Source organism: Streptomyces barringtoniae (assembly GCF_020819595.1).
Classification (GTDB): Bacteria; Actinomycetota; Actinomycetes; order Streptomycetales; family Streptomycetaceae; genus Streptomyces; species Streptomyces barringtoniae.
In genome coordinates, this window is the sequence record NZ_JAJHNP010000007.1 from 226,747 (window position 1) to 342,089 (window position 115,343).

Below are 115,343 nucleotides of genomic sequence, written 5' to 3' on the forward strand. Positions count from 1 at the left end.
ACTCGAGGCGATCGGCCATCCGACCCCGGTGATCGCACATCCCGACGCGTTCGACCCACGGATGATCGTCAAACCGCACACCACCCTGCCGATGATCAACATCGGGCTGACACGGGAGGGAATCCGGACATCGGGCGGCCACCTGATGGAGGCACGGAACTCCATCCCGCTCGGCCCTGGCCTGCTCACCTCGGGCGAGATGCAGACCACCGCAGACTTCGAGTTCGAAGCCCCCGCCGGACGGCTGTGCGTCCACGCCGACGGCCGCGTCGAGGCGGACAACATCAACGACCACCAGGTCCTCGGCATCGACGTCGAGGGTCACGGGCTGATCGTCATCGACCCGTGCGGACACCGCGGGGTCGTCAGCTCGATCGAACACATGCGAGCCCTCACCGGCACCGACACGCTCTACGGCGTCCTCGGCGGATTCCACACCGGACACCCCGGCATCAGCGCCAACCGGATCGACAACACCGCCAAGGCCCTCGCCGCCTACGAGCCGCGGCTGGTCGCTCCCATGCACTGCAGCGGATTCCCGCTCAAGAAGGCCGTCGCCGACCTCGTCCCAGACGCCTTCGAAATCGTCACCGCCGGCACGGTGCTCACCATCGGTGACGTTCCGCCCGACACCCGTATCTGGCGCTGACGACACGGCCGTCCGAGTAACGAAAAAGGTCAACGATGACTCATAGAACGCTCATCAAGGGTGGCACGATCTACAGCGTCGATCCCGACATCGGGGAACTGCCCCGCGGTGACGTGCTGGTGGAAGACGACACGATCACGGCCGTGGCCGAGCACATCCCGGCGACGGATGCGCACATCATCGACGCCACCGACCGGATCGTCCTGCCGGGGCTGATCGACACCCACCGGCATCTGTGGCAGGCCGCGCTGCGGCAGCTCGCGGCGGACTGGACCCTCGGCCAGTACATCGACCACATGCTGCTGGAACTGGGGCCGAGGTTCTCCCCGGACGACGTGTACGTGGCCGAACTGCTCGGCGCGATGGAGGCCATCGATGCCGGTGTCACCACCGTCATGGACTGGGCCCACATCATGCGCAGCCCGGATCACGCCGACGAGGCCGTACGCGGACTCGTCGACTCCGGCATCCGGGCGGTGTTCGGTTACGGCAACCCCGGAGGGCCGCCCGCCGACTGGTACGCCCGTGACGTGACAAGGGTGGCGGAGCGCTACTTCTCCTCCGAGGCCGGACTGGTCACGTTCGCGCTGGCCAGCATGGGTCCGGAGTTCGGGCCGGTCGAGGACACGCTGTCCGATCTCACACTGGCCCGCGAACTGGGCATCCGCGCCTCGATGCACGTGGGCGTCGGCGCACTGGGCAAGCAGCGGTCGATCACGGAACTGCACCGACGCGGTCTGCTGGGCCCAGATCTGATTTACGTCCACTGCAACACCTGCACCGACGCCGAACTGCGGCTGATCGCCGACACCGGGGGACATGCCTCGATCTCGCCACGCGTGGAGATGCAGATGGGTCACGGTTATCCGGCGACCGGGCGGCTGTGCGCGGCGGGGGTGGTGCCGAGCCTGAGCATCGACGTGGTCTCCGGAGTGGGAGGCAGCCTCTTCGCCGAAATGCGCGGCACGCTCGAAGCCGAGCGCGGCTGGCAGCACCATGCCGCGCTCTCCCGCGACGAGACGCTGTCGGAGCTGACGATCAGCACCCGGGACGTGGTCCGCATGGCCACGATCGAAGGCGCGCGCACCCTCGGGCTGGAAAGCAGGATCGGGTCGCTGACCCCCGGCAAGCAGGCCGACATCATCCTGCTCGACACCGACCGGCCGAACCTGTCGCCCGTGAACAGCGTGTCCGCGGCCATCACCCTCGCCGACAACGAGAACGTCGACACCGTGCTGATCGCGGGCCGGGTGGTCAAGCAGGGCGGACGGATATCCGGGCACGACCTGCGGGCTGTACGAGGACGCGCACACAGTTCCCGGGACCGCCTTCTGGAGTCCTGGTCCGGCCCCCGCTCCACGGCCGCATCGGCGGCCCAGCCCCGCGCCTGACCCGTACCCCGGCGACGCGCGATCGACAACGACGAGGTTGTTTCATGGACACATCACCCGACACCGCTCCCGCCGATCAGATCTTCCTCAACGGGCTGGTCTGGCCGGGCGGTGCCCGACAGGTGGGACCCGAACCGACCGCACTGGCCGTGCGCGACGGCAGGGTGGTGGCGTACGGCAGTGACGCGGAGATCCGCGCCTTGTCCGGCAGCCGGTCGGCCACGGTCGACCTGCGTGGCCGCCGCGTGATTCCCGGCCTGATCGACGGCCACATGCACGCCGTGCGCGGCGGCGCGACCTGGGCGAGCGAACTGCGCTGGACGGACGTACCCGACCTGCCCACGGCGCTCGCCAGGCTTCGCGCCGCAGTCGAGACGGCGCGCCCCGGGGAATGGATCCGGGTCGTCGGCGGGTGGCACCCCTGCCAGTTCGCCGAATTGCGCGAGCCCACGCGTGCCGAGTTGGACGCACTCGCTCCGGACCACCCGGTGTACGTGCAGGCGCTGTACGAGGTGGCGGTGCTCAACTCGGCGGCGCTCCACGCGGCCGGCATCGACGCCGCCACCCCCGACCCCGACGGCGGTCACCTCGAGCGCGACCCGGTGACCGGCGAGCTCACCGGCAGGGTGTTCGGCATGGGCGCGTTCAACCGCGTCCTGGGCGCCATTGCACCTGTCACACCGGAGAGGGAACGACGCTCCACCGCGGCGATGCTGGCCGACCTGCACGCCCTCGGGTTGACCGGAATCGTCGACGCCGGCGGGTTCGGCATGCCGCCGCAGCGGTACGAGCCGCTGTTCGCGCTCTGGCGCGACGGCGGTCTGTCGATGCGGATGCGGCTGTTCCTGTCCGCGGCGGACCCCGGGCAGGAATACAAGCAACTCGAGGAGTGGATGCGGCACACCCCGCCCCGGTTCGGCGACCCGATGCTGCGCTTCGCGGGCATCGGTGAGGTGGTGCACTACGGCTGCCACGACTTCGAAGGGCTCGAGGAGTTCTCGATCTCCGACGACGCCGCCGAGGAGCTCCAGCGGATCTCCTACCGCGCCGCCGAACAGGGCTGGCCGATGAACATCCATGCGGTGCTCGACGAGTCCATCGACAGGATCCTGACCTGCTGGGAAGCGGTGAACGAGCGGATCCCGCTGCGGGGGCTGCGGTTCTCGCTGTCCCACGCCGACCGCATCAGCGCGGGCAACCTGCGCCGGCTCACCGCGTTGGGTGCGGGTGTGGTGCTGGACGACCACCAGGTCTTCAAGGCCGGCTTTTCGGAGGCGGCCTGGGGCGACGGTTCGATGACCGCAACACCGCCCATCGCGGACATGATCGCCGCCGGGATTCCCCTGGCAGCCGGTACCGACGCCACCCGCGCCTCCTCCCACAACCCCTGGTTGTCGTTGTGGTGGCTGATCACGGGAAACTCCGCGGACGGCATACCGCGACGCGCCGCTCGCCACCGGATGTCCCGGGAGCGTGCCCTGGAGTGTTACACCACGGGCAGCGCCTGGCTCAGCTACGAGGAAAACACTCGCGGGCGTCTGAGACCCGGCGCGCATGCCGACTTCGCGGTTCTCAGCGAGGACTGCTTCGCCGTGCCGGAGGACCGTATCCCCGGGCTCTACTCCGAGCTCACCGTGGTGGGAGGCGAGATCGTCCATACCACAGGAACCCTCGCCTGACGGCCGTCATCAGGGCGTTAGGCATTCGGCACACGTGCACGACGAAAGAGCCGTCCCATGACCTCAGACACCGGGCGCCCCCTTCGGGCCGACGCACGGCGCAATCGAGAGAAGATCCTCTCCACCGCGAGACGCGTCTTCGCACAACAGGGACTGGACGCGCGCCTCCATCGCATCGCCGAGGAAGCGGGCGTGGGAACCGGCACCCTCTACCGGAACTTCCCGACCCGGGAAGTCCTCATCGAGGCCGCCTACCGCAGCGAACTGAGCCGGCTGTGCGACTTTGTCCCCGAACTCCTGGCGACCCTGCCTCCGCACGAGGCACTCCGCGTCTGGATGGGCCGCTTCATCGACTACGCCACCGCCAGACTGGGGATGGCCGACACCTTGCGTACCTTCGTCGACTGCGGCTTCAACGCCTGCGGCCACAGCCGCGAGTTGATGATGACCGCCCTTACCTCACTCTTGAACGCCGGGTCCGCCGCCGGCACCATCCGGTCGGACATCGGCGCGGCCGACATGTTCGTCGCCCTCACGGGCGTCGCCCTGGCCTCGGGAAAGCCCGAACAACGCCAGCAGGCCGAACGCCTCCTCGACCTCATGCTCAACGGCTGCGCGACGGACCAGCGGGCCTGAGCGCCGCAGTTCGGCGGGGTTCCCACGGCACGACGAAGCCGTGGCCCGGGCCAGTGAACTCCGCCGCAGATCGAGCACCTGACCGCCGCACTCGCCGAGGCCGAAGCGTGTCTCGCGGACCTGGCCACCACCCAAAAGATCACCGCCGAACTCGCGCCGACCGGAGGCGCAGACGAGGCTGACCCGCCCGAGTGGACGACCGCCTACCAGACCACGGCATTCAGGGTCCGTGAACGGCACGAACTCCTCGGCATGCCCACCGACGAACCGTGCATGAACGTCACCCGCAGTCGCCTCGGGCGCCTCACCCGTCAAGGTTTCTTTACCCAACCCGGGCGAGGCATCTACCAGAAACGGACTTAACGCCCTCTCATGGAGCGACGACTCCGCATGCCCCGGCCACGAAGCCGGGGCATGCGGTGCTTCGTTATGGGTTCGCGGCCGGACGCGTCGCCGCCCATCGTCGGCCCGTATGCGTACAAGGGCCGCGGGCGAAGGCCGCGTACGGGCCGCTCGCCGTGTACCGCCCAGCCGTACCGCCTAGCCGTCGATCGCCGCGCCGTACAGTGCGTCCGTCGGCAGGCCGCCGAACGCGCTCGGGCCGTAGTTCCAGGAGCCGGAGGTGGTCATGCCCTTGACCGAGCCACGCAGGACCGTGACGGCGCCCGCGTCCGCGACGGCGCCGATGTCCTCGCCCGCGACACGGATCGCCACGTCCGCCAGGGGTGGCGCGTGGGTGCGGATTCGGTGGCAAGCCGGCGTCTGCTCTCTGACCTGGAACACGGTTGGTTCACTGGAGCGGCGGCGCTATCTGCTCCAGGCGGAGACCAGGTGGACTCCGGCGAGTGCGACGATCAGTCCCGCGCCGACCGCGACCGCCAGCAGAGCCCACCGTCCGGCGCGCTGCGGGGCGGCGACCCCGTGGCGTGCCGGATGGCGGCGCAGGTCGGCTCCGATGAGGCGCGGCAGGCGCCAGACGTAAGCGAGGACGTGCACGGCCATCACGGCGATCCAGCAGATGAAGCTGGCTTTGTGAAGCAGGAGCACCGGAAGCGGACCGGTGTCGGGGCCGAGCAGGGCAAGTGCCACTCCCGAGCCGAGGACGGCGACGCTCGTGGCGACGACCAGGGGGCCGAGCACGCGCAACAGCGGTGCCGGCGGCCCGTGGCGGCGGTACGCGGGCGCTCCCGTGTAGTAGCGGTAGAACCGGTAGCCGGTCGAGCCGATCTTCAGGCAGACCGGGCCGGTCAGCAGCAGCCCGATGAAGAAGTGCAGGGTGAGGAGTTGCCCGAGGAAGAGGATGGTGACGCCCTCGACGGCGAACAGAACCAGCAGCACCGCCCCGGTCACTGCGGTCAGCCGCTCGTTTCCCGCCGGCCCCCCGGACATCGTGCCGGGCCGCTCGGGCTTGCCGTCCACCAGAGCCCTGCCGTCGCTCACGGTCACTCGTCCGTCCTCCTGGTGATCAGGCCCCGCGCAGCCCGGATGGCAGTGCTGACGCAACTCCCTCGCGGTGCGCTGGAGCGGGCAGAAGCATGTCTGACGTGGGGTCAAGAACTCGTTCACGTCCGCTGGGGCGACTGCCGGTCCGGTGCGCGATGCTGCGCCCGGTCCAGGCGGAGTGCCAGCGCCGGGCATGCGGCCACCGCGCGCCGAGCGTGCCCGAGGGCTTGACCCGTAAGGGGGGCCGATCCCACGATCGGGTAGCCCCACTCGTCCAACTCGACGAGTTCCGGCAGGAGTTCGGCGCACAGGCCGTAGCCGTCGCATGCGATGCGATCGATCCCGAGGGAGTGTGTGCCTGACATGACGTTTACCTCCATTCCCGCTCGTCGGGTACCACTGTGTCCGGAACCGGAAGAACGGGCTCGTGGCCTGCCGCGGCGCACGGGCCGAGGCTCAGATGGTGCCGTGCGTCGTGGGCGAAGACGCGCAGGGCGGTCGCCGCGAAGCGTGACGCGCCGTCGGGGTGCCGGCAGGCGCCGCGCCCGGCGAGCAGTCCCACCCGGGCCTCCAGCCGCTCCCTCAGCCGAGGGTCGGGACTGCCCCAGGCGAGATCCGCGAAGTCCGCGGCCACGGCCGGCAGTCCGAGTCGGCACGGTCCGCACTGCCGTGCACTCTGCGCCGCGAGATATCCGAGCACCCTGGCCGCTTCGGCCAGACCGCAGGCACGGGCGGGAAGCGCCACGAACACTCCGGCACCGGGTCCCGCACCGAGTGACGCCAGGTCCTGCTTGGCGAACGGGACTCGCAGGGCCTGGTCCACCGGCAACCAACTACCGAAGAAGCCGCCCAGCAGGATGGATCCGAGCGGCTCCGAGGCTCCCCCCGCGACGTCCAGTACCTCACCGATCGGTCGGCCCATCGGCACTTCGTAGACGCCCGGCGTGCGCAGGGCGCCGGAGAGGGTCACGAGCGTGGTGCCCGCGGCGTCGGGGCGCCCGGCACTCCGGAACCAGCCGTGACCGTAGCGTGCGATCAGTGCGAGGTGGGCGAGGGTCTCGACGTTGTCGATCAGTGTGGGGCGCCGGCCGACGCCCTTCTCGAAGGGGCGCGGCGGGGTCGACAGCGGGCGGGCGTCACCGCCGTTCAGCCAGCGCACCAGCGACGTCTCCTCGCTGGAGACGTAGTGGTGGGGCAGTTCGTGCACCATCACCGGCACCGTGTCGAGGCCCCGCCTCTGGCGTTCCTCGACTGCTTCGCGCAGAGCCCGTGCCTGGTTCTGCCTGGTGCGCGGTAGGCACAGGTGCGCCACGTCGGCGCCCACCGCGGCGGCGGCCAGTGCGGCGCCGTCCAGCACCAGGTGCGGGGCGAGGTCCAGCAGCATCTCGTCCTTCCGGCTGGCCGGTTCGCTCTCCATGCCGTTGGCGACCACCACGGCGGTGCCCCTGCCGCCGGCGACCGTGCGCAGTTTGCGGCCGGTGGGGAAGGCCGCGCCGCCCCTGCCGGTCAGTCCCGCGTCCTCCACTGCGCGCACCAGTCGGTCGACCGCGTCGGTGGAGCGGGGAGACGGTGGTGGACCGTACCGGCCGAGGTGCTCGTTCAGGTCGGCCGCGCCACCGGTGGCGTACCAGCCGTGCAGCAGCCGGGAGCCGTACGGGCCCATCATGCCGTCACGCCCGTCGCCGGTCAGCAGGGGTGGCTGTCCGTCCGTCATTGCGTCTGTCATTCGGACCCTCCGGCGTCATCGGTCGGCGCGGGCGCCGGGTGTACGGCGCCCGTGGCTGCTGGCGCGGGGCCGCTCGCGCGGTGCGCCCAACCCGGCTGCAGCGGCCCGGAACTCAGGAACGCGGTCAGCACCACGGGAACCGCCGCTGCGGTGACCCCCGTCCAGAGCCGCATCGCGACCCGGCCCGGGCCCGCCCGGTACAGCCGCCACCAGACGGCAGCGACCACGAGGGCGACGCATGCGGCGTACAAGGCGAGTTGCAGCGTGAGCCGGGTGTCGGTGCCGGTCCCCGCGGCGTGGAAGAGCGCGACCGGCCAGGCCGCGTAGGCCAGCCAGTGCACGGTCTTCCACCGCCGCTGCCCCATGCGCAGCCGTATCGCACTGGTGGCCGCGACCGCGAGCAGCAGGTCGAACGCGACCGTGCCCAGTCCCAGCCAGAGCGGCCGGTAGGAGGCGGTGAACGGCACCACCGTCACCAGCCAGCCCAGGTGGACGAAGGTGTCGAGGATCGCGGTGACGATGTGCACGGCCAGGAAGGCCAGGGTCAGTACCGCCAGGTTGCGGTGCAGCGCGCTCACCTCGAAGCGGGCGAGCCGCCGCGGTGTGTACCGGCCGCCCACGGCGATACCGAGCGCGACGGTCGCGGTGAGCAGCACCAGGGCGACGGTGCCGCCTGCCCGGGTCGCGTACCACAGCGGGCTGGGGCCGGCGGCGAGTGGGACGATTCCGGTCATTGGGCACCTCCCGCAGTGTCCTCGGGCCAGCCGCAGACTCGCTCGACGGTCCCGTCCACGCGTACCAGCCGCGCGGGCAGCCCCACCCGGCGCAGCCGGCCCAAGGCGCGTTCACCGAGGACGACCGCCTCGGTGCTGGCGATGTTGGCGGCCACGCAACTGACGGCGGCAACGCTGACGGTCCGCCAGACCGGGGCGGGTACGTCGCCAGTGGCGGGATCGACGATGTGATGCAGCCGGCGACCCCCTCGGCGCCAGGTTCGCACCGTGGTGCCGGAGGTGGCGAGTCCGCCCCCGGTGACGCTCACCGTGGGCCGGCCTCCGGTGCCGGGCGCCGCGTGATCGTCGGCGAGGGCGACGCGCCAGCCTCCCGGTGGCGCCTGGCCCGCGACGGAGAGGTCACCGCCGAGGTTGACCAGGACGCCGCTGCCCGCCACCTCGGTGGCGCGGTGGGCGGCCCGGTCCGCGGCGAGGGCCTTGGCGGTCGCGCCGAGGTCGAGCGCGATGCCCGGCGGCATCCGCAGCCGCCGGGCGGCGCTGTCCCATTCCACCGCCCGCCAGCCCGCGGTCGCTCCCGCAAGGCGTACGGGGCCCACGTCCTGCGGTCGCAGCGCGGCGAACGTGACGTCGTAGCCGAGCGCGTTCACGGCGGTTCCGACGGTGGGATCCACGACGCCGTCGGTCACCTCCGCCGCAAGCAGCGCCACGTCCAGTGCCTCGGCGAACAGGGCGCTCACATGACGGGGGGCACCCGCCGCGGCATTGGCGCGCGAGAGTTCCGAGTCGCGCCGGAAGCGGCTGCACGCCGCGTCGACGGCGGAGAGTTCGGCCTCGAGCACCTGCCGTGCCGCGTCCATCCCGTCCGGGTCGGCGACGAGAAGCGAGGCGGTGGTACCCAGCGCAGGGAAGGAGACCGATGCCGGACGTGTGGCGGCGGTCATGACGCACCCGACGTGGTGTGCGACGGTTGTGGAGCCGGTGCCGGGGGCTTCGTCGTGATATGCGCGGATGCGGGGGCGGACGGACGGGTGGCGGACGGCAGGACGGGCGCCGTCCGCTGCTTCGGCACGGTCGTGTGAGGGGCCGGGCGGGAGGTCGAGGTGGCGGTCCCGGACGGGTCCGCCGAGTGCGACGGAGTCCGCGGGGTGGTAGGTGTGCTCGACGTGGGGGCGGATGCGGGCGTCGACGGCCGGGAGGTGCTCCCGGGCGCGGACGAGGACTTCCCGGGCAGAGCCTGGGCGTACCCCGTGGCGAGCACCACGGAGCTGGCCGCGGCCGCGGCGGCCACCCAGCGGGTGGTGCTTCCGACCCGGCGCAGGCCGCGCTCCCGGCGACGCACGGCACCGGCCGATGTGGGGTGGTCGGGGTGGGACATGGTTCCTCCTCGGCCGTCGATGTGCCGTCGTGAAGCGCTCGACACCTTGCGGCCACGCCTGTGGGTATCCATCCACCAGCCTGCGCGGGCACCTGTCGGGAACCGGTTCAGGAATCCTTCAGAACCCGCAAAGATCAGCAAACATGCTGGTCGGGACGGTGATGCGAGGTGTCCCGGAGAGGCCGGCGAGTGTTCGGAGTTGTCCTGGGGCGGCTCAGGCGTCGATGGTCCGCGCCGGACTCGGACCGGCTGCTGCGGTCGCGTCAGCGCCGGGACGCGGGCAGCGACAGCACCACGGTCACACCGCCGCCAGGCGAGTCCAGCAGGTCGGCGGTGCCGCCGTTGGCGGTGACCAGTCGGTGGACGATGGCCAGGCCCAGCCCGGTACCGCTCGCCTCGGGGTTGCCGAATCTGCGGAAAGCGCTCTCCCGAGCGGCCCGGGTCATCCCGGGGCCGTTGTCGACGACCCGCAGCTGAACCGACCCGTTGTGCCGCTTACCGGTGATCAGCACCCGGCCGCCCTCCTGGACCGCGTCGAGGGCGTTGGCGATCAGGTTGTCGAGCACCTGCTCGAGATCTCCCTCGCCGAGGAAGGCGGTGAGCCCGGGGCGGCAGTCGGCGGTGAGCCGGACCTGGCCCGCGTCGGCGACGGGCTCCCAGGCGGCAACGCGTTCGGCCACGACGCGGTCCACCCGGACCGGCACCGGTCGCGGCACCGCGTGCTCGGCGCGAGCCACCGCCAGCATGCCGTCCACCAGCCGGGACAGCCGGGCGATCTCGCCCTGCGCGTCGGTCAGTTCCGCCGCGGTGTCCCCTTCGGCGTCGGCGGCGAGCAGGTCGAGCCGCAGCCGGAGGGCCGCCAGCGGGGTGCGCAGCTGGTGCGACACATCGGCGACCACGGCCCGGTGACCGTGCACCAGGGCCTCGGTGCGCCCGGCCATCGTGTTGAACGTCGCCGCGAGGCGCCGCACCTCCTGCGGCCCTGCCCCGGCCGGCGCCCGCGCGTCCAGCGCCCCCTCGCCCAGCCGCTGTGCCGCCTCGTCCAGCACCCGCAGCGGACGACCGACCCAGCGGGCCAGCAGCACCGACATCAGCACGGCGGCACCCAGGCCACCGACTCCGATCAACGCGAGCCAGCCCCACATCACCAGAATCCGGTCGTGCAGCGGATCGGCGGACCGGCTCAGGACGGCGACCCCGACGGGGTCCGAGGTGTCACCGATCGGTACGGCGGTGGTCAGCCACTGATCGTCCTGGCGCACCCGGCTGTCGTGGTGGGCGAGCACGGAGAGGACCAGCCCCTTGGAGTCGTCCCCGGCCACGTCGGAACACGCGGTCGACAGCACGACATGGCCCGCACTGTCGTAGACGGTCGCGCAGTCGCCCCTCTTGTGGGCCTCCTCGACCAGGCTCGGTGCCACCGCATCCGTCTTGTGATCGGACAGGTACTCCTCGGCAGCGGAGGCGATCGACCTCGTCTTCGCGGCCGCTTCCTCCCGGAACGAGGTCTGCTCGCGCTGGGTCATGAGCAGCCCGAGCGGTACCACCGCCAGCACCAGTACCGCGGTGATCAGGGCGATGACGCTGAGCGCGATGCGGCGGGTCACGGCGCGTCAGCCGACTTCGCCAAGGCGGAAGCCGCGCCCGTAGACGGTCTCGACCAGTCCGGGCACGCCCAGCTTGCGGCGCAACGCGGCCATATGGACGTCCAGCACCTTCGTGGGCCCGTACCAGTGGGCGTCCCAGGCGCGCTCAAGGATCTCCTGACGCGTCACGACCCGACCCGGATCGGCGGCGAGGCACTGGAGGATGTCGAACTCCTTGGGCGTCAGCGCGACGTCCTCGCCGCCGACCGTCACCTTGCGGGTGCGTGGGTCGACGACGAGCGGGCCGTGGGTCAGCAGTTCGGGCCCGGCAGGGCGGATGCGGCGCAGTACGGCCCTGATGCGTGCCAGCAGCTCCGCCAGGCCGAAGGGCTTGACCAGGTAGTCGTCGGCGCCTTCGTCGAGGGCGGCGACCCGGTCGCCCTCCTCGCCGCGGGCGGTCACCACGATGATCGCCATGTCGGACTGGCGCCGCAGCACGCGGCAGGCCTCGATGCCGTCCATGTCCGGCAGACCGAGGTCGAGCAGGACCACATCGGGCGGCGGTACGTGGGTGAGCGCACCGCGTCCGGAGCCGACGCTGCTCGCCCGGTATCCGGCTCGGTCCAGGCCGCGCACCAGCGACCTGGCGAGCCCTGGATCGTCCTCGACGACCAGCACCGTGAGCGCGTCGGGATCCGCCCTGGGCCCGGTTTTCTGTTCCACAGCACCAAGCCTAGGACGACGTGGACGAGTCTCCGGGCCGGCGGATGGGCAAGGCACGCGCAGGAGCCGCTGCCGCATCCGCCTGGCTTTGCCACATCTGAAGGTTTCCTGAACGGCTCTCCGATGTGGCGCGACGCAAGCTGATGACATGGCGTACGCGAGCCGGGGATCGTCTCGTGGCGCTGTCTTCGCCCGAAGGAGGCCGGCCCATGTCCATGCCTGGACCCACACACGACTCCGACCCGGTGCGGCGGCGCGAACGCGGACTTCGGCGTGTGGGCACCACGACCCGCCGGACCGCCACCGCTGCGACGGCCGTAGCCCTTCTGCTCGGGGTTGGTTACGCCCACATGCTGCCGAGCAACCCGGGACCGGTGTCCGATGCGGTTGGGCACTCTTCCCGCAGCCTCCCGCAGCCCCGGGCCGGCGCTCCCGCCTCCACCACACAGCCGGCGCAGACGACGACCGGAGCGTCCTGACCCCCGGTTCCCACCGTCGGCGTGCGGGCATCGCGGTGTGTCAGGGGGGCCGGGGCGTGCCCCGCACCCCTCACACCGCGCATGCAACGGTCGCCGGATGTGAGGAGCCACGCCGATGCCAGCCCGCATGTCCTCCGCCACGACCCGTCCTGCCATCGCTGCCGCCCCGTCCGTGACGGGGCGGCACCCGGGCTCGCACTGCCAGTGCCGCGGGACTACAGGCGAGCAAACCTCCCTGACCTGCCCTTTTCGCCTTCGTGTCGAAGGCTGCCCCGGTCCACCGTCTTCTGAAGGCGATCGACAGGAGATGCAGTCAGTAATCAGGTCGGCGTAGCGGCTTCGGCCGGGAGCTACTGAGGCGAGGGACCACGGCCTGACGTCATGCGGATGCGGGCGGGGTGGGGCCGTATCAGTGCCCGAGGCGCGCCGAGAGGGTCTTCGCCGCCTCGCTCACCGCGGCGCCGAAGAAGGACTCGGATTCGTCAGTCAATCGGGTCATCGGGATGTTGACACTGAGGCTCGCGATCGGCTCTTTGGTTGCACCCCTGATGGCCGCTGCGACTGAGCCGACGTCGGACCGCCACTCGCCCCTGTTGGTCGCATAGCCCTGTGCTCGTATCCGCTCCAGCTCGGCGAGCATCCGGTCGGGGTCGGTGATGGTCGTGTCGGTGTAGCGCGGAAGCCCCTCGGCGAGCAGCCGGCCGATCACCTCGGCAGGGCTGTGCGCGAGTACCGCCTTGCCGTTGGCGGACGCGTGGAGGGGCAGGGAATGTCCCAGGGACATGCTGGTGCGCACGGGCTTGGACGTCTCCAGCCGCTCGATGAGCACCATCTTGTTCCCTTCCCGAACGGTCAGGTGAATCGTCTCGTCGGTGCGCCGGCGCAGTTCTTCCATCAGCGGTACGGCCGCGTCGCGCAGACCGAGGTCCCCGCTGGCGTGCCGGCCCACGTCCAGCGCTTTCGTGGTCACGACCCAGCGGGTGACCTCGCCTCCTGCGGGACGGATCCACCCCGCCTCGCCCAGCGTGCGCAGTGCACGCTGGACGGAACTCTTGGGCATGCCCAGAACGCGTGACAGCTCGCCGACGCCGATCGGCTGCCGCGTTGCGACCTCTTCAAGGACTCGCAAAGCGTTGAGAACGTTCTGCATCTCCATTGACTCCCTGATCGCTCGTCCCTAACCTCGCCGTACCTTTTTACGGAACGGTGTGCCGTATTACGGCACAGAAGTTGGAGTGATCACAAGTGACGACGCATACTGGGCGGCATTTTTTGCAGATCCCTGGCCCGACCAGCGTCCCCGACCGGGTACTGCAGGCCATCGCGCGACCGACCATCGACCACCGGGGGCCGGAGTTCGCCGAGTTGGGACTGGACGTCCTGGAACGAGTCAAGCCGGTGTTCGGCACCAGCGGTCCCGTCGTCATCTATCCCTCCTCGGGGACCGGGGCGTGGGAAGCGGCGCTGGTCAACACGCTGAGCCCCGGCGACCGTGTGCTGGCGTTCGAGACCGGCCACTTCGCCACCCTGTGGCGCGGCATGGCCGAAGGCCTCGGGCTGGAAGTGGACTTCGTTCCGGGCGACTGGCGGCGCGGCGTGGACCCGCAGGTCGTCGCCGAGCGGCTGGCCGCCGACAAGGCCCACTCCATCGCGGCGGTGATGGTCGTCCACAACGAGACTTCCACCGGCGTCACCAGCCGTGTGCCGGAGATTCGAGCGGCCATCGACGAGGCGGGCCATCCCGCCCTGCTCCTGGTCGACACGATCTCCTCCCTGGGATCGATCGACTACCGGCACGAGGAGTGGGGTGTCGACGTCACCATCAGCTGCTCGCAGAAGGGCTTGATGCTGCCCCCGGGGCTCGGCTTCAACGCGGTCAGCGAGAAGGCACTCGCCGCCGCCGGGCGGGCGCGGTTGCCGCGGTCCTACTGGGACTGGACACCCATTCTCGAGGCCAACCAGCACGGCTACTGGCCCTATACCCCGGCCACCAACATGCTGTACGGGCTGCGCGAGGCCCTGATCATGCTCGAGGAGGAGGGCCTGCCCAACGTGTTCGCACGGCATGACCGTCATGCGGAGGCCACACGGGCCGCCGTCCAGGGCTGGGGCCTGGAGGTGCTGTGCGCCGACGAGCGGGAGTACTCCAGTGTCCTGACCGCGGTACTGCTGGGCGAGGAGCACGACGCCGATAAGGTCCGTCACATCATCCTGGACCGCTTCGACATGTCCCTGGGCACCGGCCTGAGCAAGCTCGCGGGACGGGTCTTCCGGATCGGCCACCTCGGTCACTTCAACGACCTGACCCTGGCCGGAACGCTCGCCGGCGTTCAGATGGGGCTCGAACTGGCAGGTGTGGACATCAACCCGGCCGGCCTGAGTGCCGCACTGGACCTGCTGCGCGCCGAGTGAACAGCGCAGTGCAACACCGGTGAGGAGGAAACGAGCAGTGACCACGGCCAGCAGTTCAGGGCCCGTCGGCGAACACGTCATCACGCAGGACCTGATACGCAAGCTTGGGCGGGAACTCGACGGCGAGGTCGCCTTCGACGACTACACCAGGCACCTGTTCGCGCGCGACGCGAGCATGTACTCGATAACTCCGATGGGCGTGGTGTTCCCCCGCCATGCCGGGGATGTGGCGGCCACGGTCGCGGCGGCCGCCGAACACGGCGTGCCCGTCGTCCCGCGCGGGGCCGGCACCAGCCTCGCCGGCCAGACCATCGGGCCGGGCCTCGTGCTGGACCTGTCCCGGCACATGAACCGCATACTTCGGATAGACCCCGACAACCGTACGGCCCATGTCGAGGTGGGCGTGGTGCAGGACCAGCTCAACCGGGCCGCCGCCCCGCAGGGGCTGATGTTCGGCCCCGACACCTCGACCAGCAACCGCGCCACGATCGGCGGCATGATCGGAAACAACTCGGCGGGCAGCGGGTCGGTCCGCTACGGGATGACCATCGATCACGTACGAGAGCTGGACGTGGTGCTCAGCGACGCCAGCCTCGCCCACCTGGCACCAGTGAACGAAACAGAGCGGGCACGCCGGGCACAGGCAGCCACCCTCGAGGGCGATCTCTACCGGCGGCTGCCCGAGATCCTGAACCAGAACGCCTCCTCCGTCGCCGAGGGATTCCCCACGTTCTGGCGGCGCGCCGGCGGCTACCGGCTGGACCGGCTCGCCGGGGACGAACCGTTCGACCTGGCCAAGTTCGTCGTGGGCTCCGAGGGCACGCTTGTGGTCGCCACCCAGGCCCTGGTCGACCTCGTGCCCAAGCCACTTCATACGGTGATCGCCGTCGGTCACTTCACCTCCACGCCCGCCGCCATCGCGGCCACCGAAGATGCGCTGGCCTGCGATCCGGCCGCTGTGGAGCTGATGGACCGTACGATCCTGGAACTGTCCCGGCAGAAGATCGAATACGCCTCGCTGGGCACCATCCTGGAAGGCGACCCCCAGGCGCTGCTCTTCGTGACCTTCACCGGGGACGACGAGCGCGGGCTTCACGGACAGCTGAAGCGGCTGACCGCGCTGTGGCAGCGCCACGGCCACGGCTATCACACGCTGCAGGCCGTCACCGCGGACCAGCAGGCAGCTCTGATCAAAGTGCGCAAATCAAGCCTCGGTCTGCTGATGGCCGCAAGCGTCGGCTCACGCCGTCCGCTGGCCTTCATCGAGGACACCGCGGTCGATCCCGCGCACCTCGCCGAGTACACCCGGCGCTTCAAGGCGATCCTGGACCGACACGACCTGACGGCCGGGTTCTACGGGCACTGCTCGGTCGGCTGCCTGCACATCCGCCCCTTCCTCGATCTGACCGATCCGGCCCAGGTGCTCACGATGCGCTCGGTCGCGGAGGAGATCAAGGACCTGGTCAGGGAGTACGGCGGCGTCAACTCCAGCGAGCACGGCGACGGGCTGGCCAGGAGCGAGTTCAACCGGGAACTCTTCGGCGACGAACTCTATGAGGCCATGCGCCAGGTGAAAGGCGTATTCGATCCGCACAACCGGATGAACCCGGGCAAGATCGTGGACGCCCCGTCGATGACGGACAACCTGCGGGACGCGGCACTGCCACCGGCCACCCCGGTGCGGACGCGGCTGTCCTTCGAGGTGGTCGGTGGCATGCGCGGCGCGGCGGACCGGTGCATGAACATCGGGCTCTGCCGTAAGAGCGCCACCGGCACCATGTGCCCCTCGTACATGGCGACACTCCAAGAAGAGCACTCCACCCGCGGCCGGGCGAACGCGCTCGTCAACGCCCTGTCACAGCCCGATCCCCGGGCAGCTCTCGGCGGCGACCGGCTGCACGACATCATGGACCTGTGCCTCGGATGCAAGGCATGCAAGAGCGAATGCCCACTCGGCGTGGACATGGCCGCGCTCAAGACCGAAACGCTGTCACACCACCACGACCTGCACGGCACACCGCTACGATCCAGGATCTTCGGTACGATCCGTTCGCTGAACCGCCTTGGCTCGGCGACCGCACCGCTGTCCAACCTGCCCGGGCGCATCCCATCGGTGCGCCGGCTGATGGACCGGCTCATCGGCATCACCCCCGCCAGGCCGCTACCGACGTTCGTGCGGGCCAACCTGCTGCGCTGGTTCAGCCGCCGCACGCCCACGGCACACCCCGTCACCCAGGGAACGGTCGTCTTCCTCGCGGACTCCTTCACCACCTTCACCGAGCCGGACATCGGCCGGGCGGCGATCGAACTGCTGGAACTGGCAGGATGGCAGGTCCACCTGGAGGCCGGCGGCTGCTGTGGCAGGTCCAGTCTGTCCAAAGGGCTCATCGATGACGCCAAGCACAAGGCGCGCGCACTCGCCCAGGTGCTCACCGCTCGCGGGGAACCGCACTCGCCGATCGTGGGGTGCGAACCGTCCTGCCTGATGACTCTGCGCGACGAGCACCTGGCGCTGCTGCCCGACGACGCGGCGGTCAAGGACGTCGCCGGCCGGGTGAAGCAGGTGGAAGAGCTGCTGACCGAAGCCATCGACGACGGACGGCTACGGCTGGGTGCGGACTCCTGGCTCGCCGGGCGCAGGCTGCTCTACCACGGCCACTGCCATCAGAAGGCCGAGGTCGGGACCGCCGCGACCATCGCGCTCCTCAAGCGGATTCCCGGTGTGACGGTCGACGAACTCGACGCCGGATGCTGCGGCATGGCCGGATCCTTCGGATACGAATCCGAGCACTACCACCTGTCGATGACCGTCGGCAACGACCGCCTCTTCCCAGCCGTCAAAGCGGCTTCCCCCGACACCGTCGTCGTAGCGACCGGTGTGTCCTGCCGGCAGCAGATCTCCCACGGCGGCGGACGCCGCGCCCTCCACCCTGTGGAACTCGTCCGCTCCGCGCTCCACACCACCTGACAGACCGGGCGATCCCGGCTGAATTCCTCCCCCAAGGCGGGGCTCACACGATGCTCAGCACCGCCGCCGGGGCCCGCACATCCGTATGACGTGTCACTGCCCGCCCGGCCTCGGCCGCGCCCTGCGCGAAGACCGCCGAGCGGTAGGCACATCAAGAAGGGAGACGACGCAGCTCGCCCCACGAGTCTCGCGTGCAGTCAGTGCGCTGAGACATCCGGCAGTTTGCACCTACAAGGAGGTAGGTCGTTGGCAACGCCGACATCTCTTTTGCGGCATCGATCCCATATGAAGCGATGGACCAGAATTCTGCCCGTCATCGTCTTCGTCTACATCATCTGCTACATAGACCGAACGAACATCAGCTTCGCCTTGCCCCACCTCGAGGTGGACATGCACCTCACCGGGGCCCAGGAGGGCTTCGCGAGCGGCGTCTTCTTCTGGGGTTACCTGTTGCTGCAGGTCCCCGGCGGATACATGGCCGAGCGGTGGAGCGCGAAACGGTGGATCGCGATCCTGATGGTGCTGTGGAGCGCGGCCGCGGTGGCCTCAGGGCTGTCTCACAACTACACCGAACTCGTACTCACCCGCTTCCTGCTCGGGGTGGCCGAGGGCGGCGTGCAGCCCGCGCTGATGTCCACCATCCGGTCGTGGTTCCCGTTCGCCGAACGCAGCCGGGCATACGCGATCTTCAAGTTGTACACACCGATCGCGGCAATCGTCGCCGCCCCGTTCTCCGGCATCATCCTGACGTACGCGGACTGGCGCTGGATGTTCATCATCCAGGGCGGCGCCCCACTCGTACTCGGGCTTGTCGCATGGCTCGTCATCATCCGCGACACCCCGGCGAAAGCCGAGTGGCTCTCGGCCACCGAGCGGGACTACATCGAGAAGTCCCGCACTGCGGAGGGCGAACCGCTCAAGAACCAGGGGTCATTCAAGGCGGCGTTCAGCAGCCCCATCGTGTGGCTGTTCGCCCTCATCTACACGCTGACCCAACTGGGTCTGCTCGGGCTCTCGATGTGGTTGCCGAGCGTGCTCAAAACGGCCTTCCACACCGACATGAAAGTCGGTGTGGTCGCGATGCTGCCCCAGATCGCAGCCGGCGCGGCGATCATTTTCATCGGCAGGTCCGCAGACCGCCGCGGCAGGCACGTCACCCACATGGTCGCGGTCCTCGGCGTGGGAGCCGTGGTCCTGGCCGGGGCGGGTCTGATCTCGGCGCAGCAGAAGTGGCTCGTGCTGGGAGCGATGATCCTGGGCACCGCGGCGTCGATCGCCTGGTACGGACCGTTCTGGGCCACCGTCACCAAGCTCACGCCGGTGGCGGCCGCGGGTGCGGGGATCGGCATCATCAACGGGGTCGGCAACCTCGGTGGATTCTTCGGACCCTACATCGGGGGATGGCTCAAGGACGCCAGCGGGGGATACGCCCTTACTCAGGTGTTCTTCGGCGCGGTCTTCGCGGTGGCGGCGCTGCTCGTCCTGACGCTGCGGAAGAAGCTGCGTGAGGCGACGAGTGTCCCGCCCATCGGTACCGAAACGGAGGGAGCGGAGGGATCACCCACTGTCACGCCTGCCTGACAGTTCCCTTCTCGCCCTGCCCCCTGTGTGCCGGGCGGCCGGAATCCGGCCGCCCGGCACACAGGCCCGACAGGTGCGGGAGCCGGCTTCGACAACTTTCAGGACAGAAACGGTCCACAGGGGCCGACAAGGGAGATGCGCGGTGCGGTTGGTCAGGTATCGCAAGGCAGAGCACACCGGACGTGGTGCGCTGATCGGCAAGTACATTCACGAGATGGGCGACAGCTCGCTCGGCAGCTCACGGCCTGGCCCCAGGATCGCCTCGCTCGACGAGGTGGAGCTCCTCGCGCCCTGCGACCCGCGGGTCATTGTCTGTGCGGGAAGCAACTACGCAGGACAGATAGCGGAGAAGCAGCGGCCGTGGCCGACCCAGCCGCCGCTGTTCCTCAAAGCGCCCAATGCCGTGGTCGGCCCCGGTGCGGCGGTGGTCCACCCGGCCGGACTGCGCAGGCTGGAGTACGAGGGAGAACTCGCCGTCGTGATCGGCCGCACCGCCCGCGACGTTCCCGCGGCGTCGTTCGCCGACTACGTGCTCGGCTACACCTGTGCCAACGACATCACCGCGGACGACTGGCGCGCCGACGGGCAGTGGACCAGAGCCAAGAGCGCGGACACCTTCTGCCCGCTCGGGCCATGGATCGAGACGGACGTGGCCGACCCCGGAGCGCTGCGGCTGGACACCCTCGTCAATGGTCGTACGGTCCAGGACGGCTCCACCGCCGACATGGTCTTCGGCGTGGGTGAACTGCTGGCCTTCGTCACCCGCTGGATCACCCTGCAGCCAGGTGACGTACTGCTCACGGGCAGCCCCGCCGGCGTGGGTCCGCTGGTCCCGGGGGACCGGGTCGAAGTCCGGATCGAAGGCGTGGGAACACTGTCCAATCCGGTGGTCGGCACGGAGCCGCTCGGCACGCCGGGCACGACGTGAGCGTTTGACCCCGCCCCGGCCGCACCCGTGGTGCATTGTTCAGGTTGACTGAGCGCTGCGCGTCCGGCCGGTGGCACTGGACGAGCCCGGCGACGGTCGACCGAGGTCGCTGGTGCCGGGCGTCCCGCCGGAGGTCGACGCCGCAGTGCCTGCTCAAGGCGGAGGCCGGGGCCGCGATGGTGCGCAGGCACTGCAGTGCGGGTGCCGATACGTCATCCGGCATGGGGTGCGCGGCACGTTGGTACTCGTGGAGGTTACCGCCGAGTCGGTCTCGTCGGCGTACCTCCAGGTGTCTGATGTGCCGTGGTTCGTTGATCCGTTGGGGGAGTGGGCGGAGCGGCCCGACTTGCTTCAGGTCTCGGTTGGCCGGTGCAGCGCTCCGTGACGGAGTTCATGCGCGGTGTCTGGATGCCGGTGGTGACGACTTTCAGTCTGGCGTCGGCAGGGCGTTGAAGCCGGCCGGACCGGTGCACGTCATGGCCGGGGGAACGCCCGGCGCGGTCGCAGTCCGGCTCGTCACGAGGGCGGCAACTCCCCGCGCTGTCACATTCATTGACGAGTGCATGGCCACTCTGTAGGTTCCTTTCAGTCAAGGCTGCAGTTTTTTCATCGAATCATGGGCAATCTCGCAAGATCGACACCGAGATTTTCGCGCAGTCGCCAGCTCGCCGAGTTCGTCACCCCTCGCATCCGTACCCCCACCTCTCCAAGGAGCCGAGGACGAGGATGAGAACCACCGGAAGATCCCCCGCGCCGCCCGCGTCAGGCCGGCAGCGAACAGCAGTCGTCGCGGTGCTCAGCATGCTGGCAGCACTGCTGGCGGTGCTGCAGGCCGTACCCGCCCACGCCGCCGGGACCGACCTGGCGGCTGGCAAGTCCATGAGCGCCAGCAGCTACAACCAGACCTACACACCGGCCAACGCCAACGACGGCAACCAGTCCACCTACTGGGAGAGCGCCAACAACGCCTTCCCGCAGTGGCTCCAGGTCGACCTGGGCTCGACCACCAGCGTCAACCAGCTCGTGCTCCAGGTGCCGGTGAACAACTGGCCCACCCGCAGCCAGACGCTGTCGGTCCAGGGCAGCACCGACGGCAGCAACTTCACCACCATCGTGGCGTCCGCCTCGTACACGTTCGATCCGTCCACCAACAGCACGGTCACCATCAACTTCGCGGCGACCGGTACCCGTTACCTGCGGACGCTGGTCACGGCCAACACCGGATGGCCGGCGGCCCAGATCTCCGGGTTCCAGGTGTACGGGCCGAGCACCGCCGACACCACGCCCCCCACCGCGCCCGGCACCCTGCGCTACACCCAGCCGCAGGCCGGTCAGATCGCCCTGTCGTGGGGAGCGTCGACCGACAACGTCGGCGTCACCGCCTACGACGTCTACCGCAACGGCGCGCTGGCCGTCAGCGTCGGCGGCACCACCTTGACCTGGACCGACTCCCAGCCGGGCACGGCGACGGTGTCGTACTACGTCAAGGCGCGCGACGCCGCCGGCAACGTCTCGCCCGCCGGCAACACCGTCACCCGCACCGGCACCGGCGGCAGCGGCACCAACCTGGCGCTGCACAAGCCGATCACCGGTAGCCCGTACACGTACACCTACGCCCCGGCGAACGCGAACGACGGCGATGTCACCACGTACTTCGAGGGCTCCTCGTACCCGAGCCGGCTCACCGTGCAGCTCGGCGCGAACGCCGACGTCACCTCCGTCGTGGTGAAGCTGAACCCGGCCTCGGCCTGGTCCACCCGCACCCAGACCATCCAGGTGCTCGGCCGTGAGCAGAGCGCGACGGACTTCACCAGCATCTCGGCCGCGCAGACGTACACCTTCGACCCCGGTACCAACAACACCGTCACCATCCCGGTGAGCGCCACGGTCGCGGACGTCGAGCTGAGCATCACCAGCAACAGCGGAGCCCCCGGCGGCCAGGTCGGCGAGCTCCAGGTGATCGGCACTCCGTCCCCGAACCCCGACCTGACGGTCTCCGCGTCCTCGTGGTCCCCGTCCGCCCCGGTGGAGACCGACTCGGTCACCGCGTCCGCCACGGTCGCCAACGTGGGCACCGCGGCCTCTCCGGCCTCCAACGTCAACTTCTACCTGGGCAGCACCAAGGTCGGCACCGCGCCCGTCGGCGCGCTGGCGGCCGGCGCCTCCGCCAGGGTGTCCGCGGTGATCGGCGCGCAGACGGCCGGTTCGTACCAGCTCACCGCCAAGGTGGACGAGGCGAAGAGCTTCATCGAGCTGGGCTACGACAACAACGCCTACACCAACCCGGACAACCTCGTCGTCGCGCCGGTACAGAGCTCGGACCTGGTCGGAACCGTGGACTGGACCCCGAACAACCCCTCGGCGGGCAACAACGTCAAGTTCTCGGTGACGCTGAGGAACCAGGGCACGATCGCCTCGGGCAGCGGTTCCCACGGCGTCACGCTCACCCTGCTCGACAGCACCGGCAAGACGCTCACCACCCTCACCGGCTCCTACTCCGGCACGATTGCCGCCGGCGCCGGCGCTCCCTCCGTGAACCTGGGCAGTTGGACGGCCGTCAACGGCAAGTACACGGTGCACACCGTGGTCGCCGTCGACCCCAACGAGCTGTCGGTCAAGCAGGCCAACAACACCAGCGACACCTCGCTGTTCGTCGGCCGCGGCGCCAACATGCCCTATGACGTCTACCAGGGCGAGGACGGCCAGATCGGCGGCGGCGCCGCCGTGGTCGGCCCCAACCGCACCATCGGCGACCTGGCCGGTGAGGCGTCCGGGCGCAAGGCCGTCACCCTGAACACCACCGGCTCCTACGTCCAGTGGACCACCCGGGCCAGCACCAACACGCTGGTGACCCGCTTCTCCATCCCCGACGCCCCCGGCGGCGGTGGCGACACCGCCACCCTGAATCTCTATGTCGACGGCACCTTCCGGCAGACCATCACGCTGAACTCCAAGTTCGCCTGGCTGTACGGCGCGGAGACCGGACCGGGCAACAACCCCGGCGCCGGATCGCCGCGTCACATCTACGACGAGGCGCACGTGATGCTCGACCAGACCGTGCCCCAGGGCAGCGTCATCAAGCTGCAGAAGGACTCGTCCAACACCTCGCAGTACGCGATCGACTACATCAACACCGAGCAGGTCGCCCCGGTCGCCAACCCGGACCCGAACGCCTACCTCACCCCGGCCGGCTTCGGCCAGCAGGACGTGCAGAACGCGCTCGACACCGTTCGCCAGGACACCACGGGCAAGCTCGTCGGCGTCTACCTGCCCGCCGGGCAGTACCAGACCACCGGCAAGTTCAACGTCTACGGCAAAGCCGTCAAGGTGGTGGGCGCAGGACCCTGGTACACCCAGTTCAACTCGCCCACCACGTCGGAGAACTCGGACGTCGGCTGGTCGGTGCAGAGCAGCGCCAACGGCTCGACCTTCCAGGGCTTCGGCTGGTTCGGCAACTACACCTCCCGTATCGACGGGCCCGGCAAGGTCTTCGACCTGACCGACGTCTCCAACATCACCGTCGACGACGTCTGGATCGAGCACCAGGTGTGCGCCATCTGGGGCACCCACGTGAACGGGCTGAAGGCCACGAACATGCGGATCCGCGACACCTTCGCGGACGGCATCAACCTCACCAACGGCAGTCAGAACAACCTGGTGAGCAACGACGAGGCCCGATCGACGGGCGACGACAGCTTCGCGCTGTTCGCGGCCCAGGACCACAACTCCTCGGACCTGACCGACAACACTTTCCAGAACCTGACCGCGCTGACCCCGTGGCGGGCGGCCGGTGTCGCCGTCTACGGCGGTGAGAACAACACCCTGCAGAACCTGTACGTGGCCGACACGCTGACCTATGCGGGCATCACCATCAGCTCGCTGAACTTCGGCTATCCCTTCCAGGGATTCGGCACCCAGCCGACCACCGTCCAGAACGTCTCGCTGGTGCGCGACGGTGGTCACTTCTGGGGCGGCCAGGTGTTCCCCGCGATCTGGCTGTTCTCCGCGACCCAGCCGTTCCAGGGGATCCGGGTGAACGACACCGACATCGTCGACCCGACGTACGCCGGCATCATGTTCCAGACCGACTACGTGGGCGGCACGGCGCTCAATCCCGTCAAGGACACCGTCTTCACCAACACGTCCATCACCGGGGCACAGCAGAGCGGAGACGCCTACGACGCCAAGTCCGGCTATGGCATCTGGGCCAACCCGATGCCCGAATCGGGACAGGGCCCGGCCGTGGGCTCGGCGACGTTCAACCACCTGACCCAGAGCAACAACCACATCGACGTCTACAACCCAACCACGACCTTCACCATCAACGTCAATCCCTGACGGCAACGCGCCCGGGGGCCGGCCCACCAACCGCGTGGGCCGACCCCCGTACCGTTGTATGCGGCTCCTCTTTCAACGCTCTAGAGAATATTTTCTTCAGTTGATCGGCATCTTGCGATGCCCTGTCATGCTCAGTACGGTCGGGGCGCCGATCCCCCACATTCCCTGAAGGAGCATCCAATGCGTGAGATCCCAAGGCCCTTACGCCGCACGGGGCTCGCCCCGCGCCTGGCTGTGGCCCTTGTCGCCGCGCTCGGCCTGGTGTGGATGTCCTTCGCGCCGGCCGGCGCCGCCTCCCGCACCGCGGCTGCCCCACCGGCGTCGGCCGCCGACGCGGCGCCGGCCGCGGGCACATCGGCGGGCGCCACCACTCCGTTCACCACCTATGAGGCCGAGGCCGGCACCCTGGGCGGGGGCGCCGGCAGGGTGTCGCTGACCTCGGCGCCAACGACGCAGTACTCGAGCGCTGCACTCGAGGCGTCCGGGCACGCGTACGTCCACCTGGGCACCACCGGTCAGTCGGTGCAGTGGACGAACAACACGGGCCGACCCATCAGCTTCATCAACGTCCGGGCCAGCATTCCCGACTCCTCGTCGGGCGGCGGCACCACCGGCACGCTGAACCTGTACGTCAACGGCACCTTCCGGCAGGCGTTGAACCTCAACTCCAAGCAGACCTGGGTGTATGAGGGCAACAACAACTACAACACCAGCGACAACCAGAACCCGGCGGACGGCTCTCCGCGGGTGTTCTTCGACGAGTCGCACACGTTCGTCGTGGGCACGCCCATCGCCCCCGGCAGCACCTTCTCGCTGCAGAAGGACTCCTCGAACAGTGCCTCGTTCTACGACGTCGACGCCATCGACGTGGAGAACCCGCCGGCACCGATCGCCCAACCCGCCAACTCGATCTCCATCACCAGTTGCGGCGCGGTGTCCGACGACAACCCGACCAACGGGTCCGCCGACACCCAGTCGGTGGACAGCACCGCCGCCATCCAGAACTGCATCAACCAGGCGCAGTCCCAGGGCAAGGTCCTCTGGTTTCCGCAGGGCACCTTCTACGTGAAGGGCACCACCGGCCTGCGCGCGCAGGGCATCACCATCGCCGGGGCCGGGATGTGGTACACCACGATCTACCGTGACGTGCCGGTGCCCAACAGCACCCCCCTGGCGGCGCTGTTCTCCCTGACCTCGTGCACCGTACGGGACTTCCACATCGACGCCAACGCCGTCAGCCGCGGCACTGTCGGCGGCGACGGTGGCGCCATGGACACCACCGGCACCAACTGGGTGGCCGACGGCATCTGGACCCAGCACACCATGTCCGGCTTCTGGGCCTCGGGCACCGGCGGAAAGGTGCAGAACAGCCGCCTGACCTCGATCTGGGCCGACGGGATCAACCTGAACAACGTGTCGCTCGACGCGAACACCGGAAACGACCTGACCGCCACGAACAACTTCGTGCGTGGCACCGGTGACGACGCGATGGCGATCAACTCGGTCAACTACAACACCAGCGGCAGCACGACGACCTACTACAACCCGATGACTCACATCACCTTCACCGACAACACCGCGATCGCGCCGTGGGGCGGCAAGGGCATCGGGATCTACGGCGGAAGCGGCCACCAGGTCAGCAACAACTACATCAGCGACACCGCGCGGTACATCGGACTGGGCGCCGGCCGCTTCGGCGTCAACGGCAACGACCTGCTGTCCGCGACCGTGACCGGCAACGTCGTCGTCAGGTCGGGCGGCAACGCCTACAGCCAGGGCCAGCCCGCGCTGCACATCGGCAACGGCGGCGACGGCCAGAACACCGGCGTCGTCGACCACGTCACCGTCACCGGCAACACCGTGTCCGACTCCCTCTACGACGGGATCGGCTTCTCCACCTCGACCAACACGCTGCTGCAGAACAACACGATCACCAACCCCGGCCGCAACGGAGTGGTGATCGCACCGCCGTACTACCCGGCGCCCAGCGGATCCGCCACGATCACCGGAAACACCCTCACCGGACTGCACTCGGGGAACACCGCGTTCACCAACAACTCCAGCGGCTTCACCGCGATGGTGAGCGACAACAGCTGGCAGAACCCCGCCCCCGAGGGTCCCTACGGCGGCACTCCCGCCGCGGTGCCGGGCACCGTGCAGGCGGAGAACTACGACACCGGCGGTCAGGGCGTCGCCTACAACGTCAGCTCGGTCAACGGCAACGGCACTGCCTACCGCTCCGACGGCGTCGACCTGGAGACCACCTCCGACACCGGCGGCGGCTACAACCTCGGCTGGACCAGCAGCGGGCAGTGGTTCCGCTACACCGTGGACGTCGCCACGGCCGGCACCTACACCGTCAGCCTGAGGACCGCGGCTCCCGCCGCCGTGACCAATGCGTTGCACCTGTCCAACGCATCCGGAACCAACCTCAGCGGAGCGGTCGACATCCCCGCCACCGGCGGCTGGCAGACCTGGACCACGGTCACCGCCAATGTCACACTCCCGGCCGGTCGGCAGGTCCTCACGCTCAACCAGGACAACAGCGGCTGGAATCTCAACCACCTCAGCTTCGCCGCGGCGAGCGGCTCCCCGTCGGCCACCTTGTCGGTCTCGCCGGCCTCGCTGACCTTCGCCGGCCAGACGCTGCACACCACCAGCGCGGCGCAAACGGTCACGGTGACCAACACCGGTACGGCGACAGCGACGATCTCCGGTGTCACCGTCTCCGGTGACTACGCCCAGACAAACACCTGTGACACCTCCATTGCCGCGGGGGCCTCCTGTTCGGTCAGCGTCACCTTCACGCCGACCGCCTCCGGTACACGCACCGGCACACTCACCATCAACGGCAACGCCTCCAACAGCCCCACCACCGTGGCGCTGTCCGGCACGGGCGCCACCACCAGCACCGACCTGGCCGCCGGCAAGGCCACCGGCGAGTCCAGCCACACCCAGACCTACGCGTCGTCGAACGTCACCGACGGCAACCAGTCCACCTACTGGGAGAGCGCCAACAACGCCTTCCCGCAATGGATCCAGGTCGACCTCGGCTCCGCCGAGAGCGCGTCCCGCGTCGTCCTCAAGCTGCCCGTCGGCTGGGGCGCCCGTACCCAGACGTTGTCCCTGCTCGCGAGCACGGACAACGCCATCTTCACCACCCTCAAGGCGTCGGCGAGCTACACCTTCGACCCGTCCGGCAACAACACCGTCACCATCACTTTCCCCACTACCGCCCAGCGCTACTTCCGGGTGAACATCACGGCGAACTCGGGGTGGCCGGCCGGGCAGCTCTCGGAGTTCCAGGTCTGGAGCTCCTGAATCGACCGGCACCTCACCGGTACGTCCCTGCTGGTGTCTGTGCCTGCCGAAACGGACGGCATGACGGTGCCGCCGAGCCCACAGGGCCCGGCGGCACCTTGGGTTCGGGTCAGTTCAGGTGTTCCAGACCTGGAACTCTGACATCTGTCCCGCCGGCCAACCGGTGTTCGCCGTGATGTTCACCCGGAAGTACCGCTGGGTGGTCGCGGGAAAAGTGATGGTGACCGTGTTGCTGGTGGCGGGGTCGAAGGTGTACGTGGACGACGCCTTGACGGTGGAGAAGGCGGTGCCGTCGGTGCTGCCCAGCAGCGACAGCGTCTGGTCGCGGGCGCCCCAGCCGGCGGGCAGCTTGAGGACCACGCGGGACGCGCTCTGCTGGGAGCCGAGGTCCACCTGCACCCACTGCGGGAAGGCGTTGTTGGCGCTCTCCCAGTAGGTGGACTGGTTGCCGTCCGTCACGTTGGACGACGCGTAGGTCTGGGTGTGGCTGGACTCGCCGGTGGCCTTGCCGGCGGCGAGATCGGTGCTGACGGTGCCGGAGCCGTTGCCGCTGGTGAACACCTCGAAGTCCGACAACTGGGCCGCGTTCCAACCGGTGTTCGCGGTGATGTTCGCCCGCACGTAGCGCGCCGTGGTGGCGTTGAAGGTGATGGTCACCGTGTTGGTGTTGGTGTTGGGATCGAAGGTGTATCCGGCCGATCCCACGATGGTCGAGAAGGTGGAGCCGTCCGTGGAACCCAGCAGTGACAGGGTCTGTGTGCGGGCCCCCCATGCCGTCGACGGCGGCAGCTTGAGGACGACCTTGCCGATGCTGTAGCTCTGGCCGAGGTCGACCTGGGCCCACTGCGGGAACGAGCCGTTGGTGCCCTCCCAGTAGCTGGACGGGTCGGAGTCGGTGAGGTTCGAGGCGACGTACGGGCTGTTGCTCGAACTCGCCGACGCCGGCCGGCCGGCCGCCACGTTGGTGCTGCTGTCGATGCCGCTGCCGGCGAGGGCCACCGTGAGCGGGTTGTTGTTCGCGTTGCTGGACACGGTGAGGGTGCCGGTGCGGGATCCGGGGGCGGTGGGCTTGAAGGTGACGCTCACCGTGCAGGACGCACCGACGGCGATGGTGGAGCAGTTGTTGGTCTGGCTGAAGTCGCCCGTCGCCGCGACGCTGGATACGGTCGCCGTGGTGGTGCCGGTGTTGGTCACTGTCACCGTCTTCGCGGAGGCGGTGGAGCCGACGACCGTGTCGGAGAACGACAGGCTCGTCGGACTGGCGTTCAGCGCGGGTCCGGCGGCGGTGCCGGTGCCGGAGAGGCTGACGGTGTTGGTGGTGCCGCCCGCCTTGACGGTCAGCGTTCCGGTGCGGTTGCCGGTCGCCGTCGGCGTGAAGGTGACGCTGACGGTGCACGAGCCGTTCGCCGGGACGGAGCTGCCGCAGGTGTTGGTCTGGGCGAAGTCGCCGCTGGTGGATATGGAGGAGACGGAGGCGGACGAACCGGTCGGGTTGGAGACCGTCACGGTCTGCGCCGGGCTGGTCGTACCGCCGGCCTGCGAGCCGAAGCTCAGTGCGCTCGGGGAGGCGGTGACCGTGCTGGCCGGATAGGGCGGGTAGACCGGGGTGGGCCACCCGCCGCAGTACGCGGTGCCGTCGATGCCCGAGTTGCCGCCGCCGTCGGTCACCGTGAAGTTGCCACCCTCGCAGCTGTAGACGGGTGCGGGCCCGTTGACGCCGGTCGCGGTGACGTTGGTGAAGCTCGCCGAGCCGCCGGTCTGCTCCTGAAGGGCGAAGGTGCCGGTCCCGGCGATGGTCACGTTGTTGAGGTGGACACCGCTGACGGTGCCCTCGACCCACTGGATCGCCTCGTAGGGGCTCTGCTGGATCAGCGCGTTGGTCACGTTGACCGGGCCGTTGATGGCCCCCTGACTGCCGTCGAACCACAGAGAGCCGACCCCGAACTGCCAGTTGGGGTCGAGGCTTCCGTTGCGGATCAGCGTGTTGTCGGAGATGGTCGTGGTGCCGACCGGGGTGGAGCTGAAGCGCTGCCCGACGTGGATGCCGCCACCCTGAGTGATGCCGGTGTCCTGCACCAGGTTGCCGCTCACGGTGTTGTCGTGCCCGCCGTAGATCGCGATGCCGTTGGCGAGCATCTGCAGCTGCACCGTGTTGTCGGAGATGGTGTCGTTGGCGTCCGCGCCGATGCCGGCGTCCGCCCAGGTCGCGATGCCGTCGTCGCCCGTGTTGCGGATGTCGCTCCCCGTGACCTTGGAGTTGGTCACGCCGCCGTGGAAGTTGATGCCATCGGCGGTGGTGTCGCGGATCCGCATGCCGCTGAAGGTCAGGCCGTCCATCGGCCCGTCCATCCAGGCGCCGACCTTCTCGTGCTCGATCCACACGCTGGACACGGTGGAGTTGCTCATCGCGCCGCCGATGCCGTTCACCTGCGCGCCGTCGTTGCGGTCCTGGACGTCACCGGAGATCGCGAAGTTCTCCAGGTGCACGCCGGTGCTCGGCGACGGCGCGGAGTTGCCGTAGAAGCCCGGCGCCGACCCGGTGACCGTCGAGTACCACATGCCGGCGCCCGCGATCGTCACGTTGTTCACCGCGATGTGGCCCGGGATCTTGTACGTGCCGGGCGGCATCCACACGGTGCCACCGGCGCCCGCGGCGCTGATCGCCGAGTTGAAGGCGCTGGTCGAGTCGTTGACTCCGGTCGCGTCCGCGCCCTTGCTGGTCACCGACACCGAGCCGGCCGGCTGCGTCAGCGGGGCACCGACCTGCTCGAAGTCGGCGAAGTCGATGGTGTAGGACGACGCGGTGTCCTCGGGGTCCACCTGCAGCGTGAAGGTGGTCCCGGCCGGATAGGTCTGCGTGAAGAGGCGATGGGCCTCGTCGAAGAAGTGGTGCGGGTTGCTGCCCGGGCTGTTGGTGAAGGGGTAGCTGCCGTAGAACCAGCTGTATGCGTTGGTCAGGGTGAAGTTGCTCTGCTTGGTGCCGTTGACGTACAGGGACAGCGGCGCGTTGTAGACCGACCCGTTCGAGCTGTCCGGGATGCTGTACCGGAAGTTGATCGAGTTCGTGGCCACCGGCGTGGTGAAGGTGACGTACTTGCCCGCCCCCTGCAGCGTCACGGCCTTGCGGTAGGAGGCTTCGTCGGCCAGCTGGCCCTGCGTGTAGCTGGGACCGATGACGTTGCCGTTGGTGGCGGCGTTCTCCGCCTGGACCTCGACATAGGGCAGGGCGGCACCGTTGCCGCCGGTGGCGGCGGCCCATGCCGGGGGCGCCGCCAGGAGGACGCCCGTGGCGACCAGCACTGCGCTGGTGCCGCCCAGGGCGACCGCGCGTCTGAGTGTGCGTAGGGACTGGAACAAGGGTTGCTCCTTGGGAACCGAAGCCGTCGTGAGGCGTGCCGCCGTCGGGTGGGGTGCCCGAGGTCAGGTGCCCTTGGGCACGACGCAGCGCTTCGCCGGCCCCTCGTGGCCGGGCAAGGTGGGGCAGGTGCGAACAGGTGGAGCGGGAGGATCCGATCACAGGCGGCGGCGCGTGCAGCACCGTATTGGCTCGGGCAGAGACGAGCAATATTCCGACCGAAGTTTGTTTCAAGCTTACTTTTTCTTGTAAGTTATCGATCTCCAGTCTCGTGGTCGCGTCGGCGTACGGAGAAGGCCTACCCACCTGGGCAGGGTGCCTCCGCCCCTGGCGTCGGATCGTCCCCGGGTGGAGCTTTCTCGCCGTGGCTGTCCCGACGTTCTTGCTGCAAAGAATGACGAATTTTTACGCCAGGCCGTAAGTGGATTGCGGATCATGCCCTAGGCTTGAGCCATGACACGACGACTTGCCGAGGTGGCCAGGAAAGTCGGGGTCAGCGAGGCGACGGTCAGCCGGGTGCTCAACGGCAAGCCCGGTGTCTCCGAGCAGACCCGCGAGGCCGTGCTGACCGCCCTGGACGTGCTCGGCTACGAGCGCCCGACCCAGCTGCGGGGCGAGCGCTCGAGGCTGGTCGGGCTGGTCCTGCCGGAGCTGCAGAACCCCATCTTCCCCGCCTTCGCCGAGGTGGTCAGCAGTGCCCTGGCGCAGCAGGGCTTCACCCCGGTGCTGTGCACGCAGACGGCGGGCGGCGTCTCCGAAGCCGACTATGTGGAACTGCTGCTCCAGCAGCAGGTCTCGGGCGTGATCTTCTTCGGTGGCCTGTACGCCCAGGCCGAGTCCCCGCACGAGCACTACGAGCGGCTGTCCCGCCGCGGTCTGCCGACGGTGCTCATGAACGCCGCCATACCCGACCTGGACTTCCCACAGGTCAGTTGCGACGACGCGGTCGCGGTGGAACAGGGCGCCGGGCACTTGCTGTCGCTGGGCCACCGGCGGATCGGCCTGGTGCTCGGCCCGCCCGATCACATGCCGTCGCGGCGCAAGCTGGCGGCCGCTCGCACAGTACTGGAGGGGGCCGGGCTGGAGCTCGAGGAGGCGGACGTCGCACACGCGTTGTTCTCCCTGGAGGGCGGGCAGGCCGCGGCTGCGCGCCTGCTGCAGCGCGGTGTCACTGGCATCATCTGCGCCTCGGACCCGCTGGCCCTGGGGGCGGTGCGCGCTGCCCGCAGGCGCCGGCTCGATGTGCCCCGGGACGTGTCGATCATCGGCTACGACGATTCCTCCTTCATGACCTGCACCGATCCGCCGCTGACCACCATCCGCCAGCCCATCGAGGCGATGGGCCGCGCCGCCGTGGAGTTGCTCGTGGGAGAGCTGGCCGGCGCCAAGGTCACCCACGACGAGCTGCTCTTCGAGCCGGAGCTCGTGGTGCGCGGATCCACCGGTCTGGCGCGAGAGAGCCCAGCCGCTGACTGAGCGCCAACTCGCAGCGCCGGCAAGGGCCGTACCCCCACGGGGTGCGGCCCTTGCGTTGTTTGTGGCGAACCCCGTCACGGTTTCGCGTTGACTTCTTGCAAAATACCGTCGAGATATTGCGGCACCGACAGGGTCGGTGCTTAAGTGAGGCACGCCACATCCCCACGCACTCCGCCCATGAAGGGGTCTTCCACCCATGCGCAGATCCGCAGCGCTGCTGATCGCCGGCGCTCTCACCCTGACCGCTGCCGCCTGTTCCAGTTCCTCCGACGGCGGTGCCAAGCCGACCAACGGCAAGGTCACGATCTCCATCGACTGCGCCCCGCCGAAAAGCCGCCCGACGCAGCGCAAGCAGTGGGCCGACGACATCGCGGCCTTCGAGAAGCTGCACCCGAACATCACGGTGAAGAGCATCGACACGTTCCCGTGCGAGACCCCTGAACTGTTCACAGCCGCGCTCAAGGGCGGCACCGAGCCCAACGTCTTCTACACCTACTTCACGGACAAGCAGCAGGTCCTGGACGCCGGCCAGGCGGCCGACATCACGAAGTACGTCACCTCCGAGAACCTGCCGGTCAAGGACGACATCATGTCCTCGGTGTGGGACACCCAGAAGTCCGGCGGGAAGATCTACGGCATTCCGCGCACCAACTACACCATGGGCATGATCATCAACCGGAAGCTCTTCCAGAAGGCCGGGCTGAACCCCGACCAACCGCCGCAGACCTGGGCCGAGGTCGAGGCCGACGCCAAGAAGATCGCCGCCCTGGGCAAGGGCATCGCGGGCTACGGCGACTACAGCGCGGGAAACAACGGCGGCTGGCACTTCACCGCCGAGATCTACGCCCAGGGCGGCCGGATGGTGAGCGACGACGGCACCAAGGCGGCCTTCAACAACCCACAGGGCCTGGCCGTGCTGCAGAACCTGCACAAGCTCCGCTTCGACGACAACGTCATGGGCAGCACCCAGCTCTACAAGTGGGGCGACCTCCAGAAGCAGATGGCCGCGGGCAAGTTGGGGATGTACATCGCCGCCCCTGACGACATCACCTACATGGTGCAGAGCCTCGGCGCCCACTACGAGGACTTCGGCATGGGCCCGGTCCCCGGCCAGAGCGCACCCGGCGTCGGCACCCTCACCGGCGGCGACGACTACATGTTCAACGTCAAGGACACCCCCGAGCAGATCAAGGCCGGGATCCAGCTGCTCAGCTACCTCTGGCTGACGGAGGGCCAGGGCCAGCAGTACAACTACCCCCGCTCCAAGTCCTCCGGCCAGGCGGTCGGCCTGCCCCAGCCGCAGCTGTTCCAGGGTGCCACCGCCACCAAGGACGCCCAGCTCAAGGCTGCCAACGCCACCATGTCGGTACAGGCCTTCGAGCCCTTCGTGAAGGCCAACGTTCCCGGCGTCACCGAGCCCGGCAACGCCCAGGCCATCTACAAGATCCTGGACACCACGATGGCGTCCGCACTGACGAGCCGCAACGCAGACCTGAAGAAGTTGCTGGACACCGCTGAGCAGCAGGTCAACCAGGTCCTCGCCAACGCCCAGTAGCCGCAAGGGCCGCCAGGCCCCGGGACGAGCAGCCTCCCAAGGAGATCGACGATGGCGGTCGCGACCGCATCCTCCGGAACCGACGCGCCGCCCGCCAGGGCGGCCGACCGGGCCGGGGCACTGCGCAGATCCGTACAGCGCAACCTCACCGCACACGGCTTCCTGATCGGCGCGGTGCTCTGCTTCGCCTGCTTCCAGTGGTATCCCATGGTCCGCGAAGTGATCATGAGCTTCCAGAAGGCGAAGGCGGGCAGGACCACCTGGGTCGGCCTGCACAACCTCGACCAGATCGTGCACGACCCCAGCTTCTGGCCGGCCTGGCGGAACACCGCCGAATTCACCGGCCTGGCCCTGCTGTTCGGCTTCGCGCTGCCGTTCGTCACGGCCGTGGTGATGAACGAACTGCGGCACGCGCGCGGCTACCTGAGGATCCTGGTGTACCTGCCGGTGATGCTTCCGCCGGTGTCCTCGCTGCTGCTGTTCAAGTACCTGTACAACCCCGAGTACGGGCCGATCAACCGGTCACTGCAGCTGCTGCACCTGCCCACCTCCGGCTGGCTGCAGTCCCCGGACATGGCGATGCTCGCCGTCGTCGTCGCCTCCACCTGGATGAACATGGGCAGCGCCACGCTGATCTACCTGGCGGCGCTGCAGAACATACCCGGTGAGCTCTACGAGGCCGCCGAACTGGACGGAGCCGGACTGCTGCGGCGCGTCTGGCACGTGACAATCCCACAGACCCGGCTCGTTCTCTCGCTGATGCTGATGCTTCAGATCGTCGCCACCATGCAGGTCTTCGTCGAGCCCTTCATCCTCACCAACGGCGGCCAGGGGGTGGAGGGTTCGACCACCACCGTCGTCTACCTGATCTACCAGTACGCCTTCAACTTCTCCAACTACGGCGCCGCCTGCGCCCTCGGGCTGCTCCTGCTGCTGGTGCTCGCCGGGTTCTCGGTGATCTACGTGCGACTCAACCGGAGGCTGGAGTCATGAGCGACACCCGCACCCTGGTCAATCCGGCCCAGCTGAACCGCACGCTCTACCGCGCGACGCTGATCCTGGTCGTCGCCGCCTTCACGCTGGCCTTCCTCGGCCCCCTCTACCTGCTGGTGACGGGCGGGCTCAAGGGCACCACCGAGTCCATCCAGACCCCGCCCACCTTCTACCCGCACCACATCGAGGCCTCCAACTACAGCGACGCGTGGACTCGCCTCAACATCGCCCACCTGTTGCTCAACACGCTCTGGTACGCCTTCGGGGCACTCGCCTTCCAGCTCGTCCTGGACGTCGCCGCGGCCTACTCGCTGTCCAAACTACGGCCGGCGCTGGGCAACGCGATCCTCGGCCTGATGCTGGCCACCCTCATGATCCCGGCCATGGTGCTGGTCGTCCCGCAGTACCTGACCGTGCTGGACCTGCCGCTGATCCACCAGAACCTGCTCAACTCCCCCTGGGCGATCTGGCTCCCGTCGGTGGCCAACGCCTTCAACATCTACCTGCTGAAGCGCTTCTTCGACTCCGTGCCCCAGGAACTGCTCGATTCCGCCGCCATCGACGGCGCCGGACCGCTGCGCACACTGCTCTCCATCGTGCTGCCCATGTCCCGGCCGATCATCGGCGTGGTGTCCATCTTCGCCCTGGTCAACGTGTGGAAGGACTTCCTCTGGCCGCTGCTGGCCGAGCCCGACCCGACCAGGCAGACGCTCAACGCCGGTATCTACTCGCTCTCCCTGGGCGTGCCGGAGAACGTGCTGATCGCCGCCTCGGCCATCTCCGCCGTGCCGACGGTGGTCTTCTTCCTGATCTTCCAACGCAACATCATGTCCGGGCTCACCGCCGGCAGCCTCAAGGGCTGACACCATCTCCCGAGGAGACTTCTACCGTGCACCAACCCCACGAGTGGTGGCGTGGCGCCGCGATCTACCAGATCTACGTGCGCAGCTTCGCCGACACGGACGGCGACGGGGTGGGCGACCTGGCGGGCGTCCGGTCCCGGCTGCCGTATCTCGCCGAACTCGGTGTCGACGCACTCTGGTTCACCCCCTGGTACGCCTCACCGATGGCCGACGGCGGCTACGACGTGGCCGACTACCGGGCCATCCATCCGGCCTTCGGCAGCCTGGGAGAGGCCGAGAAGCTGATCTCCGAGGCACTCGCGTCGGGTATCCGCACCATCGTCGACATCGTCCCCAACCACGTTTCCGACCGGCATCGCTGGTTCCAGGATGCGCTCGCCGCAGGCCCCGGCTCGCCGGAGCGCGATCGGTTCTGGTTCCGTGAGGGCCGAGGCGAGCGGGGCGAACTTCCTCCCAACAACTGGATGTCGCAGTTCGGTGGCAGTGCCTGGACCCGCGTCCCGGACGGCCAGTGGTACCTGCACCGCTTCGCCTCCGCCCAGCCCGACCTGAACTGGCAGCACCCCGAGGTGCGCCGGGAGCACGAGGAGGTGCTGCGCTTCTGGTTCGACCGGGGCGCGGCCGGGGTCCGCATCGACTCCGCTGCCGAGGTCATCAAGGACCCGGCGCTTCCCGACCTGGTGGACGGCGCGGACCCACATCCCTACCTGGACCGCGACGAGATCCACGACGTGTACCGGGACTGGCGCAAGGTCGCCGAGTCCTACACCCCGCCGCGCGCCCTGATCGGCGAGGTCTGGCTGCCCGACCCCGAGCGCTTCGCCCGCTACCTGCGCCCAGACGAACTCCACACCGCCTTCAACTTCGGCTTTCTCACCTGCCCTTGGGACCCCGCGCGGCTGCGCGAGGCGATCACGACCACACTGGCCGTACACACGCCCGTCGGCGCGCCCGCCACCTGGGTGCTGGCCAACCACGACGTGACCCGGACCGTCACCCGCTACGGCCGCGCCGACACCGGCTTCGACTTCGCGGCCAAGGCCCACGGCACCCCCACCGACCTCGCACTGGGCACGCGGCGCGCCCGGGCGGCAGCGCTGCTGAGCCTGGCCCTGCCCGGCTCCGTCTACCTCTACCAGGGCGAGGAGCTCGGCCTGCCCGAGGTCGAGGACCTGCCGCACTCGGTCATCGAGGACCCGATGTTCCACCGCACCCAAGGAGCCGACCCCGGCCGGGACGGCTGCCGCGTGCCGCTGCCGTGGAGCGGCGACGCCCCGCCGTTCGGCTTCGGCCCCGAGGGCACTCAGCCCTGGCTGCCCCAGCCTCGGCACTGGTCGGCGATGACGGCGGAGCAGCAGGTGGCGGACCGGGGCAGCATGCTGAGCCTGTACCGCACGGCGCTGCGCCTGCGCCGGAGCGAGACCGCCCTCGGCGACGGGCAGATGACCTGGCTTCCCAGCGGCCCCCAGGTCCTCTCCTTCACCCGCGACCCCGGCTTCGGCTGCGTCGTCAACCTGGGATCGGAGCCGGCACCGCTGCCACCGCACCGGCAGGTCCTGCTGAGCAGTGCACCGCTGAGGGACGGGCAACTGCCCACCGATACCGCGGTCTGGCTGCGCCTGCCCTGACCCGGACGCGGCACCGGCCGCACCCGGGCCGTGCCGCTCATGGAAGTGGGCGGCACGGCCCACCCCTTCCCACAGCTCCCGCGAGGATCCATCGCCTTCCACCACAGAATCGAGGCGCAGTGAACCGCACAAGCAGACGTACCGGCGCGCGGCGAAGAGCCGCCGCAGCCCTGGCGGTCGTGACAGCGACGGTCGGCCTCACCGCCGTACCGGCCGGCGTCGTCGCGGCGGTGGCCGGTGCCGCCCGGGGGACCCAGGCCACGCCGGTGACCCGCGCCGGGCTCGACCCCACCCTGGTCGCCGGTCGCGGAGCCGACCTCGGGTTCCTGGAGCAGGAGGCGGAGCACGCCCCGACCGACGGCACCGTCATCGGGCCGGGTCGCACCGCGTACACGCTCGCCGCCGAGGCTTCAGGCCGTGGTGCGGTCAGTCTCGCGCCCGGCCAGTACGTCGAGTTCACGCTGCCGCGTGCCGCCAACGCCATCACTGTGCGCTACAGCGTCCCGGACGCCCCGACCGGCGGCGGGATCACCGCCCCGCTCGACGTCAGCGTGAACGGACGCCACCGCAGCACCATGACGCTGACCTCGCAGTACGCCTGGCTGTACAACCAGTATCCGTTCACCAATGACCCCACCGCCGACCTGCTGCACCCCGACTGGTGGATCACCGAGTGCGGCTGCGTCCCAGGCGCCACCACCCCGGCCCCGGTGATTCCCAAGCCGTTCCGGCCGAACCACTTCTACGACGAGCAGCGGCTGCTGCTCGGCCGTACCTATCCGGCGGCTGCACACATCCGGCTGCGCGTGCCGCAGCGCAGCGAGGCCGCGACCACCGTGATCGACCTGATGGACTCCCAACTCGTCGCTCCACCGAAGGCGGACCTGTCCGCGGCCAACGTGCTGGCCTTCGGGGCGGACCCCAGCGGACGGCGCGACTCCGCCGACGCGATCGACAAGGCCATAGCCTTCGCCGGACGGGCACACCTGAAGGTCTACATCCCTCCGGGGACGTACCAGGTCAACCGTCACATCATCGTCGACGACATCACGATCGAGGGTGCCGGCAGCTGGTACACGATCATCAAGGGCCACCAGGTCACCCTCGCGGCACCGGCCCCGGACGGCTCGGTCCACACCGGCGTCGGCTTCTACGGCAGGGACGCTTCGGCGGGCGGCAGCCACCACGTGCACCTGTCGGGCTTCGCCGTCGAGGGCGACGTGCGCGAACGGATCGACACCGATCAGGTGAACGGCATCGGCGGGGCACTGAGCGACTCGACCATCGAGGGGCTCTACATCCACCACACCAAGGTGGGCATGTGGTTCGACGGGCCCATGAGCAACCTGCGGATCACCGGCAACCAGATCGCGGACCAGATCGCCGACGGCATCAACTTCCACACCGGGGTGACCGACTCCCTCGTCTCCGACAACTTCATCCGGAACACCGGCGACGACGGGCTGGCCATGTGGTCGGAGAAGACGGAGGACGCGGGCGACGTCTTCGACCACAACACCGTGCAGACCCCGGTGCTGGCCAACGGCATCGCGGTGTACGGCGGAACGGACAACACCGTCTCCGGCAACCTCGTCGCGGATCCTGTCCGGGAGGGCAGCGCTGTCCAGGTCGGCTCCCGTTTCGGCGCCGAAGCCTTCACCGGCCACCTGTGGATCACCGACAACACCACCGTGCGTGCCGGTACCTACGAGCTCAACTGGAACATCGGGCTCGGGGCGATCTGGCTCTACGCCCTGGAGAAGGACATCAGCGCGGACGTCGAGGTGGTGGGCGACTCCTTCCTCGACAACACCTACAACGCGGTGATGTTCGTCGCCGACTGGCCGGTCAAGGACAAGTACTCGATCACCAACGTGCACTTCAAGGACATCAGAGTCGACGGTACGGGCACGTCCGTGGTGAGCGCCCGCGCCGCGGGGTCGGCGAGTTTCGAAGACGTGCAGGCCCGCAACGTCGGTGCGGTCAGCGTCAACAACTGCGGGTCCTTCCACTTCACCCCTGCCGGTTCGGAGTTCTCCGTCTCCGACCGCGGCGGCAACGGGTCCTGGCTCGCGCCGTGGGAACTCCCCAACACCATCACCTGCGACGACCGGCCTGCGGTGGTGCCCCCACCCGCACCGAGCCCCTGGCCGTAGGAGTCCGGAGGATCCCCTGCGACGGTCACCTCCCCGGGCCTCCAGGCTCCGGGGCCGGGCGGCCGGCTGCGAGGCCCTGGACCGCCTGGACGTGCGCTTGCCGAATGCCTCATCCGTGCTGTTCAGGCGGCATGTTGGTACTCGTGGAGGGTGACGCCGAGTCGTGCTCGCCGTTGTATGTCCAGATGGGCGATCCGGTCCGGGTCCTCGATCGGAGCGGGCAGCGAGCGCAGGGGCGGGCATTCGCACTTGGCGTGAGTTCCTCACCGTCCAAGCCGAGGGCATCATCGCGGCAGACTTCTTCCACATCGACACCGCGCTGGGTGGGCGGTTGTACGCGCTGGCGTTCCTCGAGCACGGTACCCGGCGCCTGCACATCGCCGGGGTCACCGCCCATCCGACGCGGGATCGGACGGTGCAGCAGGCGAGGAATCTCGCCGTCGACATGGGCATATGCATGAAGGCCCTGCGCTTTTTGCTGCGTGATCGTGATGGCAAGTACGGCGAGGCGCTCGACGGCGTCTTCCAGGCCGAGGACATGGAGATCCTCAAGAGCGCGCCGCGAGCTCCTCGGATGAACCCCCACTGCGAACGGATCATCGGCAGCATCCGGTGCGAGGTCCTCGATCATGTCCCCATCGCGAACGAGGCCCATGCTCGAAAGGTCCTTGCCGCCTACGAGCGGCACCACAACGAGCACCGACCCCACCAGGCCCGACACCAGCTACCGCCCGAGGCTCACGAACAGCCCGCCACCGTACATGACCTCGACACCCGCAAGGTGCTACGGACCCGGATCCTCGGTGGCCTGATCAACGAGTACTGACCATCTCAAAGAGTTGGGTCGACACCAGCTTCAAGAACGCTCTCGTCGAGCACGGCGCCCGCCTCGGAATAGATGTCGAAGTCGTCAACAGAAACCCGGATACTCGCGTTCACGTCGTGAAAAGACGCTGGGTGGTCGAGCGAAGTATCGGTTGGATCATGATGCACCGCCGCCTGGCCCGCGACTACGAGACCCTCACCGCCAGCTCCGAAGTCATGATCCACATTGCTCCGGTCGACAACCTCGCCAGGCGCATAACGGACGAGACCACCCCCACCTGGCGAGGAACTTACTAGGGCATCAAGGGCAATCTGCCTACTTCAAACGCCCTCTCAGGCCGCGCCGTAGGGGCACCCCCGCGGCACCTCTGCGGTCCGGTGCACGAAGGCCGGCCGTAGCTCGGGATCCTCGGGGTCGTAGTAGCGGTGGAACACCGCGGTCGCCCCTCCGGACAGGGGCGGGACGATCCAGCTCCAGTCGGTCGGCACAGGGCGCCCGTGCCGCCTCTCGCGGTCCACGTGCGCGAGGAACCGCCGCGACTCCGTGTGGTGGTCGGCCATGCTCACCCCCGCCTGCTCGTAAGAATGCAGGACCGCCAGGTTGAGCTCGACCAGGGCGCGGTCGCGCCACAGAGTGCGCTCGTTGCGGGTGTCGAGGCCGAACAGCTCGGCGACGGCAGGCAGCAGGTTGTAGCGGTCGGTGTCGGCGAGGTTGCGCGAGCCGATCTCGGTGCCCATGTACCAGCCGTTGAAGGGCGCGGCCGGGTACGTGACCCCGCCGATCTCCAGCGACATGTCGCTGACGGCCGGCACCGCGTACCAGCGCAGACCGAGGGCGGCGAACCCGGGATGGCGCGGATGCGTCAACGGCACCTCCAGCACGGCGTCCTCGGGCACCTCGTACAACTCCGGAGTCAGGCCGGAGCCGGGCTGCACCAGCAACGGCATTATCTCGAAGGGCGTTTCACCGCCTTTCCAGCCCAAGTCCCGGGCCAGCGCCACCCGGTGGGTGCTGCGCGGGTCGTCCGAGTAGCGCACCAACTGCTCGCCCAGCAGCGTGGCGGCGGGCCGGCCGGGGCGATCGGGGGCGAAGACGCTGATGACCGGCCGGATACGGCCTCCGTTGGTCGCGATCCGCAGATGCTCGAAGCACTCACCGGCGATGTCGTCGGGATGCGTGACGTGCCGCAGGTCCCGCACGATCAGATTGTTCCAGTAGAGCCGGCCTATGCAGCGCGCCGCGTTGCGCCAGGCCACCCGCGCGCCGTACGCCACCTCCGCCGCAGTGTGTTCGTACGTGCCGAAGCGCTCCACCTCCGCGGTGACCTCCGCGAGCCGCCGACGCGGGTCGCCGTCGCCCGGGTTCTCGGCGGCGTACTGCCGGATGAACACCTCGGCGGCCGCCAGGACGGCCTCGTGCGCCGATGGGCGGCGCGGAGCCGGGCCGGACGAAGGGGGGAGTTGCATCGGATTCTCTCCTGCTCGGGGTCTGGTGCTCACACGAGCCCGGCGCGCCGGCGGTGGTACGGCGGCCGCACGGCCGGGAGCGGACGGGGCGATGCCGAGTCCGGCAGGCGGGCGCGGCAAGCGAGTGGCCGCACGGCCGGGGCCGGGTCGGCCGGACGCTCAGTCCTCGGGCGGTTCCCGCAATTTCCGGGGCAGTAACGCGGCCTCGAGTGCGGGGACGTCGAAGGGGTCGAAATGGATCCGCTCCTGCGGGATGCCCTGCCGGGCCAGGGTGGCGCTGGTCTGCGTGACCATGTCCACCGGGCCGGAGAGGAACGCCTCGTGCCGGTACCACGGCCCGAACTCGTTCAGCACCCGCGGCAGGCTGCCCTCCAGCCCCGCAATACGCTCGTGCGACACCGCGGCCCGCACAGAGAGCCAGTGGTGCCGCTGGGACATCCTGAGCATGTCGTCCAGGCCGTAGAGCTCCTCGGCGGTCCGAGCGCCGACGAAGACGTCGACGTAGCGCTCTGTCCCGGTGCGGGCCGCGTCCTCGACCAGGGCCTTGATGGGGGCCATGCCGGTCCCGCCGGCCACGCACACCAGATCCCGGTCGCTGCGCGGGTCGAGCGTCATGTCGCCCTGAGTGGGTCCGAGCCGCACCACGTCCCCGGGCTTGGCGCTGTAGACCAGGCCTTGGCTGACCTGGCCCTGGGCGACCGCACGCACGTGGAAGGTCACGGTGTTGTCCGGTCGCGGCGCGTGCGCGGGCGAGTAGTAGCGCCACGTCCTGGGGTGCCAGGGCGTCTCCACGCTCGCGTACTGGCCTGCCGTGTACGGGTAGGGGGCGTCGGGCCGCACGGTGATTTCCGCGATGCCATGGCCGCGGTGCAGGTGGTGGATGATCTCCGCCTCCCACACCGCGGGCGCCGTACGGGCGTCCTCCCTCGCAGCGTGCATCATCACCTGCGCGACGACGCCGTATCCGTGCGTCCATGCGGCGGCCAGCTCGGGGCTCCACGCCGGGCCGGCGTAGCGGGCCAGGGATGCGAGCAGGCACTCGCCCACCGCGGGGTAGTGGCCGTTCAGCGCCCCGAACTTGCGGTGGTCGCGACCGAGCCGGCCGCAGAACCGGATCAGGTTCTCCGGGTCGTCGACGAGGTCGACGATCTGCAGCAGCCCGCGCAGCAACCGGTCGCGCTGGACGTCCAGGTTGTCCGGGAAGAGCCCGCGCACCTCGGGGTAGCGTGCGAACAGAATGGCGTAGAAATACACCGTCATGTCCGCTGCGTACGGGCCGACCGCGGCCACACTCGCGCGCATCAGGGCGATTTCCTCCGCAGTCAGCGGCACGAGGTCCGGCAGCGGACTCGGCGCCGGGGGCGAGGGAGTGGAAGGAGGCGCTGCTGATTCCGGTGACTGCGCCGTGGCATCCGGTGCGTCATGGCGTTCTCGCGGCGCACGGGAGAATATCATCGGGCGCCTCCCGCTTCAGATTGAATCGTCATCACCATGAGGGAAATTCAGGGTCAGAGCAGTGGGGAGCGGGGACCGCCGCGACCGCTGCACATCCGGTCGCGGTTGCCGGGGACAGGCCGATGACCGGCACGGGGTTCCGCTGTGCCGGATGCCCATCCAGCACCCAGAAAGGGTCCGCCATTCGGCTGTGGCGCCGTCTCGATACGACGCCAGGGATCAACTTGACTGGCACACAGGCAACTTGGGAACGGACGGGGCGGAACTCCCTGGGATGTCCTGCCGTTCGGTGGCGATCGACAGGACCGCATTCACCCTAATACACAATCTTCACCCGTCAACCAAAGGATAGGCACGACCTCGCCCCGACTCGCGCAGGCCGGCCTGGCACGCGTGTGTTCGGCGCCGAGGAGGGGGAGTGGACGCGGAACCGACCGGAGGAAGTGTGTGGATCCGGCCGGAATCAGACCGCGGCGCGGCAGCCCGGCAACTCCGCGAAATCCGCGTCCGCTTCTGCCGGTGAGATGCCGAAGCCCGCTCGAATTGCCACCCGAAACCAGTCGGTGTCGGGAGCTGCGCTGGATTCAGAAGTCATGGCTCACGACAGCGTAATACCGAGTGAATTCAGCGAGATGAACATGATCTCTGTCGGTAAATCCGGATAACCGGGGCACTCGGGTTCCCGGGCAGCGGTATGGGTGACCCGCGTGAAAACCCTGGTTCGGGCTGATGATCAGGCCGCTTGTGTTCCTGTCGTCAGGCTGCTTGCTGGTGTTCGTTGATGGGGCCGCCGAGTAGTTGAGTGCGGCGGACGCGGCCACCGAAGGGGATGACAGGTGCCGTCTGGCTGGTCTCCGAGGCTTGGGGAGATCGTTGGTGTGGATCGGTGGGGGCGGTGCCGGTTGTAGTGGTCGGTGTAGGTGTTCGGGTCGGTGCGCAGGTGCCGTTCGTTCATGATGAGTAGGCGGTCGGTGCACTCGCGGCGGACGGTGCCGGCCCAGCGGCTGCCGAATATTTCGTCCGACCAGGTCAGGCAGCGTGTCGGTACTCGTGGATCACTCTGGAGAGCCGGTTCCGGCGGCGTATGTCCAGACGGGACATCCGTCCGATATCGGTGATTGGTTCGGGGACAGCGCGCAGTGGTGCGGCCTGGTTCATCGCTTGATGGGGCCGGTGGGTGTTGTGGTGCTCTCGAACTGGCCGAGGGCGTGGCGCAGGTGGCGCTCGTTCCAGATGAGGGTGCGGTCCAGGAGTTCGTGGCGGCAGGTCTGGACCCAGCGCTCCATGATGGCGTTCATGCGCGGCATCCGGACACCGGTGAGCACGACCTGGATGCCGGCCTCGCCCAGGATCTGGTCGGAGAGTGCCGGGAACTTCGCGTCCCGGTCCCGGATCAGATATTTGACGGTGGTCCCGGCGTCCTCCAGGTCCATCACCAGGTTTCGTGCGGCCTGGCTCACCCAGTGCGCGGTGGGGTGCGCCGTGGTGCCGAGGATCCGGACGCGGCGGGTGGTGTGCTCGATGACGGCGAGGATGTACTGGCGTCGGCCGGTCAGGGTGACGGTCTCGATGAAGTCGCATGCCAGGAGGGCGTCGGCCTGGGAGTGCTAGAAGCCGGCCCAGGGGGTGGCGGCTCGGTCGGGCGCGGGGTCGATGCCCTCGTTCTTGAGGATCTCCCAGACGGTGGAGGCGGCGACCTTGATGCCGAGGGTGGCGAGTTCGCCGTGCACTCTGCGGTAGCCCCACGACGGGTTCTCCCGGACCAGGCGCAGGATCAGGTTGCGGATCGAGCGAACGGTGGGCGGGCGGCCCGGCCTCTTCGGTCGGCAGGTGCGGGCGTGGCGCTGCTTGATCAGGTCGCGGTGCCATCGCAGCGCGGTGTCGGGTTGGACCAGCAACCGGAGCCGACGCAGAACCTGGCGCGGCAGCGGCACCAGCAGAGCGGCGAGGAGGGCTCGGTCTTCCGAGGCGAACTTCACCCGGTCCTCCCCGAGCTGTCGTTCGAGGACCATGATCTGGTGGCGCAGGGCGAGAATCTTGCTGCGAGCCAGGGGCGCAAGGGTGCACGCCGGGGTCGGCTTATCGGACTTCCGCGACCTGATTCCCCGTCAGAGTGGGGGCCGACTAGGAACCACACAGAGGGTGCAGTTTGGTGTCACATCAGACTACCGCCCATGCCCTTTTCGCTGTTCCAGCTCTCTGCACGGTCACGGCCTTCGTATTCCGTTGCGTCGAAGTGCGGACTGTTTCGTTCGGTGCCGCTGATTCATTCGGGACGCTACCGGACACGGAACGGCCCTCAACTGCCTCTGCGACCTTACGAAGTTCTGACGCATGCGCCCCCAGTACGCCACGGCGGCGTCGAGGAGCGCCGGCAGGGGCGGCTGGGGCGTACGACGTCCCGTGTGGCGGTCCAAGCCGTGTGGACGGGCCCGCGCCATGAGGCCCAACCGGATAGTTAATCCGGATGTGTGCTACCGTCCCGGCTAACCGGATGAACTATCCGATTGTCTGCCGGGGTGGAGGAGCTCATGACGAAGACAGCTGTGGTCACGGCGGGGACAGGGGGCATCGGCCTGGAGACGGCGCTCGGGCTGGCCGCCGCCGGGTTCGCGGTCACCGTGGTCGGGCGCGACGCGGAACGGGGGGCCAGAGCGGTCGAGCGGATCAACGCGTCGGGCCCAGACGGCGCCGGCCAGTTCCTGTCCGCCGACCTCTCCTCACTCGACCAGGTACGCGCGCTCGCCGACCGGATCGCCGCCGACCACGCCGCCTCGGGGGAACCGCTGACGGTGCTGGTCAACAACGTCGGAGCGATGTTCCCGCAGCACGGGATCCTGGGCGGCGTCGAGGCGTCCTTCGTCGTCAACCACCTCTCGCCGTACCTGCTGACCGAACTGCTGCTGCCCACCCTCACAGCCGGGGCGCCCAGCCGGATCGTGAACGTGACCTCGGGCGCGGTTGCCGTCGGCAAGCGGGTGTTCGACGCCGTCGAGCCGCCCGGCGGCTACTACGGCTTCCACTGGTACGGCCGCGCCAAGCTCGCCAACCTCGCCTACACCCTGGACCTGGCCGCCCGACTGGCCGGCACGGGCGTATCGGTCTTCGCCGCCGACCCTGGAGGCGCCGCCACCGAGATGACCAAGGGCACCCTGACCGACCCGAAGATCGTCTCCCCGCCGCTGCGGCTGCTGTGGCCGCTGGTACGCCGCAAGTTCGAGCGCTCCACCTCCGGCCCGGCGTCGGCGGCAGCCAGGCCCTCGATCGTCGCCGCCACCGACAACGCGCTGACCGGCCGGACCGGCCTGGTCATCGGCCCACAGAGCCACCCGGTCGCCCCGCTGCGCGCAGCCACCGACCGCCGCCTCGCCGAGGCCGTGCGCCGGCTCAGCGAAGCCCACGCACCCACGCCGGCCGGCACAGACGCGTGAGCATTCACCGTCAACGCCCGTAACGCCGACAACGCCGGGCACCGGTCACGCGGTCGCGTCGGCCCCTCGCGCCCGCCCCCGAGACTCGCCGGACCACCGCCGAGCCGATCCCCACCCGACTGAGGACACGACATGACCAACGCAGTCCCGACCGCCTATGCCCGCACCGTTCACGGCTCCGGCCCCGGCCTCCTCCTCGCCCATGGCGCCGGCGGCGGTATCGACGCCAACTACGGGCCGATCATGGAAGGGCTCGCCGCGCAGCACACCGTCGTCGGGGTCGACTACCCGGGCTCAGGACAGACCCCCACCACGCCCACGCCGCTGGAGCTCGATTCCCTGGCGGACCAGCTTGTCGCCGCGGCGGACGCCGAAGGGCTCGACACGTTCGCCCTCTGCGGATACTCGCTCGGCGGCCCGGTCGCGATCCGAGCGGCCGTCCGCCACCCGCAGCGGGTCACCGCGCTCGTCCTGAGCGCGGCCTTCGCCCGCGTGGACACCCGCACCGAGCTGGCCGCCGCGATCTGGCACCAGCTCTACGACACCGGACAGCACCTGCTGCTCGCCCAGTACCTGACCCAGCTGGCCGTGAGCGCGCCGTTGCTGAACTCCCTCACTCCCGCCCAGGTGCGCGCGGCCGCCGAGCAGACCGCTTCCGCCCTCCCGCCCGGCACCGGAGCCCAGGTCGACCTGGTCCGCCGTGCCGACGTCCGCGACGACCTCGCCGCGATCACCGCCCCGACCCTGATCGTCGTCACCACCGCAGACACCCTGATACCGGCCGCCCTCCAGTACGACCTGGCCGCGGCCATCCCCGGAGCGCAGACCGCCGAGCTCCCCACCGGACACATGCCCTTCCTTGAGCAGCCGAACCAATGGTTGGAGATCATCACCGGCTTCCTCAGCAGGCAGCGCGACCAGGGCTGACAGCCCCGCGGGGGCGGGCCGAGCGGCCCGCCCCCACGTCGGGCGCGGCACCCGGAAACGCCCGCATATGATCGGACGGCAAGCCTGCCTTGAGACGAGCGACCTGGACTGTTCCCACATGACGACCACACCGCTGCGCAAGGACGCCGCCCGCAACTGGGAGCGGATCGTCGCCGTCGCCCGCGACCTGGTCGACCAGGGCACCGCACTGCAGCTCAACGACGTCGCACGCCGGGCGGGACTCGGCGTCGGCACGGTCTACCGGCACTTCGCCACTCCCGAGGCGCTACTGGAGACCGTTGCCACCCCCTGCCTGGAAGCCCTCGCCGCACACGGCCGGCACGCCCTGGCCGACACCGACCACGGGCGCGCCCTGGAGGACTTCCTGTCCCGCATCGTCGAAGCACAAATCACCGATGCCGCCCTGCCCCCGGTCGCCGCCACGACCACGGATGCCCTTCCGCGGACCACGGAACTCAAGAAGTCGCTCCAGTCGACCGGGACCACGCTCCTCGAGCGGGCCCGCGACGCCGGGGCCGTCCGCCCCGACCTCGCCGCCGCCGACCTCGTCCCCCTCATGTGCGGCATCGCCCACGCCGTCACCGTCCACGGCGGCACCCTTGCGGACCGCATGCAGACCGGCCACCGCTACCTCGCCACCCTGCTCGGGGGCATGCGTACCGCCACGCCACCGAACACCTGAGCGGCCCGCCACCGCCCAGGGCGGGCCGACCGTCCCCGGCAGATCCGTACCCCTCCCCCCGGCCGGACTCGGCGGGCGTGAACGGTTCGAGCGTCACTTGTAACGTCCGACGCGCGCGCCGCACTGAGGGGTATGAGTCATGACGACCTGCGTGCACTGTTCCTCAACTGCACGCTGAAGAAGAGCCCGGAGCGCAGCCACACGCACGGCCTGATCGACCTCAGCTTGCGAATCATGGAGAAGCAGCGCGTTCAGGTCGAGCACCTGCGGCCGATCGATCACGAGATCGCCACCGGCGTGTGGCCGGACATGACCGAGCACGGCTGGGCAACGAGGACGGCGCCGCGCACTGCGCCATGAACGTCCTGTACAGCCAACGACTTCACCAACAGGAACACCACGTTCATGACGTGGAACCTGTTGCACCTGGCCCGGCTGCTCAAGGACGCCGGTGGCATTCCGGCGCACGGCAACCAGCGGTCGCAGTACGACGCCGGGTGCCGGTCCGACTTCGAGAATCCCGAATACCGCTGAGCCCGAGTACCGGCGAGCACCGCCAACACATCAACGAAAGGCCGAACATGACCGTCGAGTCCGTCGCATCCGTCGAGACCGTCCCCACCTGCGCCTACCCGGGCTGCACCATGCCGCCCGAGCCGCACGCACCCGACGCGCAGGGGCCGGCGCCCCGCTACTGCGGGCACCCCGAGCACAACGCGCTCGGCGCGTTCAGGAAGTTCCGCGCCAAGCGGCAGCAGCGCAAGGAGGACAAGCGCGCGGCGGCCGAGGCCAAGAAGGCGGCCGAGAGGGCGGCGAAGGGGGCGGAGGCGCCGGTCGCCGGGCAGGTCCCGGCCGGCGAGGTGGTGCCCCCGCAGCCCGGACATGCCCCCGTCGCCGATGCGTCCGAGCAGGTCCCGGCGGAAGCCATGACCAGTGAGATGACGGCCATGACGGCGATGGCGACGGTCGAGGCCGACCAGGACGCTCGGTCACGCGACTCCCTGGTCGCGCTCATCGAGCAACTGGCCACCGATCTGCCCGTCTACATCGAGGAGTTGGCGATCATCACCGACTCCGCGGCGGCCGAGGCCCGGATCGAGACGGTCACCCGCGTCTCCGCGCAGCGCATCCTGGCCGCCGAGGAGCGCGCCGCGCTCGCCGAGGAGACGGCGGACATGGCCGTCGCCGCGCTCGACGCCGCGCAGGAGAAGTTCGCCGAGGAGACCGCGGCGATCCGCGAGGAGGCGGCCCGCCAGGTGGCGGACGCCGCATTCGTCCGGGCCGAGCTGGAGCGCTACCGCGAGCGGGTCGGCTTGCTCGAGGTCCGACTCGACGCCGTCCGCGACGAGACCGACGCGCTGCGCCGCGAGAGGGCCGGGCGCTCCACCGTCGAAAGGGAACGACCGCGCCCCGCCGAGCAGTGCTGAACAACCGACGGCCCGCGTGAACACCCATCAGAGACGGAAATCCCCATGAGCCGAACCAAGCGCCCGGTCCTCTGGATCACCGCCCCCGCCGTCGTGGCGGCCGTCGGGCTCTACCTCTTCCAGCCCTGGCGGCTGTTCACCACGCACCGCGTGGATGAGGCGGCTCCCGTGGTCGGCGGCCAACCGGGGACGGGCATAGTCTGCGGTCCCAGGACGCGGCGTGCGCCAGGTTTCCGTTTCGGAAGTGAGCCCGGAGACCGTCCAGGTTTCCGCAGCCTTCGCCGACGGGCTGCGGAAACCCTGCCCTGAGCAGGCCGGGGCCGCCCGGTTGTTCATGATGAGACTCGCAATGCCCCGTCAAGGGCGCCTCGGGTGTCGCCTCACACAGTCACGTACATACTGAGCTGGAAAGCGTGATGTCGTTGCGTGGAGGCGGCCCGGTCGGTCCGGGGCCGCCGCGTTGCGTGTTGCGCTGCGGCCGGTCGTTGTCGGCTTGCTCTAGGCGTCGAGGGACCTCGCGGCCTCACGGATCACATCCAGGACGAAGTCGGGATGCGAGAGCATGGGAACGTGGCTGCTGTCCACGGGACGGATTTTGGCGCCCATGCGCTCGGCGGCGGTCCGCTCCAGGTCGGGGTGCACGGTGTGGTCGTTGTTGGCGACGATGTACCAGCTTGGCTTCGTCCGCCAGGCGGTGCCGGGAACCTGCTGGTTGAACAGGTCCGCCACGGGCACAGCGCCCGTCGCCAGGACGAGCTTCTGCTCCGCTTCCGGGAGGTCGCCGCAGAAGTGCGGGACGCCCGAGGGCTTGAGCCACACGCGGCCGTCAGCGACTTCGACGTGCTCGAAGATGGGCGTGCGGGGAAATTTGTCCTGCTGTTCCTGCGACGTCTCGTCCTCGTCCGGGGCGAGCGCGGCGATGTACACCAGAGCGCCGACGCGGTCGTGGGTGCCCGCTTTGGTGATCAGGGTCCCACCGTAGGAGTGACCGACGAGCACGATCGGGCCGGGGACGTGGTTGAGCGTGAAGTTGACGCACGCGACGTCGCTTTCGAGCGAGTCGAGGCCGTGCTGTGAGGCGAAAACCTCGTGCCCTTCAGCCTGGAGCGCGGGGATGAGCTTGTTGAAGCACGACCCATCTGCCCAGAGTCCGTGGGCGAAGACAATGCTGGGCTTGCCCGCCATGGCATTTCCTCCTACCGAGAGATCAAATTTGCAGCATTGCACCATATTGCCCGTTCAGTGCCTTTTTTGCGTGATGGCCAGGCGTGTCACCCCATCCCAATCGTTGGGCCTGCGAGGTTGAACGTGTTGTCGTGGTGGTCATGTGTTGATGATCAGGCCCTTTTCGGCGAGGCAGCCGTCATGAGGTCGCCGCGGTACTGGATGTGGCGCAGGCCGCGTCGGATGCGCTCCTGGGGCTGGCGTCGCAGATATGCGGCCAAGTGCTGCTCGGCGGCGCTGCGGTGACGGTAGAGCTGACGCACACTCACCCCGCGCTCGGCCGCAAGCCGGCTCATGGGTTCGCCGTCGAGGCGGGTACGGGCGATCAGGCGCGCCTCCGCCACGTCCACCACCCGGGCCTGCACGGCACGGGCCAGCACCGTCAGCTCGTCCACCGGCTCACCGTGATCCGCCTGGGACGTGGAGCGCAGGTGGTCCAGCGGAACGGCATGCGCGCCCGTTTCCCGGGTGGCACTGCGGCGTGCTGCATACACCAGCCGGTGCACGGCGCGGTCGGCGGCGCTTCCTAGTGCTCCACCAGCGTCGCCACATGCCGGAATCCCCGCGCTGGACGGCCCACAGCGGGGATGCCGCATAAGCCGCCCAGGACTTCGAGGCGTTCGCGCAGCGGTCGGTCACGGTCGTCGCGATACGGGTTCCGGGGAGGAGGACCCGCGGGGTGACCGCGGCCCTGGCGAAGCGGAGGGTCCTGATCACCCTGGCCGGCACCGCGGGCAGCTGGTTCTTCTACAACGTCGCCGTCTACGGCATCAACGTCAGCCAGCCGCTGCTCATCAAGAACATCGTGCCCCACGCCACCACGGTGTCCAACATCGCCCTGAACGCCGTGCTCGTTGTCTGCTTCAGCCTCGTCGGCGGCATCCTTGGTGTGGTCGCCCTCGACAGGCTGCGACGGCGGACCCAGCAGGCGGTCGGTTTCGGGCCCTGCGCTCTGGCGATGGTGCTGATCACGGTGGTTCGCGGCCTCAGCGCGACTGTCGTCCCGTTCGCCATCACTTTCGGAATGTCTCTGTTCGGGAGCATGTTCGGACCGAACTACACGACCATGCTCCTCGGAGCGGAGTCCTATCCGACCCCGGTCCGCAGTACCTTCAACGGCCTGGCCTCCAGGATCGCGAAGGTCGGCGCGTGCGCCGGAGCGCTCATCGTGCCGCTCGTCCTGGCCGACGGAGGCCTCCGCGTCGTGACACTGATCGCCTCCTGCTGCTTCCTGGCCGGCATCGCGACGACCTTCCTGGTACGTGAGCCCAACGGGCTCGCCCTCGACGACGTCAGCGAGGACCTCACCGTCCAGCCGGTGGCAACACCCGCCGCGGCGATCTCGTCGGTCGAGGAGGTCCAGGCATGACCTTGGGTCGAGATCGCTCGGCGCACGCCGGTCGGCATTGGTCGTCCGTCCGTGCTCGACCGGCTTCGCCGCTGCGATCTCGACCGCACCACCGCACACCCGTCATGAGCAGTTTCAAGGGCGCCCGCCCTCGGCAACGTGGTGGGTGCCGGCCGACGCCGCGGACTGTACGGGTACCTCCTCGCTATGGCGCGGTCGGCTCGGGCCGGAAGGCGTGGTCGATGTTCTCCTCGACCCAGGCGCGGAGCGCGTTGAGCGGGATCGCGGCGCTCTGGCCGAGGGGGGTGAGGGCGTACTCGACGTGCAGGGGGACGGCGGGGTAGATCGTGCGGTCGAGGATGCCGAAGTCCTCCAGGCGGCGCAGCGTCTGCGTGAGGACCTTGGGGCTGACGCCCTGAAGCCTGCGCTGGAGCTCTCCGAAGCGCTGGGGTCCGTCCTCGAGGGCGCCGATGGTCAGTGCGGACCACTTGTTGGCGAGAAGGTCGAGCAGGGCACGGCAGGGGCACTGGGCGGCGTAGACGTCGTGGTGCGCGTGCTGGCCGCTGGGGCAGGTGGTCGTCATGCTCGCTTTCCTCATCAGGTCACTTCCCCATGGGAAGTACTAGACCTTGAAGGTAACCATATCCCCGGGGATAGCGTCGTCGACGTCAGCGGGAGAGCCGCCAACGGCCCCGCATGATGCCCTTTTCAGGATGCCTTCTCAGGAGATGACGCATGTCTGCAGACATGATGCGCGCGGTGGTCCAGGACGGTTTCGGCGGTCCGGAGGTACTGCGGGTCCAGCAGGTGCCGCGCCCGGTGCCGCTGCCCACCGAGGTGCTGGTGCGGGTGCACGCGGCGGGGATCAACCCGGTGGACTGGAAGACCCGCGGCGGGACGGGCATGGCCGGGGTGCTGGGTGAGCCGCCGTTCACCCTGGGCTGGGACGTGTCCGGCGTGGTGGAGGAGGTCGGCTTCGGTGTGACCACGCTGAAGGCCGGCGACGAGGTGTACGGCATGCCGTGGTTCCCGCGCGCGGCGAACGCCTACGCCGAGTACGTGACCGCGCCGGCCCGGCAGTTCGCCCACAAGCCCGCCACCCTCGACCATGTGCACGCCGCCGCGGTGCCGCTGGCGGCGCTGACCGCCTGGCAAGCCGTGGTCGACACCGCTCATGTGCAGGCCGGCCAGCGCGTCTTGGTCACCGCCGCAGCCGGTGGGGTCGGCCACTTCGCGGTCCAGTTCGCCCGGCACCTGGGCGCCCACGTGATCGCCACCGCCAGTGCCGCCCGCCACCCCTGGCTCAAGGAACTCGGGGCCGACGAGACCGTCGACTACACCACCACCCGCTTCGAGGACGCCGCCGACGACGTCGACGTCGTCATCGACCTGGTGGGCGACGCACACGACAGCACCAGCACCCGCTCGCTGAAGGTCCTGCGCCCCGGCGGCCTGCTGGTCGCCATCCCGGCCGGCGTCTCTCCCGAGTTGGCCCACGCCGCCGAGACGGCCGGCGGGCGGGTCACCCCGTTCCTGGTCGAGCCGGACGGTGCGGCCCTGACGACGATCGCCGACCTGATCGACGCCGGCCACGTCGCCGTAGAGGTGGAGGAGACCTTCCCGCTGGAGCAGGCCGGCGCGGCCCACGCCCGCGGCGAGGCCGGCCGCACCCGCGGCAAGCTCGTCCTCACCGTCGCCAACTGACGATCCCAGCAGGCACTTTGCCAGGCGTGGATCCGTGATCTGGATCACGCCGGCCACAACGACCAAGGTTGTTCCGCGTCGGCCGAGGCCTCCGCGCTCAGCGCCGACCAGGCCGGCACAAAGGGAGGACTGGGGGGCGGGGCGCAGCGGGACGAGGTCACACGCCATCGTCACGATGCCACACCGTGGTCTCCTCACCCTGCCCGCGCTCATGCAGAGCGCAGAAGTCAGGCGCGAGCGCGTGCAGGCGAATTGCTCGGGCCTTGGGGCGCCGGCTGCGCCGGGTCGACGCGCTGTGGGCGATGGTCCGCGACCACCGCATCTGCGCAATCACTCATCGGATTGCCCCGGCGCACAGCCGCCGCGACGTACTTCCTGGCGCTTGGACGGATGTTCTGCTTCTGGCCGCAGTGCTTGAGGCTGACAGGTACTCATGGCGCCTATTGGCTATGCGTTATTTGCCCACCGATGCGTCATACCGAGATTTTTATTGCCAGCCGGTTAGTGTCTCGTGATCGCTTCGGTGCCACCGCCGGCGAAGTGTAAGCAGCTTGCTGATTAGCGCACTTGACCAGCGCACCTGGGACACGAACAGCATTGAGAGACGCTAGATTGGGTACTTCCGTGTCGCAACCATCGTCATCTGCACAGGTGGTTCCGCCGCCCGGACTCACCGCGCCCGACCCCGCGCCGCTCGGCCTCATCGCGTTCAGCTTGGCAAACATTATCCAGAGCTTCTTCAATGCTGGCGTGAACCCGGCTCTCTTCCCGGCCGCGTTCCCGCTCGAGTTCCTCGTGGGCGGCCTTGTTCAGATGATCGCTGGAATCTTCGAGTTCAGGCAGGGCAGCAGGCTCGGAGCCACCGCGTTCACCGTGTTGGGCGCGTTCTGGCTGTGCTTCGTGATCTATGCCAAATACATCGTCGTCACTCTGCCCGTGGAACAGGCCCACACGGGGACGGGTCTGTTTCTGCTGCCGTGGGCAGTGGTCCTCTTGGTGCTCACGCTTGCGGCAGCGAGAACGACAGCGGTGCTCCTGGCCGCGTTCGTCTCCACCACAGTCACCGTCTCCGTGCTCACCGCAGGCGAGTTCGTTCAATCCAACGCACTGATCAGGGTCGGAGGCGGCTTCGGCTTCCTGACTGCAGCACTTGGCCTCTACGGCGCGTTCGCGGGCCTCGTCAACGGCACCTGGGGTCGACACCTGATCCCCACCTACCCCGACCCCGGCAAACGCCTCGAGCGCCTTGCCCGCAACAAGCCACGCCCCACCTCGGTCACCTCATCCGCCGCGGAGCACCCTGAGCCTTCCGGTTGAACCTACGGTCGGATCCGTCGAGACGCTGCCCGCCCGGGGCCGGAGATGCCGAGTCCTGGCAGGGGAGAGCGACTGACCGCAAGGGTTCCCAACTGGCTTGTGCCTGGCCGGATCCCTCAGCCGTGAGCGCGGTGACAGCCTCGGACTGCCGATGGGGGTTCCTGGCCTGCTCCGGGCTGGCCGGGTGCTGCTGACATACCGCAGTCGCCGACGTCCTCGGCCCATGACCCTCACCGACCCGGTGAAGCAGACACCGCTTCGGTGGGCGCCGAGCTGCCGGGGCCGCCGACATATGTGTGGTCGTGGGGCGCCTCTACCACTCGCCGCCGGTCAGCGTGCGCTCCCAGGCCCGTCACGGCCCCGGTATCAGTGAGCTCTACCTTCCTGATCGGGTTGGTCCTTTCGTTCGTAGGGTGGGGACGCCCAGGGGAACCGGGTGTGGCTCTCAGTGAGCTGCCGGCGAGGTCGTCCGTGGTACCGACAAGACGAACACACACGTCAGGAGCACGATGAGCCGGATATGGGCGGGGATCGACAGTGGCAAGGCCCACCATCACGGCCTCGTGTTGGATGCCGACGGCAAGACGCTGTTCTCACGGCGGATCGCCAACGACGGGCCCGAGCTGCTGCAGCTGATCGGCGACGTTCTGGACCTGGCCGAAGGCCGTGCGGTCACCTGGGCCATCGACATGACCGGTGGGGAACCCGCGCTGCTGCTTGCACTGCTGGTCAACCACGGACAGGAAGTCCTCTACATCCCCGGCCGCCTGGTGAACCGGGCCTCCGACGGCTACCGCGGCGAGGGGAAGACTGATGCCCGCGACGCCTATGGGAGCGCCGACCAGGCCAGAGTGCGCCGCGACCTGCGGACCGTCCGGCCCGGCGACGAAGCGGCCATCGAGCTCAAGCTCCTGACTGGACGCCCTGCCGACCTGGTCGAGGACCGTACCCGCGTCGTGAACCGCCTGCGAGGCACCCTGCTGAGCATGTTCCCTGCCCTGGAGCGGGCCCTGGACGTGACCAGCACCGGCCCGCTCAAGCTGCTGACGGGTTACCAGACCCCAGCCGCGATCCGCCGGGCCGGCGTCGCGCGGCTGACGAAGTGGCTGGCCGACCGCAAGGTCCGCAGCGCGAGAACCCTGGCCGAAGCAGCGGTCGAGGCTGCCGAACGTCAGCACACCGCCGTCCCCGGAGAAAGGACCATCGCCAGGCTGGTCCACACCCTGGCCGAGGAGGTGATGGCCCTCAACGAGCGATCCGTGAGACGGACAAACTCATCGAGGGCCGGTTTCGCGAGCACGAGCTCGCCGACATTGATCCGTGACCGACGGTGCTATGAAGTGACACCGTCGGTGACTACGGCAGCTTGACAACAGTATTAGGAAGCGTTATTCAACTTTCCAGAGTGACGGGGGCCGTTGGACTGGCGGTCCGATGAACCCCCTGGTAGATGGGTCTTCGACCAAGAGGAACCCGTGTCCACCAGACGTTTCGCGTCCTCGTCTACCCGTCGGGACTGGACCTCGACTGTGACGCGCGGCTCCTGCTGCCGGTGAACACCATCCATCTGATGGTCGAGCCGTATGACGGCGAGCCGCGTTCCTGGGCGACTCGGGTGCTGCCGCCTGGGGGATGCGGCGGTGTTCACCGGCGAGCTCTGGGAGAGAGCTCGGACGTCCTGTATCGGTTCGACGCCGAGCCGGGGCTGTTCGAGATAGAGGTCGAGAGGGCGGAAGATCACCAGAACTGGGAGGTGTCGTTCGTCTGTAACCACCAGGTGGGCGGGCCGCTCTACGTCGACTCGCTCTGCTGGGAGTGCAAGGCGGTTACCGACCGAGAGGCTGAGCGGATCGGCACGCAGCTTGCGGACTACGTGGAGGCGACCGGCGAGGATGGCGGGCGCTCTTTCCTGCCGGGCAGCGGTGTGATCACCTTCGTCTCGGAGGACAACTGTCGGTGGTCGTTGCGCACGGCGCGGCTTTGAGCCCTGGCGAACCAGACGTTTTCGGCGCGGACGTGCGGCGGCCTGGTGCCACCCTCCGCAAGTGGCCCTCGTTCGGCTCGAGCTCCCTGCGTGATGACTGCCCTTTCGCAGCAAGGAACACGCCGCGTCAGCGTGAGGTTGGAAAACCCTCAGTGGGGCGAGCGACTCCCTTTCCTGGTCGGTGCGTTCATGGCGGCCTACCCTCACCATGAACCGTCAACCGACCACCTTTGAAGGCGGACCTCAACTGAGAGCCTGGTACAGGGCATCCAGGCCGTCGCGGTAGATGCCGGCGAAGAGGTCAACCACCTCATTCTCGGTCGCACCCTCGGGGGTGAATCGGCCTGACCACTGCACTTCGCAGATGCCGTCGTCGCCGATCACCGAGTGCACTCGTAGGGTCGAGACATATCCGACGACCGGGAATGGCGCTTGGAGAATGGTGTAGCTGTAGTGTCGCTCCACCTCATTGAAGTCGACGAGGCGTTCGACGATGACGCTTCCGTCGGCGTCAGTCAGCCGGCGGACGCGGCCTCCTTCCAGCAGTGTGCTCTCGGGGATGTAGGGCAGCCAGTCGGGCAGGGACCCGAAGCCGCCGATGGTGTCCCAGACGCTGGCGGAGGTGGCCGGGATGATCCGGCTCACAGAGGTCGATGCCATGAGGTTCCTTCGGGTTTGGTCGATTGCTGTGGTGGGTGTGGGTGTCGCCGCCTGTGACTCAGACGCCGCCGGGCAGCGGTGCACACGAGCTGACCAGGCCGCTTCCCCGGAGCTCTCGCCAGAAGTCTGATGGGACGGGCTCGTCGAGCGCGGCGAGGTCCTCGGCGATCCGGCTCGGCTTGGTGGCGCCGGGGATGACGGCGGCGGTCACGGGGTGGGCGAGCGAGAACTGCAGGGCCGCGGCCTTGATGCTCACCCCATGCCGTGCGGCGAGTTCCTTGATGCGGCGGACCTTCTCCAGGATCTCCGGGGGCGCATCCCCGTACTCGAAGTGGGTTCCGCCAGCGAGGATGCCCGAGCTGTACGGGCCTCCGACGACCATACCGACGCCCTGCTCGGCCGCAGCCGGCAGCAGCCGCTGGAGGGCGTGGGCGTGGTCCAACAGCGTGTAGCGGCCGGCCAGGAGGAATCCGTCGGGCTGCGGCTCGTCCAGCGCCAGCGTCAGCTCGACGGGCTCGGTGCGGTTGACGCCCAGCCCCCACGCCTTGATGACGCCCTCGTCGCGCAGCCGGGACAGGACCCGGAAGGCCCCGGTGCGGGCCTCCTCGAACTTCTGCAGCCAGCTGTCACCGTAGAAGTCCTGAGCGATGTCATGCACCCACACGATGTCCAGGCGGTCGACACCGAGCCGCTTCAGGCTGTCCTCGATGGAGCGCTCGGTGGCTCGGGCCGTCCACTCGTGAAGCATCTTGTTGGGCCGGCCATGCTCGAACAGAGCGCCCTTCTCCCCCAGGTCACGGGCTCCGCTCTCCACCTCGTCCAGGATGACGCGGCCGACCTTGGTCGACAGCACGAAGGTATCGCGAGGCTTGCTGGACAGCAGGCCACCGAGCCGGATTTCCGCCAGGCCCGCTCCGTAGAGCGGGGCCGTGTCGTAGTAGCGGATGCCGTGGTCCCAGGCGGCGTTCAAGGTTGCGGCTACCTCGTCGTCAGGGACAGCGCGGAACATGTTGCCCATCGGCGCGGTGCCGAAGCCGATGCGTGTGGGGAGTAGCTGACGGAGATTCACGGTGGTGTTCCCTTCTTTCTCTCGGTTTGAGGCTCGGGAGCGTCAGCCTGGCCGCCCACAGCGTTGGCGGTCGCCGGGCTGGGACCTCCGCACACCGGCTTGAGAAGGTGACGGTCAAGACGTGAATGCCTGCGGGGATCTTCTGGCGAACCATGCCGCACAACGCCTTGACGCCGCATTTGTCTGGGTTGACGCTGTCCGAACAAGCGCGCCCGCGACTGGAACGCGGACGGGCGATCTTTCTTGTACCGCCGGCGGCGCAGCGTCCCCTGGCAGTACCTGCCGCTGACCCGCTATGGCGCGGGCCCACAGCCGTACGGGCAGCGGAGGGGGGTGGGGCGTTGTCCACGGGTCGGCCTGATCAGCAGGAACGAGCGGGCTCCGGGCCTCCCGGCACTTCAAAGATCCATCCTGTGTGACGGCCATCAACATTCACTTGTAGGTTTCCCGATCAGGAGTTCTGAAATTAGTCGGGGCAGACTGTCGCGGCAACTCTGATGCGCCCAGTGCGCTCCGCCAGATCATGGACCTCGGGCCTCGGGCCGTGCAGAAACGGATTGTTCTGGCTACGGCTGCATAAGCGCATGAGTCGGCCGACTGGTTCGCCATAGCCGGGTGGGCCAGCCCCGCGCGGGACCAAGTCTTCTTAGATGGCCCGGGTAAGTTTTTGAGACCAGTAGCGCTTAGATAGAGAATTTTGGCACTTGAATTCAATTCTGGACAGATTGAGTTTCTCTGAGTTGCTGGTAGTAGTTTGCGGGCTCAGACTGGTTCTTGGGCCGGAGGTGCGCTCGCCGCGCACCTTCGGATCGAGGTCGCCACTGCGTATGACGGGCAGTTTCGAAGGTCGGTCGCAGTCACCCCGCACAGACTCAGCTCTTGCTTCGAGCCGCCGTGCATCGGCCCATGTGAGTCCTTCGATGACTGTGGGACAAGGAACTTGAAAGGAAACCCTTGACATGGCGCGTGCAGCACTGAAGAAGGTCCTCATCACAGGAGCGGGCACTGGCTTCGGGTTCGAAGCCGCCATGCGCCTCGCCGAGAAGGGCTTTGACGTGATCGCCGGGGTGGAGATCTACGCCCAGGTGCAGACGCTGAAATGGCAGGCGGCCGAGCGCGGGGTCAGGCTTCGGGTCGAGAAGCTCGACGTGACCAACGACGGAGACCGCCGCAAGGCCCTCGACTGGGGTGTGGAGATTCTGGTGAACAACGCCGGCGTCGGTGAGGGAGGCTCCACGGTCGACATTCCCGAGTCGAACATTCGGCACCAGTTCGAGGTCAACGTCACGGGGCCGCTCGTCCTCACCCAGGGAATCGCCAAGCAGATGATCAACCGCGGGGCCGGCCGCATCGTCTGGGTGTCCTCGCGGGAAGGCTTGAACGTCAACCCGTTCACCGGCATCTACTCTGCCTCGAAGCACGCGATTGAGGCGATCGCCGAGACCATGGCCTACGAGCTGCAGGAATACAACATCGAAGTCGCCACGGTCAACCCGGGACCCTTCCTGACAGGCTTCAACGACCGCATGTTCCAGACCTGGGAAAGCTGGGAGGACGACCCGTCGCAGAGGGTCTTCGACTATTCCAAGCTCGCCTTCCCCCGCCCGCAATTCGACCCTGAAGCGGTCTTCGCCACGCTGACGGCTGTCGCCGCCGGAGAAGTCGACAGCTACCGCAACCTGGAGCCCAAGTCGATGCTTGAGGAGACCAAGCGCCTCCAGGCGGTTCCGTGGGAGCGCAAGGTCACGGACGGCCTCGGGACCCGCCACCCGGCCATCCAGCACTCCTACGAGATGCAGCCCGAGACTCCCGTCGGGTGATCGCCTCCCGGGTGACTGCGAGTGGCAAGGCCGCCTGGGACGCGCTGCGGGCAGAACCCGAGTGTCAAGGCGGCCATGTGCGGCACGGGAAGGCCGTCAACGTGACAGCAATGGTTTGGTGAGAGCCGACCGTGGGCCTGGTGACGGGAAGTGCGCCGGCGTAGCCACGCTCGCTCATGAGCGCACGGCGCTCACGACAGCTGGAGGTACATCAATGCCTGTCAGGCCAACAGTGCTGCAGGATCGCTACCGTAACCGCGGCACGGCTTTCACGCTGGAGGAGCGGGCGAAACTCGGGATCACCGGGCGGCTGCCGGCTGCCGTCGAGACTCTCGACGAGCAGGCCGCCCGGGCTTACTTGCAGCTGCAGCAGCAGCCCTCCAACCTGCAGAAGTACATCTACCTCAACGAGGTCCACGACCGCAATCAGGTGCTGTACTTCAAGCTGCTCGCCGATCACCTCGATGAGTTGCTCCCTGTGGTCTACGACCCCACAGTCGGCGAGGCGATCGAGAAGTGGTCCGTCGACTACCGTGACTCGCGCGCGGTATACCTGTCGATCGACCGTCCCGAGGACGTGAAGGCCTCGTTCGAGTCGCTGGGTCTTGACGCAGATGACGTCGATCTGATTGTCGTGTCCGATGCCCAGGAGATTCTGGGCATCGGGGACTGGGGCGTCAACGGGACCGACATCTCCATCGGGAAACTCGCCGTCTACTCCGCCGCCGCCGGCATCGATCCCAACCGTGTCATAGCTGTGAACCTTGACGTGGGGACAGACAACGAGCAGCTCCTCAACAATCCGTCGTACCTGGGTAACCGGCACGCACGGGTCACCGGAAAGCGGTACGACGACTTCATCGCTCTCTACCTCGAGACCGCGTCCGAACTGTTCCCGAGTGCGCTTCTGCACTTCGAGGACTTCGGACCGTCGAACGCCCGGCGGATCCTGGTGGAGAACTCCGACAGATATCGGATCTTCAACGACGACATGCAAGGCACTGGTGCCATCGTCATGGCCTCAGTGTTTTCGGCTCTGAAGGTGACCCGGGGACGCTGGTCCGAGCAACGGCTCGTCGTCTTCGGCGCGGGAACCGCCGGCACCGGCATGGCCGACCAGATCCACGCAGCGATGCTGCGTGACGGTGCGACCCCCGACGAGGCGAAGAAGAACATCTGGCTCGTCGACGTCCACGGCCTGGTCACCGATGACATGCGAGACCTGCCCGACTACCAGCGGGTCTATGCACGGCCGAAGTCGGAGGTGAGCGACTGGTCTGACGGTGAGATCGATCTGCTCACCACCGTCGAACACGTCAAGCCCACCATCCTCATCGGCACCTCCACCGCACACAACGCGTTCACCGAGGACGTCGTGCGCGCGCTGGCCGAGGGCGTCGAGCGTCCTATCCTCCTGCCGCTGTCGAACCCGACGAGCCGTATCGAAGTCATGCCGTCGGATGCAGTGCCGTGGTCCGAGGGCAGAGCGCTGATGGCGGTCGGTATTCCGGTCGAGCCGGTCCGGTACAACGGGGTCTCCTACGAGATCGGGCAGGCCAACAACGCCCTCCTCTACCCGGGGCTCGGCCTCGGAACGATCGTCTCGGGTGCCCGGCATGTAACGGACAACATGCTGCTTGCCGCCGCCGAGGCGGTGGCCGGCCAGGTCGATGTGTCGCTGCCAGGAGCATCACTCCTGCCACCGGTCGCGAACCTGAGGGCGTCGTCCGCGACGGTCGCGGTCGCCGTCGCCCGTGCCGCGGCAGAGGACGGTGTCGCAACCAAGTCCCACGACGACCTCATCCAGGCTGTCCAGGACGCGATGTGGCAGCCGACCTACCCCACGGACGACCTGGAGGGCGGGCAATGAGCGACAACCAGCCCCCCAAGATGCAGAACACGGCGATCGGAATCCAAGCCAGTGGAACCCGGCAGGAATTCGACAGCATGGGCACCGTCGAGGTGCCGGCGGACCGGTATTGGGGTGCGCAGACGCAGCGCTCGCTCCTCCACTTCTCCATCGGTGACGACCGGATGCCGAAGGAGGTCTACCACGCCTACGGCTACGTGAAGAAGGCGGCAGCGTTGGTGAACGCTGCCGCCGGGCGGCTGCCCGAGTGGAAGAAGCAGGCCATCGTACGGGCAGCTGAGGAGACGATCGCGGGGGAGCTCGACGACCACTTTCCGCTCTTCGTCTGGCAGACGGGGTCGGGCACCCAGAGCAACATGAACGTCAACGAGGTCATATCCAACCGTGCGTCACAGCTGCTCGGCGGCAGGCTCGGGACGCAGCAGCCGATCGCCCCGAACGACGACGTCAACATGGGGCAGTCCAGCAACGACAGCTTCCCGACCGCGATGCACATCGCCTCCGTGCAACAGATCGACGAGCATCTCTTGCCTCAGGCCCGGGAACTCGCCGCATCCATCGAGGCAAAGGCCACGGAATGGGCCGAGATCGTCAAGATCGGCCGCACGCACCTCGAGGACGCTGTACCGCTCACCGTCGGACAGGAGTGGTCCGGCTATGCAGCGCAACTGCGCGCCTGCATCCAGGAAATCGAGCACAGCCGCCGCTGCCTGCTCGAACTCGCCCTGGGTGGCACCGCCGTCGGCACGGGGCTGAACGCGCCAAAGGGCTTCAGCCGGGACGTCGCGAGCAAGATCGCCGAATTGACCGGCAAGCCATTCGTCACGGCCGAGAACAAGTTCATGGCACAGGGGTCCCTGGACCCGATGGTGCGGGCGCACGGGGCACTGCGCGGACTGGCCGTGGCCTTGATGAAGATCGCCAACGACATGCGGTGGCTGGCCTCGGGCCCGCGCACCGGATTCGCCGAGCTGCTGCTTCCACAGAATGAACCCGGCTCCTCGATCATGCCCGGAAAAGTCAATCCGACCCAGTGCGAAGCCATCGTCATGATCGCAATTCAGGTGCTCGGCAACGACTCAGCAGTTGCCTTCGCCGGCAGTCAGGGCAACTTCGAGCTGAACGCTATGCGCCCGGTCATTATTAACAACTTCATTCACTCCGCGCGTATCCTCGCCGACGGGATGGAGAAGTTCAGGAAATTCTCTGTCAGTGGCACGGAGCTCGACCGGGAAAGGATTTCCCAGTACGTTGACGAGAGCCTGATGCTGGTCACGGCGCTGAGCCCCGTCATCGGGTATCAGAACGCTGCACACATCGCTGAATCCGCGCTGGCCAATGGTCAGACGCTCAAAGAGGCGGCCCTGGCCAGCGGTCACGTCGACGAGAAGACATTCGACTCCGTTGTCGATCCGCTCTCCATGGTCGGCCACGGCTTTTCCGGCGCCTGACGCAGAGGCTCTGGACGGCTTCGAGGAGTACCCCGACGCCGGAGAGGGAGTCGCACCGAGCCTACTCCGTACACCACACTCGGCGTGGCCGTCATCCTGCGGTCCCGCGAGGAGGCCGTACGGTCATCGAGTCGTCGACACCGGTTCCGGGATCGTCGCAGAGGATCTGCCCCGGGTCTTCGACCGCTTCTGGCGGCCGGAGAAGTCACGCAGTCGACAGCACGGCGGAAGTGGACTCGGCCCACGGCGCAGAGGTTACGGCGTCGAGCGCCCCGGGAAGCGGCTCGGTCTTCACCTTCAGTCTTCCGGGCTGACCGTCGACGGCGCGGGACCGATCCCACGGTCCTTGAACTCGGCTGCCGCCTGACTACCCACCGTCGGTCGGTGCGCCGTTTTCATCTGTGCCGTGTCAGGGTGCAGACCCGCGACAGATAGGGAATGCAGTGCATCTGAATAGCGCTGCGGTGCGTAGTGAAGTTCTAAAAAATCCGGCCAACCCGTCAAGTGATTTCGGTCATGCGACGAACTTTGCAAGCACCGTGAATCTGACCGCTCGGCAAATTCATGAATCGGTGCACCCTTTCGCGGAATGGGAGGGCGGCCCGTTCGCTCACCTGAACGGTCTGGAAATCCCCCAGTCCGACTCTGTTCGTGGATTCAATTTCTCGGCGAACGGACACCTGTTCGACGATCTGCTGTCGGCTGAGGTGTACTGTGATTCTTTGACAGGAATCTCCGGACGCGGCGAGGGGCAGGACCCGATCGTCGCCGACCTGGTCACCGCAGGCTCCCTCAGATTCACAGGCAGAGCAGGGGAGAGCATTCCACGACCGCTGCTCGTTTCTCGGATCGGGTCGGCAAGGGCTTTCAATCACGCCTATGTGGCGGACGCGATGACTCCTGAAGTTCGATTCCTGACGAACTTCCTGGAGGTGGTCGAGCGCAGCAGTGCCGACCTGGATCGCTCGCCCTCGGTGCGAAACCTTGCACTGAGTGCCTGCACGACCTTGTTCTCTGAAATTCTCTCCCAACACCCGGAAGCGGTGACCTGTCTCCGGCCGTGATCGCCCACATGACAGGCGTCTCGCTGCGGACGCTGCAGCGGTCGTTCGCGGAGTCAAATGATTCCATCATGGAATTCGTTCGCCGCAGTCGCCTGCAGAGGGCTCACGACGATCTCATCAAGCTGGGCAGCGCGGCCAGGGTTTCTGAAATCGCCGCCCGGTGGCATTTTTCTGACGCCAGTCACTTCATCAGGAACTTCAGATCAACCTATGGAGTCGGTCCAGCCGCGTATCTGCGGGCGTATGGGAATCCTGACGGTGGAGCGCAGGTCTCGATGCATCATGAAGGCGGCGCCCCTGTCAGAGTGTGAGATCGGGAACGCTGTCCTGTCGGCCTCGGCACGCGTGGTGTCGGGCAGACCACCCGGCGTCTGCCGGGCCTGCCCGCCGAGGTGTCATCCGAAGACGATGACCTGGCGTCCGATGACATCGCCACGGCCCAGGGCGTCCAGGTTCTCGTTGATGTCCTCCAGCCTGACCTTGGTCACGTTGTGTTTGACGAGGCCGCCCTCGGCGAGCGAGAGCACCTCGACGAGGTCCAGGTGGTTGCCCCAGAAGGAACCGATGTAGGACAACTCGGTGCCCACGAAGGGGAACTGCCGGTGCTCGACGCGCTGGCTCATCAGGCCGACGGCCGCCAGCGCACCCTCGGGGCCCAGTAGGTCGAAGCCCATGGAGATGGACGGCTCGCTGCCGACGCAGTCCAGGATGGCGTGGATCGTCCTGCGGCCGGTCAGCCTCTCCAGTTCGTCCTGGATGGCCTCCGTGGACTTGTCCCTGACGTTGATCCCGTGGTCCGCACCGTTCTCCTTCGCCACGTCCAGCTTGCTGTCCGTCCGCGCGAGCGCCACCACGGTCGCGCCGCCGCCGAGCAGCTTCGCGTACTGGACCGCGTAGCTGCCCAGCCCGCCGATGCCCGTGACCGCGACGGTACGGCCGGGGCCGAGCTTGCCCGCGTCCCGGAGCTTGCGCATCCCCCGGTACGGGGTCATGCCCGCGTCGGTCATGGGGGCGAGGAGCTCGGGTGCTTTCGCGGCCTCCTCGGAGACCGGGATCGCGTGGCGGCACTCCACGGCCATGTACTCGGCGAAGCCGCCCGGAGGGCCGAAGCCCACCCAGCGGCCGTTGCCGCTGCACAGCTGCTCGTTGCCTTCGCGGCACTGCCGGCATGTGCCGTCTCCCCAGCTGGGGTTCACCACGACCATGTCGCCCTCCGAGTAGCCCACCGTCGTGGGCACCGCGCTGCCCAGTCCCGCCACCCGGCCCGTGACCTCGTGACCGGGGATGTAGGGCAGATCCACCGGGAACGGACCCTCGAAGTAGCCGGTGAGAAGCTGGTAGTCGCTTCGGCACATGCCGGTCGCGGCGACCTTGAGGAGTATCTCGTCCGGCCCGGGCTCGGGCACCGGGACCTCTTCGATCCGAAGGGGTTCCTTGTATCCGTACATCCGGGCTGCCTGCATGTTCGCCATGAGAACCTCGATTTCGTGGGCAGGCGGAAAGCGGCCCGGGCCGGAGGGCGCGAGCACGCAGTCCCGGTGTCGGTCACCGCGGCCGCCGCTTCGGACCCCACCATGGTCGCGCGCCTGCGCTTGCGGTGCATCCCGTGTCGTGCTGGGTGAGCCGGTGCCGAGCAGGTGGTGTCTGGTTGGACGATGAGCACTGCCTCCGGAGGCAATAAATGGGCAAATGGGTGAATTGCCGACCCTGTGGGGTGGCCATACCGTGGATCCATGGCTATCGCAACGACGAGTCCTGTGACAGGTGAGGTCCTCAGGAGTTTCGACGAGCTGACCCCCGAGGAACTCGAAGACAAGCTCGCCAGGGCGGCGGCAGCGGCCGCCTCGTACCGGCTGACGGGCGTCGAGCAGCGGGCGGAGTGGCTCCAGCATGCCGCCGACCGTCTGGAGAAGGAGGTCGAGAGCGTCAGCGGGATGATCACCACCGAGATGGGCAAGACCTTCCGGGCGGCGGAGCAGGAAGTGGCCAAGTGCATTCATGGGCTGCGCTTCTACGCCGCCGAGGGCCCCGCGTTCCTGCGGGACCTGGAGGGTGACGGCGGGCGCGTCGGCGCGAAGCAGACGTTCGTCACGTACCAGCCGATCGGTGTCGTACTCGCGGTGATGCCGTGGAACCTGCCGCTGTGGCAGGCCATGCGGTTCGCCGCACCCGCGCTGATGGCGGGGAACGTGGGTCTGCTCAAGCACGCCTCGAACGTGCCGCAGTGCGCCCTGTACCTGGAGGAGCTCTTCCGTGACGCGGGCTTCCCGGACGACGTGTTCCAGACCCTGCTGATCTCCGCGAGAAGGGTGGAGCAGGTGCTGCGCGACCCGCGGGTGGCGGCCGCGACGCTCACGGGCAGCGAACCGGCCGGACGGTCGGTGGCCGCCATCGCCGGCGACGAGATCAAGAAGGTGGTCCTCGAACTCGGCGGCTCCGACCCGTTCATCGTCATGCCCTCCACGAACCTGGAGCAGGCCACCGATGTCGCGGTCAAGGCACGGACCCTGAACAACGGGCAGTCCTGCATCAACGGCAAGCGCTTCTTCGTGCACGAGGACATCGGTGACGCGTTCATCGAGATGTTCGTGGCGAAGATGGGCGCGCTGGTGATGGGCGACCCGATGGACGAGGGCACCGATGTCGGACCGCTGGCCACCGAGTCCGGCCGGCGGGACGTGGAGTCCTACGTCGACGACGCCGTCGCCAAGGGCGCGACGGTGCTGCTGGGCGGCGAACGCCCGGACGGGCCCGGCTGGTTCTACCCGCCCACCGTGCTGACCGGCATCACCCCGGAGATGCGGATGTACCACGAGGAGGTCTTCGGCCCGGTGGCGCAGGTGTGGACCGTCTCCTCCCTGGAGGAGGCCCTGCGGGAAGCCAACGGCCACCCCTACGGCCTCGGGTCGAATCTGTGGAGCGAGGACGAGGCCGAACGCGAACTCTTCGTCCGCGACGTCCAGTCGGGCATGGCGTTCATCAACGGCAACACGACCAGCTACCCCGAGATCCCCTTCGGCGGCGTCAAACGGAGCGGCTACGGACGTGAGTTGTCCGACCTCGGCATGCGGGAGTTCATGAACGCCAAGACTGTCTGGATCGGCCAGGACGCCTGAACCGGAAGAGCGGGGGCCTGCGCACCGCCCGCCGTTTGTCGCCGCGCGCGTGTCCGCCGAGCGTACGGAGGTCCCCCCGATGGGTGGTATGAACCGGACGGCGCCGTCTGATCAGGAAACGGATCAGGGAGGGCCCGTGGTCGCGGTGCTCGGCACCGGCACCATGGGGGATGCCATGGCGCGCAACATCGCGGCGGCGGGACTGGGCCTGCGCGCGTGGAACCGCAACCGCGCCGCCGCCGAACCACTGGCCGCCGTCGGAGCCGCCGTGTGCGACACGCCGGCCGAGGCCTGCCGCGGCGCCGACGTCGTACTGACCGCGCTCGCGAACGAGAAGGTGGTCGCCGACGTGATGGACCAGGCCCACGAGGGCCTGGGCGGCCACACGGTGTGGGTGCAGACGTGCACGGTCTCCCCGGACGGGTCTCGCCGTCTCGCGGAACAGGCGACCCGCCTGAACGTCGCGTACGTCGAAGCCCCCCTCCTCGGCACCAAGGAACCGGCCGTGGCCGGCACTCTGACCATCCTGGCTGCCTCCCCCCAGCAGGAGGCACGGCAGGAGGTGCGACCGGTCCTGGAGGCGGTCGGCACACGCACCGTGTGGCTCGACGAGGTCGGCCAACCCAGCAGCCTCAAACTTGCCTACAACGCCTGGGTACTCGCTACCGTCGAGGGCATCGCGGAGTCCCTCACCCTCGCAGACGCCCTGGGGGTGGATCCACGCTTGGTCATCGACGTCCTCGACGGCAGCGGCCTCAACAGCTCGTACGTGCAGAGCAAGGGCCCGAAGATGATCGACGACGACCTCGACCCGCCCTCCTTCCCCCTCGAAGCGGCGGCCAAGGACGCCGGCCTGATCACCGACGCCGCCCGTGCCGCCGGCCTGCATCTGGGCATCGCGGAGGTCGTACGCGAACGCCTCCGCCTCGCGGCCGACGACGGACTCGGCCGCGCGGACGTCGCGGCGACCTACCGCATGTCCCGCCAGGCCGCATCCTGACCTGGCCGTCCCCTCGAGAGAGGCGGGAGAAACGATGACCCACGCCGGCCTGGCCGCCGCACGTTCGAGCACGGCGCAACTCGCCGAAATCATCCCTCAGTTGGACGACGGACAGTGGGAGCTGCCGTCTGCGTGCGCCGGCTGGCGCGTCATCGACGTGGTGGCCCACCTCGCGGCTCTCGCCTCCGAGGCGGTGGACCCTCCACCGCCCGACCCCTCACTGCCGAAGAACCGCGAGCGCTACCACGACCTGCGCGTGGACGAACGCCGTGGCTGGAGCCATGCCGAAGTCCTCGACGAGTGGCGGCGCAGCACGCCCCGGCAGCTGGACCTGCTGGCAGCGGCCCAGGAACCACCCGGCGCGGACGAGCCCGTCGAGGTGGCCGGACTCGGGACGTATCCGCGCCATCTCCTGGCGAACACCATGGCGTTCAACGTCTTCTGCCACCTGCGCAACGACCTGCTCGCCCCGGACGGCCCGCTCCCGTTCACCCTGCCGGAACCGACCGACGACCAGGTCGCCCCCGCCATCGAGTTCATGCTCGCCGGCCTCCCCCAGATGCAGGGGCCCGAACTCACCGCCACCGTCAGCAGGCCCCTCGTCCTCGACCTGACGGGGCCGGGCGCCACCACCGTCACGATCCTCCCCGCGACCGCACCGGACGGACAGCTGACCGTGACACCCGGCGCGGACGCCGCCGCCCCCCGGATCCACAGCACCGCCCTCGACTTCATCGCCTGGGCCACCACCCGCAAACCCTGGCGCGACCACTGCCGCATCACGGGCGACGCGTCCGCCGCGACCCCGTTCCTCGACCACCTCGACATCATTTAGCGGATCTCCCGTGATGCCGGTCCCGGCCTGTTGGTCTCGGCGCGCCATTCGCAAGGCGCTGGTGTTCCATCCAGCTGGACACTCGCCGCCGCAGAATCAGGGCCATCCGCCCGGACCTTGGCGCGACTGAGTTCTTCGACCAGATCGCGGCGGCCCTGACCGCGGACCGGGCGGCGTACTTCACGGAGTGGAACAAGAACTTCTTCAACCTCGACGTGACACTTGGCAGCCGGATCGGGGCCGAGGCCGTGCAGGACGCGTGGAACACGGCGGTCGGCGCGTCACCCGTCGGAACCGTCGCCTGCGTGGCCACGTGGCACACCGACTTCCGTACAGATCTGTCGAAGATCGACATTCCCGTACTGATCCTGCACGGTACCGAGGACCGGGCCTTGCCGATCGAGGCCTGCGGTCCACGCTCGGCCGAGCTCATCCCTTCGAACGAGTACGTGGCCATCGAGGGAGCCGGCCACGGTCTGTGCTGGACGCACGCCGACGACGCCAACGCCCAGTTGCTCAGGTTCTTCGCCGACCAGGGACGGCCTGATCACGGCAAACGGCCGAAGGCAAGCCACGGCTGAGGGAATGGGGCAAGGAGCCGTTCGTGTACTCGGCGGCCGTATTCTGTGACTCGGACAAAATCCGACTCGAATTCGTCGCCGTCGGCTGGACGGGGAAACCGAAGGCACCGGGATAAAGCGGCGTCGAGGCCGGCGACCCCCCGGGAATTCGGCGACGAATCTTTGCCCACCACGGCCCGCGGAAGTGATGTCGAGAGATTCTGAGTTCACTCGAATGGCCCCTGCGTCAGGACGAGCCGTCAGGTGCCGTCGAACATGGAATCCCGGGCGTCGGCCGACGTCCCCGCACCGAAGGACCGGCATGCGAATATCCCGCGAGTCCCTCCGTATCGTGCACACGGCCCGTTGGGCTGCGGCTCTTCTGGCCGTATCGGGAATCATCTCCGCACTGACATTCGAAACGGCGCAGGCCGGTGGTCCGGGCGGCGATCCCGGCCGGGAGAAGCCCACCATCGTGCTCGTGCACGGCGCCTTCGCCGACGCGTCCAGCTGGAACGGGGTCGTGCAGCGGCTCCAGCAGAACGGCTACACGGTGGACGCGCCGGCCAACCCGCTCCGCGGCATTCCCCAGGACTCGGCCTACCTCGCGAGCTTCCTGAAGTCCGTCAAGGGACCGATCGTCCTGGTCGGCCACTCCTACGGCGGAGAGGTGATCTCCCAGGCCGCCACCGGAAACGACAACGTCAAGGCCCTCGTCTACATCAACGCGATCATGCCGGACACGGGAGAGTCCTTCTCCAGCCTGTCCGCGAAGTTCCCGGCCGCCCCGCTCACCAAGGCCCTGAAGCAGGTGCCTTTCAGCAACGGTGACGGCACCACCGGCACGGACGTCTACGTACAGCCGGACAAACTGCACCAGGTCTTCGCCGCCGACCTGCCCACCAGCCAGACCAACCTCATGGGAGCCACCCAGCGCCCGATCGCGCTGTCGGCGTTCGCGGCCAAGCTCACCGGCGCCGCCTGGCGGAACAAGCCCGTGTACGTCCTCGTCGGCAGGCAGGACCAGGCGATCAACCCGGCCCTGGAGCTGTTCGAGGCGAAGCGCGCGAACGCCCGTAAGACAGTGGAGATCAAGTCCTCGCACGTGTCCCTCGTTTCCCACCCGCAGGCGGTCAAGAACCTGATCGTCGACGCCGCCGAGGACTATATGCGGAAGAAGTGAAATGAGGTGGCTTTACGAGGGTCCATCGGCTTGCTGGCGGGCCCTCATGCTCCTTCAGGCTAGGCCCGCTCAAAGGTGCCGTACAACGTCGCTCTGGCAATTCCGTGGCTGAAGAGGAGGAACTCCAGGTAGGCAGGGGTCGTTGTCCCGGACACCTCCAGTTCTTCCACGTCGACGGCGTGCACCACAAGGAAGTAGCGGTCCGGACCGTTGCCTGGAGGCGTTGCCGGACCGAGGTACCTTCTGTAGCCGGCGTCGTTGGCCAGTGTCACCGCGCCACCCGGCAGATCCCTGCCGTCCCCCGCCCCGGCCGGAAGGTCGGTCACGGAGGCGGGCAGATTGGCCACAGTCCAATGCCAGAAGCCTGAAGCGGTAGGCACATCGGGGTCGAACATCGCCACCGTGAAGCTCCGGGTCTCCACGGGGAAACCGGACCAGCTCAGCTGCGGTGAGATGTCCGATCCGCCTGCTCCCAGGATGCCGCTCACCTGCTCACGGGCCAGTTGCTCGCCGTTGGCCACGGAATCGGAGGTCAACGAAAAGGTCCTGATCGGCGGCATGAAATCGTAGGGGCCATAGGGTTTGATCATGGCAATCCTCCGAAATATTCTACTGTCGGGGCCGCGCGCCTCCTATTTTCCGGCGCCAGAATTCCATTATCGTTTTGACGCTCACATACGATACGCGTAAACCAATCGGTCGCAAGTTGCAGATTTCGAGTTTTCTGTTCACGCTTGTTATGTAAGTCTCAAACTGGCCATATTGCACCCTCGCCGGGTGGCATCTTCTAGAGGAGCATCCCATGGCCAAGATCTTGTGCGTGATGACCGGCGCAAGCTATTGGACCCTGAAGGACGGGCATCGGCACCCCACCGGCTACTGGGCCGAGGAGTTCGTGGCGCCTTACACCGTGTTCACCGATACCGGACACGAGGTCACCGTGGCAACTCCGCGAGGTGTCATTCCCGTTGTGGACACGATGAGCCTGCGGCCCGGTATGGCGGGTGGCGAGGAGAACTCCCTCCGGGAGGAAGCCGTCATCGAGAAGGCCGAGGAGCTGCGGCACCCCGTCTCCCTCAAGGACGTGCGTCTCGAGGACTATGACGCGGTCTACTACCCCGGGGGCCACGGCCCGATGGAAGACCTTTCGGTCGACCCGGACTCCGGGGCGCTCCTGCGCGAGGCACTCGCCTCCGGCAAACCCCTCGGCGTCGTGTGCCATGCCCCGGCCGCTTTCCTTGCGACCCGTGACGCGAACGGCGACACGCCCTTCGCGAACTACCGGGTGACGGGTTTCTGCAACGAGGAGGAAGCCGGTGTCGGTTTCGCCGACAAGGCAAAGTGGCTGCTGGAGGACGAGCTGAAGAAGCTGCCCACCGACTATTCGCGCGGCCCTGCCTGGGAGCCCTACACGGTCGCGGACCGCAACCTCATCACGGGCCAGAACCCGGCGTCCTCGGGCCCTCTCGCCAAGGAACTCGTCAAGACTCTGTCCTCCTGAAAGAATCTGCCGGCTCTCGGTCACAGGAGCCGGGGCCCCGCCGGGTTGAGGCTCGGCGGGGCTGACTGTCCTGATCAAGAGGCGTCGGCGGGTGCTCGGTTCCCGGATGCCGAACCGTGCTCGCGCCACCCGGGGTGACTGCTGCCGGCGGCAGGCGAGCGGATCGCCGACGCCTCAGCAGCCGTGCTGTCTTCGGCGTCCTCCTGCGCTGATCGCGGCCGGCCGCCGACGACTCACAGGCACCGGCACCCACACTATGGGTGCCGTGGGGGGAGGGCTTGCTCGGTCCAGACCGTCTTCCCGTCGTTGGTGTAGCGGATCCCCCAGTTGTGTGCGAGCTGGGAGCAGATGAACAGGCCGCGGCCGCCTTCGTCGACCGAAAGTGCGTGGCGCAGCCGCGGAGCGAAGGGGCCGGAGTCCTGGACCTCACAGGTGAGGGCCCGGTCGTGGATGAGGCGCAGTCGTACGGGTGGGGCGCCGTACCGCAGGGCGTTGGTGACCAGCTCGCTGACGATCTCTTGCGTGGCGTAGGCGGTGTCCTCGTCCACGCCCCAGGCCGCGAGTTGGTGCCGGGCGTGCCGCCGTGCGACGGCGGGGGCGGTGGGCTCCTGGTCCAGCGGCCAGATGGCGACGCGGTCGGTGGGGAAGGGGTGGATGCGGGCGAGGAGAAGGACGGCGACGCCGGGCAGGGCGTCGGCGCGCAGCCGGTACAGGACGTCGTCGCACAGGTCCTGCAGGGGCCGGTCGGCGTCGGCGAGCATGCGTCGGAGCGGCTGCGGGTCGCCTGCGCCGTCCTGGCCCGGTACGGCGGACAGGAGCGAGGCCGTGTAGAGGGCAAGTATGTCTCCGTCGGGCAGGGTGACGGTGGTGGTGGCGTACGGCGGCCCTCCGCCGCCGCCGAGGGCACCACCGGCGGCCAACTCGACGACGCGGGCGCGGGAACCGGGGCCGGCGACGAGGGGCGGCGGGTGCCCGGCGGAGGCATGGCGAACGTACGGGGGAACGGATCGTAGACCGCACACAGGCGCGTCGCGCTGAGGGGCTCCCTGCGCAGGGGATCACCGAGTGGCAGCGCGCTCCGCACCCGCGCGAGACGTGCCGTGGCGTCGTCGAGCCGGGCGAAAAGCTCGTCGGGTTCCAGGTCCAGTACGGCCAGCGAGATCATGGCGGTCCGCAGCTGCCCCATGGTGACGGCGGTGTGTATGCCGTGGCCGGCGACTTCCCCGACCACCAGGGCCGTCCGGGCGCCGGGCAGGGCGCAGACGTTGGACCAGCCACCCGCCCCCCGGTCGCCGGCCACATAGAGGCCGGCGGTCTCGATCGTGGTCTGCGAAGGATGTGCCGGGGGCAGCAGATGGCGCTGCAGTGCCGTTGCGATGGTGTGCTCGCGGGTATAGCGGCGGGCGTTGTCGATGCCGAGGGCGGTGTGCGTGGCCAGTTCCAGGGTGAGGGCGAGTTCCTACTCGTCGAAACCGTCGGATCGCTGATTGCGATAGAGGCTCAGCAATCCGAGCACCTTTCCGCGCAGCGTCAGTGGTGCGACGAGCAGGGCACGTGCGCCGGATGCGCGGATTGCTTCGGCCCGCGCCGGAGCGGCCGCCAGCCAGGGCGTGTCGGGGCCCAGGGCAATCGTGCGGGGCTTGAGGTCGGGCAGGACCTGCGCACAAGGGGTCGGGAACGGCAGCGCGCGGGCGTCTCCCACCGGATACGCCCGGGCCTGCTGATCATCGCCAGTGTTCCCGAAGGCGGCTCGGCGCAGTGGCACATCCCGTCCCAGGGGGCTCAGCGGCGGTTCCTCTCCCCGCACCACCGGCTCCACCATTTAAGACGGCTTCCCAAGCCGCCGCTCCCGTTTGCCGGCCGCTGCGAAGGAGCCGATGCTGAAGGAGAGGCATGCCGACCGATCGTGTGGACCAAGCGCAAGGGCCGCGGAGCCTGCGGCGTAGACCGCCGACGCGCAGGCGGACCGCGGCCTGATCAGGGAGCGGGTTCCAGATGAGGCTTGTCGTCGATCTCAACCGATGCCAGGGATTCGCCCAGTGCGTCTTTCTCGCCCCGGACGTCTTCTCCCTCCACGGGGAAGAGGCGCTGCTGTTCTCACCTCGCTTCGACGAGGCACAAAAGGACCGGGTGGAGAAGGCCGCTGCCGCCTGCCCGGTCCAGGCCATCCTGGTCGACTACTCCGACGAGCCGACGAAGGGTGTGAAGCCTCATGTCGGCTGATACGGACGTCGAGGTCCTGCGGCGTCAGGGCCGCGTTGTCGTGGTCGGTGCGTCGCTGGCCGGTCTGCGTGCGGCGGAGACGCTGCGCGAGCAGGGCTTCACCGGATCCCTGACCATGATCGGCGACGAGCCGTACGAGCCCTACGACCGGCCGCCGCTGTCCAAGCAGGCGTTGCTCGGGCGGGCACGGCCCGAGGACACCGCGTTGCCGCGGCGGCGCGACATCGACGCCGAATGGCGTCTGGGCGTCGCCGCCGAGAGCCTGGACCGGGACGCCAAGCAGGTACGCCTGGCGAACGGCGACACCGTCCCCTACGACCGCCTGCTGATCACCACCGGGACCAGAGCGCGGCCCTGGTTCCACCCGGAAGAGGCCGCGCTGGACGGGGTGTTCGGGCTGCGTACCCGCGACGACTCCGCACGCCTGCGCCGGAAGCTGACGGGGGGCGTGTCCCGGGTGCTGGTGATCGGCGCCGGTTTCACGGGCTCGGAGGTCGCCTCCGCCTGCCGGGAGCTGGGCCTTCAGGTCACGGTCGCCGAGCGCGGCCCGGCACCGCTGGTGGGCGCGCTCGGTGGAGTGATCGGCGCGGTCGCGGATCGGCTGCAGCGCAAGCACGGGGTCGACCTGCGCTGCGGTGTCAGCGTCACCGCCCTGGAGGGCGACGATGTGGGGCGACTCAGGCGTGCCCATCTGTCCGACGGTTCGGCGATCGACGTGGAGGTGGCGGTCGTCTCGCTGGGTGCCATGCGGAACACGGAATGGCTCGCCGGCTCGGGGGTGGCCGCAGGTCCCCGGGGGATCGCGTGCGACGCCGGGTGTCGGGTGTTCGACGTCAACGGCATCGTCACCGACGACATCTACGCCGCAGGTGACGTCGCCCGCAGCCCCCACCCGCTGTTCGACTACCAGTTCCTGGCGCTGGAGCACTGGGGCAACGCGGTCGAACAGGCCGAGATCGCCGCCCACAACATGATCTGTGCGGGTCCGGATCGCCGTCCGCACCTGTGGCTGCCGATGTTCTGGTCCACCCAGTTCGGTGTCAACATCAAGTCGGTGGGTGTTCCCTCGCTGGGCGACCGACTGGTTGTCGCCCAGGGGGCGCTCACCGAGGCGCGGTTCGTCGCGGTGTACGGCTACCGGGGCCGTGTCATCGCCGCGGCGTCCTTCGACGGAGCCAAGTGGCTGGGGTTCTACGAGCAGCAGATCGCGTCCGGCGCGCCGTTCCCGCCGGAGTACCGCACGGTCGACCGCCGGACCGAGACGCTGGATCCGGTCGACCCGGCCTTCCCCGACCCCCATCTGCCCACCCATGGGGCCACGGTTACGCTGACGGGTCACTCGCCGAGCGAGCGGCGTGTCGCGTTCGTTCCGGCGCATGCCTGATCACCGGCCCTGCACCGCCCGGAGCACTCAGGAGACACCATGACGTCCGGCACCCTCGTCGCGCAGATCACCGACTACGCCCATCGGGCCGATCCGTACCCGCTCTACGCGGAACTGCGCAAGCAACCGGTCAGGCGGGAGGACGACGGCACCTACCTGGTCAGCACCTACTACGAGGTGCGGAGCCTGGCCAACGACCCGCGGCTGAGCAACGACACGAGCAACCGCCCGTCCGGCTACGCCCGCGTCGGACAACCGGACCCGCAGACCGGTCTGCCGCCCAGCTTCATCTTCACCGACCCGCCCTTGCACGACCGGCTGCGCGACACCATCAACCGGCCGTTCGGTCCTCCGCACAGCCCCAGGTTCCTCGACGGCCTGCGCGGAGAGCTGGCCAAGGTGGTCACCGAACTGCTCGACGCCTTCGAAGGCAAGGAACAGGTCGACATCGTCGAGGACTTCTCCTACCCCCTTCCCGTCACCGCCATCTGCAAGGTTCTCGGCGTGCCGCGCGAGGACGAACCGCGCTTCCACGTCTGGGCCGACGCCCTGGCGTCGTCACTCGATCCCCAGGCCGGCGGCGCCGACGGCCAGGAAAAGGCACAGCGGGCACGCCAGGACATGGGCGCCTACCTGACCGATCTGATCGAGACCAAACGCCGCCACCCCGGCCCCGGGATGCTCAGCGCGCTCGCCCCTGCCATGACACCGGCAGACCTGGAGGCCACCGCCGTGCTGCTCCTGGTCGCCGGCCATGAGACCACCGTCAACGCGATCACCAACACGACCCTCACCCTGCTGCGCCACCCCGACCTCCTCGACCGCTTCCAGAAGGACCCGGACCTGGCCGTCCCGCTCATCGAGGAAGTGCTGCGCTACGAACCCCCGGTCCAGTTCGTCCCGTGGACCACCGCCCTGGCCGACATCGACGTCGCCGGCACCACCATCCCCGAGGGCTCCCCGGTGTGGCTCATGCTGGCCGCGGCCAACCGCGACCCCAAACGCTTCAAGGACCCCGACCGGTTCGACCCTGACCGCAGGGACAACGAACATCTGGGCTTCTACACCGGCGTCCACTACTGCTTCGGCGCCCCCCTCGCCCGGATAGAACTCCATGTGGCGGTGCCCGAGCTTTTCCGCCGGGTCAAGTTCTCCGGGCTGCTCGAGGACCCGCCGCCGTACCGCGCCAACGCCGTGCTGCGCGGCCCCCGGCACCTTCCCGTGGCGATCGAGGGCGTCACGGTCTGAGCACCGCCGCAGGGGCCGGGGGAACTGGTTCAGCTGCTTGGGCACGTCCGCCCTCTCCATCTCGGCCGGCGGCCAGGTACGCCCTGCATGCCGGAGTCGAAGGCACGGACCTGCCGCTTGTCCCGGCTTGTTGTTCACGGAGACGCACATCGATTTGATCTGCGATGCCTGCCTCAACGAAGTCGTCTCCGGGTCGCGCCGCTGTTTCGCGTCGGGGGGAGTCAGGCCGGCCGGAGTTGGGCGTTGTCGCGGTGCTGGGGGCCGCGAGGCCCGTAGTCGATGTCCGCGCCGGTGTTGCTGCTGGTCATGACCGCGGCGGGAGCGTCGTAGGGATCCATGACCGCTTCGATGAAGATCAGCGTGTCGTTGGGCGCGCTGAGGGCCTCGGCCAGGTCCGCGGTGGTCTTGACGACGAACGATCGCGCCGTGGTGTCCGGGCGGAGCACTCTCGGTAGATCCGCGTAGGCCCAGGTGGCGATGTCGTTGTACTGCTCGGTTTTGCCGAGGTAACCGCGTTCGATGGTGTATCCGCCGTTGTTGATCAGGAAGATCACCGGCTTGTGGTCGTGCCGGAGGATGGTCGACAGCTCCTGTGCGGTCAGCTGGAATGAGCCGTCGCCCAGGAACAGCAGGTGGCGACGGTCTGGTGCTGCGGTCAGTGTTCCGAGCAGGGCTGCGACCGAGTAGCCGATCGAGCCCCAGTTGATCGATCCGACGAAGGTGCAGTCCGGTGGCAGCTGCAGGCCGAGGAGGGCGTACGAGGTGCCGTTGTCGAGGAGGAGCACGTCCCCGGCCCGGAGGTAGTCCTGGATTGCCTGCCAGTACGCGGCCTGCGTCAGGTGGGTGGAGCCGCCTGCGGGGGTCTTTGCCGCCGTAGCCCCCCGCTGTGGTACGGCGCGGCTCGTGCCGTACGGGACGGTGTCCAGTACGCCGCGGATGACTTCCTGGAGCGTCACCGCCTGATAGTTGTCATCGCCGATGTCCACCGAGTGGCTGCGGGCGCGGATCGTGTCGGTGGGCAGCGAAGCGGTGAAGTCGCCCGTGGTCACCTCGATCGGCCGGTAGCCGATGGAGAGCAGGCAGTCGCTGGACTCGATCGCCGCGCGCACATGCGGCTCGCTGGCCTGACCGTTGTAGATGCCGACGTAATAGGGAAAAGTCTCGTCGATGACCGCCTTGGCTGTGCTGATCGCTGCTACGGGAAGCTGCATTTTTTCGGCCAGTCCCATGAGGTCGGCTGCCACGCCGAAGCGGTCCGCGTCCAGATCCACCAGGACCGCCGGTGACTTGGCGGCGGACAGGTGGGCTGCGATTGCGGTGACGCACGACCGCAGCCGTTCGGGGTCGCTGGGCGGTTGCGCGAGCACCAGCGGGGCCTCGGGAACCTCGATGTCGAGATAGGCGATGTCGGAAGGCAACTCCACGTACACCGGGAGCTTTTCCCGCCACGCGGTGAGAATCAGTCTGTCGATCTCGGTGACCGCGTTGTGCGGGGTCAGTCGCGCCTGCGCGGCGGTCACCTGCGCGTAGGCGCCGAGGAAGCGGTCCCAGGTGCCGTCGGCCATCGTGTGGTGCATCCCCAGGCCGCGATCGATGGACTTGAGCGGTATCGACCCGCAGATACAGACCACTGGCACGTGCTCGCTGTAGGAGCCGGCGACCCCGTTGATCGCGCTCAGGGCGCCGACGGCGTTCGTCACGAGGAGCGCGCCCATGCCGTTCAGCCGGGCATAGCCGTCGGCTGCGTAGGACGCGTTCAGCTCACTGCAGTTGCCGATCCATTGCAGCGTGCCCGTGTCCTGGACCTGCTGCAGCAGTTCGAGGTTGAAGTCACCGGGGACGCCGAAGAGGTGGCCGACACCGGCCTCCCCCAGACGCCGAAGCAGGAAGTCGCCGATCGTCATCCATCGGCTCGGGCTGGTGGACATCGCCTGTGCCTCCGAATCGCCGGTATTATCCCCTCCGGGCGGGGAGCGGCTTATGTCCATTTTGCGGTGAGGGGTGGTTGGAGGCCTCTGGGGGCTCGTGCTCCCACGCACGGGCGGATCAACCAGGGAATCGCGGGCGCTCTCGTACCCCGGTCCCTGTGGCGGTGGTCGCCACGCCCTGCGAAAGCTCACTTTGGGGTACTGATGATCGATCCACCAGGGAACCCGCCACAGCGCCCGCGGCCGCGACTCCGCCCGGCACCGCCAAGAGCCGCCACACCCGCCACACCCGCCACACCCGCCACACCCGCAACACCCGATCTCTGCGCTTGTTATCCACGCAATCCAGCACAGCGCAGCACTTCCACAGCGTCCGCACAGCTTAGGGCTCTGCGCGGGAAGGGCCATGGGCGGTGGTTCAACACCGATACCGACTTTGGTTTGTCGAGCAAGCCCAAGGCCCGGCCACGCTGATCTCGGTTCAGCTCAGCTCAAGATCACCTCACGGCCCCTGGGGGCGCGCAGGGGCCGTGCCCGAACTGTTCCGCCGGGTGAAGTTGTCCGGGGTGCTGGAGGACCCGCCGCCTTACCTGCGCCAACGCCGTCGAAGGCGGTCAGGTCGGTCTTGGCTTCGAGGAGCATGGCCGGTGCGGTGCCGAAGCCGCCGTAGGGGTAGCGCCGTGCTGTGGTGCGCTGACGGTGTTGGGAGCGGCGGTGGTGTGGGTGTCGAGGTGTGGTCCGGCGGCACCGAGGTTCTCGGTGAGGTTGGTCGTGAGCACTGCACTCGGCTCGGTCAAGCGGCCACGAAGCCGACGAGCCGACCGTTCTGCGGTCCCCTGAGCCGGGATCAGGCATCACTCGCCTGGGGGGCGCTGAGAGAAGGTGGTTCCGACGCTGGTCTGCACCCATGCGTCCGGGAGGGCAGTGGCGAGGGTGTGCTGGGCGCGCCAGCCGGTGCAGTGACCGGGGACGATCAGCTCGGGCGCGAGTTCGGTGAGCGCGGCCACCGTCGGGGCGATGACCGGTTCGAAGGCGGGGCCGCTCAGGTGGAAGCCGCCGATGAGGGCCAGCAGTTCGCGGATGCCGGTCAGTCTCATGGCGTGGCGGATGATGTTGACCACTCCGGCGTGGCCGCACCCGGTGATGATGACAAGTCCCCGGCCGCGCACGTTGATGACGAGTGCCTGGTCGTCGATGACGGCGGGGTCGTGTCGCCAGCCTTTCCCGTCCCAGGCTTGGTGTGCCTGCGGCATGCCGTGCTCGAACTCGGTGACGCGGTCCACCTCGCCGGTGATCAGGATGCCGCCGGCCAGCAGCGACGGCTGCCGCCGCTCGATCACCTCGAACCCTTCGCGTTCCAAGGCCCCCCGTGACAGCGTGGGCATCTCCAGACGCTGGCCGGCGGGTAGTGCCTGGATCGAGAGGACCTACCATCGGTGCCGCAGACAAGCCGCACTCGGCCGGCTGACACCCGTCGAATTCGAGGCCGTCATAACCACACCGGCCCTCCAGACCGCGTGACTGAACCTGTCACCCGAACCTGCAGCAGACCCCTCTCACGATGCGGTCTGGCAGTGTCAGCAGCACGAGGTCCGGGGGACACGACCGGCCAGGTATACACCAAGGACACCGTGGCCGGTCGTCGCGCTCAGCGGGTCTACAGCTGTGGCTGCGGCATCCGTTGCCAGCTGAACGGGCCGTAAGTCGAGCCGGTCAGGGCGTAGTTGGCGTTCGGGTCTGCGGTCAGTCTCAGCCATTCGAGCGGGGTGGTGCTGCCGTGCACCACGATCCGGTGGAAGTTCGAGACGTTGTAGTACGGGTGCTCGTTCCACGCGTTGTTCCCCGGGTCGTGGGCGCACACGCTGGCGCCGGTGGCCGGGTCCGTCTCGCCGGTGCACGTCGCCGTCGGCGACAGCGGGTTGTCCGAGCGGCGGTACAGGTGCGAGTCACCGTTGAGCATCAACACGGGACGGCCGAACTCGGTCGTCTTCGCCGCGACCTCGCTGATGATCGGCTCATAGTTCGTCAGGTGGTCCTTGGTCTTGCCGTCGAGGTCCCACATGTCCGCCTGCGCCGTGATCACCACTGCCTTGGCGTGCCTGGCCCGCGCGTCGGCGAAGGCGGCATCGAGCCAGCGGACGTCGGCCGCGGTCCGGTTGGTCCGCTCGTCGGTCTGTGCCTGGGTCGCGGTCGGCACCTTGTACCAGGGGTCGGCGTCGTTGTTCGAGCCGCCCGGCACGTTGATGGTCGCGAAGACGATGTCGTTCTGCGCCCACATCACGTTCTCGACGTACTGCGCGTCGGCCGGGTGGCTCGGGTCGTAGGCGGTGGCCTGGGACACCACGTTCAGTGTCCCACTGCCGAGGGTGTGGCCGGGCTGCGCGAAGAAGTCCCGCCGGACTTCGGCGAGGTTGTCCAGCGGGTTGCCACAGTGGTAGCTGACGCAGTCCGCCGGGTTGGTCGACAGGCCGCTCGCGCCGACGTAGTTGATCGCGCCGGAGGCCGGGTCGTAGAAGCCGCCGCCTTCACCAGGGGAGGTGAGACTCGACGCCTTGTGGCAGTCGGCCCACTCGTTGTCGCCCGGCGTGTAGACGAGCGGCTTGGTGAAGGTCTGCCACACGGACGCGATCGAGGTGTCGTAGTCCGCGGTGCAGAACTCCTTGCCCGAGTGGATGTCGCCCACGTGGATGACGTCGCTGAGCGCCGGGTCACTGTTGATGGTGCCGATGAACGCCGGGCTCTTCTGGTACTGCGAGGTGTCGGGGCTCTGGCCCGCAGGTGCGTACGCCGACTTGCCGTACGGCGAGTCGCCGAACACGGCGAGGGCCAGTGTGCCGCCGGGGAGAGTGCTGCCGGCCGCCGATGCCGTGCCGGCCGACCCCGCGCTGGAGGCAAGGCCGACGGCGACGAGCGTGACAAGCCCACGCCTTAGCGTTCGTCTCAAGATGCGTCCCTCTTTCAGGTCCGGTTGAGGGGGGCGCTCCAGTGAACTGGAACATCCGGGAGCGCGACATGGCATCAAAGGCGGCCTGGAGATGACGAGTAGGCGAAATTCCGGCCGCGCCGGCAGGCGGCCGCATCGCTCCCCGTGTGACTCGGTCGTTGTGGCGTGTGTCGGCCGCTGCCAAGGGAATCTTGCCCTCGTACAGGGAGCCGGAGACGGTGCGGTCTACCCGTCAGCGCGCACAGGAGGCGACCTGGGGCAGCTCGTCGGCACGCCGGATGCTCACGGCTGGTCGATGCCCCACTCCGGCCGGCAGAACTGGCAGGGCTCGATGGTCGGGCGGTGAGCTTCTGCCGGGCGACGTAGCTGATCTTGACGGGCCGCGGAGCGAAGTCCGGAGGCGGGCCACCTCCCTTCACTTTGCGCTGCGGCTGCTGAGGCGGATGCCCGGCACGGGTGTGGGACGTCAGCGAACGACCTTGGCGACTGCACAATCCCGACAGCGTCGAGCTCAGGCCGGGAAGCCGTAGCCGTAGCCTTGAGCGTCCAGCTGGTTGAGGAGACGGGCGAGCGCCTGCACCGTCTGCGAACGGTCACCGCCGCCGTCGTGCATCAAGATGATCGCGCCGGGGCGCAAGTCCTGGTTGATGTTGCGCAGGATGCCGTACACACCCGGGCGCCGCCAGTCGTTGGCGTCGTCGCTCCAGCCGAGCGACTGCAGGTGGTTGGCGCCGGCTATCCCCCGGATCGTCGGGCTCCAGTCGCCGCCGGGTGCCCGGTAGTACACCAGCTTCGCGGCGTTTCCGGCGGCGTTGGCTATCTCGCGCTTGGCGTCGATGATCTCGTGGATGTTGTACTCGACCGACTTGCGGTTCTGCTGCTCGTCATGATGGACCGAGTGGTCGCACAGCCGGTCCCCGTCCGCGACGATCGCCTTGGTCAGGTACGGGTAGCGCTGGGCGAGCGGCCCGATCTCGCAGAAGGTGGCCTTCGCGTGGTGCTGAGCGAGGAGTGCGAGTACCTGCGGGGTCCATCGCGGGTCTGGGCCGTCGTCGAAGGTGAGCGCTACGGATTTGGCGCTGCCCTCCACTCCGTGGCTGACCAGCGCGTCGGAGCCCGTCGGGGCGCTCGGCAGTGGCCCGAAGGTGTTCGCCGAGCCCGGTTGCGAAGCGGGTCCTGACGGCACCGCGGCGGAGGCTCCATTGCGGCCGGACTGCGTTCCTCCTGCGGCGCGGCCGGATGTCGAGGCGGACGGGGAAGCGTACGAGGGCGAAGGCGCCTGGGACGACGAGTGCGGCCTGGAAGAGGAGAGCGTCGTCGAGGGAGTCACGCTGCTGGGCGAGCTCTGGGGTGTGTGCCCGCCTGCGTGCTGCCCGCATGCCGTGAGCAGGGCTCCCGCGATCGCCGCCGTGAGGACGGTTGCCGTCACCACTTTGATTCTGGCCAACGCCACAGATCTACCTCCGTCGGCACCACTCGGTGCTCAAATCGGTGCTGGTACTGGTCACGTCGAGGCAGGGCTGAGCGCAGGCGCGCCGCCGGTCGACGGCACGGCGGCATCCACAGTCGGGGTCCGCCGTGATCTACGTCCCTGTGCGCCAGCGCCCAGGGGGCACCGGCCGCTCCAAGTGCTTCGTGGGTCGCTCAGGCGGCGGGCTCCGATGCCCGGCCGCGGATCCCCCGCCTCTCGATGGAGACGGCTATTACATCCGGTTCAGGCCTGATGGTCCGACCACACTAAGGGAGGCCTGTCGCCTTGCTTAATAATTCCAGCCCGTGATGAATGTCGCATTGGTCGTGAAATGAAGAGGCCCGAGTCGAAAACCAAGCTTTCGGCATCGAATCAAAGCACGAGAAGTCAGGGCCCGTAACATTCTGTGACGACCTGGTCGGATCTGTGAGACTGATCGACGTGTAGCAATCTGGTCCTACGTCGGCAGGATGATCGCTCGGGATGCACCGACGAAACCTGGACAGCTGCGGCCCACAGCCGGCAGGCAGAGCACCGGGCCGCATCCACGTCGCCCGGGACGGCACCGCCCACCAGACGTCATCATCTCCGTAGCTCTCCGCGGTCGCCATGAACACCTCGTCGGCTGCTGCCGCGAGCCAGGGCCTCACGCACCAGGAGCGGCGCAGGCGCCCCCAGTCGGCTCAGGGGTGCGGCCAGTCCCGGCGCGGACACCGCGCTGTCGCTGCCCCAGCGCTCCACCACGCGGCCCGCCTCTTCGAGAAGTGCCGGCAGCGCCGCCGCCTCTCGCCTGCCGGACACGCGAGCAACAACTCCGCCCTGCGTCAGCGCACGCAGCACGACCCTGCCCCGGGCTCCCCAACCACCCCAGAGGTGATCGTGCGTGTTCCCGCGACCTTGAGCGCGAGCACAGCCGTCACCAGGGGTTCACCATGGTCTTCCGTCGGGCGTGTGGCCGGGAGGACCGGGTGGGGGAGTGGGAGCTCCAGGGGTTGTTGTCGGTGCCCCGGCCGGTTTCGGCAGGGCGGTTGCTGGAGCTGGATGCGGCTGGTGGTTTGACGACGGCGCATGTGCGGGCGGGTGCGCAGTTGACGGGGGTGCGCCCACGAACGGTGTGGCGGTGGGCGGGAGCCGCGCGTAGTGGGGGTCGTGTGGAGCGGTGTCGTCGTTCCCCGTGCGAGTTGTCGGAGCAGGCAGGGGAGGCGCTGGCGCAGGCGGGCGGGAATGTGGCGGGCCCGCCAGCGAGTGAAGCTCCGCCTTGGCGCGCGTGGTTCGCGCTGCGGTCAGGTGCGGGACGGTCTACGGATGCCAGTCACGCGGCTGTGTCTCGCAGGGCGGGGACGTCGCTCGGCACCATGGCCGCCGAGCCGTCCACGTCGGTGAGCGGCGTGACACAACAGTGAAGTTGCTGGTACGCGTCCGGTACAACCGGCGCGGCACCTGCGGCGTCATGAGTGTCACACGGCCAATGAGCCGCTTTGCGCAGCAGAAGGGCAATCCCGATGTCATCCCCACTCATGCTCCGGCGAGTATTCCCGGCCACCGTGCTCACCTGCGTCACGGCGCTCGCCACCGGCTGCAGCGCAGGCTCGTCCTCCTCCGTTGGCACCGCTGCAGTCACGGCTTCTGGACCGTCGGCCACGACTGCGCCGGTCACGACAACGCCAGCCGCGACAACGCCGGCCACGACGGCGCCGGCCGCGGCCAACACGGCTCGGTCCGGCAGTACGGTCACCAGCGCTCAGGCGCAGCCGGCCGGGACGACACACAAGCGCACCGCTGCCTGCGCCACCCGTGATCTGAATGCCAGACCAGGTGTCAGCCAAGGTACGGCCGGCAGCGTCTACCAGGTGATCGACTTCACCAACATCTCCCGGATCACCTGCACCCTGTACGGCTACCCCGGGGTGTCGCTCGCCGGCGGCAGCCCCGTGCGTCAGATCGGCCCGGCCGCCACACGGAACACCACAGCCCCTCGCGCGCTGGTGACGCTGGCACCGGGGGCCACGGGCAACGCGTTGCTGCGGATCACGGACGCCGGTAACTACCCCACGACGCAGTGCCACCCGACGGGCGCGCAGTACCTGCAGGTCTACCCGCCGGGCCAGACGACTCCGATCTACGTCGCCTACAGTTCGACGGCCTGCGCCGGGACGGTCGGCCTTCTGAGCGTCAGTGCGGTCCAGCCGGGCTCGGGAAGCGCGTCGTAGCACGCCGCGGTGCCGTGGGCGTGTCCCCATGCCCGTGCGCGGGCCAGGACAACAGGCCCTGGCATAACGCGTTCCTTGGCGGAAGATGCAGGTGCAAGGCCTGCTCGGCGCTCGGATACGAATCTCGCCCCCGCGGCATGCGGGCACGTCGGTCAGGCCGACGGGGCGGGTCCACTGGCGGTGGGTGTCGGCGCCGCCGAGCACGGCCAGGTTCTCGGCGTAGCGGCGGATCCGGGTGGACAGGTGATCCACCCGGAACAGCCCCTTGAGCAGGTCGGGGTCCTCGACCTCGTTCTGCAGGTTGTCCAGCAGGCCGATCTCGCGGTGCACCAGGGACTCCGGGCGGCGTGCCAGGTTGGCGAACACCTCGAACTGCTCCGGCCGGGAGTTGTGTTCCGTACCGACCGCACCGGCGGCAGCCTCCAGCAGGGCTGCCTCCGCCTCGTGCGGAGCCGCAGCGATCTCGAATCCGAGGCGGGAGAGTTCGTCCGGGCCGGTCTGCGGCGGCAGTTCCGGCCGGCGCCGCGCAGGCCGCTCCCCGGCCCGCAACACCAACCCGAGCGCGTCCGCCCGCTTCGCCATCCCCTCCGCCGGCGCGAAGCCGAACCCGGGACCAGCCCCCTGACCGCGCGCCTGTCCGAGCGGCCTCTTAATATCATGTCGCATTCTTCGACGGACGCGGATGCCCGCTTGGCGGTGCCTGTCGACCGACGCCCAACACGGCACAACGGCTCCACCGCATGGCGATGGAGCCGTACATCGAGGAGGAACGTTCATGCACGCCCGGAGGATCGGCGCGGCCGCCGCGACAGCAGTGGCGCTTCTGGCTGCCCGCGACCTCATCCAGAAGAGGCACGCACTGCTCCGGAACTTCCCGGTGATCGGGCACGCCCGGTACCTGTTGGAGACGATCGGGCCGGAGCTGCGGCAGTACATCGTGACGTCCAACGAGGAGGAGCGCCCGTTCAGTCGGGACCAGCGGACTTGGATCTATGCGTCGGCGAAGGAGGAGAACAACTACTTCGGATTCGGAACCGACGTCGACGTCGAGCACGTGCAGGGGCACGCCTACCTGAAGCAGCACACGTTCGCCGGCACTCTGCCCGACGCGCACGACCCGCAGGCCCCACTGCCCTCGGCCAAGGTGCTGGGCGGGCCGCGCGGGCGCGCCAAGGCGTTCCGGCCGGCGAGCGTGGTGAACATCTCGGCGATGAGCTTCGGATCGCTCTCCGGCGCGGCCATCACGGCGCTCAACAAGGGGGCGGCACTGGCGGGCACGATGCACAACACGGGCGAGGGCGGCCTCTCGCCGTACCACCGCAACGGTGGCGACCTCGTCCTTCAGATCGGTACGGCGTACTTCGGCTGCCGCAACGAGGACGGCAGCTTCAACCTCGACAAGCTCAAGGACGTGGTCGCCGGCGCCCCGGTCAAGGCAATAGAGATCAAGCTCTCGCAGGGCGCCAAGCCGGGGCTGGGCGGGATGCTGCCGGGCGCGAAGGTGACCCCGGAGATCGCCCAGATCCGCGGCATCCCGGTCGGCAAGGACTGCGCCTCCCCGTCGCGGCACACCGCGTTCAGCGACGTCGACTCGATGCTCGACTTCGTGGAGTTGCTCGCCACCGAGACCGGTCTGCCGGTCGGGGTCAAGAGCGCGGTCGGAGAGATGGGTTTCTGGCAGGAGTTGGCCACACTGATGGCGCGTGGCGACCGTGGTGTCGACTTCGTGACCATCGACGGCGGCGAGGGCGGCACCGGAGCGGCGCCGCTGATCTTCACCGACTCGGTGTCGCTGCCGTTCCGGATGGGCTTCTCCCGGGTCTACGGCACGTTCGCCGAGCTGGGGCTGACCGACGACCTGACCTTCATCGGCTCGGGCAAGCTCGGCCTGCCCGAGAACGCCATGGTCGCCTTCGCCCTGGGCGCCGACATGATCAACGTGGCCCGTGAGGCGATGCTGTCCATCGGCTGCATCCAGGCGCAGAAATGCCACACCGACAGGTGTCCCACCGGCATCGCAACCCAGAACCCGTGGCTGGCCCGCGGCCTCGACCCCACCTCGAAGGCCACCCGAGCCGCTGTCTACCTTCGCGCCCTGCGCAAGGAGCTGATCAAGGTTTCGGCGGCCGTCGGCGTCGCGCACCCGGCACTCATCACGCCCCACGACATCGAGATCATGAACGGTGACTACGAGGCCCGCACCCTGGCCGGCGTGTACGGCTACAAGGACGGCTGGGGCGAGCTCGGCCCGCACCTCGCCGATGAGATCACGGCGCTGCTCACCACCGAGCCGACCGCCGTTCACAAGCCGGCCGTCTGACGCGCAGCCAGGGACAAGCACCGCGCTCGAGGCTCCCCTGCGCGGAGCACGAGCGTGAGGTGACGGATTTCGGCATCGCCCGCTCGGGGGACCGGGCGGCTACGACCCTCACCCGCACCCCGGCGCTGGTGGGCACGGGCGAGTGCCTCTCGCCCGGACAGGCCCGGGGGAGCAGGTGGACTTCCGCGCCGACGTATGGGCGGATGAACTGCGGCCGTTCATCGAGCAGTTGCTGCCCGGGGCCCGGGCCGAAGCTGATGTCGTGCCAGGCAGGCCCGGGGCGACAATCGGGTGGGCGCGTCGTCGCGAACCGTCCGGCTGTCGTCCAGGCGCGGAATCTCGTGCTACCAAGAGGTGACGGACCGAAGGCCTCCTGCCGCCGGGCGAGTCGTTCGCACTGAGGAAGACGATCACGTCTCCACCTCCCGACTGCTCGCCCTGACTGACGGCGTGGCGGCCATCGCCCTCACGCTGCTCGTCTTGGAGATCAAACCGCCTGCAGGCCTGCGGGGCACCGCAATGGAGCACGCGCTCGACGAGACCTGGTCCGACTTGGGAGCCTTCGCGCTGAGCGCCGCCGTCATCGGCCTCTTCCGGAGGGCACATCACGCCGTTGTGCGTGGGGCCACCCATGTCGACACCGTTCTGTTCTGGCTCAACTGTGTTTCTCGTCTCCGTGGGCATCGCCCAACTCTCGCCGACTGCCGCCATGTACTCCTGGGCGGCTGCTGTGCCGCTGTCCGTTGCCGCGGACCGCCTCGCCCACCGGCGGGGCAGTTGAAGCCCCTGGCCGCACCTACCTGCTGCTCCAGGGCGGCAGTTGGGGGCATCGGCTGTGAGGGGCGACTGCGGGCGTCGTGCGGCGTGCCGAGCGCAGTTCGGGCGTACCTTGAGCAGCCATGAGCCACGTTCCGCCAGAACAGGTCCTCGGTCCAGGACGGCGCGGCGCCCTGTCCGGGCTCGTCGGCGTGGCGGGGGCCGCGCTGCTGGCCGCGGGCTGCACCGGCAACGCCAAGAACGCCGTTGCTCTTGCCGTTGATCCCGTCCGCGCAGGTCACGCGATTCGCGGAGCGCGTTCACGGCGTGCCGGCCCGACAGCAGAGGATTCTGTGGCCGGGCCACGGACACGGTCGCAGCGAACAGCACGCGGCCCCGGGAGGCGGTCGACCGCGGACCACAGTGCCGGCCCCAACTCGACCAGCGGTTCGACGACGCCGGGCGCATAGCGGCGCAGCCCCTCGTCGACTGTCTCGTCCCGCAGGTGCCAGACCTCGCGGAAGGCGACCGCGTCCCGCTTCAAGAGGTCAGAGGTGAGGGCGATGCCGACCGAGCTGATGGTGCCGAACGCCGCGGTCAGTGCCTCGGGCCCGGCGGGTGCGAGTGGTGCGCCTCGGGAGGCGATGTAGCCGAGCGGCCCCGGGAGGCCGCGAGCCTCGAACCGCGCAGTCTCGGGGCCAGAGGGTGAATGCGCCGGGTGCGTTCATCCAGTCGAAGGTGGTGACGCTGGAGTGGCCTTGCTGGGCGAGATACTGCACGCGTTGAGCCGCGGCGGTGGGGTCGGGGTTGGTGTCGTCGAGTGTGGGGACGACGCTTTCGGCCGAGCCTTCGACGGCGAGGTAGTGGCTGCGGCAGTACCACGACATGGTGTACCCGTCGTTCAGCCAGCGGGTGGCCTGGGTGTCGAAGACGACGAACCAGGGGCGCAGTTCGGCGTCGTAGATGAGGCGGGGGTCGCCGTTCGGGCTCGGTCTGGTCATGGCAGGCCACATGGAGGCCTCTCCCAGGCGGCCGGCTGCCGACAGGTCGGCCAGGTGCTGGGCGTATTCCTGTTCGGTGGAGAGGTTGTCCAGCTTGTAGCCCGCGAGCTTGTTCTCGATGGTGCCGGTGATCGGGAAGACGATGAACTTTCCTCGCAGCTGGTTCCAGGTCGGCCAGGCTCCGGCCATCGCCGCGGCGTCGAGGGTCGTGTAGGTGGTTCCGAGCATGTCCGAGGGGGTGAAGAGGTTCCCGGCGCCGAGGTGTCCGGCCACCAGCTGGTCCAGTTGGGCCGGCCCCATTCCGGCATTGGACCGGAAGCCCCATTTGAGTTCCAGTTTGATGTAGACGGGGTCGTGACGAGGGTGCGCGTCGCTCCAGGCCTTGAGGTCGTCGAGGCAGGTTCTGAGGCTGCCGTTCTCCCAGGTGGTCTTGAAGACGCCGGACCCGGTGGTGTAGGTGCAGTTGTTGTCGTTGACCAAGGGGTCGGAATGGCTGACGATCCATCCGCCGGGATTGCCGTAGGTGCTGTAGGCGTCGATCTCCAGCAGGTGCGCTGCGAGGTCGAGGCCTGCGGTGATCGACTTGGACTTGCTCTTGTCGTAGGCGTTGTGCAGTCCGGACGCGGAGATCTGGTCCAAGGGAACACTGTCGAAGGCCGATGTGTCTGCCGCCGTCTCGATCGTGGCGGCGTGACCGGGCGTTGCGGAGGCCCGCGGCGAAGCCAGGCCGAGCAGCACGGCGGCGGCCAGAGCACAGGCCCTGCGGCGCCATGGACGAGCTTGCGCTCGTACGGAGGGCATCGGAACTCCTGACGTGTGGGGGAGTCGTGCGCGGCGCGATCCGGCAAGGAGGTGAGATCGCTTCGCCGTCGGCTGTGCGCCGATCAGGCCTTGGCACACCGTTGTCGTGACTCCGCGGCGGCCCAGGTGAAGATGCCCTGGGCCATCAGGGAGGCCTCGGACTCGGCACGTGCCTGGTTGACGTCGGCGCGTGCGGCGTGCGCGGTGGCGTCGTCGGGGGCGGCCTGTACGGCGAACTCCGCGAGGTGGCCGGCGATCCTCAGCTCGCCCGCGTCGGCGTAGCGCCGGGCCGCATCCGACAGCACGGTCGCACCGCCTGCGAGGTCCGCCAATGCGGTGGCGAGTCGGCCGTCAGGAGCCGGTTTGAGGTTTGCGGGGTTGCCGTCGTACCAGCCGGCGTAGCGCCGCCACAGGTTGCGCACGATGAACTCGGGTTCGTCGTACTTGGCTTGCAGGTAGCTCCGGTCGGCAAGATGGGCGGGCGGGCGTACGGTGTGGATGAGGTCGTCCAGCCGGGCTCCGGAGTTGAGCCCGTCCAGTGTCTGCTGGACCAGGCTCTCCAGCCATTCCGCGGTCTCGGTGAGCGCCAGGTGGATCCGGTCGGCGCCGAACACCGGTGCTCCGTGCGAGGGCAGCATGATCTCCGCGCCCAGGGTGGCCATGCGGCGCAGTGCGAGCGCCCACTCGCGCGGGTAGCGCTGCACCTTCTGGGGGTTGCCGCAGTTGGGAGACACCCAGATGAACATGTCACCGGGGCACAGGAGGCGGTGTTCGGGAATCCAGGCGGCGGTCGCGTCGTCGGTCTCGCCCCTTACGTGCAAGAGCTCGAAGGTCAGTTCGCCGCGCTTCAGGGTGAGCGCGTCCCGGTACGTCAGGTCGGGCCTGCGGTACTGAGTCGGCCAGGCCAGATCCGGGGCCTGGAACTGCCGTTGGTTGATGACAGCGTTGTAGCCACCCGTCAGCAGATAGCGGTCGAACCTTTCCCCGACCTTTTCGTGGGCGAGCACGGTCGGGCGTGGCGCATCCTCCGCATCGAAGGGACCCATCCCGAAGACATGGTCGATGTGACCGTGGGAGAACACGGCGGTGGTTACCGGGTGTCGGCTCCAGGCACGAACGGCCTGGTGCAGGCTGCCGGCGGCCCACGGGTTGCCGGTGTCGAACAGGATGACCTCGCCGTTCGTGCGGAAGGTGATGACATTGCCGAAGCCGGGGTACCAGCCGACGCCGTCGACCACCTCGATGACGCCGGATCCCGCCTGCCCGGCACGGACGATGCTGTCATCGACGGCGCCCTGCCAGACCTGGTCTGCGTAGTCCGTGAGGGAGAAGCTCATGGTGCCCATGCCACCGTGGACGAGTGCTCGCGGCAATCGGCCGCGAGCCCACCGACGGCTGCCTACGGTTGTGACATGTCACAACCAGACGCTGCGCTGGACGGCGCCATCCGGCTGGCCGCACGCCTCGAACCGCGGGTCAACCAGCTGGCCAGGGCCATCGTGGAACGTCAGCGGGCCGAGGTGCCCGGCTTCGACCTCCTGCCCGCAGACCTGCGGGACGTGGAGATCGCGGCGACGGCCCGCCACGCGATACGTGGGTTCCTCCGCCACGTGCAAGGCCTGCCGGACATCGACATCGGGGTGTTCCGGGAACGCGCCGCCGAGCGCGCCGAGGAAGGGCTTCCTCTGGTGCAGTTGCTCAAGGGGTACCACGTCGGTGCCGAGGTACTGCTGGACGCACTGAGCGAGTTGGCCCGCCCAGGCGAGGAAGCGGCGCTGCTGTCCCTGACCCGGATGGAGCTGAGGGCGCTCCAGGCCACCGTCGAGAGCGTCACGGAGGCGTACGTTGCAAGCCTCGCCGACCAGCAGGTGGCGGTACGGGAGCTGGCCCAGGCGCTCATCCGTGGCGAGGAGCCCGAGGAGGTCGCCGCCCGGTTCGGGCTGTCCCTGGAATCCGGCTACCTCGTACTCAGTGTGCGGGCCTTCGGGTCCCAGGCATCGGTGACGGCACGCAGGCTGCTGCGTCGGGCGCTCGCCCGGCTCGCCCCGCTGGCCGAGGGCCGCGTTCTCAGCCTTCCGGACGAATGCGGTGGCTTGGTCCTGTTGCCCGCGTCGACTGCGCTCGACGCCGTCGCCGACCGACTCTCCTCCTGTCTTCCGACAGCGTCGATCGTGGGCGCCGCAACTGCGGGCACCACGGAGGAGGTCCCTGCCGCGGCCGAACGAGCACGCCGGATCGCAGCCGTTGCGGACAGGCCAGGCTTGTACCGGCTGCGGGATGTGCTGCTCGAATACCACCTGTCGGGAGCCCCGGACAGCGCACCCGAACTGGGTGCCCTGCTGGAGGCGCTGGACCGGCAACCCGGCCTCACCGCGACGGTGGCCGCCTTCCTCGACTGTGACTTCGACCGGCGCCGCACGGCCCACGCACTGGACGTGCACCCCAACACCGTTGACAACCGCCTGGGCCGCGTCGCTGAGTCGACCGGCGCCGACTTGCACACCGCCCGTGGCGTCCAGCTCTTGGGTGCCGCGCTGACTCTGCGCCGGATCGCAGGACAGGGACACCTGTAGCGTCTCCAACGCTCGGGCACGCCTGACCGGGCACGCGACACAAGTCCTCGCCAGCCGCTTGTCCCGCGTTCGGTTTCGCAGGTGGAACCGCGCTTGCACGATCACGGCAGTATCGTCAGCGGCCGACTCGTCCCAGGGTCGGCTCTCGGCCGCCTGGCACCTGCCCGGCGCGCTTCGCGGCTTCAGCCCTTCGCCGTGAGCGGGGTGCGGATGAGCTGGGCTCAGTCCTCGTCCTGGGCGCGCCGGTAGAGCTTGGCGATGTCGTCGTCGAAGTATGCGGCGTAGGAGACATCGTCCTGGTCGCCGCCCCCCTCATGGCCGCCCAGGACGCCGATGACCGTGCCGGTGCGGCTCTTGGGGGCGTAGTCGGCGAGCCAGGGGCTGCCGCTGGTCCCGTCCTCGAGGTCGCTGCACTGGATGCGCAGCTGGGTGTCGCTGAACTTCGTGGTGCGGTTCCGGCATGAGATGGGGGTGTCACGGCTGCTGGGGTAGCCGGTGATCTTGACCTTGTTGTCGAAGCCGCGGTCTATGCCGAGGGTGTTGCCGCCCAGGGCGTCCTGGATGTCCTTGCCGTCCTTCTGGTCGACGACGAGGAAGGCGACGTCGAGGTCCTCGTCCTGCGACTTGGCCCAGCGGTCGTCGACGACCACCTTGCTGACCTTCCACAGGCCGGTGGGCTCGTTGCCGCTGCGGTAGCCGGGGGCGAAGACCAGGTCGTTCAGCGGCTGTCCGGAGTCGGCGTCGAAGGCGCAGTGGGCCGCGGTGATCAGCATGTTCCGGCCCGGACTCTGCACCACGCTCGCCGTGCAGAAGTGGGCGCCCTGGTCGTCCTTCTCGAAGACCGCGCCGATCCGGGCGTTCTCCTCGGTCCTGCGGGGGGTGTACGCGTTGCCGTCCTTGGCCGGCGCCGTCGCGGGGAGGTCCTGGTCCTGGTCCCGCGGGGACTGGCCCGGCCCGCCGGACTTGCCGAAACCGCTGCGCCCGCTGCTTCTGGCCGCATGGGTTTCCCCCGCGGCGTCGCCCATCACTGCGGCTGCCCCGACGATGACCAGCGTCAGGGGCAGTATGGAATTCCTGACTAGCGAGCGCACAAGGTCATTATCGACGCGGGCCGGGAGTTCGGGAGGTGCTTCAGCGGGAGGCTTCCCTCACAATCCACCGCCCGGATCGGCCATCGGTCCCCTGGCCGAGCGTGCCACCCGCGACGTCGTGCTCCCGCACCTGTCCGGCGAACACGGCGTCGAAAGCGTCCGGGACGCGCTGGTCACCACTCCGACGGTCCCCCACCTGGGCCAGGGAAGCGAGATGGGCGCCCACGGCGCGTTCACCATCGCCACCGGCATCCCGGTCTGCTTCTGCGACCCGGACAGCCCCTGGCAGCGCGGCTCCAACGAAATCGCGGGCGCGCGCAAGGGCGAAATCAAGGAGCACCCGCGGGGCATCAATCCGCAGGCCGTGTTCCACCAGGTAGTCGAACCGCATCTCGGCGACGCCGGCGGCGAGTCCACCACGCTGGACGCGAACGGGCACGACGCCGGAGTCGAGATCGACCGCGGCTACCTCGTGCTCAGCGACGGCGGCGTGATCAGCGCGCACACGTAGCCGCCGGCCCCACCGGCAAGACCGCCCGTCCTGAACTCGCCGGTTCGGGGTACTCGCGTCGCTCGTCGGAAGTGGCCGGGCGCATGACTGAGCGCGGCCCAGAGGAAAGCAGAGGGACGGGAGGTGACCGCCGTGTCGAGCACACAGCCACGCCAAGCCGGATTCGGCACGAGCACGGACCGCGCCGGCCAGGAGCCGGTGAGCGAGCTGGTGCAGCGAGCCTCGAAGCAGCTCACTGAGCTGGTGCGAGGCGAACTGCGCCTGGCTGAGGCGGAGATGAGGCAGAAGGGCAAGCATTACGGCAAGAGCGGTGGCCTGTTCGGCGGCGCCGGCATCGTCGGCTTCCTGACGATGCAGACGCTCGTCGCCACCGCGATCGCCGCGCTGGCGGTGGCGCTGCCGGTGTGGGCAGCAGGGCTGATCATCACTGCGGTGCTGTGTGTGATCGCCGCGGTAATGGCCATAAGCGGAAAGAAGCAGGTCGACCAGGCCGCGCCGCCCACACCCGAGCAGACGGTCGAGAACGTGAAGGCCGACGTGGCCGAGATCAAGGAGAGCGCACACCGATGACCCAGCCGCCCCACGACGAGCCCACCGCCGCCAGCACCGAGGAACTGCGCGAGCAGGTCGAACAGACCCGCACCGAGCTCGGGGAGACGGTCGAGGCGCTCGCCGCGAAGACCGACGTCAAAGCGCGCGCCCGGCAGAAGGCCGCCGAGGTCAAGGAGCAGGCCGCCGCGAAGGCCGATGAGCTGAAGGAGCAAGCCGCCCTCAGGGCCGGGGAACTGAAAGCGAAAGCCGCCGACCTGGCACACCAGGCTCAGGACCGGCTGCCGGACCCGGTCAAGGACAAGGCCGTCCAGGCCGCTGAGCAGGCGAGGACGAAGGCGGCCCGGGCCGGTCAGCTGTGGGAAGAGAGGACACCCGAGACGGTGCGGCACAAGACGACCCAAGGGGCGCAGCTGGCGCGGGCCAACCGCAAGGTACTGCTGGTGGCAGCGACAGTGGCCATCGTGGCGTGGTTGGCCCGCCGCCATCGGAAGGAGTGAGGCCCGCGAAGACCTCCGAGATCGCTACAAGCCGGTCGGCCTGGCGCTTGGTGCCGTCAGCGGTATGGCAGCGGGAGCGTTGTTCCAGCAGATGTGGAAGACGCTCGGCCACTGCTTTCATGTCGTAAACGCCGGGTCCGGGTCGGACCGGGCACCGAGCGGGGAAACCGGCAGCGGACGCGCGCGAGGACCATGCACCGCTGCCCCGTGGTTGCGGTCATGTCTCACGCTCTGACGCGCGTGGCGAATGGGAGCGCCGCAGACTCCGGGCCGGAAGGGTCGGCCGCCAGCGCGCCAAGGGCGAACTCGGCACGTGTGGGGTCGGGCCTGCCGGCATCCGTCCGCCGGGCGGTCGCGCGCGGCCGTCGCCTGCGGGGACGCAGGCCGCAGTCCGGGCCGCAGTCCCCGGGCCCGGCCCCGGCCGCGGGGCCCGGCCCGGGGAGCAGGTCAGCGGACGTAGCGGTGCATCGTCACGGTCGGCATGAAGTCGGCCAAGGGGTCGTTGCCGCCACTGGTGCGCGGTGCGCGTGCCGCCTCACGGTCGAGGACGGCTTTGACCTGCCGGGCGAACTCGTCGGCCTGACGCGTGATCTGGTCGATCGGCAGGCGGGACGCCCTGAGGGCGTCCACCTGGCGGCTGATGCTGCTCAGTTCGCTGCGCGCCTGGCGGCTCAGGCTGAACTGCCGGGGTGTGGCCACGACGAATTGGTAGGCGGCGGAGACAGTCCGGCACGCCGGGCAGTGTTCGTTGACCGACCTGCTGATGTTGGTGGCGTTGATCAGGCGTGCGTTCCGGCCAGCCGTGGTGACGATCTGGTAGGAGAGCGCGACGGAACGGCAGGGGGCGTCCAGGGAGCATCCTGCCGAGACCGCGGTGGCCCGGTTGTTGGCCGTCACGGCGACGGAGGGGCCGTATTCGTGGATCACGAAGGATTGGTCGAACTGGTTCACGTGAGTCCTGTCTGCGTGGCTGAGCGCGGCGTCGACAGCGATGGCGACGTCGTGGGAGATGCCGGAACGGCCGGGGGTGGCGCGCGCCGCGGTGGTGACGGCCGTCATGGCCAGGCCGGCCGTGACGGCGACGCCGAGACGGACGGCCGTCTTGGTGGCCCTGGGAGTGCGCGGCTTGCGATGGTGCATGGTCTTCTCCTGCATTGGGTGCGGTGGTGCGTGGCGTCAGGAATGGCTCGGGAGCGATGGCGCGGTCGTCGAGGGCGAGGGCGAGGGCGAGGTGGGGGGAGGCTGCGAGGGCGAGGAGGAGTGGGAGGGGGACTCGGTGGGGGTCTGACTCGTGGACACGCTGGGAGCGGGGCTGGTGGGCGTGGTGCCGGCCGACGTCGTGGGGCCCGGTGAGCCGGTGCCGGGCGGCGGGGCCGCCGGGGATGCGGCGGACGGTGTGGCCGCGGGGATGTGCCGGCCGCTTGCGGTGGGATGGGGGACTTGCGCAGGGCGGCTCTGCCCGGGTGTGGCGCCGACGGAGTGGCGGGTGGCCGGATGCGTCGCAGTGGGGTGTGCGGGGGTGGGGGACGGGGTGCGCGGTGCGGGTTTGCCCGGTTGCAGGACGGGGGTGACCGGGGCGGCTTCCGGAAGCGGTTGGGGGGTCAGGCCCTGCACCCAGGCCGTGGCGAGGACGGTGCAGCCCACGGCGGCCGCGGCGGCGAACGCCAGACGCACCACCGGCCTTCCTGCACTCGCCCTCGCGGCAGCACGCCAAAGGCGGGCTGCCAGCCGGGCGGCGAGGTAGGCGCCTCCCGCCATCGGGCACAGCAGCATGAGTGTGCCGATCACTCCGACCAGCCCGGCCGCCATGTGCCCGTCGGCGAACGCCGCGATCGTTCCCAGGCATTGGTCGTGCAGGCCGCGCGCCGCGGTGGCCAGCAGGCGCGGGAGGTTCCACAGGGCGTACGCCGCCTCGGCGAGCAGCAGGGGGACCATGGTCAGCACCCACACCGTCACGATGGTTCGTGCGGAGCGTTTGAGGTCCGCCACCTGCGCTGCGGCCCGGTGGTGCCCGGGCAGCAAGCTCAGCAGGATCGGCTTGACCTTGCCGTACAGGTCGGGTACGCCGGCCAGGTCGCCCAGGATGTAGTAGCCGTCCAGCCGCACCGCCGGTACGAGCTGCTCGAGGACTTCGAAGTGCGCGAGGTACACCGCGGCGAGAAGGAAGGACTGGCCGGTGAGCAGGAAGGCTGCGGTGAGGGCCAGCATGAAGATGACGTTGAAGTAGACGCCGCCCAGTCCGGTGCGCAGGCGGCCGGTTTTCCCGATCCGGTACACGTCGGTGACGTCCGTGTACATGGACGGCCAGATCAGGAAGATGCCGCATCCGATCCTCCCGGGCACTGCTCCGCTGTACCGGCAGGCCGACGCGTGCCCGAACTCGTGGAAGAGGAGGGAGGCCACGGTCAGCGCGAAGATGATGAGCATCCACAGCGGCTGTTCGAGCACCTGCAGCACGGGTGTCATGGCTCCGTGGACGGCGAAGAGCCAGGCGTCCATGACGACGACGCCCGCCAGCGTCAGCACCACCACCAGGGGCCGGTGCAGCCATGCGAGCGCGGCGGCGATGCGAGCCACCTGCCCCTCATGGAAGATCACTTTGTGGCCGCGCAGGGCGAGCAGCAGATCGGAGCGGGGAACAAAGACCTCGCCGGGGTGGTCTCCGAAGGGGACGGTGATCCCGAGCGGGGTGAGCTTGTGCTCCACCAGGTAGATGATGTTCTCCGTGGTGACTTCCGCCCCGTAGCGGCCACTGACCCGGTGGGAGATCGCCTCGGCGTCGCGGACGCCGTCGACGCTGCTGACGACGAGGTACAGCAGGCGCGACAGCTGGATCACTTGTCCGTCGCCGCGGCGGACGATGTATCGGCGCTCGATGAAGCCCGACCCCTTGTATTCACCAAGGGTCTGCAGACCGTGGCTCGGTCGCGGGACGGGTGCGGTGCTCGGGGACGCCGGGGTGCCGGCCGTCATGGCGGGTGCCGGGTGTGCGAGGGGACCGGACGCGAGCGTGGCGTCCGTCTGCCCGGGGGAATGTCCGAGGTGTGGAGCGTGGGCCTGCAGCTTGGTGAGGCTTCTGTTGTCTTCGGACGCCGGCATGGTCTTCTCCTGGGCGCATCTGACGGTTCGACACATGTGCGCGGTGTGCAGCGGATGCCGGTGGGGGTGTCGTTGCATCCCGGCAGCCGCCCAAGAGGGCACGACCACATGGGGGCGGTCACGGGCGGCGGGTGCGCGGTGAGGTGAGGTTCGGTGCGAGGAGAGCGGTCCCGACGCAGACGGCTCGGCCACCGAGGCCGAGCGGGCCGGAAGCGTACTCGCGGGCCCCATTTGCCAACTGTGTTGGCTGCGACGGCTCTTGAGGCACCATAAGCAGGGAACGGGCGTGGCATGGTGAGGAACTGCCAGGTGACCCGGGCAGGGCCAGGTCCGTTTGCCGACCTGGCCCTGCCCGGTCCGCGTTACTGCTGCACGCTGATGCTCTGCGTGGCCTCGGACTGGGCGACCGCGTACGGCGAGCACTGGTTCAGCGCGGCCGATTCGTTGTGCGCGTCCACGTGCGCCACCTTCTTCGTGACGGTGGTCATCTTGGCGAAGTTGAACGAGAACTTGCCGAGCGCCTCACGCCCCGGGAGCAGTTGTGCGGTCTCGGCCTCGAGCTGGTCCATGTTCATGAAAAGACTCCTTTCAGCCTTCAAGTGGTGTGTGAACAAAACGAGTTCCGGTGCATTACGGCCCAACATGCTGTTGGGCCGCTGTCCGGCCTCGTTTCGGCCTGCCGGCGCGTTCCGGCTGACGGTGAGCGAGCAGCAGGTTGTCTGCACGGCCGCGCCGCAGGATCGGTGGACGGCGAGAAATCCCTTACTCCGCAGCCGGGTCATGCGGAAACCCGGCTGCGGAGTCGGGGCGCGGCGGAACTGGGAGACAGCCGCCCGCCGTCCAAAGTCTCCGAACAATTCGTCCGGAGATCCCGGACAGTAGCCGAAACCGAAGGAAAAGTGCAAACACTTCAAATGCGACATTCGTTCAAAGTCGCACTGCCGTTCACTTGCGCGGCATCACCAGGGCCGATTGCGATGGCGCGGCACTGCTGCGCCCATCGGGCCACCGGCTGCCGTGCCGGTCGGACGCGGGGCCGGGGGTGCGCAGCCGGCGCTCGGGACGGCCGGGCGCGGCACCGCGCAGTCCTGGACCGGTGGGGTCGGGCGGCGCTCCGGGTACGGTCACGTGGGCATGCACCAACGGGCGTGCGGGCGCGTGGCACATGACGGCAGGAACGGCGTCGTCCTCGCCGACGGATGTCCGACGGCTTCTGCGCATTGACCGGGTGGTGTTGGCACGCGTCTGTGGGCGGCGTGCGCGCAGGCGACCGCCGCCGGTCCGGCGCATCGGCGCAGTGTCCTGCCTCGGTTGATCCGGTCTTGTTCAGCAGGCACCGGGCGTGGGCGGTTTCGCCACTCCTCCGCCCGCAAAGGGCCTTCCACGGCACCAAGCCCCCGGGGGACCTGCGTTCGGTGGACACGGCCCGGTCGCCCAGGGCAGAGCTCCGCCGGGCACGACCGGTTACCGCTCGACAAGGGGGAGATGAATGGCCTTTGTCACCTGCGGGCGGAACTCAGCTGACAGCCAGTCTGTAGACCGTCAACTCGTGTCCGTCGACACGGACATGGAAATCCGGCGGGCCTGTGCCCAGCGTGGGAACGGCGTTGTTGAGGTTCTGGAGTTCTGCGGCGCTGAGAACGGCGGCAGCAGCCTTGATCATGTCGGTGAACGTCGTCTCCGGTACCTGCCGGAGCGAGTCGCCGGAAAGCAGAACCACCGCCTCGCCCGTGCTGCTGCGCACGACAGCGGTCATGGGGGCTCCTTGTACGACAAGCACCTGCTACCCCTCTCGGCGTGTCCTTTTCGACCCGCTGGATGCCGGCACGGCAGGAGGACAACCTTCGCTCTTCCCGCGACCGTGTGCCGTGGTGCAGGCACTGGATTTCGGGAAGATTCCGCCGAGCTTAGCGGGAGAGACATGGCCGAGTGGACGGACCTGGCGGGCGTGCATGTGCTCGATTCCCCGCGGCCGCAGGTCCGGTGGTGCTGTCGGTGAACGCGGTGCGCGGCGACCTGGGTGTGGTTCGGACGGGTCGCCGCGCCGGCCCGGCCGCAGCGTTGGCCGGCGGCAGAGGCTGGAGCGGACGACGCCCACCGGCCCGTTCGTCCCGCGATGCCAGGTCGGCCGGTGACATCCCTCCTCGGGCAGTCGCCTCGTGCCGGGACGACCGGCACGCGGTGATCCACGGAAAGGGATTCTGGCGGGAGCGGTGTCATCTGCGTGTGCGCCAGGTGCGCTTGTCTTCCTGCAACGGCCCTGGATCCTGGGACGCATCGATCTCCGCTTGGAGTTCGATCGCGTGAACGATGCTCCCGTTCAGTGTCCTGCGGATGATGGGATCTGTGATTCTCCACGCAGTCATGGCGTCGTCCGGCGAGAGTGTCGTCGAGTTCGGTGCCCGTCGTGGTGATTGAGGCGCTCGCTGCTCAGGAATGAGACCGCTCTCCACCAGAATCCTCCGATGATCAAGATTGAGGACCGTCGCCCACGTCGTCAATTGCGAGGGCAGCGGCAAGGTTTTGCCGTCCAGTGTCCGGCTGATGGTGGTCAGGCTCAGACCGGTCGCGGCCGCCAGTTGTGCCCGGCCGCCCTGCCGTCGGCGGACGTCGTATCCGGCTGCCGTCGCAGCTCCTGTGAGATACGCGGCGACCCGCTGCGCCTGAGCCTGCCGCTTGGCCCGGCTTTCGTGGGGGGAATCCTTCGCACTCCGCATGCCTCGGAGGGTAGCGCGCAGGCATGTCGTCACACGCTAGTTGCACGCGTGCACCTTTGCAGGTCAAAACCTAGATCGGCATTTCTGCAGGCCACATCCCAAATCTCGTATCTGTGTGCGAATCAAAATACCCTTGCGTCACTCATGCCTGGCAACTTGCATATGTTGCGTTCGTGTGGGTTAGCCACACGGCTGCACGTTGCTGAGGGGGTCTTTTGACCATGCTTCGCCTCCACATGGCCACGCTCCTGGTAAAGGCCAGGGAGCTCGGTGACGAAAGTGTCGCCGACATGGCGCAGCGCACCGGTATCAGCAGGTCGACGCTCCACCGGCTCGCGACCGGAACGAAACAGCCGAGCCTGGCCACACTCTGGACACTGCGCGACGCCTACAGTGTCCGGCTCGACGCGCTCGTCTACGACGACCCGCAGACGATGCAGCGCAGCAGCCTTCCGCAACGGCAGCGTGTGCTTGCCCAGGACCGGCGCCGCTTGCGGCACGGGGACCGGGACCGGCACGCGGCCGGCTGAGAACCGGCCCGGTCCTGTCCCCGGGTCCGCGGCCCGGAGGCGGTCTTCGCACCACCACCTCAGCTCTGCCACGAGCCCCACCTCACTTCTGTCCACGCACGATCGGGAGCAACCTTGTCCACTCAGGCTCACGACGCTGCCTTCGACGGCAGCGCCACGGGGGAACCGGCCCTCATCACCCGTGCCCAGCAGGGCGATCGCGAGGCGTTCGCCGAGCTGTACCGGATGCACCACGGCGTTGTCGCCGCGCTCATCGGCCAGCGCGTCAGATCGAATGCCGCACTGGCCGAGGACCTCACCGCGGACGTCTTCGTGAAGGCATGGGCCAAGATCACCACCTTCACATGGAACGGTACGTCGATCCGTGCCTGGCTGTGCACCATCGCACGCAATGTGGTCATCGACCACTTCAAGACCGCCACGACACGCCGCCTCACCTTCGTCGACCAGATCACCCAGGTGGGAGACGCCTGGGCCCCTTCGGTGAGCAACCCCGAAGACACCGTTCTGTGCTCGCTCGCGCTCGACGACCTGCATCACGCCCTGTCGGAGATCACCCCCCGTCAGCAGGTCGTCATCCGGCTGCGGTTCCTGGGTGAGATGTCCGTCCGCGAGACCGCCCGCACCATGGGCACCACCGACGCTGCCGTCAAAACGCTCCAGTGGCGCGCGCTCGACTCCCTCCGCAAGGCCTACGTGGGAGCTGTGGCATGACCATCGCCTACGGCAAGGGCACGGACGTCGAGCAGGAACTCACCGCGCGACTGAGCCAACTCGTCCACGCCTTCATCGCCGATCTGAACGCACAGGGCCGCCTGGTGGAGCCCGGCGGGGCCGACACCCTCAGACGACTCCGGGAACAGAACCGGACGCAGCACAGTCTGCCGGAGGCGGAACCCGGCGACACCGCGGTCACCCGGACCGCTGCGCATCCGGCACCGGGCGCCCCGGCCCCGTGGGAGGCGATCACCGCGCCTCGCGCCGGGGAGGGCACACCCGGCGTACCCGAGACGCCCCGCCCGCTGCACATCCTCTGCGTGTCCGAGACTGCCCCCGCGAGCGCGCACGTGCTCGACTCGTACGACGCTCCGGTCGGCAGACCCGCCGCGGCCGACCCGGCCCCCGCCCAGCAGGCCGCCGAGTTCGGACCGGTCACCGGACACAGCACCGGCGCCCAGGAGTCGCGCACGGCCGACGGGGAGCAGGCGCAGCCCCCGGCCGCCGCCACAGCGGCCAGGCTGCGGGCCGAGAACGCGGGCCGGCTCGAGGTCACGCAGATCACCTCGGATCATGAACGTGTCACCGTCCACATCAACGCCATGTCGCTGGGCGACTGGGAATACTGGCTGACCGCGATCAGTGCACCCCTGAACGAGCCGACCCACCGCAGCGGATGGGCCCAGACTGCCACCGGGCACCTCGACGGTGTGGAGGTCCGTCTCACCGCGGACGCCGTGCCCCGCCTCTTGGAGGAGGCGGCGCAGAGGACCACCGAACCCTTCTGCCTGGGGGGCCGCATCTACGACCTCGCCCTCGGCCACACCGACCGCCTTGGCCAGACCTGGCACTACCACGGTCAGCGCCAGGAGGACGACACCCCCCTTTTCACCCTGGGCGGTACCAGCGGCCTGCTCTACCCGCTCACCACCATCGTTACGGCCAACGGGCCCCTCACCCCCGCCGCCGCGAACCCCGACAACCCCGAAACCTGCTGAGCACGCGTCGCACCACCGGTCGTCCCCTGCAGCCCCGGGTCCTCACGCGAGACCGCTGCATGGCAGACGATGGCTGCCGAGGCCGCAAGAGGCCACCCCGGCTGCGCGGAGTGCGGTCGTCTGACGCGCTCCGGCGGCATCGGGCTCGCCGCCGCGAGGGCGGGGCAAACTGCCGACTTCAGTCGGCACATCACTTCAACGGCTTCGGCTCGGCATGCATGCGGCTTACGGCGGCGCGTCGCCGAGGGCAGGGGCACGGGCCCACCGCGAGGGCGGTGCGCGGTACTCGGGGCGGCCGGGGTCCTCGCCGAGCGGCACGACCGCCAAGCCCGGGACCGACCGCCCGGCATTCCACGCCGAGGACACCTCCGCCGTCCGGCGCCACGTCGCCCCTGCGGCCCAGGACGGGTGAGCCTGATCTCGCCGGCGTCGTAGGTGAACTCCTCCAGCCGGAAGTTCGATCGCGTGGCACGTCGACCTGCCGCAGGCAGCAGCGACCAACTCCAGGGTTGGCCGGGCACACTGACGCACACGGCGTCCCGCCTCGGTGAGCTGGTCCTCCAAGCCGCCGGCGCCGAGCGGCTCTCCGCGTTCCGGAGCGAGGCCCTCGGTTACGTCGAACTCGGCCGCAAGGGCGACGCAGGCATCGAGATCGGGTCGCCCGACGCCGGGTTCGTCGGCCGCAGTTCACACTCGTCCTCCACCCCGGCACCGACCCACGGCCCGGGCAGATCTGCCTGCCCATCGACGTCAACACCACCGACCGTGACCAGGACGCCGAGTTGGAGCGGCGGCTCGCGCTCGGCGGCGGCCCGCCGACGTCGGCCAGAGCGGCACCGAGAACTGGCAGGCCCTGGCCGACCCGGACGGCAACGAATTCTGTCTTTTGCACGACCGCCTGGGCCCCTGTGATTGTGTGCGCGGTGGCGCCAAGCCGCTGGGCCGTTCGCGTGCGGCCGGGGATGTGCTCCACGGTCGGCGCCCGAGCCCGGGCTCGAGTTGCGCCGTGTTGATCGACGAGCGGGCCCCGGATGCGGCGGCGGCCTTTGCGTGGAGCTGGCCGTGGGTGGGGCGGTCGGCACGCGTGTGAGAGCGCCGACCGGCCGTGTGCTTGAGGTCATGGCACGGGTGGAGGTGCGGCTCGCGGTACGGAACTCGCCCTGGCAGATGCGCTCTTCGTTCACGGTGCCGGCCGAGCTGGTCCACAGGTGTCGACCACGGCTTGCAGTCGCAGGGCAGCGTAGCGAAAGGCGCCGGTGAAAAAGAAGGTGCAGAACGCCCGGGCGGTAGGGCCGTTAGACTCATCGACAGGCGGTCACTCCCTCTCCACAGGAAGAACCGGCGTGCCCAACACACTGCAGGAAATGATCAAGCACAAGTTGGACCAGAACGGATGGTCCTACAGCGAAGTAGCGCGCCGCGGTGGCATCTCCCGCTCGACGGTCCACCATCTGGCGACTTCGGCGCGGCTGGCGCAGATGCCCCAGCAGACCACTCTGGAGGGCTTGGCCAAGGGATTGGGCATCCCGGTGGCGCCAGTGCAGAGAGCCGCTGCCGAGGCCGCGGGCGTCAACCTGTACCTCGAGGACGCGCCCGAGGCCGCGGATCCCGAGGTGGCGATCCTCATCGCGAGCGTCCACAAGTTGAGCCCGACCGACCGCCGGCATGTGGCCGTACTCGTCGAGTCGTTGCTACAGGCGAACGGCACCGGGTAGGGAAGGCGAAGTTCCGGCCGCACGTCGGGGCCCGTCACTTCGGGCGCGGAAGCGGTGGAAGCGTTCGTGCCGTGTTGAGCCAGTCGATGACGGCGTGCACGGTGACGCAGTCGAGTTCGGCCAGTTGGAAGACGGCCTGGACGTCAGCTGCAGCGAGGGGAACGCATACCTTGTCCAGGGCGCCGTACAGGCGCAGTCGGTGGGCGTGGGCATTCGAGGAGTCCTGCTCTGCGTGGATGTCGGGTCTGGGGCCGCCGGTGGCCGGCAAAGGTGGTGTCGTTTCCAATTGATCCGCCTTGGTGTGGGTGGGCAGGCTGGGCCGGCGGCTCAGACCTGCCGGGTGAAGCGGTCGAAGGTCTCGCCGAGCCGGTTCTCGAGGGAGTGAGTGTCCGGCCAGAGGGACGGACCGTGCAGTTCGCGGTGGATGGTGTCCCAGAAGGACCTGACGACCGCGTGGTCGTACCAGTCCCCTGCTGTTCCGCGGACGGGCGCGCATTTGAGCAGGTCGGCCCGCTCGGTGAAGGAGCAGGCGAGCAGGCTGTCGTGCGCGGTCCCGGCGGCCGGTTCGGCGTGGGCGGCACGGGTGATGGCGGCCATGAGGGCGTGGTGGACGAGGCCGCGGTGTGCTGTCGCGGCGGTGCTCCAGCCGATCAGGCATCGGGATGCGGTGTCGAGGACGACGGCCGTGTACAGGGGGCCCAGGAGTGTGGTGAGGGCGAGTACGTCGACGGTCCAGCGCCGGCTGGGTGTGCGGGCGCCTTCCCACGGGGCCTGGTCGTACAGCCGTCCTGCTCTGCCGCGGATTCCGGCCCCCTTCATGATGAGCTCCACAGTGGTGTGGCTGACGTCGATGCCGTAGCGGTGGCAGAGTTCCTGCCTCACCCTGCGGTATCCGTAGGTGGAGCCGGACTCCCGGTGGATGTCGAGGATCAGGCGGGTCAACCAGGCCCGGCGCAGTGCTCGTGGGGAGGGGGTGCGTGCGCGCCAGGCGTAGTATCCGGACTCCGAGACGTCGAGGAGTGCGGCGATCCTGCGTGCCGGGAAACCCTGTGACGCCATGCGGTGGATCACCTCGTAACGTCTTTTGGGGGCATCATCTGCCGCATTGTGGCGATGACTTCGCGGCACAGGAGGACTTCCTGCTCCAGTTCGTCGATGCGGGTGCGGGCCTGTGCCAGGTCCGACCCGGACGCACGGGAGCGCCGCCAGCGGTAGACGGTCTGCGGCGAGATGCCCAGTTGCCGTGCCACCTCCTTCGCCGGGTGTCCTTCGGAGACCAGTTGCTCTGCGCGGGTGCGCAATGCTGCGGGGTGAGGACTGCTCACTGGATCCCACCCGTTCATGCCGCTGCCGGAGGCTGGGTGAAGGGGCCTGTGCTGGGCCGGTTCACCGCCTGGCGTCTGCTGGTGGATGTCGCCGGGTCCGCCGTCCGCCCGGCGTTTCGAGGGTCGGCTCGCCAAGGTGTGTCTTCCCCCGACTGGCAGGCGTCGTAAGGACCCTGATACCGGCGGCAGGCCCTGACCGTCCGGTACCCGCACGGACACCCAGCCGCCGGCCGTGGTCATCACCCGGCATGCTGTGTGGGCCTCGACCCCTGCGACGCGGCAGGGGCACGCCCGGGGGCCCGCCCCTGCGCCAGGGGTCGTGCTACTGCCGGACGCTGATGGCCTGGGAGGCCTGGGACTGGGCGACCGCGAACGGCGAGTACTGGTTCACCGCCATCGACTCGTTGTGGGCGTTCACGTGCGTGATCTTCTTCGAGACGGTCGTCGTCTTGGCGAAGTTGAACGAGAACTTGCCCAGCGCCTCGCGGCTGGGCAGTAGCTCGGCGGTCTCGGCGTCAAGCCAGTCGTTGTTCATCAGGAGGCCTTTCATGAATGAAGGGATGTATGCGAAACAGGAGCCGGACCAGGCGGCGCCATCGCGGGAGCCGTAGGCCGGGCGCGACGGCGTCGCACGGATCCCGGACGGACGCTGTCACCCTGGGCGGCCGGGCCATGGGGAACATGCAGGCTTGCGCCAACCCCGCCGTCCGGAGTTTCTGGACGATTCGTCCAGAGGGCGTGGACGGTAGCCGAAAATGCACGGTCAGTGCAAACCGTCTATTTCCGACATTCGTTCAGAAGTGCGTGTCTGTTCCATTCCTTGACTCTGGGCTCAACTGCGCGCCCCATGCCCCGCGGTGCGGCCGCCGCTCCTCCGCCGGGGCGACGGTGTGCACAGATGCGAGGGCAGCACCGGCGGGCCGGCCGGCCCCTTGCCCCGACCGCTTGCCCGGCGCCGAGGCATCGAGAACGCTCCCGTCCGGGAACCAGTGGCCGCAGCCGGCCACGGACACTGTCATGAGGGCAGCGGTGGGGCCCCGGTTGCCCTCCACTGGAAGGCGCGCCGATACGCACCGCCGCCGAAGTTCCCCCTCGGGAGCCCCGGCTGGCGGCCCTGGACCCTCATCTCCCCTGTGCCGGAAAGCGCGCCGCACCGCCCGGGAGGCGCCCCGGCGACCCTCGCCTCTGCGCGGCCGCCGTGCAGCCGGCGGAAGGCGACACGCAGGAGCCCGGCGTGGTCTGCCGCCCGCGGATGGTCGGCAGGCGTCTTTCAGCGAGAAATGCACTCCATAAAAGTCGGGGCAGCACCGAGAGTCGCCTCATCGGCTTCGCCATCAGGTCACCGCACACTTTCTCATCGCATGACTCCGAAAAACGCAGGGCAATTCAAGCGGCGTATTCACGACGACGGACTCAATTCGTCGCCCGCTTGCGAACCGACCTGGCAGGCCGCGAAGTTCACCTGGGCGGGTGCCTTTTTCAGGGGTGGCGCGTATTTCCGCAAAGGGCCCGACAATACCGCTGAGCTGCCGTTTTCGATATCCCGCCCGGGAGGCTGCCGGATTGACGGTGACTCGGCCGCAATGAATTCCGCGTTATTTGATGTAGCTTCAGGCTCGGCACTAGGGCGAAACAGGCCCTGATGTTTGAAAGGAGATCAGGTGAAGATCATTGCTAAGGCAGTAGCGGGCACGCTTTTGGCGGCCGCCGCTGTCATGGCGCCTCTCTCGATGGAGGCAGCCGCTGCCCCGGCGGCTGCCTCTGTGACGGCAGTGGCGCCCTCGTTCCACCCGGGCCACCACCACGCCTACGGGTACCGCCACGCCGGTGACTGGCGGCGGGACTGCGACGACGACCGCTACGACCGCTGGCGTCACCGCAACCACTGCCACGACGACGACTACTACGGCTGGGACTGGTGCAGGTACGGCAACCACCACCGTGCCCCCTACTGGGACCGCGACTGACGTCGTCAGCCTGGACGATGTCCGCGCCGCCCGCTGTCAGGAACCCTGACCGCGGGCGGCCGGCGTTGTGACAGGGGAGAACATGCCCGCGCCGTCCGGCCGGGGACATGCCTTCACCTCACGTTCTCGGGCCGGTCGCCCTTTCCGGCACACCGAAACGAACATGTGCCGATGAGCCCGTCGAACACGTGCGACCGCCGACTACGCCGGTAAACCCGGCTGCCCGAATGCCGGCGGGATGCAGCCGACGATTGCGTGGGTGAGCGCCTGGCAGGAGTAAGGATGGCTGGCGCTGTAGTTGCTGTTCGGTTCACGCGCCAAAGGGTGTCGCACAAGGCTGGGCCCGGGCAGGTCTGGGCCCACGAGTGAGGTTGTCATCGTGTCTTGGGTTGTGATCGGCATCGGGTTCTGGGACCGGTTGCGGTCTCGATCCTGTAGGACTGCCGATGTGAGTCGTCCGCAACCGGCGGATGAGCAACGGGAGTTCATCGAGCCGTTCCTGCCGATAAGCAGGTTCGGTCCGTATCCCGAACGGCTGCGGGAGCAGGTCGAGGGGTGATCTGACGGTTCCGTACCGGCAGGCAGTGGCGGGAGTTGCCCGAGCGGCTCGGTGCCTGGCAGACCGTCTGCAACCGGTTTGTCCAATGGTGGGACGCGACCCGCAATGTTGGTACTCGTGCAGAGTTCCGTCCGTCACTCGCGTCGACGGGCCTGCACGTTCGCGAACTCCCCTGATCCGGGCGGTGCCGGAGCGCGGCGAGCAGCGCGCGGTCGGGCCAGGTGAGGTTGGGCTTGTCGATCTGCCGCTGCGGCACGGCCAGTTGGTGGCGCAGTGCCAGGATCTCGGCGTCCTCGTCTCGCTCGCCCATCGGCAGGAGTCGGATCAAGGTGAACACGCCCGTCAGGGCCGGGTAAGGCAGTCGCAGCCGCACCGGACCATCCGGGCGTCGCCCGGAGCCAGTGGGCAATCAGCGAGCGAGGCCCCCCGTCGTCACCCCTGACCGGCAGGGACTCACGACAGTGCTCACGCGCGTTCTGACCAGCACGGATGAGGTTACCGGCACCTACAGGGCCGGCGGTCGGTCCAGGCTGCTCAGCAGCGTTCGGCCCTCCTCCCGGGCGGCGGCCACCGCCGGCTCTCCGAGCCCGCACAGGCGCAGGCACGACGACGCGATGGCCTCGGTGTCAGCCGCATCCGGCTCACGGGAGCGCCGTATCTGGATGACAACCTCCACCAGCTGGATCAGCAGTTCACCGAGCCGCTCGGCGGGCAGGCCGCGCGCGACGTCCTCGGTCGCCGCCAGGGCGCCCAGCGTGCCGTAGCTCGACTGCAGACGGCCCCGCTCGGTCCGGAAGGCGTCGAACCGCTCGGCCCGTACTTCCGGCAGCAGATAGAGCGTGCCGATGTTGTACGGAGTGCGGGAGAGGGTGCGTACGTCCATGGCGGCCACGGCGTAGAGTGCGGCGGCCGCATCCGCTTGCTCGGGCACCAGGGCCCGGATCCGGTCCACCATCTGCAGACTGGGCCGGACGGACGTCGCCAGCAGCTCGGCGAGGATCTCCTCCTTGGTGGCGAAGTGGTAGTAGAGCGAGGCCTGCCTGATGCCGACCCGCTCCGCGATCATGCGGGTGCTGGTGCTGGTGATCCCATGGTCGACGAAGAGCGCCCCGGCGGCGTCGAGGATCTCTTCCCGGGCGGAGGTGCCGGGGTCGGACGGCGGCGTGTGCCGGGGCCTGCCTTGACGGGGACGCGTCGTCGTCATGGCCCCATCCTGCCACCAGGTATCCGCCCGGCGGCCTCCGGTCACGCGGACACCGTGTACGCCCGCCAGCCGCCGAAGCGGGTGATGTCGGGCGCGCCCTCGACGGCGTACGGCTCGACGAGGAAGCCGCAGACCTGCCGCCCGTCGGCCAGTTCGACGGTGCCGATGGTCATCGGCGCGGGCACGGCGGCCGTGAACGCCCCGAACCCGGCAGCGGGCAGCCGCCAGATCTCGCCCTCGACGCCCGGCCGCGCGTCGTCGCCTGACGCCGTGGCGTGACCCGCCCCGGCGCCGGCGTCCCGCGCGCCCTCGGTGACCCGGAGCAGGCCGGGCTTGGGCGGCTCGGTGGCCAGGGCGTACAGCCGGTAGCCGCCTGCGGTGCGGGCCGGGCCGACCAATGTGGCGCCGGCTTGCACCAACTGGGCATTGAGCGGCTGACCGGTGAGGTGGGCGCCGACCACGAACAGGTCGAGCCCGGGGTTGGCGAACCGCTCGGCCAGCGCGGCCAGGGCGCGGTCGGAGAAGGCCGGTCCGGTGAACATCGCGCCGAACGGCAGGCCGTCCACGAACCCGGCGGGAACGGCGAGCGAGGCGCAGTCCAGCAGGTTGGCGAAGTTGGTGAACCGTCCCAACCGGGCGTTGGCGCCGACCGGGTCGGCCGCCACCTCGTCGAGGGTGGGATGCCAGGTGGTGGTCGGCGTCAGGAGAGCTGTACAGCCGTCGAGCACCGCGCGTCCGGCGGCGCCGAGCGCGGCGAGCCTGGCGGCGTCGGCGGCCCAGTCGGCGGCGGTCTTCTCCCGGCCTGCCAGCACGATGGCGGCGACGGTCGGATCGAGGTCCGCCCCGATCAGGTCGCGGTGCTTCTCCAGATGCGCGCCCACGGCGGCGTACCGCTCGGCGACGAACGCGCCGCCGTACAGCAGGTCCGCGGCCTGAAGCAGCGGGGTGATGTCGGTTTCGACGATCTCCGCCCCGGTGCCCGCCATGCGGGCGACGGCGGCGTCGAAGGCTTCGCGCCAGCCGTCGGCCATGCCGGTCAGATGCTCCCCGGCCGGTACGGCGATCCGCGGGCGCGCGGGGGGCGGCGGAAGCTGGGTGCCGGTGCGGGAGAGCGGATCGGCCGGATCGGGGCCTTCGACGAACTCCGCGGCGGTGCGGACGAGTTGCAGATCGCGGGCGAAGACGGTCACGCAGTCGAGCGTGTAGCAGGCGGGGACCACGCCGGTCACGGGCACCAGGCCCTTGGTGGGCTTGACGCCGACGATGCCGTTGAGGGCGGCGGGCACCCGCCCGGAGCCGGCCGTGTCCGTGCCGAGCGCGATGTCGGCGATGCCCAGCGCCACCGCGACGGCGGATCCGGAGGACGACCCGCCGGAGATACGGGCCGTGTCCCAGGCGTTGCGCACCGCGCCGTAGGGGCTGCGGGTGCCGACCAGGCCGGTGGCGAACTGGTCCAGGTTGGTCTTGCCGAGCACCACCGCGCCGGCCGCGCGCAGCCGCGCCACCGCGGGCGCGTCGGCCTGCGGTTCGTAGGCGTACGACGGGGCGCCCGCGGTGGTGGGGAGGCCGGCCACGTCGATGTTGTCCTTGACGGCCACCACCAGGCCGGCCAGCGGCAGCGCCGTGTCGACTCCGGCCGCCTCGGCGAGCACCTCCTCGCGTGGTCTGAGGTGGATCCAGATCTCGGGCCGGCCGACGTCCTCGATCCGGTCGTAGGAGGCCTGGACGCGGGCGGCCGGTGTCATGGCGTTCATGCCCGCACCGCCGCGAGGATCTGGCCGGGGGCGACCTGTTCCCCGGGCTTGACGTAGATCTCCAGCAGTGTCCCGGCGGTGGGGGCGTTCACGGTGGACTCCATTTTCATCGCCTCCAGGGAGAGGATCGCATCGCCGCTCGCGATGGTGGCGCCCGGCTCGGCGGCGATCTGCCAGACGGTGGCGGTGTACGGCGCGGTGACCGGGACCGCCCCGTCCGGCAGGGTGACGGCAGCAGTGGCGGTCACGGGTTCGGGATCGTCGGCGCGGTCGAACTCTCCCGCGGCTCGCCAGCGTTGCTTCTCGGCCTCGAAGGCGGTGCTCTGCCGCCGGCGGAACGCGGCGATCGAGTCGGCCTCCGCGGCGAGGAAGGCGTTGTACTCGGCGATCGAGAAGGTGCCCTCCTCGGTCGGGAAGTCACCGCGCCCGGCGTCGGTCTCGGCCCGCAGTTCGAGCAGTTCCTCCGCGGTGACGGGATACCACTCGATGCGGTCGAAGAAGCGCAGCGCCCACGGCGAGTCCTGGAACAGGCCGCCCGTGCGGAACCGGTTCCAGATCTGCACGGTGCGGCCGACGAACTGGTAGCCGCCGGGGCCTTCCATGCCGTAGATGCACAAGTAGGCGCCGCCGATGCCGACGGAGTTCTCCGCGGTCCAGGTGCGGGCCGGGTTGTACTTGGTGGTCACCAGGCGGTGCCGTGGGTCGAGCGGGGTGGCGACGGGGGCGCCGAGATAGACGTCGCCGAGGCCGAGCACCAGGTAGGAGGCGTCGAAAACGGTGCGGTAGACGTCGTCGGCGGTCCGAAGGCCGTTGACCCGGCGGATGAACTCGATGTTCCACGGGCACCACGGGGCGTCGTCGCGCACCCCGGCCATGTACCGCTCGATGGCGAGGCGGGTCGCCGGGTCGTCCCAGCTGAGCGGCAGCCGCACCGTGCGGGAGGGGACCACCAGTTCGTCGCTGGGCGGGACTTCGTCCTCGAGCTCGCGCAGCAGGGCGGTGAGGTCACGGGCCTTCAGCCGGCGGGCGTCGGTGTGGATCTGGAGGGAGCGGATGCCCGGGGTGACGTCGAGGACGCCGTCGGGCGCGTGCGCGGCGAGCGTCTCCTGCAGGGCGTGGACCCGCATCCTCAGGCCGAGGTCGAGCACCATGGGGCCGTACTCGACCAGGACGTTGTCGTCGCCGTCCCGGCGGTAGGTGACGGCGGGGCGGGCATCGGTGGCCTCCAGGCGGCCGAGTACGCCGTCGTCGCCGTCTCCGCCCGTGCTGATCAGCGTGGGGGAGGAGCGGCGGGCATCGAGGGCGGCCGCCT

General features: G+C 68.8%; 91 protein-coding genes and 11 pseudogenes (2 of these 102 only partly in view). 58 read left to right on the plus strand and 44 right to left on the minus strand.

Features of this window, described 5'->3' with window-relative positions; all coding sequences use genetic code 11:
• The 4 genes in view from LMU33_RS14795 to LMU33_RS14810 are tightly spaced (at most 57 nt apart) and all read left to right on the plus strand, a layout consistent with a single transcriptional unit that may run on beyond the window.
• Window positions 1-649, plus strand: partial view of an MBL fold metallo-hydrolase gene (locus tag LMU33_RS14795; RefSeq protein WP_228620823.1) — the 3' portion only. Its footprint begins 323 nt before the window's first position; 649 of the gene's 972 nt are visible here — the last part of the coding sequence; its start codon lies off the left edge, out of view; it ends in the stop codon at window positions 647-649.
• A gap of 35 nt (window positions 650-684) precedes the next feature.
• A complete protein-coding gene (locus LMU33_RS14800; RefSeq protein ID WP_228620824.1) occupies window positions 685-2,040 on the plus strand; it encodes an amidohydrolase family protein in 1,356 nt (451 codons plus the stop codon).
• Window positions 2,041-2,084: 44 nt separating this feature from the next.
• Window positions 2,085-3,719, plus strand: coding sequence for an amidohydrolase (locus LMU33_RS14805; protein ID WP_228620825.1), 1,635 nt, complete (start codon window positions 2,085-2,087; stop codon window positions 3,717-3,719).
• 57 nt (window positions 3,720-3,776) lie between these two features.
• Entirely contained in the window at window positions 3,777-4,355 is a 579-nt protein-coding gene (locus tag LMU33_RS14810; RefSeq protein ID WP_228620826.1) for a TetR/AcrR family transcriptional regulator, read from the plus strand.
• Window positions 4,356-4,895: 540 nt separating this feature from the next.
• On the opposite strand, the gene LMU33_RS14815 is transcribed toward LMU33_RS14810, so the two are convergent.
• The 9 genes from LMU33_RS14815 to LMU33_RS14855 all read right to left on the minus strand — a co-directional run bounded on the left by LMU33_RS14815 (window position 4,896) and on the right by LMU33_RS14855 (window position 13,577).
• Window positions 4,896-5,069: a hypothetical protein gene (locus LMU33_RS14815; RefSeq protein ID WP_228620827.1), complete on the minus strand. Its 174-nt coding sequence runs from the start codon at window positions 5,067-5,069 to the stop codon at window positions 4,896-4,898.
• A gap of 93 nt (window positions 5,070-5,162) precedes the next feature.
• Window positions 5,163-5,801 carry a hypothetical protein gene (locus LMU33_RS14820; protein ID WP_228620828.1) on the minus strand — a complete coding sequence of 213 codons (639 nt, stop codon included), beginning with the start codon at window positions 5,799-5,801 and terminating at the stop codon, window positions 5,163-5,165.
• A 116-nt stretch (window positions 5,802-5,917) separates the two neighbouring features.
• Entirely contained in the window at window positions 5,918-6,163 is a 246-nt protein-coding gene (locus tag LMU33_RS14825; RefSeq protein ID WP_228620829.1) for a ferredoxin, read from the minus strand.
• Window positions 6,164-6,168: 5 nt separating this feature from the next.
• Complete coding sequence (locus LMU33_RS14830; protein WP_228620830.1) at window positions 6,169-7,524, minus strand: NADH-ubiquinone oxidoreductase-F iron-sulfur binding region domain-containing protein; 1,356 nt, start codon at window positions 7,522-7,524, stop codon at window positions 6,169-6,171.
• Window positions 7,521-8,258, minus strand: coding sequence for a ferric reductase-like transmembrane domain-containing protein (locus LMU33_RS14835; RefSeq protein ID WP_228620831.1), 738 nt, complete (start codon window positions 8,256-8,258; stop codon window positions 7,521-7,523). Before LMU33_RS14835 ends, LMU33_RS14830 begins: the two co-directional genes overlap by 4 nt.
• A complete protein-coding gene (locus LMU33_RS14840; protein ID WP_228620832.1) occupies window positions 8,255-9,199 on the minus strand; it encodes an FAD:protein FMN transferase in 945 nt (314 codons plus the stop codon). The genes LMU33_RS14835 and LMU33_RS14840 overlap by 4 nt, the downstream gene beginning before the upstream one ends.
• Window positions 9,200-9,896: 697 nt before the next feature.
• Window positions 9,897-11,240: a sensor histidine kinase gene (locus tag LMU33_RS41675; protein WP_228620833.1), complete on the minus strand. Its 1,344-nt coding sequence runs from the start codon at window positions 11,238-11,240 to the stop codon at window positions 9,897-9,899.
• A gap of 6 nt (window positions 11,241-11,246) precedes the next feature.
• Window positions 11,247-11,942 (minus strand): response regulator transcription factor, encoded by a 696-nt coding sequence (locus LMU33_RS14850; RefSeq protein ID WP_228620834.1) that lies wholly within the window; start codon window positions 11,940-11,942, stop codon window positions 11,247-11,249.
• A gap of 888 nt (window positions 11,943-12,830) precedes the next feature.
• On the minus strand, window positions 12,831-13,577 hold the full coding sequence (locus tag LMU33_RS14855; RefSeq protein WP_228620835.1) for an IclR family transcriptional regulator: 747 nt from the start codon (window positions 13,575-13,577) through the stop codon (window positions 12,831-12,833).
• Between the two features lie 89 nt (window positions 13,578-13,666).
• On the opposite strand from LMU33_RS14855, the gene LMU33_RS14860 reads away from it, so the two are divergent.
• From LMU33_RS14860 to LMU33_RS14885, 6 genes are all read left to right on the plus strand, one after another.
• Complete coding sequence (locus LMU33_RS14860; RefSeq protein WP_228620836.1) at window positions 13,667-14,833, plus strand: pyridoxal-phosphate-dependent aminotransferase family protein; 1,167 nt, start codon at window positions 13,667-13,669, stop codon at window positions 14,831-14,833.
• 37 nt (window positions 14,834-14,870) lie between these two features.
• A complete protein-coding gene (locus tag LMU33_RS14865) occupies window positions 14,871-17,801 on the plus strand; it encodes an FAD-binding and (Fe-S)-binding domain-containing protein (protein ID WP_228620837.1) in 2,931 nt (976 codons plus the stop codon).
• A gap of 246 nt (window positions 17,802-18,047) precedes the next feature.
• Window positions 18,048-19,382 (plus strand): MFS transporter, encoded by a 1,335-nt coding sequence (locus LMU33_RS14870; protein ID WP_228620838.1) that lies wholly within the window; start codon window positions 18,048-18,050, stop codon window positions 19,380-19,382.
• Between the two features lie 142 nt (window positions 19,383-19,524).
• Window positions 19,525-20,310, plus strand: a complete 786-nt coding sequence (locus LMU33_RS14875) for a fumarylacetoacetate hydrolase family protein (protein ID WP_372477963.1) — start codon at window positions 19,525-19,527, stop codon at window positions 20,308-20,310.
• A gap of 801 nt (window positions 20,311-21,111) precedes the next feature.
• Window positions 21,112-24,648, plus strand: coding sequence for a discoidin domain-containing protein (locus LMU33_RS14880; protein ID WP_228620840.1), 3,537 nt, complete (start codon window positions 21,112-21,114; stop codon window positions 24,646-24,648).
• A gap of 180 nt (window positions 24,649-24,828) precedes the next feature.
• Window positions 24,829-27,969 carry a carbohydrate-binding protein gene (locus tag LMU33_RS14885; RefSeq protein ID WP_228620841.1) on the plus strand — a complete coding sequence of 1,047 codons (3,141 nt, stop codon included), beginning with the start codon at window positions 24,829-24,831 and terminating at the stop codon, window positions 27,967-27,969.
• Between the two features lie 114 nt (window positions 27,970-28,083).
• On the opposite strand, the gene LMU33_RS14890 is transcribed toward LMU33_RS14885, so the two are convergent.
• Window positions 28,084-31,326: a discoidin domain-containing protein gene (locus tag LMU33_RS14890; protein WP_228620842.1), complete on the minus strand. Its 3,243-nt coding sequence runs from the start codon at window positions 31,324-31,326 to the stop codon at window positions 28,084-28,086.
• A 451-nt stretch (window positions 31,327-31,777) separates the two neighbouring features.
• Here LMU33_RS14890 and LMU33_RS14895 point away from each other — a divergent pair, with 451 nt between their 5' ends.
• From LMU33_RS14895 to LMU33_RS14930, 8 genes and pseudogenes are all read left to right on the plus strand, one after another.
• Entirely contained in the window at window positions 31,778-32,800 is a 1,023-nt protein-coding gene (locus LMU33_RS14895) for a LacI family DNA-binding transcriptional regulator (RefSeq protein WP_228620843.1), read from the plus strand.
• 196 nt (window positions 32,801-32,996) lie between these two features.
• Complete coding sequence (locus tag LMU33_RS14900) at window positions 32,997-34,355, plus strand: extracellular solute-binding protein (RefSeq protein WP_228620844.1); 1,359 nt, start codon at window positions 32,997-32,999, stop codon at window positions 34,353-34,355.
• A gap of 51 nt (window positions 34,356-34,406) precedes the next feature.
• Window positions 34,407-35,348, plus strand: a complete 942-nt coding sequence (locus tag LMU33_RS14905) for a carbohydrate ABC transporter permease (protein WP_228620845.1) — start codon at window positions 34,407-34,409, stop codon at window positions 35,346-35,348.
• Window positions 35,345-36,211 carry a carbohydrate ABC transporter permease gene (locus tag LMU33_RS14910; protein ID WP_228620846.1) on the plus strand — a complete coding sequence of 289 codons (867 nt, stop codon included), beginning with the start codon at window positions 35,345-35,347 and terminating at the stop codon, window positions 36,209-36,211. The genes LMU33_RS14905 and LMU33_RS14910 overlap by 4 nt, the downstream gene beginning before the upstream one ends.
• A 26-nt stretch (window positions 36,212-36,237) precedes the next feature.
• Window positions 36,238-37,839 (plus strand): glycoside hydrolase family 13 protein, encoded by a 1,602-nt coding sequence (locus LMU33_RS14915; RefSeq protein ID WP_228620847.1) that lies wholly within the window; start codon window positions 36,238-36,240, stop codon window positions 37,837-37,839.
• Window positions 37,840-38,018: 179 nt separating this feature from the next.
• Entirely contained in the window at window positions 38,019-39,995 is a 1,977-nt protein-coding gene (locus tag LMU33_RS14920) for a glycosyl hydrolase family 28-related protein (RefSeq protein ID WP_372477964.1), read from the plus strand.
• Between the two features lie 247 nt (window positions 39,996-40,242).
• A pseudogene (locus LMU33_RS14925) lies at window positions 40,243-40,821 on the plus strand (integrase core domain-containing protein); the annotation flags it as partial.
• A pseudogene (locus LMU33_RS14930) lies at window positions 40,821-41,117 on the plus strand (transposase); the annotation flags it as partial. The pseudogenes LMU33_RS14925 and LMU33_RS14930, both read left to right, overlap by 1 nt.
• Before the next feature lie 36 nt (window positions 41,118-41,153).
• Here the strand turns inward: LMU33_RS14930 and LMU33_RS14935 are convergent.
• The 4 genes and pseudogenes from LMU33_RS14935 to LMU33_RS14945 all read right to left on the minus strand — a co-directional run bounded on the left by LMU33_RS14935 (window position 41,154) and on the right by LMU33_RS14945 (window position 45,754).
• Window positions 41,154-42,287 (minus strand): nitric oxide synthase oxygenase, encoded by a 1,134-nt coding sequence (locus tag LMU33_RS14935; RefSeq protein WP_228620848.1) that lies wholly within the window; start codon window positions 42,285-42,287, stop codon window positions 41,154-41,156.
• 159 nt (window positions 42,288-42,446) lie between these two features.
• The gene (locus LMU33_RS14940) at window positions 42,447-43,589 is read right to left on the minus strand and encodes a globin domain-containing protein (protein WP_228620849.1); all 1,143 of its coding nucleotides are present in this window, start codon (window positions 43,587-43,589) and stop codon (window positions 42,447-42,449) included.
• Between the two features lie 616 nt (window positions 43,590-44,205).
• The gene (locus LMU33_RS41395; RefSeq protein ID WP_283844142.1) at window positions 44,206-44,337 is read right to left on the minus strand and encodes a hypothetical protein; all 132 of its coding nucleotides are present in this window, start codon (window positions 44,335-44,337) and stop codon (window positions 44,206-44,208) included.
• Window positions 44,338-44,771: 434 nt separating this feature from the next.
• Window positions 44,772-45,754 (minus strand): annotated as a pseudogene (locus LMU33_RS14945) (integrase core domain-containing protein).
• 519 nt (window positions 45,755-46,273) lie between these two features.
• Here LMU33_RS14945 and LMU33_RS14950 point away from each other — a divergent pair.
• The 5 genes and pseudogenes from LMU33_RS14950 (at window position 46,274) to LMU33_RS14970 (ending at window position 50,230) form a co-directional block, all read left to right on the plus strand.
• On the plus strand, window positions 46,274-47,173 hold the full coding sequence (locus LMU33_RS14950; RefSeq protein ID WP_228620850.1) for an SDR family NAD(P)-dependent oxidoreductase: 900 nt from the start codon (window positions 46,274-46,276) through the stop codon (window positions 47,171-47,173).
• 132 nt (window positions 47,174-47,305) lie between these two features.
• Window positions 47,306-48,100 (plus strand): alpha/beta fold hydrolase, encoded by a 795-nt coding sequence (locus LMU33_RS14955; protein WP_228620851.1) that lies wholly within the window; start codon window positions 47,306-47,308, stop codon window positions 48,098-48,100.
• A 118-nt stretch (window positions 48,101-48,218) separates the two neighbouring features.
• Window positions 48,219-48,803 carry a TetR/AcrR family transcriptional regulator gene (locus LMU33_RS14960; protein WP_228620852.1) on the plus strand — a complete coding sequence of 195 codons (585 nt, stop codon included), beginning with the start codon at window positions 48,219-48,221 and terminating at the stop codon, window positions 48,801-48,803.
• Between the two features lie 132 nt (window positions 48,804-48,935).
• Window positions 48,936-49,337: pseudogene (locus tag LMU33_RS14965) on the plus strand (hypothetical protein).
• Between the two features lie 47 nt (window positions 49,338-49,384).
• Window positions 49,385-50,230 (plus strand): hypothetical protein, encoded by an 846-nt coding sequence (locus tag LMU33_RS14970; RefSeq protein ID WP_228620853.1) that lies wholly within the window; start codon window positions 49,385-49,387, stop codon window positions 50,228-50,230.
• 498 nt (window positions 50,231-50,728) lie between these two features.
• On the opposite strand, the gene LMU33_RS14975 is transcribed toward LMU33_RS14970, so the two are convergent.
• Together LMU33_RS14975 and LMU33_RS14980 are read right to left on the minus strand one after the other, a co-directional pair.
• Window positions 50,729-51,415: an alpha/beta hydrolase gene (locus LMU33_RS14975; protein WP_228620854.1), complete on the minus strand. Its 687-nt coding sequence runs from the start codon at window positions 51,413-51,415 to the stop codon at window positions 50,729-50,731.
• A 152-nt stretch (window positions 51,416-51,567) separates the two neighbouring features.
• Window positions 51,568-51,849 carry a hypothetical protein gene (locus LMU33_RS14980; RefSeq protein WP_228620855.1) on the minus strand — a complete coding sequence of 94 codons (282 nt, stop codon included), beginning with the start codon at window positions 51,847-51,849 and terminating at the stop codon, window positions 51,568-51,570.
• A 284-nt stretch (window positions 51,850-52,133) separates the two neighbouring features.
• On the opposite strand from LMU33_RS14980, the gene LMU33_RS14985 reads away from it, so the two are divergent.
• Window positions 52,134-52,823 carry an MFS transporter gene (locus LMU33_RS14985; RefSeq protein WP_228620856.1) on the plus strand — a complete coding sequence of 230 codons (690 nt, stop codon included), beginning with the start codon at window positions 52,134-52,136 and terminating at the stop codon, window positions 52,821-52,823.
• 184 nt (window positions 52,824-53,007) lie between these two features.
• On the opposite strand, the gene LMU33_RS14990 is transcribed toward LMU33_RS14985, so the two are convergent.
• Entirely contained in the window at window positions 53,008-53,385 is a 378-nt protein-coding gene (locus LMU33_RS14990; RefSeq protein ID WP_228620857.1) for a winged helix-turn-helix transcriptional regulator, read from the minus strand.
• Between the two features lie 152 nt (window positions 53,386-53,537).
• Between LMU33_RS14990 and LMU33_RS14995 the strand changes: the two genes are divergently transcribed.
• The 4 genes and pseudogenes from LMU33_RS14995 (at window position 53,538) to LMU33_RS15010 (ending at window position 57,807) form a co-directional block, all read left to right on the plus strand.
• A complete protein-coding gene (locus tag LMU33_RS14995) occupies window positions 53,538-54,506 on the plus strand; it encodes an NADP-dependent oxidoreductase (protein WP_228620858.1) in 969 nt (322 codons plus the stop codon).
• A gap of 624 nt (window positions 54,507-55,130) precedes the next feature.
• Window positions 55,131-55,823 (plus strand): acetate uptake transporter, encoded by a 693-nt coding sequence (locus tag LMU33_RS15000; protein ID WP_228620859.1) that lies wholly within the window; start codon window positions 55,131-55,133, stop codon window positions 55,821-55,823.
• A 509-nt stretch (window positions 55,824-56,332) separates the two neighbouring features.
• Window positions 56,333-57,138 (plus strand): annotated as a pseudogene (locus LMU33_RS15005) (IS110 family transposase); the annotation flags it as partial.
• Window positions 57,139-57,393: 255 nt separating this feature from the next.
• Entirely contained in the window at window positions 57,394-57,807 is a 414-nt protein-coding gene (locus tag LMU33_RS15010; protein WP_228620860.1) for a hypothetical protein, read from the plus strand.
• Window positions 57,808-58,050: 243 nt separating this feature from the next.
• Here the strand turns inward: LMU33_RS15010 and LMU33_RS15015 are convergent, their stop codons facing one another.
• Complete coding sequence (locus LMU33_RS15015) at window positions 58,051-58,467, minus strand: SRPBCC family protein (RefSeq protein ID WP_228620861.1); 417 nt, start codon at window positions 58,465-58,467, stop codon at window positions 58,051-58,053.
• Window positions 58,468-58,525: 58 nt separating this feature from the next.
• Window positions 58,526-59,536, minus strand: a complete 1,011-nt coding sequence (locus LMU33_RS15020; RefSeq protein ID WP_228620862.1) for an aldo/keto reductase — start codon at window positions 59,534-59,536, stop codon at window positions 58,526-58,528.
• A gap of 959 nt (window positions 59,537-60,495) precedes the next feature.
• Between LMU33_RS15020 and LMU33_RS15025 the strand changes: the two genes are divergently transcribed.
• The 6 genes and pseudogenes from LMU33_RS15025 (at window position 60,496) to LMU33_RS15050 (ending at window position 66,052) form a co-directional block, all read left to right on the plus strand.
• Window positions 60,496-61,356: an SDR family oxidoreductase gene (locus LMU33_RS15025; RefSeq protein ID WP_228620863.1), complete on the plus strand. Its 861-nt coding sequence runs from the start codon at window positions 60,496-60,498 to the stop codon at window positions 61,354-61,356.
• 214 nt (window positions 61,357-61,570) lie between these two features.
• Window positions 61,571-63,226: an NAD-dependent malic enzyme gene (locus LMU33_RS15030; protein ID WP_228620864.1), complete on the plus strand. Its 1,656-nt coding sequence runs from the start codon at window positions 61,571-61,573 to the stop codon at window positions 63,224-63,226.
• The gene (gene fumC, locus LMU33_RS15035; protein WP_228620865.1) at window positions 63,223-64,677 is read left to right on the plus strand and encodes a class II fumarate hydratase; all 1,455 of its coding nucleotides are present in this window, start codon (window positions 63,223-63,225) and stop codon (window positions 64,675-64,677) included. Before LMU33_RS15030 ends, fumC begins: the two co-directional genes overlap by 4 nt.
• A gap of 130 nt (window positions 64,678-64,807) precedes the next feature.
• A pseudogene (locus LMU33_RS15040) lies at window positions 64,808-64,991 on the plus strand (ATP-binding protein); the annotation flags it as partial.
• A 129-nt stretch (window positions 64,992-65,120) separates the two neighbouring features.
• Window positions 65,121-65,741 carry a hypothetical protein gene (locus tag LMU33_RS15045; RefSeq protein ID WP_228620866.1) on the plus strand — a complete coding sequence of 207 codons (621 nt, stop codon included), beginning with the start codon at window positions 65,121-65,123 and terminating at the stop codon, window positions 65,739-65,741.
• 8 nt (window positions 65,742-65,749) lie between these two features.
• On the plus strand, window positions 65,750-66,052 hold the full coding sequence (locus LMU33_RS15050; protein ID WP_228620982.1) for a helix-turn-helix transcriptional regulator: 303 nt from the start codon (window positions 65,750-65,752) through the stop codon (window positions 66,050-66,052).
• A gap of 84 nt (window positions 66,053-66,136) precedes the next feature.
• On the opposite strand, the gene LMU33_RS15055 is transcribed toward LMU33_RS15050, so the two are convergent.
• Window positions 66,137-67,213 carry an NAD(P)-dependent alcohol dehydrogenase gene (locus tag LMU33_RS15055; protein WP_228620867.1) on the minus strand — a complete coding sequence of 359 codons (1,077 nt, stop codon included), beginning with the start codon at window positions 67,211-67,213 and terminating at the stop codon, window positions 66,137-66,139.
• Between the two features lie 261 nt (window positions 67,214-67,474).
• On the opposite strand from LMU33_RS15055, the gene LMU33_RS15060 reads away from it, so the two are divergent.
• From LMU33_RS15060 to LMU33_RS15080, 5 genes are all read left to right on the plus strand, one after another.
• The gene (locus LMU33_RS15060) at window positions 67,475-68,857 is read left to right on the plus strand and encodes an NADP-dependent succinic semialdehyde dehydrogenase (RefSeq protein WP_228620868.1); all 1,383 of its coding nucleotides are present in this window, start codon (window positions 67,475-67,477) and stop codon (window positions 68,855-68,857) included.
• Between the two features lie 136 nt (window positions 68,858-68,993).
• The gene (locus LMU33_RS15065) at window positions 68,994-69,857 is read left to right on the plus strand and encodes an NAD(P)-dependent oxidoreductase (RefSeq protein WP_228620869.1); all 864 of its coding nucleotides are present in this window, start codon (window positions 68,994-68,996) and stop codon (window positions 69,855-69,857) included.
• Window positions 69,858-69,891: 34 nt separating this feature from the next.
• Window positions 69,892-70,692, plus strand: a complete 801-nt coding sequence (locus tag LMU33_RS15070) for a maleylpyruvate isomerase family mycothiol-dependent enzyme (protein WP_228620870.1) — start codon at window positions 69,892-69,894, stop codon at window positions 70,690-70,692.
• 215 nt (window positions 70,693-70,907) lie between these two features.
• A complete protein-coding gene (locus LMU33_RS15075) occupies window positions 70,908-71,273 on the plus strand; it encodes an alpha/beta fold hydrolase (protein WP_372477965.1) in 366 nt (121 codons plus the stop codon).
• Between the two features lie 301 nt (window positions 71,274-71,574).
• Window positions 71,575-72,435 (plus strand): alpha/beta fold hydrolase, encoded by an 861-nt coding sequence (locus LMU33_RS15080; protein ID WP_228620871.1) that lies wholly within the window; start codon window positions 71,575-71,577, stop codon window positions 72,433-72,435.
• Between the two features lie 59 nt (window positions 72,436-72,494).
• On the opposite strand, the gene LMU33_RS15085 is transcribed toward LMU33_RS15080, so the two are convergent.
• A complete protein-coding gene (locus LMU33_RS15085) occupies window positions 72,495-73,025 on the minus strand; it encodes a YbhB/YbcL family Raf kinase inhibitor-like protein (RefSeq protein WP_228620872.1) in 531 nt (176 codons plus the stop codon).
• Between the two features lie 212 nt (window positions 73,026-73,237).
• Here LMU33_RS15085 and LMU33_RS15090 point away from each other — a divergent pair, with 212 nt between their 5' ends.
• Complete coding sequence (locus tag LMU33_RS15090; protein ID WP_228620873.1) at window positions 73,238-73,936, plus strand: type 1 glutamine amidotransferase domain-containing protein; 699 nt, start codon at window positions 73,238-73,240, stop codon at window positions 73,934-73,936.
• 254 nt (window positions 73,937-74,190) lie between these two features.
• On the opposite strand, the gene LMU33_RS15095 is transcribed toward LMU33_RS15090, so the two are convergent.
• The 3 genes and pseudogenes from LMU33_RS15095 to LMU33_RS15105 all read right to left on the minus strand — a co-directional run bounded on the left by LMU33_RS15095 (window position 74,191) and on the right by LMU33_RS15105 (window position 75,758).
• A complete protein-coding gene (locus LMU33_RS15095) occupies window positions 74,191-74,697 on the minus strand; it encodes an ATP-binding protein (RefSeq protein WP_249813829.1) in 507 nt (168 codons plus the stop codon).
• Window positions 74,692-75,236 (minus strand): annotated as a pseudogene (locus LMU33_RS41975) (PP2C family protein-serine/threonine phosphatase); the annotation flags it as partial. The pseudogene LMU33_RS41975 and the gene LMU33_RS15095, both read right to left, overlap by 6 nt.
• A 159-nt stretch (window positions 75,237-75,395) precedes the next feature.
• On the minus strand, window positions 75,396-75,758 hold the full coding sequence (locus LMU33_RS15105; protein ID WP_228620874.1) for a GAF domain-containing protein: 363 nt from the start codon (window positions 75,756-75,758) through the stop codon (window positions 75,396-75,398).
• Between the two features lie 173 nt (window positions 75,759-75,931).
• Here LMU33_RS15105 and LMU33_RS15110 point away from each other — a divergent pair, with 173 nt between their 5' ends.
• From LMU33_RS15110 to LMU33_RS15120, 3 genes are read left to right on the plus strand one after another with little or no spacing between them, the layout of a single operon-like run.
• Complete coding sequence (locus LMU33_RS15110) at window positions 75,932-76,159, plus strand: ferredoxin (RefSeq protein ID WP_228620875.1); 228 nt, start codon at window positions 75,932-75,934, stop codon at window positions 76,157-76,159.
• Window positions 76,149-77,543, plus strand: coding sequence for an NAD(P)/FAD-dependent oxidoreductase (locus LMU33_RS15115; protein ID WP_228620876.1), 1,395 nt, complete (start codon window positions 76,149-76,151; stop codon window positions 77,541-77,543). The genes LMU33_RS15110 and LMU33_RS15115 overlap by 11 nt, the downstream gene beginning before the upstream one ends.
• Before the next feature lie 39 nt (window positions 77,544-77,582).
• On the plus strand, window positions 77,583-78,791 hold the full coding sequence (locus LMU33_RS15120; protein ID WP_228620877.1) for a cytochrome P450: 1,209 nt from the start codon (window positions 77,583-77,585) through the stop codon (window positions 78,789-78,791).
• A gap of 221 nt (window positions 78,792-79,012) precedes the next feature.
• Here the strand turns inward: LMU33_RS15120 and LMU33_RS15125 are convergent, their stop codons facing one another.
• Both LMU33_RS15125 and LMU33_RS15130 read right to left on the minus strand, forming a co-directional pair.
• Window positions 79,013-80,779 carry an alpha-keto acid decarboxylase family protein gene (locus LMU33_RS15125; protein ID WP_228620878.1) on the minus strand — a complete coding sequence of 589 codons (1,767 nt, stop codon included), beginning with the start codon at window positions 80,777-80,779 and terminating at the stop codon, window positions 79,013-79,015.
• A gap of 794 nt (window positions 80,780-81,573) precedes the next feature.
• Window positions 81,574-82,104 carry an MBL fold metallo-hydrolase gene (locus LMU33_RS15130; RefSeq protein WP_228620879.1) on the minus strand — a complete coding sequence of 177 codons (531 nt, stop codon included), beginning with the start codon at window positions 82,102-82,104 and terminating at the stop codon, window positions 81,574-81,576.
• Between the two features lie 4 nt (window positions 82,105-82,108).
• On the opposite strand from LMU33_RS15130, the pseudogene LMU33_RS41980 reads away from it, so the two are divergent.
• Window positions 82,109-82,240: pseudogene (locus LMU33_RS41980) on the plus strand (IS3 family transposase); the annotation flags it as partial.
• A 136-nt stretch (window positions 82,241-82,376) separates the two neighbouring features.
• On the opposite strand, the gene LMU33_RS15135 reads toward LMU33_RS41980, so the two are convergent.
• Both LMU33_RS15135 and LMU33_RS15140 read right to left on the minus strand, forming a co-directional pair.
• The gene (locus tag LMU33_RS15135; RefSeq protein ID WP_228620880.1) at window positions 82,377-83,663 is read right to left on the minus strand and encodes a hypothetical protein; all 1,287 of its coding nucleotides are present in this window, start codon (window positions 83,661-83,663) and stop codon (window positions 82,377-82,379) included.
• Window positions 83,664-84,174: 511 nt separating this feature from the next.
• Window positions 84,175-84,849 carry a polysaccharide deacetylase family protein gene (locus tag LMU33_RS15140; protein ID WP_228620881.1) on the minus strand — a complete coding sequence of 225 codons (675 nt, stop codon included), beginning with the start codon at window positions 84,847-84,849 and terminating at the stop codon, window positions 84,175-84,177.
• 1,802 nt (window positions 84,850-86,651) lie between these two features.
• On the opposite strand from LMU33_RS15140, the gene LMU33_RS15145 reads away from it, so the two are divergent.
• From LMU33_RS15145 to LMU33_RS41985, 3 genes are all read left to right on the plus strand, one after another.
• Window positions 86,652-87,344: a DUF4232 domain-containing protein gene (locus LMU33_RS15145; protein ID WP_228620985.1), complete on the plus strand. Its 693-nt coding sequence runs from the start codon at window positions 86,652-86,654 to the stop codon at window positions 87,342-87,344.
• Window positions 87,345-88,119: 775 nt separating this feature from the next.
• A complete protein-coding gene (locus LMU33_RS15155) occupies window positions 88,120-89,664 on the plus strand; it encodes an FMN-binding glutamate synthase family protein (RefSeq protein ID WP_228620882.1) in 1,545 nt (514 codons plus the stop codon).
• A gap of 354 nt (window positions 89,665-90,018) precedes the next feature.
• Window positions 90,019-90,567, plus strand: a complete 549-nt coding sequence (locus LMU33_RS41985; RefSeq protein ID WP_372477966.1) for a TMEM175 family protein — start codon at window positions 90,019-90,021, stop codon at window positions 90,565-90,567.
• 151 nt (window positions 90,568-90,718) lie between these two features.
• Here LMU33_RS41985 and LMU33_RS41990 read toward each other — a convergent pair whose 3' ends face one another.
• The 3 genes from LMU33_RS41990 to LMU33_RS15165 all read right to left on the minus strand — a co-directional run bounded on the left by LMU33_RS41990 (window position 90,719) and on the right by LMU33_RS15165 (window position 93,559).
• Window positions 90,719-91,066 carry a helix-turn-helix domain-containing protein gene (locus tag LMU33_RS41990; protein ID WP_372477969.1) on the minus strand — a complete coding sequence of 116 codons (348 nt, stop codon included), beginning with the start codon at window positions 91,064-91,066 and terminating at the stop codon, window positions 90,719-90,721.
• Complete coding sequence (locus tag LMU33_RS15160) at window positions 90,969-92,060, minus strand: Ca2+-dependent phosphoinositide-specific phospholipase C (RefSeq protein ID WP_228620883.1); 1,092 nt, start codon at window positions 92,058-92,060, stop codon at window positions 90,969-90,971. The genes LMU33_RS41990 and LMU33_RS15160 overlap by 98 nt, the downstream gene beginning before the upstream one ends.
• A gap of 245 nt (window positions 92,061-92,305) precedes the next feature.
• Complete coding sequence (locus tag LMU33_RS15165) at window positions 92,306-93,559, minus strand: alkyl sulfatase dimerization domain-containing protein (protein ID WP_228620884.1); 1,254 nt, start codon at window positions 93,557-93,559, stop codon at window positions 92,306-92,308.
• Window positions 93,560-93,634: 75 nt separating this feature from the next.
• Between LMU33_RS15165 and LMU33_RS15170 the strand changes: the two genes are divergently transcribed.
• The gene (locus tag LMU33_RS15170; protein ID WP_228620885.1) at window positions 93,635-94,795 is read left to right on the plus strand and encodes an RsbRD N-terminal domain-containing protein; all 1,161 of its coding nucleotides are present in this window, start codon (window positions 93,635-93,637) and stop codon (window positions 94,793-94,795) included.
• Between the two features lie 221 nt (window positions 94,796-95,016).
• On the opposite strand, the gene LMU33_RS15175 is transcribed toward LMU33_RS15170, so the two are convergent.
• The gene (locus LMU33_RS15175) at window positions 95,017-95,886 is read right to left on the minus strand and encodes a trypsin-like serine peptidase (protein ID WP_228620886.1); all 870 of its coding nucleotides are present in this window, start codon (window positions 95,884-95,886) and stop codon (window positions 95,017-95,019) included.
• Window positions 95,887-95,962: 76 nt separating this feature from the next.
• Between LMU33_RS15175 and LMU33_RS41995 the strand changes: the two are divergent.
• The 4 genes and pseudogenes from LMU33_RS41995 to LMU33_RS42000 form a co-directional block, all read left to right on the plus strand.
• Window positions 95,963-96,190: pseudogene (locus tag LMU33_RS41995) on the plus strand (IS30 family transposase); the annotation flags it as partial.
• 405 nt (window positions 96,191-96,595) lie between these two features.
• Window positions 96,596-96,967, plus strand: a complete 372-nt coding sequence (locus LMU33_RS15185) for a phage holin family protein (protein ID WP_228620888.1) — start codon at window positions 96,596-96,598, stop codon at window positions 96,965-96,967.
• Window positions 96,964-97,446 carry a DUF3618 domain-containing protein gene (locus tag LMU33_RS15190; RefSeq protein ID WP_228620889.1) on the plus strand — a complete coding sequence of 161 codons (483 nt, stop codon included), beginning with the start codon at window positions 96,964-96,966 and terminating at the stop codon, window positions 97,444-97,446. Before LMU33_RS15185 ends, LMU33_RS15190 begins: the two co-directional genes overlap by 4 nt.
• Window positions 97,433-97,558, plus strand: a pseudogene (locus tag LMU33_RS42000) (DUF4235 domain-containing protein); the annotation flags it as partial. The gene LMU33_RS15190 and the pseudogene LMU33_RS42000, both read left to right, overlap by 14 nt.
• 335 nt (window positions 97,559-97,893) lie before the next feature.
• Here the strand turns inward: LMU33_RS42000 and LMU33_RS15200 are convergent.
• The 5 genes from LMU33_RS15200 to LMU33_RS15220 all read right to left on the minus strand — a co-directional run bounded on the left by LMU33_RS15200 (window position 97,894) and on the right by LMU33_RS15220 (window position 103,262).
• The gene (locus LMU33_RS15200; protein WP_228620890.1) at window positions 97,894-98,586 is read right to left on the minus strand and encodes a hypothetical protein; all 693 of its coding nucleotides are present in this window, start codon (window positions 98,584-98,586) and stop codon (window positions 97,894-97,896) included.
• A gap of 36 nt (window positions 98,587-98,622) precedes the next feature.
• Window positions 98,623-100,545 (minus strand): zinc metalloprotease, encoded by a 1,923-nt coding sequence (locus tag LMU33_RS15205; protein WP_228620891.1) that lies wholly within the window; start codon window positions 100,543-100,545, stop codon window positions 98,623-98,625.
• 362 nt (window positions 100,546-100,907) lie between these two features.
• A complete protein-coding gene (locus LMU33_RS15210; RefSeq protein WP_228620892.1) occupies window positions 100,908-101,120 on the minus strand; it encodes a hypothetical protein in 213 nt (70 codons plus the stop codon).
• Window positions 101,121-102,061: 941 nt separating this feature from the next.
• On the minus strand, window positions 102,062-102,301 hold the full coding sequence (locus tag LMU33_RS15215) for a hypothetical protein (RefSeq protein WP_228620893.1): 240 nt from the start codon (window positions 102,299-102,301) through the stop codon (window positions 102,062-102,064).
• A gap of 460 nt (window positions 102,302-102,761) precedes the next feature.
• A complete protein-coding gene (locus LMU33_RS15220; protein ID WP_228620894.1) occupies window positions 102,762-103,262 on the minus strand; it encodes a transcriptional regulator in 501 nt (166 codons plus the stop codon).
• Between the two features lie 236 nt (window positions 103,263-103,498).
• Here LMU33_RS15220 and LMU33_RS15225 point away from each other — a divergent pair, with 236 nt between their 5' ends.
• The 5 genes and pseudogenes from LMU33_RS15225 to LMU33_RS15245 all read left to right on the plus strand — a co-directional run bounded on the left by LMU33_RS15225 (window position 103,499) and on the right by LMU33_RS15245 (window position 107,222).
• Window positions 103,499-103,792 (plus strand): helix-turn-helix domain-containing protein, encoded by a 294-nt coding sequence (locus LMU33_RS15225; protein ID WP_228620895.1) that lies wholly within the window; start codon window positions 103,499-103,501, stop codon window positions 103,790-103,792.
• 114 nt (window positions 103,793-103,906) lie between these two features.
• Entirely contained in the window at window positions 103,907-104,506 is a 600-nt protein-coding gene (locus tag LMU33_RS15230) for an RNA polymerase sigma factor (protein ID WP_228620896.1), read from the plus strand.
• Window positions 104,503-105,507 (plus strand): BN159_2729 family protein, encoded by a 1,005-nt coding sequence (locus LMU33_RS15235; protein ID WP_228620897.1) that lies wholly within the window; start codon window positions 104,503-104,505, stop codon window positions 105,505-105,507. The genes LMU33_RS15230 and LMU33_RS15235 overlap by 4 nt, the downstream gene beginning before the upstream one ends.
• Before the next feature lie 522 nt (window positions 105,508-106,029).
• A pseudogene (locus LMU33_RS15240) lies at window positions 106,030-106,414 on the plus strand (VOC family protein); the annotation flags it as partial.
• 457 nt (window positions 106,415-106,871) lie between these two features.
• Window positions 106,872-107,222 (plus strand): helix-turn-helix domain-containing protein, encoded by a 351-nt coding sequence (locus LMU33_RS15245; protein ID WP_228620898.1) that lies wholly within the window; start codon window positions 106,872-106,874, stop codon window positions 107,220-107,222.
• Between the two features lie 34 nt (window positions 107,223-107,256).
• Here LMU33_RS15245 and LMU33_RS15250 read toward each other — a convergent pair whose 3' ends face one another.
• From LMU33_RS15250 to LMU33_RS15265, 4 genes are all read right to left on the minus strand, one after another.
• Complete coding sequence (locus LMU33_RS15250) at window positions 107,257-107,508, minus strand: hypothetical protein (protein WP_228620899.1); 252 nt, start codon at window positions 107,506-107,508, stop codon at window positions 107,257-107,259.
• Window positions 107,509-107,549: 41 nt separating this feature from the next.
• Complete coding sequence (locus tag LMU33_RS15255; RefSeq protein WP_228620900.1) at window positions 107,550-108,281, minus strand: IS3 family transposase; 732 nt, start codon at window positions 108,279-108,281, stop codon at window positions 107,550-107,552.
• 8 nt (window positions 108,282-108,289) lie between these two features.
• A complete protein-coding gene (locus tag LMU33_RS15260; RefSeq protein ID WP_228620901.1) occupies window positions 108,290-108,547 on the minus strand; it encodes a transposase in 258 nt (85 codons plus the stop codon).
• Window positions 108,548-108,869: 322 nt separating this feature from the next.
• On the minus strand, window positions 108,870-109,097 hold the full coding sequence (locus LMU33_RS15265) for a hypothetical protein (RefSeq protein ID WP_228620902.1): 228 nt from the start codon (window positions 109,095-109,097) through the stop codon (window positions 108,870-108,872).
• Window positions 109,098-110,208: 1,111 nt separating this feature from the next.
• On the opposite strand from LMU33_RS15265, the gene LMU33_RS15270 reads away from it, so the two are divergent.
• Entirely contained in the window at window positions 110,209-110,514 is a 306-nt protein-coding gene (locus LMU33_RS15270; protein ID WP_228620903.1) for a hypothetical protein, read from the plus strand.
• Window positions 110,515-111,578: 1,064 nt separating this feature from the next.
• On the opposite strand, the gene LMU33_RS15280 is transcribed toward LMU33_RS15270, so the two are convergent.
• The 3 genes in view from LMU33_RS15280 to uca are tightly spaced (at most 41 nt apart) and all read right to left on the minus strand, a layout consistent with a single transcriptional unit that may run on beyond the window.
• A complete protein-coding gene (locus LMU33_RS15280) occupies window positions 111,579-112,277 on the minus strand; it encodes a TetR/AcrR family transcriptional regulator (RefSeq protein ID WP_228620904.1) in 699 nt (232 codons plus the stop codon).
• A gap of 41 nt (window positions 112,278-112,318) precedes the next feature.
• The gene (locus LMU33_RS15285; protein WP_228620986.1) at window positions 112,319-114,022 is read right to left on the minus strand and encodes an allophanate hydrolase; all 1,704 of its coding nucleotides are present in this window, start codon (window positions 114,020-114,022) and stop codon (window positions 112,319-112,321) included.
• A gap of 5 nt (window positions 114,023-114,027) precedes the next feature.
• A protein-coding gene (uca, locus tag LMU33_RS15290) for an urea carboxylase (RefSeq protein WP_228620905.1) crosses the window boundary here: on the minus strand, window positions 114,028-115,343 show its final stretch. Its footprint extends 2,278 nt past the window's final position; the window shows 1,316 of its 3,594 coding nt (coding positions 2,279-3,594); its start codon lies off the right edge, out of view; its stop codon occupies window positions 114,028-114,030.

Coding starts and splice junctions, on each gene's coding strand:
- LMU33_RS15280 (WP_228620904.1), bottom strand. CDS start 112,277: ATGACGACGACGCGTCCCCGTCAAGGCAGGCCCCGGCACACGCCGCCG.
- LMU33_RS14840 (WP_228620832.1), bottom strand. CDS start 9,199: ATGACCGCCGCCACACGTCCGGCATCGGTCTCCTTCCCTGCGCTGGGT.
- LMU33_RS15155 (WP_228620882.1), top strand. CDS start 88,120: ATGCACGCCCGGAGGATCGGCGCGGCCGCCGCGACAGCAGTGGCGCTT.
- LMU33_RS14970 (WP_228620853.1), top strand. CDS start 49,385: ATGACCGTCGAGTCCGTCGCATCCGTCGAGACCGTCCCCACCTGCGCC.
- LMU33_RS14835 (WP_228620831.1), bottom strand. CDS start 8,258: ATGACCGGAATCGTCCCACTCGCCGCCGGCCCCAGCCCGCTGTGGTAC.
- LMU33_RS15130 (WP_228620879.1), bottom strand. CDS start 82,104: ATGCCCACGCTGTCACGGGGGGCCTTGGAACGCGAAGGGTTCGAGGTG.
- LMU33_RS15095 (WP_249813829.1), bottom strand. CDS start 74,697: ATGCTCGCCGACGCCGACCGGCCCCTGCAGGACCTGTGCGACGACGTC.
- LMU33_RS15050 (WP_228620982.1), top strand. CDS start 65,750: ATGACAGGCGTCTCGCTGCGGACGCTGCAGCGGTCGTTCGCGGAGTCA.
- LMU33_RS14995 (WP_228620858.1), top strand. CDS start 53,538: ATGTCTGCAGACATGATGCGCGCGGTGGTCCAGGACGGTTTCGGCGGT.
- LMU33_RS14910 (WP_228620846.1), top strand. CDS start 35,345: ATGAGCGACACCCGCACCCTGGTCAATCCGGCCCAGCTGAACCGCACG.
- LMU33_RS15245 (WP_228620898.1), top strand. CDS start 106,872: ATGATCAAGCACAAGTTGGACCAGAACGGATGGTCCTACAGCGAAGTA.
- LMU33_RS15200 (WP_228620890.1), bottom strand. CDS start 98,586: ATGCACCATCGCAAGCCGCGCACTCCCAGGGCCACCAAGACGGCCGTC.
- LMU33_RS15015 (WP_228620861.1), bottom strand. CDS start 58,467: ATGGCATCGACCTCTGTGAGCCGGATCATCCCGGCCACCTCCGCCAGC.
- LMU33_RS14805 (WP_228620825.1), top strand. CDS start 2,085: ATGGACACATCACCCGACACCGCTCCCGCCGATCAGATCTTCCTCAAC.
- LMU33_RS14960 (WP_228620852.1), top strand. CDS start 48,219: ATGACGACCACACCGCTGCGCAAGGACGCCGCCCGCAACTGGGAGCGG.
- LMU33_RS14940 (WP_228620849.1), bottom strand. CDS start 43,589: ATGCGCGCGAGTGTGGCCGCGGTCGGCCCGTACGCAGCGGACATGACG.
- LMU33_RS14900 (WP_228620844.1), top strand. CDS start 32,997: ATGCGCAGATCCGCAGCGCTGCTGATCGCCGGCGCTCTCACCCTGACC.
- LMU33_RS14905 (WP_228620845.1), top strand. CDS start 34,407: ATGGCGGTCGCGACCGCATCCTCCGGAACCGACGCGCCGCCCGCCAGG.
- LMU33_RS15235 (WP_228620897.1), top strand. CDS start 104,503: ATGACCATCGCCTACGGCAAGGGCACGGACGTCGAGCAGGAACTCACC.
- LMU33_RS14855 (WP_228620835.1), bottom strand. CDS start 13,577: ATGGAGATGCAGAACGTTCTCAACGCTTTGCGAGTCCTTGAAGAGGTC.
- LMU33_RS15225 (WP_228620895.1), top strand. CDS start 103,499: ATGGCCACGCTCCTGGTAAAGGCCAGGGAGCTCGGTGACGAAAGTGTC.
- LMU33_RS15055 (WP_228620867.1), bottom strand. CDS start 67,213: ATGGCGAACATGCAGGCAGCCCGGATGTACGGATACAAGGAACCCCTT.
- LMU33_RS14955 (WP_228620851.1), top strand. CDS start 47,306: ATGACCAACGCAGTCCCGACCGCCTATGCCCGCACCGTTCACGGCTCC.
- LMU33_RS15265 (WP_228620902.1), bottom strand. CDS start 109,097: ATGAAAGGCCTCCTGATGAACAACGACTGGCTTGACGCCGAGACCGCC.
- LMU33_RS15125 (WP_228620878.1), bottom strand. CDS start 80,779: ATGGACATAAGCCGCTCCCCGCCCGGAGGGGATAATACCGGCGATTCG.
- LMU33_RS15285 (WP_228620986.1), bottom strand. CDS start 114,022: ATGACACCGGCCGCCCGCGTCCAGGCCTCCTACGACCGGATCGAGGAC.
- LMU33_RS14990 (WP_228620857.1), bottom strand. CDS start 53,385: ATGACGACCACCTGCCCCAGCGGCCAGCACGCGCACCACGACGTCTAC.
- LMU33_RS15145 (WP_228620985.1), top strand. CDS start 86,652: ATGCTCCGGCGAGTATTCCCGGCCACCGTGCTCACCTGCGTCACGGCG.
- LMU33_RS15220 (WP_228620894.1), bottom strand. CDS start 103,262: ATGCGGAGTGCGAAGGATTCCCCCCACGAAAGCCGGGCCAAGCGGCAG.
- LMU33_RS15105 (WP_228620874.1), bottom strand. CDS start 75,758: ATGGTGGAGCCGGTGGTGCGGGGAGAGGAACCGCCGCTGAGCCCCCTG.
- LMU33_RS15060 (WP_228620868.1), top strand. CDS start 67,475: ATGGCTATCGCAACGACGAGTCCTGTGACAGGTGAGGTCCTCAGGAGT.
- fumC (WP_228620865.1), top strand. CDS start 63,223: ATGAGCGACAACCAGCCCCCCAAGATGCAGAACACGGCGATCGGAATC.
- LMU33_RS14830 (WP_228620830.1), bottom strand. CDS start 7,524: ATGACAGACGCAATGACGGACGGACAGCCACCCCTGCTGACCGGCGAC.
- LMU33_RS14935 (WP_228620848.1), bottom strand. CDS start 42,287: ATGCAACTCCCCCCTTCGTCCGGCCCGGCTCCGCGCCGCCCATCGGCG.
- LMU33_RS15205 (WP_228620891.1), bottom strand. CDS start 100,545: ATGCCGGCGTCCGAAGACAACAGAAGCCTCACCAAGCTGCAGGCCCAC.
- LMU33_RS14800 (WP_228620824.1), top strand. CDS start 685: ATGACTCATAGAACGCTCATCAAGGGTGGCACGATCTACAGCGTCGAT.
- LMU33_RS15030 (WP_228620864.1), top strand. CDS start 61,571: ATGCCTGTCAGGCCAACAGTGCTGCAGGATCGCTACCGTAACCGCGGC.
- LMU33_RS15090 (WP_228620873.1), top strand. CDS start 73,238: ATGGCCAAGATCTTGTGCGTGATGACCGGCGCAAGCTATTGGACCCTG.
- LMU33_RS15010 (WP_228620860.1), top strand. CDS start 57,394: ATGGTCGAGCCGTATGACGGCGAGCCGCGTTCCTGGGCGACTCGGGTG.
- LMU33_RS15070 (WP_228620870.1), top strand. CDS start 69,892: ATGACCCACGCCGGCCTGGCCGCCGCACGTTCGAGCACGGCGCAACTC.
- LMU33_RS15255 (WP_228620900.1), bottom strand. CDS start 108,281: ATGGCGTCACAGGGTTTCCCGGCACGCAGGATCGCCGCACTCCTCGAC.
- LMU33_RS15085 (WP_228620872.1), bottom strand. CDS start 73,025: ATGATCAAACCCTATGGCCCCTACGATTTCATGCCGCCGATCAGGACC.
- LMU33_RS15025 (WP_228620863.1), top strand. CDS start 60,496: ATGGCGCGTGCAGCACTGAAGAAGGTCCTCATCACAGGAGCGGGCACT.
- LMU33_RS14895 (WP_228620843.1), top strand. CDS start 31,778: ATGACACGACGACTTGCCGAGGTGGCCAGGAAAGTCGGGGTCAGCGAG.
- LMU33_RS14975 (WP_228620854.1), bottom strand. CDS start 51,415: ATGGCGGGCAAGCCCAGCATTGTCTTCGCCCACGGACTCTGGGCAGAT.
- LMU33_RS15215 (WP_228620893.1), bottom strand. CDS start 102,301: ATGACCGCTGTCGTGCGCAGCAGCACGGGCGAGGCGGTGGTTCTGCTT.
- LMU33_RS15210 (WP_228620892.1), bottom strand. CDS start 101,120: ATGAACATGGACCAGCTCGAGGCCGAGACCGCACAACTGCTCCCGGGG.
- LMU33_RS14825 (WP_228620829.1), bottom strand. CDS start 6,163: ATGTCAGGCACACACTCCCTCGGGATCGATCGCATCGCATGCGACGGC.
- LMU33_RS14950 (WP_228620850.1), top strand. CDS start 46,274: ATGACGAAGACAGCTGTGGTCACGGCGGGGACAGGGGGCATCGGCCTG.
- LMU33_RS15170 (WP_228620885.1), top strand. CDS start 93,635: ATGTCACAACCAGACGCTGCGCTGGACGGCGCCATCCGGCTGGCCGCA.
- LMU33_RS15110 (WP_228620875.1), top strand. CDS start 75,932: ATGAGGCTTGTCGTCGATCTCAACCGATGCCAGGGATTCGCCCAGTGC.
- LMU33_RS15190 (WP_228620889.1), top strand. CDS start 96,964: ATGACCCAGCCGCCCCACGACGAGCCCACCGCCGCCAGCACCGAGGAA.
- LMU33_RS14880 (WP_228620840.1), top strand. CDS start 21,112: ATGCTGGCAGCACTGCTGGCGGTGCTGCAGGCCGTACCCGCCCACGCC.
- LMU33_RS15080 (WP_228620871.1), top strand. CDS start 71,575: ATGCGAATATCCCGCGAGTCCCTCCGTATCGTGCACACGGCCCGTTGG.
- LMU33_RS14810 (WP_228620826.1), top strand. CDS start 3,777: ATGACCTCAGACACCGGGCGCCCCCTTCGGGCCGACGCACGGCGCAAT.
- LMU33_RS15165 (WP_228620884.1), bottom strand. CDS start 93,559: ATGAGCTTCTCCCTCACGGACTACGCAGACCAGGTCTGGCAGGGCGCC.
- LMU33_RS41395 (WP_283844142.1), bottom strand. CDS start 44,337: ATGACTTCTGAATCCAGCGCAGCTCCCGACACCGACTGGTTTCGGGTG.
- LMU33_RS14885 (WP_228620841.1), top strand. CDS start 24,829: ATGCGTGAGATCCCAAGGCCCTTACGCCGCACGGGGCTCGCCCCGCGC.
- LMU33_RS15120 (WP_228620877.1), top strand. CDS start 77,583: ATGACGTCCGGCACCCTCGTCGCGCAGATCACCGACTACGCCCATCGG.
- LMU33_RS15115 (WP_228620876.1), top strand. CDS start 76,149: ATGTCGGCTGATACGGACGTCGAGGTCCTGCGGCGTCAGGGCCGCGTT.